At 30.3% G+C, this 91,805-nt stretch carries 84 protein-coding genes (1 of these 84 cut by a window edge); 56 read left to right on the plus strand and 28 right to left on the minus strand.

Going from position 1 to position 91,805, the window contains the following annotated elements; translation table 11 throughout:
* Both MHM83_RS05565 and MHM83_RS05570 read right to left on the minus strand, forming a co-directional pair.
* Nucleotides 1–824: the 5' portion of a DUF5458 family protein gene (locus tag MHM83_RS05565; RefSeq protein ID WP_047790406.1), read on the minus strand. Its footprint begins 541 nt before the window's first position; 824 of the gene's 1,365 nt are visible here — the first part of the coding sequence; its start codon is at nt 822–824; the stop codon falls past the left edge of the window.
* A 23-nt stretch (nt 825–847) separates the two neighbouring features.
* The gene (locus MHM83_RS05570) at nt 848–1,303 is read right to left on the minus strand and encodes a hypothetical protein (protein WP_047790407.1); all 456 of its coding nucleotides are present in this window, start codon (nt 1,301–1,303) and stop codon (nt 848–850) included.
* A gap of 89 nt (nt 1,304–1,392) precedes the next feature.
* On the opposite strand from MHM83_RS05570, the gene MHM83_RS05575 reads away from it, so the two are divergent.
* The 32 genes from MHM83_RS05575 to MHM83_RS05730 all read left to right on the plus strand — a co-directional run bounded on the left by MHM83_RS05575 (nt 1,393) and on the right by MHM83_RS05730 (nt 32,956).
* A complete protein-coding gene (locus MHM83_RS05575; RefSeq protein ID WP_239178726.1) occupies nt 1,393–1,818 on the plus strand; it encodes a GPW/gp25 family protein in 426 nt (141 codons plus the stop codon).
* 17 nt (nt 1,819–1,835) lie between these two features.
* A complete protein-coding gene (locus MHM83_RS05580) occupies nt 1,836–3,623 on the plus strand; it encodes a hypothetical protein (protein ID WP_239178728.1) in 1,788 nt (595 codons plus the stop codon).
* Nucleotides 3,620–6,061 (plus strand): AAA family ATPase, encoded by a 2,442-nt coding sequence (locus MHM83_RS05585; RefSeq protein WP_159615064.1) that lies wholly within the window; start codon nt 3,620–3,622, stop codon nt 6,059–6,061. The genes MHM83_RS05580 and MHM83_RS05585 overlap by 4 nt, the downstream gene beginning before the upstream one ends.
* The gene (locus MHM83_RS05590; protein WP_073184337.1) at nt 6,046–6,990 is read left to right on the plus strand and encodes a hypothetical protein; all 945 of its coding nucleotides are present in this window, start codon (nt 6,046–6,048) and stop codon (nt 6,988–6,990) included. The genes MHM83_RS05585 and MHM83_RS05590 overlap by 16 nt, the downstream gene beginning before the upstream one ends.
* A 14-nt stretch (nt 6,991–7,004) precedes the next feature.
* Nucleotides 7,005–7,883 carry a TssN family type VI secretion system protein gene (locus tag MHM83_RS05595; RefSeq protein WP_047790412.1) on the plus strand — a complete coding sequence of 293 codons (879 nt, stop codon included), beginning with the start codon at nt 7,005–7,007 and terminating at the stop codon, nt 7,881–7,883.
* Complete coding sequence (locus MHM83_RS05600) at nt 7,876–9,042, plus strand: hypothetical protein (RefSeq protein ID WP_047790413.1); 1,167 nt, start codon at nt 7,876–7,878, stop codon at nt 9,040–9,042. Before MHM83_RS05595 ends, MHM83_RS05600 begins: the two co-directional genes overlap by 8 nt.
* 12 nt (nt 9,043–9,054) lie before the next feature.
* Nucleotides 9,055–9,552, plus strand: a complete 498-nt coding sequence (gene tssO, locus MHM83_RS05605) for a type VI secretion system TssO (protein WP_047790414.1) — start codon at nt 9,055–9,057, stop codon at nt 9,550–9,552.
* 3 nt (nt 9,553–9,555) lie between these two features.
* A complete protein-coding gene (gene tssO / locus MHM83_RS05610; protein ID WP_047790415.1) occupies nt 9,556–10,002 on the plus strand; it encodes a type VI secretion system TssO in 447 nt (148 codons plus the stop codon).
* A 10-nt stretch (nt 10,003–10,012) separates the two neighbouring features.
* Complete coding sequence (locus tag MHM83_RS05615; protein WP_047790416.1) at nt 10,013–10,945, plus strand: PKD domain-containing protein; 933 nt, start codon at nt 10,013–10,015, stop codon at nt 10,943–10,945.
* A 2-nt stretch (nt 10,946–10,947) separates the two neighbouring features.
* The gene (gene tssR / locus MHM83_RS05620) at nt 10,948–13,272 is read left to right on the plus strand and encodes a type VI secretion system protein TssR domain-containing protein (protein WP_159615063.1); all 2,325 of its coding nucleotides are present in this window, start codon (nt 10,948–10,950) and stop codon (nt 13,270–13,272) included.
* A gap of 35 nt (nt 13,273–13,307) precedes the next feature.
* A complete protein-coding gene (gene tssD, locus MHM83_RS05625; protein ID WP_159615062.1) occupies nt 13,308–14,033 on the plus strand; it encodes a type VI secretion system tube protein TssD in 726 nt (241 codons plus the stop codon).
* 6 nt (nt 14,034–14,039) lie between these two features.
* Nucleotides 14,040–15,407 carry a glycoside hydrolase family 19 protein gene (locus tag MHM83_RS05630; RefSeq protein ID WP_239178730.1) on the plus strand — a complete coding sequence of 456 codons (1,368 nt, stop codon included), beginning with the start codon at nt 14,040–14,042 and terminating at the stop codon, nt 15,405–15,407.
* Nucleotides 15,400–16,134: a hypothetical protein gene (locus MHM83_RS05635; RefSeq protein ID WP_239178732.1), complete on the plus strand. Its 735-nt coding sequence runs from the start codon at nt 15,400–15,402 to the stop codon at nt 16,132–16,134. Before MHM83_RS05630 ends, MHM83_RS05635 begins: the two co-directional genes overlap by 8 nt.
* A complete protein-coding gene (locus MHM83_RS05640) occupies nt 16,134–16,547 on the plus strand; it encodes a hypothetical protein (protein ID WP_239178733.1) in 414 nt (137 codons plus the stop codon). The genes MHM83_RS05635 and MHM83_RS05640 overlap by 1 nt, the downstream gene beginning before the upstream one ends.
* Nucleotides 16,548–16,580: 33 nt before the next feature.
* Complete coding sequence (locus MHM83_RS05645) at nt 16,581–16,769, plus strand: hypothetical protein (RefSeq protein WP_239178734.1); 189 nt, start codon at nt 16,581–16,583, stop codon at nt 16,767–16,769.
* Between the two features lie 148 nt (nt 16,770–16,917).
* Nucleotides 16,918–17,745 (plus strand): hypothetical protein, encoded by an 828-nt coding sequence (locus tag MHM83_RS05650; protein ID WP_239178735.1) that lies wholly within the window; start codon nt 16,918–16,920, stop codon nt 17,743–17,745.
* Between the two features lie 187 nt (nt 17,746–17,932).
* The gene (locus MHM83_RS05655; RefSeq protein ID WP_239178736.1) at nt 17,933–18,136 is read left to right on the plus strand and encodes a hypothetical protein; all 204 of its coding nucleotides are present in this window, start codon (nt 17,933–17,935) and stop codon (nt 18,134–18,136) included.
* 6 nt (nt 18,137–18,142) lie between these two features.
* Nucleotides 18,143–18,637 carry a hypothetical protein gene (locus MHM83_RS05660; RefSeq protein ID WP_159617036.1) on the plus strand — a complete coding sequence of 165 codons (495 nt, stop codon included), beginning with the start codon at nt 18,143–18,145 and terminating at the stop codon, nt 18,635–18,637.
* A gap of 170 nt (nt 18,638–18,807) precedes the next feature.
* Nucleotides 18,808–19,386, plus strand: a complete 579-nt coding sequence (locus tag MHM83_RS05665) for a hypothetical protein (protein ID WP_239178737.1) — start codon at nt 18,808–18,810, stop codon at nt 19,384–19,386.
* Nucleotides 19,371–19,682 (plus strand): hypothetical protein, encoded by a 312-nt coding sequence (locus MHM83_RS05670; RefSeq protein WP_239178738.1) that lies wholly within the window; start codon nt 19,371–19,373, stop codon nt 19,680–19,682. Before MHM83_RS05665 ends, MHM83_RS05670 begins: the two co-directional genes overlap by 16 nt.
* Nucleotides 19,683–19,685: 3 nt before the next feature.
* Nucleotides 19,686–20,300, plus strand: coding sequence for a hypothetical protein (locus MHM83_RS05675; RefSeq protein WP_239178739.1), 615 nt, complete (start codon nt 19,686–19,688; stop codon nt 20,298–20,300).
* 13 nt (nt 20,301–20,313) lie between these two features.
* Nucleotides 20,314–20,886, plus strand: coding sequence for a hypothetical protein (locus MHM83_RS05680; protein ID WP_239178740.1), 573 nt, complete (start codon nt 20,314–20,316; stop codon nt 20,884–20,886).
* Between the two features lie 2 nt (nt 20,887–20,888).
* Nucleotides 20,889–21,512 carry a hypothetical protein gene (locus tag MHM83_RS05685; protein ID WP_159617048.1) on the plus strand — a complete coding sequence of 208 codons (624 nt, stop codon included), beginning with the start codon at nt 20,889–20,891 and terminating at the stop codon, nt 21,510–21,512.
* Nucleotides 21,513–22,101: 589 nt separating this feature from the next.
* On the plus strand, nt 22,102–22,596 hold the full coding sequence (locus MHM83_RS05690; protein ID WP_239178742.1) for a hypothetical protein: 495 nt from the start codon (nt 22,102–22,104) through the stop codon (nt 22,594–22,596).
* A 303-nt stretch (nt 22,597–22,899) separates the two neighbouring features.
* Nucleotides 22,900–23,298 (plus strand): type VI secretion system tube protein TssD, encoded by a 399-nt coding sequence (tssD, locus tag MHM83_RS05695; RefSeq protein ID WP_073184365.1) that lies wholly within the window; start codon nt 22,900–22,902, stop codon nt 23,296–23,298.
* Between the two features lie 131 nt (nt 23,299–23,429).
* Nucleotides 23,430–25,274 carry a type VI secretion system Vgr family protein gene (locus MHM83_RS05700; RefSeq protein WP_239178744.1) on the plus strand — a complete coding sequence of 615 codons (1,845 nt, stop codon included), beginning with the start codon at nt 23,430–23,432 and terminating at the stop codon, nt 25,272–25,274.
* A 21-nt stretch (nt 25,275–25,295) separates the two neighbouring features.
* Nucleotides 25,296–26,009: a PAAR domain-containing protein gene (locus MHM83_RS16235; protein ID WP_159495467.1), complete on the plus strand. Its 714-nt coding sequence runs from the start codon at nt 25,296–25,298 to the stop codon at nt 26,007–26,009.
* Nucleotides 26,010–26,021: 12 nt separating this feature from the next.
* On the plus strand, nt 26,022–29,057 hold the full coding sequence (locus MHM83_RS05710; RefSeq protein ID WP_239178746.1) for a toxin VasX: 3,036 nt from the start codon (nt 26,022–26,024) through the stop codon (nt 29,055–29,057).
* Complete coding sequence (locus MHM83_RS05715) at nt 29,057–29,746, plus strand: hypothetical protein (protein ID WP_239178748.1); 690 nt, start codon at nt 29,057–29,059, stop codon at nt 29,744–29,746. The genes MHM83_RS05710 and MHM83_RS05715 overlap by 1 nt, the downstream gene beginning before the upstream one ends.
* Before the next feature lie 116 nt (nt 29,747–29,862).
* Nucleotides 29,863–30,273: an HYC_CC_PP family protein gene (locus MHM83_RS05720; RefSeq protein ID WP_047790556.1), complete on the plus strand. Its 411-nt coding sequence runs from the start codon at nt 29,863–29,865 to the stop codon at nt 30,271–30,273.
* Between the two features lie 57 nt (nt 30,274–30,330).
* A complete protein-coding gene (locus MHM83_RS05725; protein WP_159615610.1) occupies nt 30,331–32,556 on the plus strand; it encodes a TonB-dependent receptor in 2,226 nt (741 codons plus the stop codon).
* A gap of 34 nt (nt 32,557–32,590) precedes the next feature.
* The gene (locus MHM83_RS05730) at nt 32,591–32,956 is read left to right on the plus strand and encodes a heavy-metal-associated domain-containing protein (RefSeq protein ID WP_159615612.1); all 366 of its coding nucleotides are present in this window, start codon (nt 32,591–32,593) and stop codon (nt 32,954–32,956) included.
* Between the two features lie 36 nt (nt 32,957–32,992).
* On the opposite strand, the gene MHM83_RS05735 is transcribed toward MHM83_RS05730, so the two are convergent.
* Genes MHM83_RS05735 through MHM83_RS05760 form a run of 6 tightly spaced genes read right to left on the minus strand, consistent with a single transcriptional unit; the run spans nt 32,993 to nt 37,612 of the window.
* Nucleotides 32,993–33,829: a pseudouridine synthase gene (locus MHM83_RS05735; protein ID WP_239178750.1), complete on the minus strand. Its 837-nt coding sequence runs from the start codon at nt 33,827–33,829 to the stop codon at nt 32,993–32,995.
* A 45-nt stretch (nt 33,830–33,874) separates the two neighbouring features.
* Nucleotides 33,875–34,792, minus strand: coding sequence for a geranylgeranylglycerol-phosphate geranylgeranyltransferase (locus tag MHM83_RS05740; protein ID WP_159615614.1), 918 nt, complete (start codon nt 34,790–34,792; stop codon nt 33,875–33,877).
* 9 nt (nt 34,793–34,801) lie between these two features.
* A complete protein-coding gene (locus MHM83_RS05745) occupies nt 34,802–35,728 on the minus strand; it encodes a mevalonate kinase family protein (RefSeq protein ID WP_047790551.1) in 927 nt (308 codons plus the stop codon).
* A 51-nt stretch (nt 35,729–35,779) separates the two neighbouring features.
* Nucleotides 35,780–36,274 carry a toxin-antitoxin system YwqK family antitoxin gene (locus tag MHM83_RS05750; RefSeq protein ID WP_053056775.1) on the minus strand — a complete coding sequence of 165 codons (495 nt, stop codon included), beginning with the start codon at nt 36,272–36,274 and terminating at the stop codon, nt 35,780–35,782.
* Between the two features lie 13 nt (nt 36,275–36,287).
* The gene (gene mvaD / locus MHM83_RS05755) at nt 36,288–37,373 is read right to left on the minus strand and encodes a diphosphomevalonate decarboxylase (RefSeq protein WP_159494826.1); all 1,086 of its coding nucleotides are present in this window, start codon (nt 37,371–37,373) and stop codon (nt 36,288–36,290) included.
* Between the two features lie 35 nt (nt 37,374–37,408).
* Nucleotides 37,409–37,612, minus strand: a complete 204-nt coding sequence (locus tag MHM83_RS05760; RefSeq protein WP_239178752.1) for a LytTR family transcriptional regulator DNA-binding domain-containing protein — start codon at nt 37,610–37,612, stop codon at nt 37,409–37,411.
* Nucleotides 37,613–37,749: 137 nt separating this feature from the next.
* On the opposite strand from MHM83_RS05760, the gene MHM83_RS05765 reads away from it, so the two are divergent.
* Nucleotides 37,750–37,980: a hypothetical protein gene (locus MHM83_RS05765; RefSeq protein ID WP_047790549.1), complete on the plus strand. Its 231-nt coding sequence runs from the start codon at nt 37,750–37,752 to the stop codon at nt 37,978–37,980.
* A 23-nt stretch (nt 37,981–38,003) separates the two neighbouring features.
* Nucleotides 38,004–38,306, plus strand: a complete 303-nt coding sequence (locus tag MHM83_RS05770) for a hypothetical protein (RefSeq protein ID WP_047790548.1) — start codon at nt 38,004–38,006, stop codon at nt 38,304–38,306.
* Nucleotides 38,307–38,371: 65 nt separating this feature from the next.
* Here MHM83_RS05770 and MHM83_RS05775 read toward each other — a convergent pair whose 3' ends face one another.
* The 3 genes from MHM83_RS05775 to MHM83_RS05785 form a co-directional block, all read right to left on the minus strand.
* The gene (locus MHM83_RS05775) at nt 38,372–39,580 is read right to left on the minus strand and encodes an NAD(P)/FAD-dependent oxidoreductase (protein ID WP_239178754.1); all 1,209 of its coding nucleotides are present in this window, start codon (nt 39,578–39,580) and stop codon (nt 38,372–38,374) included.
* A gap of 120 nt (nt 39,581–39,700) precedes the next feature.
* Nucleotides 39,701–40,627 carry a GYDIA family GHMP kinase gene (locus MHM83_RS05780; protein ID WP_239178756.1) on the minus strand — a complete coding sequence of 309 codons (927 nt, stop codon included), beginning with the start codon at nt 40,625–40,627 and terminating at the stop codon, nt 39,701–39,703.
* Nucleotides 40,627–42,360, minus strand: coding sequence for a hydroxymethylglutaryl-CoA reductase, degradative (locus MHM83_RS05785; protein ID WP_239178758.1), 1,734 nt, complete (start codon nt 42,358–42,360; stop codon nt 40,627–40,629). Before MHM83_RS05785 ends, MHM83_RS05780 begins: the two co-directional genes overlap by 1 nt.
* A 142-nt stretch (nt 42,361–42,502) precedes the next feature.
* On the opposite strand from MHM83_RS05785, the gene MHM83_RS05790 reads away from it, so the two are divergent.
* The 4 genes from MHM83_RS05790 to MHM83_RS05805 all read left to right on the plus strand — a co-directional run bounded on the left by MHM83_RS05790 (nt 42,503) and on the right by MHM83_RS05805 (nt 48,653).
* The gene (locus tag MHM83_RS05790; RefSeq protein ID WP_167712353.1) at nt 42,503–44,650 is read left to right on the plus strand and encodes a S9 family peptidase; all 2,148 of its coding nucleotides are present in this window, start codon (nt 42,503–42,505) and stop codon (nt 44,648–44,650) included.
* A gap of 16 nt (nt 44,651–44,666) precedes the next feature.
* The gene (locus tag MHM83_RS05795) at nt 44,667–46,211 is read left to right on the plus strand and encodes a peptide MFS transporter (RefSeq protein ID WP_047790544.1); all 1,545 of its coding nucleotides are present in this window, start codon (nt 44,667–44,669) and stop codon (nt 46,209–46,211) included.
* Nucleotides 46,212–46,277: 66 nt separating this feature from the next.
* The gene (locus tag MHM83_RS05800) at nt 46,278–48,035 is read left to right on the plus strand and encodes a peptide MFS transporter (RefSeq protein WP_047790543.1); all 1,758 of its coding nucleotides are present in this window, start codon (nt 46,278–46,280) and stop codon (nt 48,033–48,035) included.
* 99 nt (nt 48,036–48,134) lie between these two features.
* Complete coding sequence (locus tag MHM83_RS05805; protein WP_047790542.1) at nt 48,135–48,653, plus strand: thioredoxin family protein; 519 nt, start codon at nt 48,135–48,137, stop codon at nt 48,651–48,653.
* A 4-nt stretch (nt 48,654–48,657) separates the two neighbouring features.
* Here the strand turns inward: MHM83_RS05805 and MHM83_RS05810 are convergent, their stop codons facing one another.
* The 4 genes from MHM83_RS05810 to MHM83_RS05825 all read right to left on the minus strand — a co-directional run bounded on the left by MHM83_RS05810 (nt 48,658) and on the right by MHM83_RS05825 (nt 53,985).
* Complete coding sequence (locus MHM83_RS05810) at nt 48,658–50,685, minus strand: ComEC/Rec2 family competence protein (RefSeq protein WP_053056774.1); 2,028 nt, start codon at nt 50,683–50,685, stop codon at nt 48,658–48,660.
* Nucleotides 50,686–50,774: 89 nt separating this feature from the next.
* Entirely contained in the window at nt 50,775–51,179 is a 405-nt protein-coding gene (locus MHM83_RS05815) for a DUF3592 domain-containing protein (protein ID WP_156167132.1), read from the minus strand.
* Nucleotides 51,180–51,336: 157 nt separating this feature from the next.
* Nucleotides 51,337–53,034 carry a lysine--tRNA ligase gene (gene lysS / locus MHM83_RS05820; RefSeq protein ID WP_239178760.1) on the minus strand — a complete coding sequence of 566 codons (1,698 nt, stop codon included), beginning with the start codon at nt 53,032–53,034 and terminating at the stop codon, nt 51,337–51,339.
* Between the two features lie 450 nt (nt 53,035–53,484).
* Nucleotides 53,485–53,985 carry a DUF456 domain-containing protein gene (locus MHM83_RS05825; RefSeq protein ID WP_047790539.1) on the minus strand — a complete coding sequence of 167 codons (501 nt, stop codon included), beginning with the start codon at nt 53,983–53,985 and terminating at the stop codon, nt 53,485–53,487.
* Nucleotides 53,986–54,105: 120 nt separating this feature from the next.
* Between MHM83_RS05825 and MHM83_RS05830 the strand changes: the two genes are divergently transcribed.
* The 4 genes from MHM83_RS05830 to MHM83_RS05845 are packed head-to-tail and all read left to right on the plus strand — an operon-like array spanning nt 54,106 to nt 57,532.
* Nucleotides 54,106–54,474 carry a BlaI/MecI/CopY family transcriptional regulator gene (locus MHM83_RS05830; RefSeq protein ID WP_047790538.1) on the plus strand — a complete coding sequence of 123 codons (369 nt, stop codon included), beginning with the start codon at nt 54,106–54,108 and terminating at the stop codon, nt 54,472–54,474.
* Complete coding sequence (locus tag MHM83_RS05835) at nt 54,471–55,712, plus strand: M56 family metallopeptidase (protein WP_073184393.1); 1,242 nt, start codon at nt 54,471–54,473, stop codon at nt 55,710–55,712. The genes MHM83_RS05830 and MHM83_RS05835 overlap by 4 nt, the downstream gene beginning before the upstream one ends.
* A 59-nt stretch (nt 55,713–55,771) precedes the next feature.
* Nucleotides 55,772–57,025 (plus strand): tetratricopeptide repeat protein, encoded by a 1,254-nt coding sequence (locus MHM83_RS05840; protein WP_239178762.1) that lies wholly within the window; start codon nt 55,772–55,774, stop codon nt 57,023–57,025.
* A 36-nt stretch (nt 57,026–57,061) separates the two neighbouring features.
* On the plus strand, nt 57,062–57,532 hold the full coding sequence (locus MHM83_RS05845) for a hypothetical protein (RefSeq protein WP_073184394.1): 471 nt from the start codon (nt 57,062–57,064) through the stop codon (nt 57,530–57,532).
* 4 nt (nt 57,533–57,536) lie between these two features.
* Here the strand turns inward: MHM83_RS05845 and MHM83_RS05850 are convergent, their stop codons facing one another.
* Nucleotides 57,537–59,045 carry a GH3 auxin-responsive promoter family protein gene (locus tag MHM83_RS05850; RefSeq protein ID WP_239178764.1) on the minus strand — a complete coding sequence of 503 codons (1,509 nt, stop codon included), beginning with the start codon at nt 59,043–59,045 and terminating at the stop codon, nt 57,537–57,539.
* A 66-nt stretch (nt 59,046–59,111) separates the two neighbouring features.
* On the opposite strand from MHM83_RS05850, the gene MHM83_RS05855 reads away from it, so the two are divergent.
* Nucleotides 59,112–59,906, plus strand: coding sequence for a DUF2797 domain-containing protein (locus MHM83_RS05855; RefSeq protein WP_167712344.1), 795 nt, complete (start codon nt 59,112–59,114; stop codon nt 59,904–59,906).
* On the opposite strand, the gene MHM83_RS05860 is transcribed toward MHM83_RS05855, so the two are convergent.
* The 3 genes from MHM83_RS05860 to MHM83_RS05870 all read right to left on the minus strand — a co-directional run bounded on the left by MHM83_RS05860 (nt 59,901) and on the right by MHM83_RS05870 (nt 63,268).
* Nucleotides 59,901–60,488 carry an HD domain-containing protein gene (locus MHM83_RS05860; RefSeq protein WP_239178766.1) on the minus strand — a complete coding sequence of 196 codons (588 nt, stop codon included), beginning with the start codon at nt 60,486–60,488 and terminating at the stop codon, nt 59,901–59,903. The two genes, MHM83_RS05855 and MHM83_RS05860, sit on opposite strands and share 6 nt — an antisense overlap.
* Before the next feature lie 68 nt (nt 60,489–60,556).
* On the minus strand, nt 60,557–62,677 hold the full coding sequence (locus MHM83_RS05865; RefSeq protein WP_239178768.1) for a carboxy terminal-processing peptidase: 2,121 nt from the start codon (nt 62,675–62,677) through the stop codon (nt 60,557–60,559).
* A gap of 78 nt (nt 62,678–62,755) precedes the next feature.
* Nucleotides 62,756–63,268 carry a hypothetical protein gene (locus MHM83_RS05870; protein ID WP_239178770.1) on the minus strand — a complete coding sequence of 171 codons (513 nt, stop codon included), beginning with the start codon at nt 63,266–63,268 and terminating at the stop codon, nt 62,756–62,758.
* Between the two features lie 115 nt (nt 63,269–63,383).
* Here MHM83_RS05870 and surE point away from each other — a divergent pair, with 115 nt between their 5' ends.
* The 11 genes from surE (at nt 63,384) to MHM83_RS05925 (ending at nt 77,630) form a co-directional block, all read left to right on the plus strand.
* Entirely contained in the window at nt 63,384–64,154 is a 771-nt protein-coding gene (gene surE, locus MHM83_RS05875) for a 5'/3'-nucleotidase SurE (RefSeq protein ID WP_047790531.1), read from the plus strand.
* Nucleotides 64,142–64,429, plus strand: a complete 288-nt coding sequence (locus tag MHM83_RS05880; protein WP_125345607.1) for a hypothetical protein — start codon at nt 64,142–64,144, stop codon at nt 64,427–64,429. Before surE ends, MHM83_RS05880 begins: the two co-directional genes overlap by 13 nt.
* Nucleotides 64,430–64,438: 9 nt before the next feature.
* On the plus strand, nt 64,439–65,551 hold the full coding sequence (lpxB, locus tag MHM83_RS05885; protein WP_173360967.1) for a lipid-A-disaccharide synthase: 1,113 nt from the start codon (nt 64,439–64,441) through the stop codon (nt 65,549–65,551).
* Between the two features lie 6 nt (nt 65,552–65,557).
* The gene (locus MHM83_RS05890; RefSeq protein ID WP_239178772.1) at nt 65,558–66,100 is read left to right on the plus strand and encodes a C40 family peptidase; all 543 of its coding nucleotides are present in this window, start codon (nt 65,558–65,560) and stop codon (nt 66,098–66,100) included.
* A gap of 105 nt (nt 66,101–66,205) precedes the next feature.
* The gene (locus MHM83_RS05895) at nt 66,206–66,982 is read left to right on the plus strand and encodes a LytR/AlgR family response regulator transcription factor (protein WP_159494844.1); all 777 of its coding nucleotides are present in this window, start codon (nt 66,206–66,208) and stop codon (nt 66,980–66,982) included.
* Nucleotides 66,983–66,987: 5 nt separating this feature from the next.
* The gene (locus MHM83_RS05900) at nt 66,988–68,595 is read left to right on the plus strand and encodes a sensor histidine kinase (protein WP_073184406.1); all 1,608 of its coding nucleotides are present in this window, start codon (nt 66,988–66,990) and stop codon (nt 68,593–68,595) included.
* Nucleotides 68,596–68,693: 98 nt separating this feature from the next.
* Nucleotides 68,694–71,213, plus strand: a complete 2,520-nt coding sequence (locus MHM83_RS05905; RefSeq protein ID WP_239178774.1) for a zinc-dependent metalloprotease — start codon at nt 68,694–68,696, stop codon at nt 71,211–71,213.
* 1 nt (nt 71,214) lies between these two features.
* Nucleotides 71,215–74,514: a SusC/RagA family TonB-linked outer membrane protein gene (locus tag MHM83_RS05910; RefSeq protein WP_370641901.1), complete on the plus strand. Its 3,300-nt coding sequence runs from the start codon at nt 71,215–71,217 to the stop codon at nt 74,512–74,514.
* A gap of 11 nt (nt 74,515–74,525) precedes the next feature.
* Nucleotides 74,526–75,842 (plus strand): RagB/SusD family nutrient uptake outer membrane protein, encoded by a 1,317-nt coding sequence (locus MHM83_RS05915; RefSeq protein WP_073184410.1) that lies wholly within the window; start codon nt 74,526–74,528, stop codon nt 75,840–75,842.
* Between the two features lie 77 nt (nt 75,843–75,919).
* On the plus strand, nt 75,920–76,933 hold the full coding sequence (locus MHM83_RS05920) for a hypothetical protein (RefSeq protein ID WP_239178776.1): 1,014 nt from the start codon (nt 75,920–75,922) through the stop codon (nt 76,931–76,933).
* A gap of 67 nt (nt 76,934–77,000) precedes the next feature.
* Complete coding sequence (locus MHM83_RS05925) at nt 77,001–77,630, plus strand: hypothetical protein (RefSeq protein WP_239178778.1); 630 nt, start codon at nt 77,001–77,003, stop codon at nt 77,628–77,630.
* Nucleotides 77,631–77,682: 52 nt separating this feature from the next.
* On the opposite strand, the gene obgE is transcribed toward MHM83_RS05925, so the two are convergent.
* The 3 genes from obgE to secDF form a co-directional block, all read right to left on the minus strand.
* Nucleotides 77,683–78,672 carry a GTPase ObgE gene (obgE, locus tag MHM83_RS05930; RefSeq protein WP_073184416.1) on the minus strand — a complete coding sequence of 330 codons (990 nt, stop codon included), beginning with the start codon at nt 78,670–78,672 and terminating at the stop codon, nt 77,683–77,685.
* 72 nt (nt 78,673–78,744) lie between these two features.
* Nucleotides 78,745–79,863, minus strand: a complete 1,119-nt coding sequence (locus tag MHM83_RS05935) for an adenylate kinase (protein ID WP_239178780.1) — start codon at nt 79,861–79,863, stop codon at nt 78,745–78,747.
* Between the two features lie 87 nt (nt 79,864–79,950).
* A complete protein-coding gene (secDF, locus tag MHM83_RS05940; RefSeq protein WP_239178782.1) occupies nt 79,951–82,929 on the minus strand; it encodes a protein translocase subunit SecDF in 2,979 nt (992 codons plus the stop codon).
* 208 nt (nt 82,930–83,137) lie between these two features.
* On the opposite strand from secDF, the gene MHM83_RS05945 reads away from it, so the two are divergent.
* Entirely contained in the window at nt 83,138–84,814 is a 1,677-nt protein-coding gene (locus MHM83_RS05945; RefSeq protein ID WP_073184419.1) for a formate--tetrahydrofolate ligase, read from the plus strand.
* A 129-nt stretch (nt 84,815–84,943) separates the two neighbouring features.
* Here the strand turns inward: MHM83_RS05945 and MHM83_RS05950 are convergent, their stop codons facing one another.
* From MHM83_RS05950 to thrS, 6 genes are all read right to left on the minus strand, one after another.
* On the minus strand, nt 84,944–85,984 hold the full coding sequence (locus MHM83_RS05950; RefSeq protein ID WP_239178783.1) for an XAC2610-related protein: 1,041 nt from the start codon (nt 85,982–85,984) through the stop codon (nt 84,944–84,946).
* Nucleotides 85,985–86,137: 153 nt separating this feature from the next.
* Nucleotides 86,138–86,722 (minus strand): tRNA (guanine-N1)-methyltransferase, encoded by a 585-nt coding sequence (locus MHM83_RS05955; RefSeq protein ID WP_239178784.1) that lies wholly within the window; start codon nt 86,720–86,722, stop codon nt 86,138–86,140.
* 95 nt (nt 86,723–86,817) lie between these two features.
* Entirely contained in the window at nt 86,818–87,162 is a 345-nt protein-coding gene (rplT, locus tag MHM83_RS05960) for a 50S ribosomal protein L20 (protein ID WP_028891166.1), read from the minus strand.
* A gap of 93 nt (nt 87,163–87,255) precedes the next feature.
* Nucleotides 87,256–87,453, minus strand: a complete 198-nt coding sequence (gene rpmI, locus MHM83_RS05965; protein WP_047790515.1) for a 50S ribosomal protein L35 — start codon at nt 87,451–87,453, stop codon at nt 87,256–87,258.
* Nucleotides 87,454–87,493: 40 nt separating this feature from the next.
* Nucleotides 87,494–88,012, minus strand: coding sequence for a translation initiation factor IF-3 (gene infC / locus MHM83_RS05970; protein WP_073184421.1), 519 nt, complete (start codon nt 88,010–88,012; stop codon nt 87,494–87,496).
* Nucleotides 88,013–88,086: 74 nt separating this feature from the next.
* Complete coding sequence (gene thrS / locus MHM83_RS05975) at nt 88,087–90,033, minus strand: threonine--tRNA ligase (protein WP_239178785.1); 1,947 nt, start codon at nt 90,031–90,033, stop codon at nt 88,087–88,089.
* Nucleotides 90,034–90,229: 196 nt separating this feature from the next.
* Here thrS and MHM83_RS05980 point away from each other — a divergent pair, with 196 nt between their 5' ends.
* Nucleotides 90,230–91,513: a sensor histidine kinase gene (locus MHM83_RS05980; protein WP_239178786.1), complete on the plus strand. Its 1,284-nt coding sequence runs from the start codon at nt 90,230–90,232 to the stop codon at nt 91,511–91,513.
* Nucleotides 91,514–91,805 lie beyond the last annotated feature (292 nt).

Here is a 91,805-nt window from a genome sequence, read left to right on the forward strand (position 1 = left end):
CCAGCCAAAGCAGAAGATGGCGGAACGTATAGGTTGTCTTCTTCACCCACGGCATCTTCTTTTTTTCTTCCTAGTAGCCAGTTACAAGTCATTAAAGTGTTTGATTTGTGAATTTCGCCACCAGAGTGATTTGCATTTGAGAACATGTCAACAATGTCGTCAGGTGTTTCAAGATCTTGGAAGTCTGTTAATAAAACAGCTTTGTTGTCATGTGCTATTTTAGACCATTTGTCTAAGACTACGTTAGATCCTAAATAACCAGGAACTACTAATATAGAGTAGTTGTCTTTTAAATCTAATCTATCAAAGTTTTGTTTAAACTCATTTGATACATAGTCTATAAAAAGAGGATTTTCTAAATCTTTTAATTGACTTAAATCGGCATTTAAGATGGTGATGTTTTTTACTTTGTCTTTTTCGGTGTTTTTGTAGAATAAAGCTACTGATCTATAAGAGGTTTCTAGTTCTTTTGTTTTTTCTAAGGTTTTCTTAAGATTGTAATTTAAAACACTTTCTATGCTGGTAGATTTTTCTTTTGCAGTATCACACATTGATTCGATACTGTCACTACTTTTAAGAATTTCTAACCAAACAGAAAGTCTGTTTTTTAAGTTTTTTCTTTCTCCTTTCCACTGCTCGTCGTTTAAAAATAGACTTTTTCTAGCTTTTCTTTTTGGGTTCAAGTTAGAGTAACCATCAACGATGTTTTCGATAAAAGAGAAACCACCGTACTCTTTTATACCATCAATAGCGTTAGCTACTTCTTGACTAGGGGATTGTTGTTTAACTACTTCCGATTGCTGCGTTTTTACTTTTGTAGACATAGCTAATTATGTTTTTTTTGGTTTTATTGTTCGGCTTGCTCGATTTCTTTAATTGACTCTTCTAAAATTTTGATAAAGGTATCTTTTGTTTCAGGGTTACTAAGTGCTTTCATTAGCGCTCTGTTAGAAGATAGTTGTCTTGAAATTCTTAGATACTGGTCTTTTTCTATATCTAGCTTATTTAAAAAAGAGCTATTAGCCTTAATGTTCTCAACATTAAAATCACCTAAATTGTTGAAATTTAAAGATTCTTTAACGTCGGCGCCATTTTCATCGGTGTGTTCAAGATTCACTGAAGGTGAAAACTTCTCGAATACAGCTTCGATTGTGTCTAAACCATAGATAGCTTCGGGGGTTGCAGGAGCTTCGTCGGTAAGTTTTTGGATTAATAAAGTTTTGTTGGAAGAAATGTTTGCGATTGATTCATTAGCATCAACTTTAACTTCATTGCCTCCAATTCCGTAATTGTACATTGCCATAATAATTTTTTTTATTCTGCTACGAATCTATTAAATATTTGATAAAAAAAATTATTTTTACAGAAAAAAATTAAGGAAAAATGAATTATTTGAAGATCCCCCTAGACTTTTCCAGTATAACAAAAAGAAATAAAGAAAATAATAGATTGGGGTGTACACTTGAAGAATCCATAGCTCAACACCTCATGATAATTGCTACTTCAAAACAAGGTGAGGTTTTTGGAAGACCGAATTATGGTTCCGATATTTGGGATTTAGAATTTAACCAATTGGTTAAAATTAATAAATGGGAAGAAAAAGTTAAAGATTCTTTATATTATGCCTTTGTTGAGTATGAGCCAAGACTCAAGGATATTAGAGTTAGTGTAAGGTTATCTGAAATAGATGATGATGCTGAGACTACGGATGTTCATGTAAGAAGAAAAGCAGAAATTAAAGTATTTGGTACAATTATAGAAACCGATGCGCCATTTAATTTTGCTACACTTTTTTACATTAGTCCTTTATCACAATAAAAAAAATAAAAATAGCAATGAGAGACGAATATTTTATGAAAATTAAAAATCGAATGCTATTACGTTCGATGGAATTATGGGGCATTAAAGATAAAAGGAGTGTAGATCCTATTTTAGACTTGCTTTTACATACTTTTGCTTATGAAATATCAAAATTACACCAACAAATAGATGTTTCAGATAAAGAATTATTAGATAGGTTATCCAGAATTTTGGTAAGTAACAAGTGGTCCTTACCATCACCTTCACATGCTTTATTAAAAGCTCAGCCGGAAGACGATACGACACAATTAAATGTTTCAGATCATTTTTATTGCTCAAAGAGAAGATTTGGAGAAGATAAGTTAGATGTTTTTTTTACTCCAATTATTACAAAAAAGCTAATAAATGCATCTGTTAAATATTTAGGGTACGATGATAAGTTGTTGATTTGTGAAAACCGATTTGGTAACATGGAGGATGCTCTTTATTTATCTGAAGAAAAGAAAATTAAAGATTACGAACTTTGGTTTGGTGTTGAAATTTTAGATGATTTATTGGAAGAAACTAATAATCTATCTCTTTGTTTTATACTAAAAGATACTTCGCTTTTACCTTTTTTAAAAACAATGAAGGTGTATGATGTTGATGAGAATGAAATGTTTCTAGATAAGGAAGTTTTAATAAATAACAACAAAGAAGTTCACTACTTTGAAGATGTAATTTCTTTTTATGAAGACTGTTTTTATACTTTAAATTTAAATGAGTCTTGTAGACAACAAAAAACAATAAATGAATTATTTGGAGAGCAAACTGATTTTTTTATTGAGCCTGAAGATTTAGATAAAAAGCTTTTATGGTTTAAAGTAAAGTTACCAGAAGTTTTTTCTAGAGAGAAACTACAAGGAATAGAGGTAAGTTTAAATACTTTTCCAGTAGTTAACAGAAAGTTAGAGTATAAACAACATAACTTTAGAAAAAATGGAAGGATCTTATCAGTACTGAGTGAAGGTGAAAACTACTTTTTAAATATAGAAAGTTTAAGTGATGATAAAGGAAATAGTTATAGTAACGTTATAGAAAACTCTACAGAAAGTCTTGAAGGAGGTTATTCTCTCTACTTTGGAGACATAGGAAGGTTTGATACAAGAAGTGCTAAGATGATGTTAAGTAAAACTTCTCAAACTGTAAGAGAAGAAGGTAGTGCTTTTTCTGCAATAGGGTATGATATTATTCAAGCATATTTAGATGATTTGCATGAAAAACTAGATGAGATTGATAAGAAAATTCATTTAGAATTTGGTGAGGTTAATGCAAATAATAACAAAACATTTTTGTTAACCTATCCACATAAAGATGCCTTTAATTATGAATTTCAGTATTGGCTAACTAATGCAAACCACGCAAATGATATTAATACTAGTTATACTTTTAATCAGTATAGAACAGGTAAGTTTATTGATAGTAAAATAAAACTCAAAACAGATACAATAGGTGGGCATATAAGAAAAGAGGAGCACGACAAAATAAATGGGCTGCGCTATGGGTTACTTACTAGAGAAAGAATTGTAACTAGAGAAGATGTAAAAAGTTTTATAAACAATAAAATAGGGCATTTTGTTGAGAGCCTTTCTATAAAAGATGGTGTTGCAATATCAAAAGAAAAGAAAAAAGGATTAATTAGAACTACAGATATATACATAAAAACTAAGAGAGAGTTAATTTCTGAAGAAAAACAAAACCTTTTCAGTTATTATCTTGAAAAAGAATTAGAAAAAAGATCAATATCAAATATAACATATAAAGTATTTTTTATAAAAAAATGATAGAAAAAGATTACAGTTCAAGTGCTTTATCAAGCATAAAAAGAGCTAAAAGTATTGCTTACAGAGAAAATCAAGGTACCTATGGTGTTAGTCATTTAATAACATCGCTAATTAATGAACCAACTGGTTTAGAAGAGATTATTGATAGCATGGGTAAAGATGCTAACTATATTCTTGAGTGGTTTGAGGTAATGAAAGAAATGTATAAGTCAACTCCACTAAAAGCTTCTGGAGATGTAAATCCAGACCATGAAGTTGCTAAGGTTTTCGAAGAGTCTGAACGTTCAAAAATTAAATTAGGAACGGAAAATATTGATGCCTTATGTATTTTTACAGCAGTTGTAAGAGAGGGAGTTGTGTATTCTGGACAACAAATAGAAACATTAGGTATAACAGAACAAGATATTTTAAATCATTACAATGCTAATACTCCCACTTTTTTAGAATCAAACGTTAAGGAAAATATTTCTGCAATAAGTTCCTATATCGAAGACCTTCAAACAGAAGAGGTAATACAAAAAGGAAACTTAATCTTAGGTAGAGAAAAAGAAGTTCGATTGATTTTAGAAAATTTTGAAAGATCAGAAAGCAAGGGAGTTATTTTAGTAGGAGATTCAGGTATAGGAAAAACAGCAACAGTAAACTACTTTGTAAGAGAATTGAGTAATAGTACAGATGAGTATTTGAAAAGTCACTTAGTATTTAAACTCAATGTCCCAAAATTATTAGCAGGAGCAAGCTCTGAAAATGATGTAAATAAGAAAATATCAGAACTATTTGAGAAATTAGAGTCTATTGATGCTCCTTCCATATTAGTTATTGATGATCTTCATGTATTGCTTGAAAACGCATCAGGAAAAACTAATGCTATTGTTAATATTTTAAACGCTCAATTAAGTGAAGGGCGTATTAATATGATTTTTACAATTAATTCAGATTCATACAGGAAAAATCTTGAAAGACACCCTATAGATGGTAAATTAGAAATATTGAAGCTAGAGGAATTAGGTAGCCTAGAGATGTTAAAATGTTTACATAGACATAAAAAAAGGTTGGAACTACATTTTGATATTAAAATTTCAGATAGAGCAATTGAGGAATCTATACATCTTTCAAAAAGGTATTTTAAGGAAAAGAAGTTACCTTATGGTGCAATAGATTTAATAGATAAAACTGTAGCAGCTGTAAAGATGAGCAACGCTACGGTATTAGCAGAGGTTAGAAAAATAGAAAAAGAGTTTAATGAAGTTAAGGACTCGGAAAAGTTTGAATTTTCAGATTTACAATTAATATACAATACTATTTACAGAAAAGTTAGTGTTATTCAAACCTCAAAAGTTACCAAGTCATTTAATTTAGTATCTGATAATCCAGATTTACAACAAGAAATATCGAAGGTTGATGAATTCTTATCAATGTTAAAAGAGCTAGCTAAGACGCCTATTAGTATTGTAAGTGAAATGAATATTGAAGCTGTTGTATCAGAAATTACAGGCATTCCTTTAGGAAAAATTCAAACAGAAGAAAAAGAACGTCTTTTAAATATTGATAAAAAGTTACAAGAAAGAGTTAAAGGGCAGTCAAACGCTATTCAAACACTCTCTGATGCTATTATTGAATCGCGAAGTGGACTTAGTAACCCTAAACAACCAATTGGTTCTTTCTTCTTTTTAGGACCTACTGGAACAGGAAAAACTGAATTAACTAAATCATTAGCAGAGTTACTATTTGATGATGAAACAGCAATGATTCGTTTTGATATGTCTGAATTTAAAGAGGAACATTCAGCAGCGCTACTTTATGGGGCACCTCCAGGTTATGTAGGATATGAAGAAGGAGGTATGTTAGTAACAAAAATTAGACAGCGTCCATATTCAGTAGTTTTATTTGATGAAATTGAAAAAGCTCACAGTTCTGTGTATGATGTTTTTCTACAATTAATGGATGAAGGAGTAATTCATGATAAATTAGGAAGAGAAGGAGATTTCTCTAATGCGATTGTCATTTTTACATCTAACATAGGTAGTCAATGGATTGCTGAGCAAATAACAGGAGGAAAAATTCCGACCTCAAATGAGTTAATAGAGGTAATGGCACAACACTTTAGACCAGAATTTTTAGGGAGGTTAACAGAAGTAGTTCCATTTGCGCCAATAAATCAAAAAGTAGCACAAGATATTTTAGTAATACACTTTAATAAACTAAGAAAGCAATTAGAACAACAAAAACAAATAGTGTTAGATATTTCTGATGAAGCTTTAGAGTTCTTGTCAAAAAAAGGATTTTCTCAAAAGTATGGAGCCAGACCCATTGCAGGAGTTGTAAGAACATACGTGAAAAAGATAATATCTAAAATGATAGTTTCTGAACAGGTAAATAAAGGAGATCATGTATTATTAGATTATAAAAACAATAATCTTGTATGGGAGCTAGTGTAAATGAAAATGATACCGTTATAGATGAGCTTGTTCGTAATATGACATCTAACTTTATAGGTGAGGTTTTTATTGAAGAATTAGAGTTTTTATTAAAAAAAGATGTCTCAGAAGTATTAATTGTGAAAAATCACGGTATGAATACTAGAGCTCAATCTAAAGATGTTTTGTCTATTAATTCAAATTTTATTGCTAAAGACACAGGGTTTGAAGAGAACTTAGTAGTAAATTTAAGTAGAAATAGTATATATCATCAGTTACCAGAAATATTATTTTACCCTCTTTCCTTAGGGGTTAATTCAGATAATAAGAAGGAAGTAGTTGATACAATTCGTAGAAATAGGGAAAAAGAAAAAGGAGATATTAATTTTTTTACACTATTTGATACAGAAATATTTAAAGAAAGAGTTAGGATTAATAATAGAAGCTTAAACTTTTTTTCAGACAAAAAATCAAAACAAAACCTATTAAATATTTTTAAACAAATTATAGGTTTTGATATAGAAATATCAGATGAGTCATTGTATAAACTATTTCTTAATTTATGTAAGTCTGAGTTTTTTAAAGAGAATTTAGTCGAGTTAGAAAAACTAATACAAATTGTTTTAGGCTTAAAAGTAGAGCTTAGTTATATACCTTGTGCTATAAAAGAATCTCCTTTTTTAAGTTTAGGAGATGCTGTTTTAGGAGTAGATCTAGGTTTAAGTGGTGAGGTTTATAGTGAGATAGATGATGTTAAAGTAGTTGTGGTATTAGAAAAAGAAGTAGAAAACTTTAAAGTTTTAGAAAAAAGTGTTTTACAAATAAAGGAAGTGTTAAACTTCTTTTTAATTTCCTCAAGAAAAATTCATATCACTTATAAAACAAACTCTGATCAATCTTTTGTTTTATCAGAAAGATTTTTAGGGTATGATTCATATTTAACTAAATAAGAAAAGAAAAAGTTATGAACATAATAATAGTATATTTTTTAAAATTTCTTTTAGCACCATTAATAGCTATTGTTTCTTTAATGGTATTAAATAACATAGTAAAAGCAAAAAAATCGTTTAATATAAAAAAGGCAATAGTCTTGGTTTTATTGCTAACTATAGTTCTAGTAGCCCCAGTTTTAATTAGTTTATTAAAATATGAATTTGTTTGGGTAGGGTTGATACTCACAGTTTTGTGTTATCTTTTTATAGGTGTGTTTTTCATGCTTTTTCAAAATACAAAGTTTTACAAATCTATAGGCCTAGATAATAAATTCCATACACTATTTTTTGCTTTTATAGTAATGCTTCTTTCAGGGTGGCTGTATTATCTAATTTTTGAAAAAATAAGTAATTTACCTTACGCACTTTGGGCAATGTTATCAATAATTTGGTTTGTGTTACCATTACTATACACAATGTCTTTAGAATACTTTTTAAACATATCAAAACCATTTTATAAAGCCTGGAATGTTTCAGATAATGGAGTTAGTGATATGTATTGGGATAATGTAGACGTTTTTAAATTAATACAAGTAACAGTAAAAATTAAAAGAAATCCAGAAGATAAAAACTACAGTTCTTTTTCAGTAAAGTTACCCATGGAGGTATCAGTAGGTATGTGGTTTAATCGATTTATAGAAGATCAAAACTTTAGATTTCCTGATAGAATGATTGATACTTATTTGGAGGGAGAGCCAATTGGTTGGATTTTTTACACAAACAAATGGTTTAATTTTCCTCTTTTTACAAAAGTCTTAGACGCTGAAAAAGACGGGAAGTTTAATAAAATAAGGAATAAACAAACTATATATATAAGAAGAACTGCATTAAACACCATTGAAGATGAATAAGAAAAATAATAAAATGAATTACTTACCAATAAATTGGACTGACGGAGTAAAAATATCTGCAGAACATTTTTTTAAAAATTATAACAACACAATTGAAACCATAAAAGACTACAATTCGGTTTCTCTTAAAAATTATGAATATGGATTAGTTGATGGAGGAACTAATTTTGAAAACCTACAATTAGATGTTTTAAACGATGGAGATAACTCTTTAGTAATAAAACTGAAATCTTGTAACGCCATCACAGAAAAAGGATACAGGATTATGTATCACCGAGATTTGTATGGGGCAAATTCACCATCAGTAACATTAAAAACATCTGATTTTGATAAAACAGAAAGCGAAGAATTTTATATAATGCTTTCGCTATCTCCATTTGAGTATTTACCAGTAGGTATTCCAGACCCTGAAGTTATACCTTTACATCATCCTAATGTATTACCTAAATTAGAACTACATACACTTCCAGTTTCAAAAATTAATACTAGCTTTTTAAAAGAGCACTTTTTGGTCATAGGAAAGGTGTTATGGACAAATGGATTGTTTTCTATTGATGAAAGTTATGTGCCTCCTGTTGTTAATTTAACATCTAATGAAAGGTTAGAAGGATTTGGAAAAGGGTTATTACAAATGCTTATTAAGTCTAAAAACTATTCGATTAAAATTTTCAAAAAAAATAATGGGCAAAAAAGCAGTAATAAATTAGTAGCCAATACCTTTTCAATTTGCAGTAAACTGCAAGAGTACTACAGTGATAATATTTTTAATTTAGAAAATATTTCTACTAGTAGATCACCTATGTATTTGGTTGATAGGTTAGTGGTGTTAGCAAATAAGCTTTCTATTTGCTTGAGTATTATGGATGATAAAGAGAAAGAGCAATTACTACAATATTATTATCAATGGACAGACATTAAGCCTTCTGTTTTCCTTGATGCAATAGTTGATGCTGTAAACGTTAAGTACAACCATATTGAGATAGCAGAAACGTTTGATGTGCTAAATAGGTTTGTAGTTATGTTGGAGCGCGTATTTAAAAAGATGAGTGAACTAGAGTATATAGGACAAAGAAAAGATAATATCGTAATTAATGAAGAGTCTGGAGCGCAATTCAATAGAAATAGAGGTAAAAATAGTACTTGGAGTATAATTGATTAATATAAATTTCTTATGAAAGCTTTAAATCACAAAGAAAGGAGAAAACAAATACTTAAGTTTTTTGCATCATTCTCTTTAACAGCAGTAGTCGTATTCTTTTGTTTATATGTCACTTTAATTATAGCAGAAAAAGGGGTTGTTTTAATTGAGAGTAAACAATCTCATTACAATGAAGTTTTTAAAAAACAAGCTATGTTAAATTTTAAAATGGAAGAGCTTTTTAAAAACCTATATAGTTTAAAAAATAAAAGAAGGAATATTGGAGAGTATAGGCAAATGCAGAAGATTATAACTAACACCAGAGTAGAAATAAGACAAAGTATAGATAGTACAAAAAAAGAAAACAACTATTACAAAATTTACGGTGAGTTTTTGTCTGAAATAAGGAATATACAATCACTTCTTGAAAATTATAACAAAGAAGTTAATACAAGAGAAGCCAATAAAGAACAATTAGAAAAGTGCAGAGAGAAATATAAAGATTTAAATAAAAATTTAAATAAAGAGTAAGCTATGGATAAACATGAGATTTTTTGGGAAAAAATAAGGTTTTCTCTTTTGTTTATAATAATTTCTACAGTAGTGTTTATAATACTAACTAAATTTATATTTAAAGTGCCTGTAGTAGAAAGTAAAGAGCTGCTAAATAGTATTGACGCTTCAGAAGAAATTTTTGATATTCAGGAAGAATACACAAAAAAAATAAAAAATACACATAAAAAAATTCAAGAAATACCTTTTGATGTTATTCAAATTCAGGTATTAGACGAGTTAGATAAGGAAATTCAACAATACAAAAAAATTTATAGAGATAACGATATGAATAATAGATATATATTCGGAGTTCAATCATCAAAAACGCTTAAAATGTTTTTCGATTTGAGTGAAGAATACAATGCTTTAAAAAGGAATAATAAAGTTCTGAAAGAAAATCTAGAAGAATGTAAAGCTAATATTTAAATAAAAGAATATGTCTAATAAATTTAAATTATCAGCTTTAATTTTTATAGCTTTATTAGTATTAATACTGGCCATATTTGCACCTTATAAATCAAGACTCAGTAATTTAGATTTTTACGTATCTGAATCTAATAGTAACTACCAGTTTGAAGTTGGTGAAAAACTGTTTTTCCTTTTAAATGATACGAGTTTAGTTGAAGGAAGAAAAGTGGTGTGGCATATGGGAAATGGAGATTCTATAGTAAAACCAGGAAATATCGATTATAAATACCGTAAAGAAGGTAAGTATTTAGTATCAATAAAAATAAACGATAAGTTTACTGTTTCAAAACAAATAGGTATAGTTTCTTTACCAAAACTATCACCTAGAGACTCTTTGGTAACATTGCATGGCGTAGATGAAGGTTATGTAGGAGAAGAATTAGTGTTTTTTACCGAGGGAAAAGGAATAAATACCTGGTATTGGGAGTTTGGAGAAACAGGTACAGTTGATGCTTATGAAGAACAAGTAATTTACAGATATAGTAAACCAGGAGACTACAGGGTAAAACTTCAAACAAATACATTAAAATACCCAATATTTCATAATATAAAGATTTTACCAAGATTTGAAAAAGTTGAGGAATTAGAAAAAGTAGACTCTTTAGGGGTTGTGCAAAATGATATTAGAAAAAGACTTCAAGCAATAGCAGATAGCAAGGTTACAGATAGAGGAACTTTTTATAAAAACTTAAATTATATAAAAAATAACTATACATGTAATCAAGCAGAAGACATACTTGTAATTGTTAATGGAGGAAGGTATAATGACTTTTTTAGTTACTGCCAAGGTTTACACTATTTAGAAAATAAGAAAAGAAGCAAAATAATTATAAATAAAGTTGAAATAGATACAATTAAATGTTTCAAAAGATTAAATGTAACACAAAGTTTACTAAGATAATAATGCAAAAAAAAATAACACTTTTTATTTTTTTGCTGTTGCTATATTCCTTCCCTATTGTATCACAAACTATAGGGAAATATGAGAAAGTAAAAGAAGTAAAAACTGATAGGTTTAACTATCTAAAAAAAGCAAAAACGAAGCACGATGCTTCGTTAAAAATGGTCTTTTCAGATAGAGAGGAAAACTCTTTTTATAAAGGACCATATGTGCAAGAAAAGTTTAAGAAAAAAGGATTACTTACTCCGTTGTATGTAATTGATGAAAAAGAAAATTCGTATGAAGTAGTAGTAGCCAACCCAGATCAAATAGGAAAGCCCAAAGGATTGTTTTCTATGTTCTATGGAGATAAGTTTAACTTTAAAGATTCAGAGCAAGTAGAATATTTAGGATGGATTCCTGCAAGTAATGTAATAGAGTATAATCATTCGTTTTTAGAAACATGTAATAATAAACCTATAAAATATAAGGTAGGAACAGATAAAACGTTACGACTTTTTGATTTGAAACCACATATGGAAGTAGACTCTGTAAATGTGTTTAAAGATCCCTTTTTTAGAACAAAGTCAAACAAAAAGTTAGTGTCTAATCAAATTGTATACCCTTATAAGTATGATGAAAAAGGGAAAGCAGTATTTGTGTCAGATAAACCCGTTTTAAAAGACTCTATTTCTCAAACAGTAGGTTGGATACCATCAAACTTAATTACACGTATTGGACAAAGTCAAGTATATGTTATAAATGACACTGATAGTTTATTGGCAGTTAGTAATAAAGATACAATTCAACTTACAGGTGAAGATGTATTGTCTAAATACTTATATACAGGATATAAAAACTTAAAAACAGATGTTACTAAAGACTTGATAGCTCCAGTACATGTTTGGAATCATGATAAAAATAAACTTATTAATGTAAAAGGAAATAGCTTTTATACAAAAGAAATAAAATTTATGAAAGAGGAGTCGAAGGTAGTAAACTTCCATTTTATTTCTAAAAATGAGGAAAGCGAACATCTAAAAAAAATATTGAACTCATTACAAAGTTTATACATAACCTTATTTCAAGAACCTACTGAAGCTCAATACAGTTTTTCTGCAATTTTAGTCGATAGAAAAGGAACAGCAATATTAGAAAAAACAAGCTCTTTTTCAGAGTGGATTAGCTTTGTTGAATCTTTTATAGAAAGTAATCAAAACAATTTAGCTGTAGAATACGTTGAAAAAACAATGTCTATTCCCAAAGCAGTAAATTATGTAATAGATAATTTTTCAGATGAAAATAAGCGTTTTGAAAACAATTTCTTCATCATTGCTTCAAGCAAAGAAAACACGAATGATATTAAAAGGCAAAAAGATACTTTTTTTGAAAAAATAGCTAAAAAATCACCTAAAATTATTTTTGCACAATTAGACAATAATCAAAGTGTAAGATCTCAGAATTATATATTAGGAAGCAAAGAGTTTTTGTATAAAACAGGGAAATATTATAATGAATTTATCAAGAATTTTATTGTGGATAATGAAATTATAGTAGAAAACAATATCCTAAAAAAGATACCTGCTGATGAAGATAATATTTATGTGTACGATGCTCCAGATAATAGCCTTTTTAATGGAGGCGTTATTTTTCCAAGAATAGAAAGTTCATTAACTCCTCTATCTTTAGAAAAAGCGATAGATACTGTTTTAAAAAGATCTACATTAACAAATAATAAGCTTATATCCTCGTTAAATTACTTTAATAAAAAACTAGGAGTTTTAAGAAGTGAACCAAGCACAACGATAAAAACAAGATATAAAGAGTTAAATACAGACAGCTTACGTCTTTTTCAATTAAGCAGAAACAATTTACATGAAGTATTGTACCAAAAAGTATCATTACTTAACGATAGTATAATAAAAAAAGGCTATGTCTTAGATAAAGATGAAATTATAGAATTAATAGAAAATTATCGCAGCACATTTCCTCAAATGGCAAAACCCATTACAAGAAAAAAGCGAAGAGTAATAAAACGATTGTACCAAAAACAAATAAAAATATTAAACAAAGCTGCCTATAGATATGTTTTAAGTAGAAAAGCAACAATAGCAGATTTATTTTACTTTAAATCAGGAATTCCTTTAAATCATAAAGGATATTACTGTTTAGGAATATATAAATTGCCAAGAAAAAGAGTAGGAAAAAATGGTTTTGAAAAGTTTTATTTTCAACAATATGAAAAAATAGATAAATTAGAAGAATTATTTTTAAAAAATAAGTTGCAAAAAGTAGAAGAAGGTTATAGAAGTGAAGTGTACTTCATACCTTTAGAACTATTGCCCTAGTTAATAGTTAGGAAGAACCCGAAAATTGCCTAAAAATGAATGTTAAAGCAAAGCTATTTGTATGTGGAGAAGAACGAGAACTTTTCAATACAAATTTAAATTACAATCGACTTATTGATTGGAACGGAAAACCTACCTCTGCCTTAATGGGAGGAACCATCTCGGTTACATTTGAATCGCAAATGTATGATGATAGTTTTTTAGAGTGGATAATCGCAGACAGAACCGAAAACAAAAAAATACCATATCCTTTTGACTTATATCAGTTAAGAGACGGTAAAATTGTTTTTTATCAAGATGATTATGACGGATTAGAAATTTTTGAATACAACTTTCAAGATGGTACACTCATCAATTACCATGAAAAGTTTTGTAATCAGTCAGGTATGCAGGTAACTCTGACCATATCTCCAGCAATGCAAGACTACCGATTTTTTAACAACTCTAGCTGGAGTAAAAAAAGTACCACACGCTATATAAAACACTGGCAAGAAAGTTTTATACCAATAAAAGAAGCTACACCATATAAAGCTAAAGAAGATACAACACCAAGAATTATAAGAAAAGAGTGGAGAAATCAAGAAGGAGAGTCTATCAAAGAAGCAGAAGTAAATAGTAATTCTGTATTGTATATAAAGGTGATTAATATAGACGAAGGGGAAGAGGTGAAAATAATTTTAGAAGATTCAGATGATAACTCAGCTAGTAATGTTGAACTAAAAGGAATTGTTAATGAAAAAGGGGAAGTAATGTTAAAATAATAAATTATGAAAAAAGAAAAAACTCAAAAGTCAAGAATATATATTCCCAAAGTTTACTACAGAGGAGAATTATTAAACCATAAAGAAACACCTTTAACAGTAAAAGAAACAGAACTTTGTCCTTACTGTAAAGAGGAAATAACTTTTGAACAAGTTAAACATGTGGTTCCTGAGGCGGAAAAGGAAATTACCGAAAAAATACTAGTTTATCTTAACAAGTATAGAAAAGATTATAAATTAGATACCTGTCTTAGAAAAGCTCATTTTATTGCTCAATTAGGAGCTGAAATGAAGTTTTGGAAAAAGTATTTTAAGGAAAGCCCAAATTATAATTATATAGGAATTTTGAGCCTTTCGGTAACTGCGAAAAAAAGATTTGGATCTGAAACTATAGATGATACTATTCTTAATTCTATTGAAAATAAATTAAATGATATTTTTAAGATTACAGATAATAAAAACAAAATCTTACCTAAAACTAATTCCGAAATAAAGAAAATAATTAATGATAATAAAAGTGAACTTAAAATAAAAATAAGCAAACTATATGCTAGTACTAAGAGTTTGAAGAAAGAAGAGAATATATTTATAAAAAAAGATAAAAATAAAGATGGAAAAGAAGTTGTTAAGTTCAATATCATTTTAAAGAAACATAAGGCTTTTGGTAAGGAACTTTTATCTAGAGCTTATGCAGACAGAAATGGCAATGGTAATGAGTTGTCTAGAGAAGGTTTTATGTTTTGTGGACGTGGGGTAAAACAAATTACAGGAAAAACCAATTATATTTCTTTTTCCAATTTTAGAAAAAAGAATCCTTTTCCTGATGACCCCAAAGGTTATATTGATTTTACCAAAGTCACAGATACTATAAATCATAAAGGAAACTTTGATCTAATATCAGATACCAGTAATGTTATTTATGCTGTTCAGTCGGCTTTATGGTTTTGGATAGAAGGTAATGGAGCTATTTATAAATATGCTGAGAAGGATGATATAGAAAGTGTCTCTAGAAGAATTAATGGAGGGACTAATGGATTAGACAATAGAAGAGATAAAACTTTTAAAGCCAGAGCAGAAAAAGGATTTAAAGTATATAAGCATTATGAAGAGAAGCATAAAAAAGGTAGTAAAGAAGAAAAAGAATCAATAGAGAATCAATTAGTAAACATATCTAAAGATACGAGTATTAAACAAACAAAATATGATCATAAAAAAAAGAAAAACGTAAAAATATATGTCAATCTAAAAGACATAGAGGCAGAGAAATTATTAAAAAAACTGAAAGAGGTAAAACCAGTTAATAGTATAAAGCCTAGAGGACTTCAACTCAAAATAAAATCAGATTTAAAATTAATTCCTATAAGAAATGAATAAAATAATTAGAATATTAATTTTAAGTATTTTATTATTTGAATGTTTATCATGCAAAAGTCAAGATAAAATTTATGATAATACAAACAATTCAATTGAAATAATTAGGGATTCTATCTTTTGTAATGGAAAAATAGTTAATAAATATTCTGTGCCATTTTTTAATTTTATAAATGATGAATCAAGCGATATAGTTAATGATTCTATCTCAAAAATGTTAAATCAATATGTTTTTTCTGGTGAAAATGAAAATTTCATATTAAACAATGGATTGAAAATAGGATTAAAAAAATTTGTACAATATTCTACTGATAACTGTTGTGGTACTAAATGTTATTCATTTAATAATTCTGAATCTGAAGTTTATTTTTATAATAATAAAATAGTGAGCTTTGGTATATTGATAGAAACTTATACCGCCTATAATCAGGTTTTTTCATATTTTTATAATTATGATATTGAAAATTTAGTTTTTTTAAAATCAGAAACTATTTTTATTAAAGATATAGAGTTTTTAAAGTTCTTAGAAAGAAAAGTAAACTCTGTTAATTCTGAAGAATTAGAAATAGATTATTTTCCTGAAACTTGGTTTTTAGATAAACGAGGTAGTAAAAAAGGAATGTATTTTATTAACTCTAGTCCTAATTTATTTTATGAAATTTTTATTCCACTTGAAGAATTAAAATCATATTTGAGAGAAGATTTTAAAAGGAAAATAGATATTGAATAATGTTTATTTTAAGAAGAACATATATTTTAATATTATTGATGGTCTTTCAATCTTGTAAAAGTCAAAAAAAAATCATCAAAGATGATTTAATTTTAAACATTAAAGACTCTATTGTTTGTAATAATAAAATAGAAAGAAAGTATAATTTACCCTATGTTAAGTTAGGTGATAAAATTTCTTCTAAGAAGATAAATGATAGAATTTTAATAGATGTTAAAGCTAATATTGATTGGTTTGATACATTCAATAAAGAGAAGAGTCTACAAGAAAACTTAAACTTATTTATTTTAACTAATGAAGAGAAATGTAATGAATACTCTTTAGCTCCTTTTGTTGCTTCTTATTATGAAATAGGTGAAGCTAGCAAAAATATAATTTCTTTAAAGTTGTTTTTTGAGATATATTCAGGTTAACTTAGAGTTGAAGAATATTATTATAATTTTTTCTTGGACTCAGGCTTAGAGATTACTTCAAAAGATATTTTCAAGAGTCAGTCAAAAGAACTTTTAAACTATTTAAATAATAAAATAGAATCTGAGTTAAATGATTTTTTTGAAGAAGAAATGACTGAAAACGAAAAACAATTGATTGTAAAGAAAAGCTTATTAACTAATTTACCACAACGTTTTTTTTAACAAATGAAAATGGAAAAGGATTAGATATTTTGATCGATAGCAGTTGGGCTAACCTAAATTTTAGTTCAGTATTTAATGTGTTTTTTTCTTTTGAAGAACTTAAACCTTTTTTAAAGGAAGATTTTAAAATGAAAGTAGGTGTTGAATAATGCTTATTTTAAGAAGAACATATATTTTAACAATTTTTTTAATTGTTTTTCAATCTTGTAAAAGCCAAACTGTCCTAACTAAAGAATTAGAAGTACTTACATTAAAAGATTCTATTAAGTGTGATAAATCTTTTAATTTCTCTTTAAAGTATAATCTACCTTATTTAATTGATAAAAATAAGTTAAAGGAACAGAAAATTAATAATGAAATACTAAATGAATTAGATGCGGATGGTATTCTATACTTTATAGAGGATGATACAAAGTTCATATCGATAAAAGATAAGTTAAAACTATTCCGAAAAAAAATAAAAAAGAATTGTGAAAATGAATTAGATTTTTTTTCTGATGAAATAGAAATTAATTGGAAAAAAAGTTTTATAGAAGACTCATTATTAGGTGTAAAAACAACATGTACATCAATATCTTCTGCTGGTTATAATTTTTCTATATCTTATATAAATATTGATTTAAAGCAAATGAAAATATTAAGTTTTAAAGATGTTTTTTTAAAGGATAATAACTTATTTTTAAGTTTTTTAAGTCAAAAAATTAAAAAAGAAATGATGATAGATGTAGAAGAAGATGAAGCGTTAAAAAGCTTAGAAAGAAAAGAAAAATTAAGGCTTATTGAAAGAAAAGGGGCAATAAAAAATATGACAAATTTTTATGTTACCAAGAACAATGAAAATACTGTTTATGTTGTCTTTTTAATAAAAAAAGATTGGGGTGCAAAACATGACACAAATTTAAATGTGATAATACCCATAAACGAGCTTACTCCATACTTAACAGAAAGCTTTAAAAAGATTGTTAGGTTAAAATAATTTTAATAACAGCTCTAATTAGTATAAATCAGAGTACCCACGCTATATAAAACACTGGCAAGAAAGTTTTATACCAATAAAAGAAGCTGCACCATACAAAGCTAAAGAAGATACAACACCGCGCTTTACTTGTTACTATACCGACCTTGAAGGTAATAAACAAGCAGAACCACATACAGGAGAAGAAGTGTACTTAGTATTGAAAACAGAAAATGCTATAGGACAAACAATAGATATTGATTTAAGTAACCACACCAAAGATTTTGTATATAATGACAAGGTTATAGAAAACGATATTATAAAAGATTTTAAGGTAACTAGTAGTGAACATAAATTGAAGTTACGTGTAGTTGTTCAACAAGAAGGAGAAAGAGAAACAATACAAAATTAATTAGCTATGGCAACATTAACTGTAAAACCAAGTAATGCTCTGAAAATTAAAACCCAACGAGTAAAAAAAGCTTATTTGGCAAAAAAAGAGATCAAAGGTACTGAGAAAACAGGAGAAACTGAAAGTTATACTTTCAAAGGGAGCAATAATACAAGTACAAAAGCTCGTAAGGAAAAGATAGCAACAATTATTTATAAAAACATTAAAGGAGGTTTACAAAAAAAGCAACAGCAAACAACAGTTGCTCACATAGTAGAGGTACTTAAAAAAGACTCATATACAAAAAGAGATTGTATTGATATTCCTTTAATTCTGCCAAAAATAGAGCTTACAAAACTAGCTAATGCTAATTTAGGAGATGAGGTGTATATGGTAGTTGAAACCGAAAATATGGCTAATAAACGCATAAAGTTAAGTTTAAAACAAGCCGAAAAAAAATGTTTAGTAGAAAAAGATAGTTCTATTGTTTTACAACAGGATGGTAAAAAACTAGTGTTGTAGAAACGTATGTAAGCAGATTTGTAGAGCAAAATAAAAAGAACATATCAAATGCCGAAGATTTTAGAAACTTCGCGATAGACGCAGTTACACTATCACCTAAGGATGAGAAAGATCAGAAAAAATACAGAGAAGCTCTAAATAAAACAACAGATAAAAAAACGAAGCTGTTTATGGTTGTAGATGCAGAGCCTGAAAATCAAAATTGGTTTGAAGTAAAATACGAAGAGTTTTTTGATAACCGTTCAAACTTTTGGTATTATGGAGATGATAATTGGTTTGAGTTTAGAGATAGTAAAAGAATTAATGAGTATCATATTTATTATGATGGTAAAATAGAAAAAATCATTTATGATGAAAATAATTCTCAGAATAAATACAAGTATATATATCATGATTCTTCAAACAAAAAGCATGAAATTTGTGAGGCAAAAAGTAATGTTACAAAGGAAAAGAAAAATGGAGTGGTTTATAAAACTAAACCGACTCATTCAAAAATAGAATTTAATAAAAAAGTAAGTGAAGGAAGTACAGAAAGAAGGATTAAATATGTTAATGGAGATGTAGCTGAATATGGTAAACATCCTACTAAAGGAAAGATATGGCGACTATATAAAGCAACTAGTAAAGATGTAGAGCTAGTTAGGATGCCAGACTCATTATCATACAAAAAGGATGGAGTTTCCATAGAATATAAATTTTCTAGTACTAAAGAAGATACACTGGGCCAGGTTGTTTGGCTGGTTTTATAGGAGCTCTGGCAGATTTAGAAATAAAAATTACTACGACGGGAAGTTGTTTTTCAGAAGGTTCGTGTTTTCCAAGCGCAGAGCATGTCAATGGTAAAAGTGTTGATACAATTTATAAGTGGGTAAAAAAGACCGATCAAAAAATAGTTGATGCTATGAATAAATTTCATTTTACTAAAATTTTAGTAGGAAATAAAAAATATTTTTCAGGATTTAAGAAGAGTGAAGACGGTGGTAGTCTCCATAATTCTCATTTACATTCTGGAAACTTTGATAAAAGTAAAATTATTAAAAAGTAGATAATGAACAGTTTAAAAATAGGAACCATTACATTTATAGTATTTATTCTAGCGTGTAAAAAAATAGTCCCTGAAAAAAGTAATCAAAAAGAGGAAAATAGTATTGTTTTAATAAGCAAAGATTTTCAGGAAGGAGATTCATTAATTTCTAACCTAAAGTTTATTAAAAGTATTGAAGATAGTTGTATTAGGACTGAAGGAGTTCTAGAAGATAATAGAGAACAAAGAGAAGATTTTAATAGTAGATGTAGGTTTTACAAAATAACACATGATTATAGTGTTTTAAAAGGAGTTGAGGAAAAAGAACAATTTTTTAAAAGAAATAAGATTATATACTCTTTAGATTTAGCTAATAAAAAATCAGACGCAGACGATTACAAGTTTGTAAGTTTATGTTCAGAAAAAGATGGAGAAAATATTGATTCTTTAATTGTTTATAGTTATGAAAATTATATTGAAGCCTTGGTAACTAAAGGAGCTTATTTCTATGTGAAAAATGATAGGGTATTTGTGTATAAATTTAATGAAGATGAAGAAGGGATTCATAGCGATGAATGGAATGAATATAGAATTAATAAAGGGAAGTTTGAGTTAATAAAAAGAAGTCTTTTTAATTAACAAAGTTTAACTTATGTCAAAATATAAGTTTATAACGCTTTTTATAGTAACACTACATTTTTTTATTAATTGTAAATTAGGAAGAGGAACAAACTTAAAGTCATCTGATAGTATAAATGCTATTGTTGAAAATGACTCTATAATAAATATAGATAAAAAGAAAGTTTCAGAAGAATGTATAAAAAAAGCAGAGAGAATAAGGATGTCTGAAAACCTTGAGCCTAATGGAGGAGGAGATTTAGAGAAAGGAGATCAAACTATTTTTGTCGAAGTTTTAGAAGAAATGGAAACAGGAGATAAAAATATTGAGTATACAATTAGTTCTGATAATAAAGATATAAGAGAGTCGAATTCATATTCTTTTTATCTAGATACTCTGGATAATGCTTTTTTAATAATTAATACTATTACTAATTATAATATCAAAGATGAGTCTGAGGTAACTTTAATTAAAGACACTATTTTTTTAAAAGAAAATAAAATTCTTTTTATAAAAGATAGGCATTTATCTAAAGGTGAGTTGTTGGTCAAGCAAGAAGAAATTGATGTAATCAGGAGAGAAATAAATAAGATACTGAAAAATTAACAATGTACTTTAAACAAACATTAACTGTTTTATTTGTTTTTTCTACTGTTTTAATTCAATGTAAGGTAGAAGGGAATAAAAGTTTAGATGCAATTTCTATTAAAAAGTTACCTTATACGTATTCTTATAATTATAAGAATGATTTTTTATTTGCTCTTATAGATAGCCTAAAACAGAAAAATGAAATAAAAGAGAAATCTGAGTTGAATTTTTTATTCTCGGATAAAACTGAGTTTAAATTAAAAGAGGATTTATACGCTAAAGAGGAAGATAGTTATCCTTATAAAGGAAAAGGATATTTTTATAAGAGGTTTCCAGATAAAAATAAGTATAAAGTACTTTTCTTTATTTATTCAAATAAAGAACAAGATTATTATTTACCATATTTTGAGTTACAGACTATAGATAATAATAACAAAACTGTTGATAAACTTATAGTTGTGGGAGGAAGGAATTATGAATGTGGATGGGATAGAAGCTTTGAAATTGATAAAGATTATACAATTACAACCATTGATAAACAATCTTGTTACGATATAGAAGAAGAAAAAGAAATTGAAAAAGTAACATATATAAATAAGTATAAAATAGATACCCAAGGTTATTTTAATAAAATAAAAAAATAAGATTATTTATAGCTAAAACATAAGAAGTTCCGATTTATAATTATGTGTTAAATATAAATTTTCAAGAAATAGAAGATTTTCAAATCAATACATTTTTTATAACTAAAAAAGAATTGAGTGAACTAGAAACTCGTGACTGTGAAGGTTTTGAAGGGTAAATAAAACTATTTTCTAATAGCTTTTGTAAAAATGATAAGGCATACTTAGAAGAAAGTAATGATAACTCTGTAAAAGTGTATTATGATGGAACAAAAATTACCTCTGGATATTAAAAAAACCTGAGGTAACAATACTGCAAGATTAGTTTTTGCTGAGGTGAACCATTGTAATTAGTTGCTAAACTTTAATCTCTTTACTTCTTACATAAGTATATTATTAGTAATTACTGTCAGTCAATATAAAAAACTTACTACTTTTGCTTAACTGCTAAAAAAGAAAGGATAAATCTAACATTCTTATATTTTGAAGAAGAAAAAAGAACTACTATAAAATTACAATATGGTAGTAACCAAATTAAAATTTAATATAACTCTTTCTTCATTATAATTATAAACGTGTTAGTAGCAGTTTTTCAATTAAATTTACATGTATGATTTTTAAACTGATATTTAGAAAAAAATTAAAAGAATTAAAAAAGAAAGAACAAGGAATAGAGCTAGAAAGAAACCGTTTAAAAAAAGTTAAGTATTTATTAGATGAACGAGTAGGTGAAGAAGTAAAATGTGTAATAGAAACAACTAATAAAGGTGTAGAAGTGTTAGTAGCAATAAACTCTAAAGAAAACGAAATAGAAGTTTTTGATATTGATACTATGAACACGCCTCCAGTTAAAGAATCTGGGTTATGGGTGAAGATGTGGGACAAAATGAGAAGTAAAGAAGTTTTTTTACAAGATAGAAATGGAAAAAACAAGGGCTTCGAAGAAGTTGCAATGATGCATTTATTTAACTTGATTGATAAAGCCACAAAAGAAAAAGTTAGTTGGAAAGTAAAAGATATTAAAGATTATAATGATAAAGATGAACTCATTACTTTATATGAAAATATGGGGTTTAAAATAAAACACTTTTCAAAAGCCCAATAACTTTAAAGAGCGTAAAGTCAATTTAATCAGTAGTAGTCTTTGTTTAGCTAAGATTGTTAAGATTTCTTGAGAAAATACTTTAAGAAAAGTAACAATTTATTTACATAAAAATTTGGTAGTAAGAAAACTATAGTATAAATTTACACCACACAAGGCAATATTTGTTATCTTCTTTCTTCTTTTAGAATGGCGCCAAAAATAAAAAAAGAGAAGGTTTTATATTGTTTAAAGCTTTCTCTTTTTTTATTGAGAAAGCTCTAAAAAGTATTTTAAAATTAATTATTAAACCCAAAAAAAGAAACTATGGGATCATTTAGAGCAAGTTTCGAATTCGCAGGAAAAGAATTCGACGTATTAGAAGCTGAGTACAGCTTAAACAGAAACACAGACACAAAAGGTAAGCCATCTTCAAGTGTAAACGGAGGAAGAGTTACTTTAACTATTGAATCTACATCAGATACTTCTGTTATCGAGGCAATGGTAAATAGCCAGTTTAAGTCTGTAGATGGAAAAATTGTTTTCAAGAAAACAGATGAAGATTCAAAAATGAAAGAAGTAGAATTTAAAAACGCTTACATCGTTTACTTCAAAGAAGAATTAGATGTAAACAACGAAATTCCAATGAAATTAACAGTTACTTTCTCAGCTGAAGAATTATTAATTGGTAACGCAAACTTAGATAACCGTTGGCCAGTAGCTTAATGAGAAGGACTAAATAACATTTAGTTTTATATAATTTATTTATTAAAGACCTTCTCTTTATTACAAAGGAAGGTCTTTTTTTGTTTAAAAAATAGCATTGAAAATTATTCTAACAAAGAAAAAATACCCCCATGCATAAGATAAAAGAAGAAGCATTAGATAAACAAATTACTATAGATGGTAATTTTGTAAAGAGCTATAAAACAATTACAATAAACCAATTCTTATACCAGCACCATACTTTTGAAGTCGTGGTAGACATAGAAACTGTAGAAGAAGCAGGAAGTTATACCTTGGAAAAATCAAAAGAATGGTTAGGAAAACAATTAACAACTAACGTTTCTGGTAAAGCATTTATAGGTGTTGTGTTAGATGTGTCAATGCGCCATAATGAAATAGGTTTACACGGTGAATTAATACTTAAAGGATTATCTCAAACAGTTTTACTAGAAAATGGAAAACAACAGAAATCTTGGCTAGAAAAAGATTTGGCAAGTATTATTTCAGAGATCATGGATACTACCGCTATAAAAAACAAGATTAATCCAGCATACACTTCAGTAATTCCTTACCAATGCCAATACGCAGAGAGCGATTATAAGTACCTACAAAGATTAGCATATCAGTATAATGAATGGTTTTATTTTGATGGAGTAGACGTTATTTTTGGAAAGCCAGAATCACAAGGTCAAAAACCAATAGAGCTAGAATATAGTAAAGACTTAAAAGAGCTACAAATAAAAACGAAAACGTATAATCCTACTTTAGCAACTTATAGTTACGATTCATTAAATGATCAGTTTTTTGAAGGAGATTTAAAAGTAACTAACGAAGGATTAAACGATTTAGCAAATACAGCACTTAAAGCATCAGAACAAGTTTATAAAGAAGTAAAAGACTTTGGTGTAAGTGATGTGTTTTTACAAGACAAATCATCATTAGATGAGTATTTACAAAAACGATTACAAGGGTTAAGTGCAGGAGGTAATGTGCTTAAAGCAAGTGGAGGAGCGAAAGGACTAAGTTTAGGAAGCGTAATTAAAGTAAGTGCAGCAAAGTATGACGAAGGAAAATATACTGTAAAACAGTATGGAGAATATATTATAACACAAATAAGCCACTTTGCAGATGTAGGAGGAGCATATTCTAATACTTTTGAGGCAATTCCAGCAAACACAAAAAGCTTACCATTAAACGAAAACATAGCACCAGCTGTAGCTAATAATCAAGTAGCGAAGGTAGTAAGTAATAAAGACCCAGAAAGTAAAGGGCGTGTACAAGTTCAGTTTTACTGGCAAGAAGCTATTGGAGCAAAAACAGATTTTATTCGTGTAATGACCCCAGATGCAGGGAGCAGTGATCTTACTAAAACTAATAGAGGTTTTGTTTTCATACCAGAAGTAGGAGACCAAGTAATGGTAGGTTTTGAGCATAACGACCCTAACCGTCCCTTTGTAATGGGAAGTATGTTTACAGGTAAAAATGGAGCAGGTGGAGATGAAGAAAATGTAAGAAAGAGTATTATTACGCGAGGTGGACACACTATTGAGTTAGATGACACAAAAGATAAAGAGAAAATAACCATAAAAGACAAAGACGGAAGTATCATAACCTTTGATACTAAAGAAAAATCATTGTTTGTTCAGTCTGCTGAAACTATGGAGTTTTCTGCAAAAAATGTAAAAATAATTGCTGAAGAAAATATCGAACTACAAGCAAAAGGAGAAATAAAAACAGCATCAGAAAAAGACACTTCAATTTTATCTCAAGGAGAAATTAAAGCTCAGGCAGATAAAGACGCTAGTATTACAAGTAGTGCAAATGTAGTCATTGAAGCAAGTAGTAAAGCTACTATTAAAGGGCAAAACACAACTATTGAAGGTCAAGCGGCAGCCGAGTTAAAAGGACAACAAACAAAAGTACAAGGGCAAATGACTGTTGTACAAGGGGCAAGCGGTAAGTTTGATATAATGTAATCTTTTTAAAAACTAAAACATATGCCAGGACCAGTAGCAACAGTAGGTAGTATGCATGTATGTCCTATGTGTAGTGGAACCACTCCTCATGTTGGAGGACCAATAGCACAAGGAGAAACAAATGTATTAGCCAATGGTAAACCCGTAGCCACCATAGGTAGTATGTGTACCTGTGTAGGACCACCAGATACCATAGCACAAGGGTTTCCTAATATTTTAATTAATGGAAAACCTGTAGCATGTTTGGGAGACCTAACAGCCCACGGAGGAACAATAACAGCAGGAGAAGCTAATATTATAGTGGGTAGTGCTGCGCCAGTTCCTTCAGTTAATATGCCTGTAAACAAGATACCATTTCCAAAAATTAGTATTGTGGATAGGTTAGCTCACAATAGTAAAATAAAAGAAGCGGAAGAAAATCAAGAAAAGCTAAAAGAAGAAGAGCAAGGAGAACCGCGAATTTATAATTTACAATGGCTAAAAGAAAAAAATATAATTCGGAAGTCAAAAGTGTTAAAAGAAGTAACACTACGAGCCTATGTGTATAATATACCTGATGGTGAGAGTATTACATTTAAGGTAAAAAAACCTGTTGAAACTACCGATAAAAATGGAAGTACAGCCACAAATGAAGAAGAAGTGGTAGAATTAACAGGAACAGTACAAGATAAAAAAGTAGAAGTTACTTGGGAGGTTGAAGATGCTACGAAGGAAAAAGAATCATCTAAAAATTAAAAAAAACAAAAAATGGCTGACGATTTATTAGTAGAATATCAAGAAAAGGAATATAAAGAAGTAATTGCAGAATATTTTTTTGAGTGTACGGGTGGTGGTGTTACCAAACCAGTAGCTAGCCCCAAAAAAGAAGTTTTAAAAAAAGGAATCAAGCTTCATTTGTTTAGGTATGGTTTTTTTGAAAAAAAATCTACTGAAGATACTGCGATAGATTTAGATGGCATATTAGAAGGAAAGAAAAAGTATAGTGTAGATGAGGTAAAAGTAGCTAATAGCAAAATACCAGAAGTTGAAAATTTTTATTTAGCTCGTACATTTTTAAGACTAGGTTATATTTATATTATTGATAAGAATGATAATAATAAATACAAAGAATATCAGGTAGATGAATCGGGAAAGTTAAAGGGTATCGTTTGGACCAAAGATAATAATGGTGACATAAGAAAAGCTACAGGAAATGCCAGACCCTTTATTACTATAAATAGGCCAGGAGAATATTATATAACCTACTCGCCAGTTCAGTGGAGTAAAACTTTTTTTAATGAAATTAATGGTAGTGATGAAAAGAAACAAAAATTCATGCAAATCGTTAATTGTACAGGTATTGAAATAGGATGTAGTCCTGAGTCAGACGAAGTAGTTTCATATAAGGATGTAAAAGTGGTTTCGTTTAAAGAACATCTTCAACGTAGAGAGTTTAGAGATAATTTAAGAGAAATTCATGTTGATGAGAAAGAACAAACAGATGAAGGAGAGAATAGCTTTTATGAAGATATGTTTATTACGTTAAATGACCCTATAGGGTGTGCTAATGATATTGGAAGTGTACTTGTTACAAAGCATCAGAAACATGAAGCAATAATCGAATCTATACAAACAGGCCAAAGTGAAGAAGACATTTTTGCTAGAATAGAAAAAGGAGAAAATAGGTCAGGTACTTTTTCTGATTATGAAGAACAAGTAAACGGACTATTTTCAACAGCATTAACTACTTATCAACTCATCTATAATGATGAGAAAATGAAAGAAGAATACGCTGAAACTACAGATAAAGACAAGTTATTAAAAATTTTAGCCGTTAAGGAAAGAAAAGAGTTACGAAAAGTAATTTCAAACATAAGAGGAGATTTTGGAACCTTTTTGTCAAATGATTATTATAAATGTTACTTGCCACTGTATACTGAAGGAGGAAATCAAGCAGTATTTGAAGGTAATTATATTGTAGCTTCTCATTTAGAGGTCTTATCTGCACATCCGCATGATAAAGATAGACATTTAGACCTAAAAAAAGATTACACAGGAAAAGAAGATAGTTGGAAAGATTTTTACACTAAAATGTTGGAAAATGATGATGACGAAATTTCAAAATTATTAAGTAAAAAAGTTAAGTTAGAAGAACTGCAAGAAACCATTCTAGATATTAGTAAGGGATTTTCGCTGTCTAAAAAATTTATAGATACTCTTAAAAGCATAACAGAGAGTTATGCAAAATATGCAACTTCAGAATTAAAGTTTAATGTAGTTTTAAAATATGTAAAGTCTTTTAAATTTCAAAATGAAACAGTTGTTCAGGTAAAAAGAAAAGAGCTTGAAAATAGTATTTCAAAAAAAGGTTTTTTTCTAAATATGTCAAAATGGGTAGAAGAAGATCAGTTAGCAAATTATAGAAGTGGACATAGACTTATACGGATAAAAACTTCAGCGTTACAAGGAACACCAGAAGAAATTGTAGCAAATAAACGTTTTGAAGTCCCTATTAAAGGGGCGAGTAATAAAGCCAGTGAATGGATAACCAAAGCTCTAGAACACCCTAAGTTTAGAGCCTTTATGGCAGGTTTAGAAGTAATAAGTACTGCTGTTAGTGTTAATAAATTAAGTTCTGAAGCTAATATTAAAAATGGAGTAGATACTACTGGTGGAGTGTTAAGCCTAATTTCTGCTACAACCAGTTATGCTGAGGCTAAAATGCTAGCAAATAAAGGAGGGGGGAGTGTAAGTGCAGTGAGAACAATAGGTAACATATCTAAGATAACAGGGTTTATCGGGTCTGGTGTGGGGGTTACAATGTGTGTATGGGATAGTATAGAAACCTACCAAGCGCGAGATTATGATGCCTCACTTACTTGGGCAATTACAGGGGCATTAAGTGCGGTGTTATTGGCAGATAGTATAGCAGCTTTTGCAGCTGGAACTGTCTTTGGGTTTTTATCTTTTTGGCCATTGGCTATTTTATTTGTCTTAGTATTGGTCGGGGTAGCATTGGCTATTTACTTTACTGATACACCTCTAGAAAAGTTTTTGAAAAATAATGTATTAGGAAGCGAACACCAATTAGTTGCAGGAAATGAAGTTCCTTCCGTTTATATACAGCAAATATATAATGAACGAAATCGTTTGGTAGAGAGCGATTTTAAAGAGTGGCGTGATTTTAAGAAGGCTTCACAATTATTATATGATTTATTAATTAGCTATCGTGTAAAAGAAAATGTTACACAATTTTTCTATGAAGATAAGCCAGATAAATCTTGGGGAGACTATATAAGAGATGCAATTCAATTGAGTGCGGGAGTTAAGTATAAAAAAGTAAAAAAAGTAACTCTAAAAGTACACTTACGTAAATTCTTATATAATAAGAGTAGTTTTGATTTTGCTATGAGACTTTTTGTAAAAGGCACTAAAGAAGTCTCAAGTTTAGATGAAATGTTGATTGCAGATAAAGTAATTGTAACAACAGATGATAATGGAGCAGATGTACTTGAAGTTTCGTATACTTTATCTAAGGCTACTCTTAATAAAATTTCTTTAAGCTCAGAATTTGTATTTATAAGTAGAACCATTATAAACGAACAATTAAAAGAATATTGGCCACATAAAAATGGTAATGACCGTTATATGGGGTATAAATTATCAGCTACCGATTGGGTAGCTCCTACAGGTGATATGATTATAGCAGATAGGATTAATGATGTTTTAGATGAAGTATGGGGAACTAATATTAGAATTGGAACTGAAGATGAAGTGTATAACCCTAATACTTGGAAAAGATAATGGAGTATTTATCAAAAATAATTAAAGAGAAACCACAAGACACCACACAAAAAAGTGTAGAGAGCGATAAATATTTTATAGAGGAAGCAACTGATTTGTTCTATAAAGAAAAAAGAACAGCAAGAGGTTGGATGTCTTGGGGAGTTGGTATAGTATTAATAGTTGTACCAACGATAATTTCTTTCTTTTTTAAAAGAGACGATTTTTGGCCAAAAATTATACTACTGACGATTTTTGGAATTCCTGGAGTTGTAACGATTATCTATGGCTTTGTAGCTCCTATTAAGTACTTAGTTTTTGATAGGATGAATGGAGTTGTAGTTCTTCCTAGAAATTTTAGAAGTGCTGTAACCATTCCTTTTAGTACAGGATATGCCAAAGTAAAATATATAAATTCTAGTCCAGGAGTAATTAGTGCCTTGTTAGGTTTCGAATCAAGTAAAAAAAAAGGTAAAGTTGGAGGTTTACTAACAGAATACAATATAAATAACTATTGGGCATTTACTGTTTGGTATATGGATAAAAACCGCCCATTACCTCCAGGAGATGCCTTTGATCCATATCGTCAACAGGATTTTGAACGTAGAAAAGCAGAAGGGTTCCCAAAACCCCTATATCCAAGCAAAATTTCCACGCCCGAAGCTACAAAAGAACAACAAGCAGAACGTAAACGTATAGGTGGATGGTAAAGAGATAAAATTAAGTAAGCTATGTTATGAGTTATTGTTTTACAAATAATTTTTAAAAGAGTAAAAGCCTAAGGTTATGAAATGTAAAGTTTTAAAAATTTGTACCTTTGCAAGGCATGAAGAAACATTTTTCTAAAATAACAGCTATAACCTTAGCACTAACGGTGTTGCTATCTACATTCTCTTTTAATGTAGAAAAACATTTTTGTGGTGATTTTTTAGTAGCTATTTCTTATGTAGGAAGTGTAGCTAGCTGTGATGATGTAGAGGAGGACAGCTGCGAGAGTAAAACAATAGAACCATCGTGTTGTAAAGACGATGTAGAGCTTATAAAAGGGCAAACTCAAATTCAGAAATCGTCTGTAGAAAAAATAACCTTTATAAAGGTTGCTACAGCGGTTACTTCATATGTTTTTAACAGTCTGTTATTTCAAGACTTAGAAAAACAAATTATTCCACATAAACAGTATGTACCACCTAAGTTATTTTTTGACATACAGGTGCTTCACGAAGTCTTTATCATATGATTTACAATTCTTACTAAAAAAATAAGAATTGTATAATATAGTATGATGAAATAAATAATGAAAAAAAACTTCATAATCAGTATTTTTTTACTGATTTCTCTATCACTTTTTGCTCAAAAAGAGTTAAAAGGAGTAATAAAAGATAATAATAATTTAGAAATATTTGGGGCGAATGTATATTGGTTAAACACAAATACAGGAACGACCACCAATGAAACAGGAACTTTTAGTATTCCGTATAAAAAGGAGTATAAAAAATTAATAATAAGTTTTGTTGGTTATAAGACAGATACAATAAATGTTAGCAGTACAAAACCAATCAATCACTATTTAACAGAAAGTAATACGTTAAATGAGGTTGCAGTTTCTGCAAAAAAAAGTTCAACACAAAGGTCGTATTTACAAACACAAAACTTGGTAACTATTAATAGTGATGAGTTGTTAAAAGCCGCTTGTTGTAATCTGTCAGAAAGTTTTGAAACCAATCCGTCAATAGATGTTAATTTTTCTGATGCGTTAACAGGTACAAAACAAATTCAAATGTTAGGATTAACAAGTCCATATTTGTTAATTACTCAAGAAAATATTCCGTCAATTAGAGGAGCAGCACAAGCATTCGGATTAACATTTACACCTGGGACTTGGGTTGAAAGTATTCAAATAACAAAAGGAGCAGGAAGTGTTGTAAATGGTTTTGAAAGTATTTCGGGACAAATAAATACGGAGCTAGTAAAACCATCTACTAATCATAAGTTTTACCTTAATGCTTATGGAGCTTTGGGAGGTAGATTAGAGTTCAATACCCATTTCAATCAAAAAGTGAGCGAAAAGTGGCAAACAGGGTTGTATGTACATGGAAACTATAGAGGAGAAAAATTTGATAAAAACAAGGATAACTTTTTAGACAACCCATTAGTAGAACAAATTAATGTGATGAATCGTTGGCAATATATCGATGCCGAAAAAGGTTGGGTAAGTTTTATCAATTTTAGATATTTAGACGATTCAAAACAAGTAGGAGAAGTTGGTTTTAACCCAGAAGTAGATAGAGGATCAAATACTGTTTGGGGAAGCGAAATTAAAACCAAACGTTTTGATACTTCTGTAAAAGTAGGTTATGTGTTTCCAGATATGCCATTTCAAAATATGGGCTTTCAAGCGGCGTATAGTAACCATAAACAAGATTCGTATTTTGGATTGAGAGATTACAACATTCAGCATCAAAGCTTTTATAGCAGTTTTGTGTTTAGCTCTATTATTGGAGATACTCGTAATAAGTTTAAAACAGGTGCTAGCCTTACGTATGATAACTACGAAGAGTTTATTAGTGAGCTGCTGTCTCCGAATTTTAATAGAAAAGAAAACTCTGTAGGAGCTTTTTTTGAATATGCTTATGACAATGCAGATAATCTTAGTGTTACAGCGGGCGTTCGATTAGACCATCATAACTTATTAGGAACTTTTGTAACACCAAGATTGCACATGCGTTATGTTCCTTGGGAAAGAGGAGTGTTAAGAGCTTCTGTAGGAAGAGGAAAACGAAGCGCGAATATTTTTGCAGAGAATCAACAACTTTTTGCTTCATCACGAGCAATAACTATTGATAATACAGGCGGAAATATTTATGGCTTAGCCCCAGAAGAAGCTTGGAATTACGGAGTATCGTTTTTACAAGGATATAAACTATTTGGTAGAAAAGGAGATGTAACATTCGATTTTTATCAAACAAATTTTTCAAATCAGGTAGTAGTAGATTGGGAAAATCCACAAGAAATTTCTTTGTATAATTTAGAAGGAAAGAGTATCGCAAATAGTTTCCAGATAGAAATGAATCAAAATATAATCCCTTATTTTAATACTCGATTCTCTTATAAGTTTTATGATGTTTCTACAGATTATAAATCAGGAAACTTAGCAAAAGCATTACAAGCTAAACATCGCTTCTTTGCCAATGTATCTTACGAAACTGAAAGAGAAGAAAGCGATGCCAGTTGGAAGTTTGATGTAACCTATAACTGGATAGGAGAGCAACGACTCCCTAATACCAATAACCAGTTGCCAACATATTCAGATAGCTATAACTTATTAAATACGCAAATAACAAAAGTGTTTTCAAAAAAGTTTGAAATGTATGCTGGAGCTGAAAATATTACAAATTATAAACAAAAAAATCCTATACTGGGAAGTGATAATCCATTTGGTGCAAATTTTGATACTACTATTGTATATGCACCAGTTTTTGGAAGTAACTTCTATGCAGGGTTACGATTTAAAATAGATTAATTAACTAATTCAATAAATTAAAAACAAAGAACACATGAAAAATATATTTTTATTAGCAGTTGTTTTATTATTAAGCACATCAACATTTGCTCAGAAAAAGAATGCAAAAGTATCTTTTGAAGTAGATGGTGTTTGTATGATGTGTAAGCAGCGTATAGAAAAAGCAGCGTTAAAAACCAAAGGAGTGAAATTTGCAAAATGGGATGTGAATACTCACGAGTTAAGTTTAATTATTGATGAACGCAAAACAAGTACAGAAACAGTTAAAAAAACTATTGCTGGTGTAGGTCATGACACAAAAGAGTTTAAAGCAACAAAAGAAGCTTATGATAATTTACATGAGTGTTGTAAGTATCGTGATGAGGAAGTGCAAAAAGATCATAAAAAAACAAAGAAGTAATAAAAAAATCCCGAGTTAATACTCGGGATTTTTATGTTATAACATTTGTAAAGTGTTAATTTCTTGTTGCGTTAATTCACGCCATCTACCACGAGGTAAATTCTTTTTAGTTAAACCAGCAAAAATAACACGATCTAATTTTTTTACATGATATCCATAATGTTCAAAAATTTTACGAACAATACGGTTTCTACCAGAGTGAATTTCAATACCTACCTCAGTTTTCTTTTCACCCTCTACGTAAGAAACGGCATCAATAAAAACTTTTCTTCCCTCAATAATTACATCACCACGTAATTTTTCTAAATCAGCAATGGTTAATTTTTTATCTAAAGAAGCATGGTATAATTTACGAACGTTATGCTTAGGGTGCGTTAATTTTTTTGCCAACTCACCGTCGTTAGTAAATAGTAATAAACCAGTAGTATTTCTATCTAATCTTCCAACAGGGTAAATTCGTTCTCTAGTGGCGTTTCCTACTAATTCCATTACAGTTTTACGACCACGGTCATCTTCCATAGTAGTAATGTAATTTTTAGGTTTGTTTAATAAAACGTAACGTTTCTGCTCCATAGAAATTAAAGTTCCATCAAAACGAACTTCATCAGTAGGCTGCACTTTGTAACCCATTTCCGTAACTAATTTCCCGTTTACAGAAACACTTCCGTGTTCAATATACGTATCTGCTTCTCTACGAGAACAAATTCCTGAATTAGAGATAAATTTGTTCAAGCGAATTCCTCTATCCTCAGTTTTTTTCTGAGTAGGTTTATTGCTTTTTGGTTTTCTGAAATCTTTTTTGAATTGATTTTTTCCTTGAGGATTGCTGTTACGTCCAGCTTGTCGTCCTCTCGACGAGTTTTTTGAATTCATAATTAAATTTTAAAAGTTTGCAAATTTACGGTAATTATTTGGTTTTTAATCTAAAACCTCAACTACTTTATCTACAATTAAAGATTTATCGATAAATAACAAGCTAAAGACTCCTATTAATAACAAGACCTTTAAAATGTTGTGAGCTAATCTATATTGATTGTTTTTTGTTGATTCCCATGTGTAAAAACCAACAAATATTAAGGTAATGGCAGCTAAATAAAAATAATATTTCATGTATTCTATAGCAGGGTAGTTAAATAAAACTCCAATAGGTACTAAAGTTAATACCATTAATAAAATAATTAGCTTTTTAGTACTTCGTTCTCCATATTTAACAGGGAAAGTGTTGTAGTTATTAGCTATAGCTCCTTTAATATTTTCTAAATCCTTCATAAGTTCTCGAATCATGATGACTAGAAAAAGAAAGATTGCGTGTATGAAAATTACTTTTGAAAAATTTTTGTAGTGTACAAAAATTACAAAAAAAGGAAGTATGGTTAATACTGTGGCTGTTATTAATCCTATTAGTGGATGTTTTTTTAGTTTATGAGAGTAAAACCAAATGCCAAATATATATACAGAGAAAAAGAATGCTGCTCGCCATGAAACTAACCATCCGAAGAAAAAACCAATAAAATTTAGTGTAAAATATAACGTTAGTTTTGTTTCTTGCTTTACATAAGAATCTAAGCCTGTTTTTATAGGTCTGTTAATAATATCAGCTTTTTTATCGTAAAAATTATTGATGATATATCCGGAAGCAACTACACAAACGGTAGCAATAACTAAATAAAGTAAATGCCAATCAAAAACTACAGGCTTAACTGATTTTGCATCAGAGAAAATAAAAATAGCAGCCAAATATTGGGCTGCTATTAATACTAGGATGTTATAACCTCTTATGACAGATAAAAGGCTAAATATTTTTAAGAAAAATGTATTGTTTTTAAATGTACTCATAGTAGCATTTTAAAAGCGATACACTAATTCTAATTTATAATCTTTTAAACTGTTTTTTGCTTTTTCGTAATCTTCAGTAAATCCTAAGATGTAACCTCCACCACCAGAACCACAAAGCTTTAAATAGTAATCGTTGGTTTGTATACCTTTTTCCCATACTTTATGAAAAGCAGTAGGAATCATAGGTTTAAAGTTAGCTAATACTACTTTTGATAGTTTTTTCACGTTACCAAATAACGATTTTACGTTTCCTTGTAAAAAGTCTTCAATACAAGCATCTGTATGTGTTGCGAACTCTTCGCTAATCATTTTTCTGAAACCTTCGTTTTTCATCTTGTTCATAAAGATGTTTACCATTGGTTCAGTCTCCCCAATTTGCTCAGAATCTAATAAGAAAACAGCTCCTTTTCCTTCTTTTTGAGAAGGGATTCCTGCTGGTTCAATATGTTCTTTTGAATTGATTAAGATAGGTAAACTTAAATAAGAGTTTAAAGGATCTAACCCAGAGCTTTTTCCATGGAAAAAAGACTCCATCAATGAAAAAATTTGTTTTAAAGTTAAAAGCTTGTCTCTCGTTAGGTTTTCTAAAATTGTAATTTTATCATTAGCGTACTTATCGTAAATAGAAGCTACTAAAGCGCCAGAACTTCCAACTCCGTACCCTTGAGGTATTGAAGAATCGAAATACATTCCGTTATCAATATCACTTTTCAAAGAATCTAAATCAAAAGATACTAATTCAGAATTTAAGTTAGTCAAATAACTATAAAACTTCGCTAAGCTTTGATTTGACTTCTCAGCTTCTCCAGTTAAGTTTTTTGCAGATTTTAACGCTCCTTTATAAGAACTAAAAGGTATTGCTAATCCTTTAGAGTCTTTGATAATTCCATACTCTCCAAAGAGTAATATTTTTGCGTAAAATAAGGGTCCTTTCATAGGTGTTTTAATTACGGTGCAAACATACAAGTAAAACTACTAGTTTACAAACTAGTACACGTTTTTGTAAAAAGTTTTCCAAACGCCCACTTTTTCGTTATCGCGATATTTACCTTTTGTTTCTATTTTACCATTCTTATAAAAAGTTTTCCATATACCTTCTCTTTCACCTTCTTCATACTTTCCTTCCTCTTTTAACTCACCAGATTCATAGTATACCTTTCGAATTCCGTGAAGTTTTCCGTTTTTGTAATTGGCTCTATGAAAAGGTTTGCCATTGGTATGGTAATATAGTACCAAACCATCAAATTCTTCTTGGTTAGGAGTTTTCACAGTACTAAAACCCTCCATTTGTACTTGACCATTTTTGTAGTAATCTACAATCCAAAAGCCGTCATTCATTCTTTTGGGAGCAGGTCTATAAAACTCATGCTCTCCTTTAGTTGTTTCTTGCCAGTTTTTATCAAACCAAATAGTATCTTGTGCATTGACTGAATTGGTTATAAAACCAATAAAAAGGGCAATTATTAATGTTGAAGTTTTCATAATAGTAGGGAATTTAGGTTAAAATAGGTCTCGCGCCAAAACCCACACTATCACAAATATAATGATTTTTTTGGCAGTATGCAGCTAAATTATTCTTAATAAATACTTCAATCTCAGTCTTTTCCGAATTAGGGTATAATACATGTACATTCGCGCCTGCATCTAAGGTAAAGCAAACATTGCTATCATTTTCTTGTCTGTATTCCCATATTTTATTGATGATTTCTAACGTGTTCGGTTTCATTAAAATGAAATATGGACTACTTGTTAACATCATTGCATGTAACGTTAAAGCTTCGCTTTCAACAAGGTCAATAAATGCTTTAATATCTCCATTTTGAAGGATTTTTGAAAGTTTTTCTAAGTTTTCATTGGCCTGATTAAAACGATTTTCAGCATACGGATGATTATGCATTAAATTGTGACCAACAGTACTTGAAACTTGCTTTTCACCTTTATCAACTAATAAAATAGTATCCTGGTAGTCTTCAAAAATAGGATGAACTTTATAAGGGAATTTTGTGCCGAATAAATCTGAACTTCCTTTAATCTCAGGATGATTTCCCCAAACGACTAATGGCCCTTCAATACTTCTACTAGCACTTCCTGATCCTAAACGAGCTAAAAAAGAAGCTTTTTTATTAATATATTCATCAGTTAAATTTGGATTTAATTCTTTTTCCAAATTCATTAAACACATAGCAATAGCACTCATTCCACTTGCAGAAGAAGCAATACCACTACTGTGTGGAAATGAATTTTCAGAAGAAATAACCATGTTATACTCTAAAATATAGGTACAGTATTTTTGTATTCTTTCAAAGAATTTGGCTATTTTAGGTTTAAAATCATCTTTCTTTTTTCCTTCAAAGTACAATTCAAATTCTACTTGGTTTTTTGGTAATGTCTTTGTGAATTCAATTTTTGTAGTTGTATGGCAATTATTCAATGTAAAGCTTATTGAGGCATTTTTAGGAATTTGAGGTTCGCTTTTTCCCCAGTATTTTACCAAAGCAATATTACTAGGTGTCTGCCATGTAACGGTTAAGTTATCTACTTTTTTATCTTGAGAAAGAAATAAGAAATCTGATGTATTCAACGTGTAAAAAATTTGCTGTAAAGATAGAACTTCGCTTACACTTGTGCTAATTTTTGTAAAACGCTTTCTTTATAGCTTCTGCTTATTGAGATTGCTTTTTTAGTAACTTCAATATATTCGTTAGTATATGATGAAATTTTAGAAACTGAAACAATGTAAGAACGATGTAATCTTATAAAACAATCACTTGGTAATATGGCTTCAAAATTACTTCTAGTAACTATAGTATTTCGTCTCAAGTTTTAGCGCCAGCATTTGGATTGTTGAGGGCTATTCGATATTATCTTGTTGTGGAAAAGAGATAGCTAATCTAGATTTTTGATTAGTTAATCCTTTTAATACCTATTTCTAACATAGAAATGGGTATTTTTGTTGTATGAGAAAAATTAAACTGATTTGGGACTTTAAAGGTCCTGATGGATTGGAAACAGCAAAACATCACTGTATACATTTAAAAGAATTTACGCAGATAGATGGTTTGCCATATCATGAAGTAAATTTTGTATCTTTAAACGAAATGCATACCATCGCTTTTATTGTGGTTGATGAGGAATATATGAAAACCTTTAGAGATGCATTGAAACCTCATAGAGGAGAATTAGCATAATATAACACAAAAAAAATAGATCTATGTTTTTAATTAATGCCCTAGCAAAACCAAAAAAATCTTCTGAACATTATGATCAAGTTATAGGAGCTTACGTAAGCTTGTATATTGATTATAAAGATATTGAAGGAGCTATGCGATTAGCGAAATTTTATATCAAAAATGAAGATTGGAAAGTAGTAGAAATAGAAGACGAATATTTTACGTTAGATTCTGTGGATGATGTAGAAGATAATGAGCAAAAAGAATTGTATGAAGAAGCTGTAGAGTATGGATACTCTATTATTTTTAATTGCTACGAAGAAGAAGGAGAAGACGAAGATTAAAAAAAGCATGTCATTTCGAACGGAGTGAGAAACCTTAATTATTTTCGTTCGAAATGATATTTTATTTATTCAGCAATTGCATTAGCACAAATAAAACCACCTGTCCAAGCATTTTGAAAGTTGAAGCCACCAGTAACGGCATCAATATTTAATACTTCACCTACAAAAAACAAGTTTTTGTGTTTTTTACTTTCAAAACGTTTAAAGTTAATTTCTTTTAAATCTAAACCGCCAGCAGTAACAAACTCCTCTTTAAAAGTAGTACGTCCATTTGCATTGAATAATCCTTTGGTTAACTGATCTGCTAAGTTTTGAAGTTGCTTATTGCTCAAATCAGCCCAGTTTTGGTTGTTTTTTATTTCTGAAGCCATTACCAAACGTTCCCATAATCGGCGAGGAATATCACTAAATGGAGATTTTAAACTAACTTGTTTTTTAGTTTGTGATTTTTTTAACTCTTGTAATGTTGAAAAAACTGAATAGGTATCTTGTCCTAACCAATTTACCAATACGTTATATTGATAGTTTTTATCAGCTAAAATACGAGCACCAAAAGCGGATAATTTTAAAATAGCAGGACCACTCAAGCCCCAATGGGTAATTAGTAATGGACCAGAATTTTCTAAATTTGTTCCAACAAGTGTAACTTCTGCATTTGGAACTGATATTCCGCCTAAATCAATAATTCGCTTGTCTTTTATATTGAAAGTAAATAAGGAAGGAACAGGTTTAATAATTGTGTGATTTAACGTTTTACATAAATCCCATACTTTTTTACTACTTCCTGCGGCAACCACTACGAAATCAGCTTCAAAATCTTGATTTTTTGTGTTGATAATCCATTTCTCATTTTGTTGATAAATGGAGTTTACACCATGGTTTTTTAACACCGTAATTTCGAGGTTATCAACAGCGTTTTGAAAGCAATCTATAATAGCTTGTGATGTATTTGCTTCTGGAAATACTCGATTGTCTTCTTCTATTTTTAAAGGAACTCCGCGATTTTCAAACCACTCAAAAGTATCGCCCGTCATGAATTTATGAAAAGGTCCTAATAATTCTTTTTCGCCTCTAGGGTAGAATTTTGTTAGTTCTTTAGGTTCAAAACAAGCATGTGTAACATTGCAACGACCTCCACCAGAAATTTTTACTTTTTGTAAAACCTCTTTTCCTTTCTCAAGAATAGTAATGTCCAATTCAGGATTAATTTCTTTTGCATTAATCGCAGTAAAATAACCTGCAGCTCCACCACCAATAATAATAACTTTTTTCATCTTTTTTATGTCAGTTCGAGTAATTTTCGGTAGAAAATTGTATCGAGAACTTTTTTAAATTATCTCGATACAAATTTATTTCATTCTTCAATAAATTCACTCGATGTGACAGGTTTAATTTTATAAAATCATTTCTTTATAGGTGAGGATAGTATTGAATCCTTTTTGTTGAAAATAGCTTGTAGTGTCTTCATTTCCTGTAACTAAAATAAAATCACCACCCCAAGCACCTAAACTTTTTACTTCACCAAAATAGTCAGAAAATAACCTTTGTTTTACAGTGTCTTGTTTTATAATTGAACTAATGATTTGCTCATGCTCAATAATGATTTTTTCTAAATCTTTAGAAGTGTTGGCTTTTAAAAACTCTTGAGTTAAATTGTCAATTTCAGGAATTAAGATCTTAGCTTCTTCTTTGTGTTTTTTATAGTGAGCAATTCCTTCTCTGCTATTTTGTTTTTGGTTTAAATGCACAAAAAATAATTCTTCAGAAAAATGTGGATTGAAATTTACTTCTTGAATATGAGGTTGTTTTTCTTCTAGCTTATATAGAATCGGAGTGTTATGTTTTGCACAAGCGATATCGTAACCACTTCCAGAAAAAGCGTTCCAAAGTAAGGTAAACGGGTTTACATTTGCCCAAGTAGCTATATTATTAATTAAGGTTGAGGAACTTCCTAATCCCCAGTTTTGAGGAAATGTTAGATTTGTCTTTACAACGAAACCGTTTTCAGTAGTTAGAAATTCAGGATTTAAACGTTTCGCTTCTTGTAAAATATCACGTAGTGTTTCAGCAATAAACTCAGCACTTCCTTCTTTATCAGAATTAAACGTAGCTGAGGTTAAGCGTAGTTTGGGTAAATCAAAAGAAGCCTCGAACCAACATTCTCCAGTATGCGTAAAACTTCCCCAGATAAGTTGTGATTCTTTAATTGGTTCAACAATTAAGTCTTGTCCAAACTTAGTAGGAACAGCTAACGATGTTGCACCATCTAAAACAACATATTCTCCAGTGAGTAATAATTTTCCGTTAGAATAGTGTCGCATTATACCAGTCCGAATTGTTTAAAGTGATGTGTAAAATGTTTTACTTGGAATTTTTTCCAATATTCATAATCTAGCTCTCCAAAAAATGGATGTACAACTGTTCGGTTTGGATTTTCATTAAAAACAGTTTCGAAGTGCTGCACTTGCTCAATCAAATCAATAACAGCTTCGTTTATAGAACTAAACTTTAACGGAGTTGGAGCTTCTGATAAAAATGGAGCTTTAAATCCAGTTTGTAACTCATTATCAGAATTTAAAAATGGTTTTCTTCTAGCTGATTTCTCATCAGAAACATAGGTGTCAACTTTCCAGTTTCCATTCGCTATTTGAGTAACCAAGCTTAAATGTTCTACCATGTGTTGTCCACTCATTTTACCAAACAAAGGTTTTGCATCGGCTTTTAAACTTAAAAGAGTATCACGTACTTCTTCTTCATTTAAAAAGTCTACCCATTGTACTTTTGGCTTACGAAGCTCATTTAGTTTTTCAACCACGGCACTATGAGAAGCTGTTCTGTCTTCAAAATAGGTGGCTACAATTTCTTTTTCTTCATTGGTAGCTTTGTGTTGATTTAAAATGTTCATCAAGTGCATTTTCATATGCCCATGTTGAATTCCTTTGGTTGTTAAAGCACGCAAAGCAGCAAAATTTTGAGCTAAACCAGCAGCAGCAATAATTTGCATTAAAGTGCGAGCACTAGGTTTTTGCATCATATCTAACGATAATTTTGCCATTGGGTGTAAGGCAGTTAATCCACCCACAGTTCCTAATGCTAAAGGAATTTCAATCCAAAATTTAAAAATACCGTCTTTTACTTCACAGTGAGTTAAGCTTTTGTATTGTCCGTCTTTTGATGCATACGCATGTGCACCCGCTTCAATAGCTCTAAAATCGTTTCCAGTAGCTAATACAACAGCATCTATTCCGTTCATAATACCTTTGTTGTGCGTAACTGCACGGTACGGTTCTACCTCTGCAATTTTAACAGCTTGTTCAAACTTTTGAGCAAACTTCTCAGGATTCTTCCCGCCCAATTCGGCTACTTTACAACTTACTTCCGCTCTAACTAAACATTCAGGAACGTAGTTAGAAAGAATGCTCATAACTATTTCAATATCATCTTTTCTAAAAGCTTTAGCAATAGCTTCTAAACAAGAATTAATAAAGTTAGCTCCCATACTATCTTTTGTTTCAAACGTAACATGTAATTGATAGTAGTTTGCAAGCTTATCTGTTTTATCAACTAGTTGAATATCTAATATTCCGCCACCACGTTTTTCCATGTTTTTGGTAATGGATGCGGTAGCTGCGTATAATTCTGTTTTTTGTTGATTAAAATAGGTTTCTAACTCTTTTTTGTTACCAGCATACATAAAATGTACCTGACCAATTTTTGTAGTAGAAATTACTTCTGTTTTAAATCCTCCACGAGTACTCCAAAACTTGGCAACTAAAGAAGCAGCAGCAACAACAGAGCTTTCTTCAACCACCATTGGTATTACATAACTGCGTCCGTTAATAATAAAGTTAGGAGCAATGCCGTAAGGCATATAAAAATTAGAAATGGTATTTTCAATAAAATCATCATGCAATTGTTGTAACTTCTCGTCTACATTCCAATATTGCGTAATAGTTTGTATAATTTCTGGTTGATTGTTAAAGTAAGTTTTAGCCAACCAGTCTATTTTTTCTTCTTTGGTAAGTTTAGAAAAACCAGAGATCGTTTTAGACATTCTCAATTCATTTTTGATGGCTCAAAGATACGTGAATCATGTTAAAATGCTTGTGTTATTTGGTTTTTATGATTTTTTTGAGCGGGTTTTTGGCTATTTTTCCGTAAACTTGGCAAACTTTTTAGATAAACAACAACTTAACATGAAGAAATTATTATTATTGTTTATAGGGATATCTTCGCTAGTACAAGCTCAAAAAAAAGATATTTCTTTAGAGGATATATGGCGAAAAGGCACATTTAGAGCCGATTATATGAACTCTTTAAATTCTATGAATGGAGATTTTTATTCGTTATTAAATTATGAGAATGGAAGTTCTACTGTAGATAAATACAGTTATGAAACTTTAGAAAAAGTTGCAACGATTGTTGATAGTAAAGATTTAGCAGGATTGAAATATTTTCAATCATATAGTTTTAATAATGATGAGACCAAATTAATTTTAGGAACGAACTTTAAGCAAATTTTTCGTCATTCATATTTAGGTACTTATTATGTGTATGATATTGCTAAAAAATCATTAGACTTAATTGGTACAGATATTCAAGAACCAACTTTTTCTCCTGATAGTAAAAAAATAGCATACGCTAAAGACAACAATTTATTTATTAAAGATTATTCAGATGCCAATGTGGTAATTCAAATTACCAATAGTGGTAAAAAGAACGAAATCATTAACGGTATTACTGATTGGGTTTATGAAGAAGAGTTTGGTTTTGTAAAAGCTTTTGAATGGAGTAAAGATAGCAAAAACTTAGCTTATTTACGTTTTGATGAAAGTAAGGTTAAAACTTTTTCAATGGATGTGTATGGAAAAGAAAAATACCCAACACAACATGTATTCAAATACCCAAAGGCAGGTGAAGAAAATGCTAAAGTAGCTTTACGTATATTTTCATTAGAAACGAATAAAACTGCAGAAATTAGAGTAGGAGATTATGAATATATTCCTAGAATTAACTGGACAAACAATCCAAACATATTAGCTGTTAGAACATTGAACCGTCATCAAAATGATTTAAAAATGTATTTTGTTGATGCAACTACTTTTAATAGTTCTATCGTTTTAAACGAAACAGATAAAGCATATGTAGATATTACAGACGACCTAACTTTTTTAGACGATAATAGCTTTATTTGGACAAGTGAAAAAGATGGATACAACCATATTTACCACTATGATAAAGATGGTAAGTTATTGAATCAAGTAACGAAAGGAAATTGGGAAGTTACTTCTTACTACGGATATAATGCTGATAAGAAAACTATTTATTACCAATCAGTAGAAAACGGTTCTATTAATAGAGGAGTGTATAGCATTTCTTTAGACGGTAACAACAAAAAGCTATTGAGTAACTCTACAGGAACAAACAACGCTGCTTTTAGTAAAAACATGCACTATTTCATCAATACTTTTTCTGATGCAAATACACCACCAGTGTACACGCTAAGAAATGATGAAGGTAAGGTATTAAAAACTATAAAAGATAACGCAGCTTTAAAAGAAACTATTGCAGGGTATAATTTAAGTAAAAAAGAGTTTTCTACTATTAATGTTAACGGTAACGACTTAAATATGTACACTATTAAGCCTGCAAACTTTGATGTAAATAAAAAGTATCCAGTTTTAATGTATCAATATTCAGGGCCAGGTTCTCAAAATGTAAAAAATAGTTGGAATGGTTCAAATGATTATTGGCACCAAATGTTAGCACAAAACGGATATATTGTTGTTTGTGTTGATGGTAGAGGAACAGGTTTTAAAGGTCGTGATTTTAAGAAAGTTACTTATATGAACTTGGTGAAGTATGAAACTGAAGACCAAATTTCGGTGGCTAAAGAGTTAGCAAAATTACCGTATGTTGACGCGAATAGAATTGGTATTTGGGGATGGTCATTCGGTGGTCATATGAGTACGAACTGTTTATTAAAAGGAAATGATGTATTTGCAGCAGCTATCGCTGTGGCACCAGTTACTACATGGCGTTTTTACGACACAATTTATACAGAACGTTACATGCGTACTCCAGAGGAAAACCCTGCAGGGTATGATGATAACTCGCCATTGAATTATCCAGAATTATTAAAAGGAAAATATTTACTAATTCACGGAACAGGTGATGATAATGTACATGTTCAAAATGCTTATAGAATGGCAGAGGCTTTAATTCAGGCAAATAAGCAATTTGAGTGGGGAATGTATCCGGACAAGAATCATGGTATTTATGGAGGCAACACTCGTTTACACCTGTATACCAAAATGACCAACTTTATTAAAAACAACTTATAAACTAAAACAATATATTATGGCTAAAAATGTAGCAACCGAACGGGAAATATTTGGACATCCAGTAGGATTATTTATGTTGTTCTTTACAGAAATGTGGGAACGTTTTTCATACTACGGTATGAGAGCTCTACTGGTTTTATATTTAATTAGCGAAGTAGCAAGTGATAATCCGGGTTTAGGGTGGACTAAAAGTGATGCTAGTAGCTTATACGGTTGGTACACAATGCTTGTTTACATTACTCCAATCATTGGCGGGATCATTGCTGATAAAATTTTAGGATTTAGAAAAGCCATTATTATAGGAGCTGTGTTAATGACATTAGGGCACATATCGTTAGCTTTTGAACCGATGCCAGCGTTTTACTTAGGACTTGGTTTATTAATTATAGGAAATGGTTTTTTTAAGCCAAATATATCTTCAATTGTAGGGCAATTATACCCAGAAGGAAGTGATAAAAAAGATTCAGGGTATACTATTTTTTACCAAGGAATTAACGTAGGAGCTTTCTTGGGGTCAATTTTATGTGGTTATTTAGGAGAAACTTTAGGTTGGCATTATGGGTTTGGATTAGCAGGTATATTTATGTTTATAGGATTGATTCAGTTCCATTTAGCACAAAAAATGTTTGGAGAAATTGGATTAGCACCAAAGAAAGAAGTTTCTAAAGAAACTACAGAAATAGAAAAAAAGCCATTAACAAAAGTTGAAACTCAGAGGTTAATAGTTGTTGGTGTTTTAGCATTTTTCTCTATCTTTTTCTGGGCAGCTTTCGAGCAAGCAGGTTCGAGTATGAATATTTTTGCAAGTGAATATACTGATAGAAGTTTAGAAGGGACAGGAGTAATTGTATTTAAAATTTTTGGAGCTTTACTATCAGCTTTACCAGTAATAATTTTAACATGGTTATTTGTAGGAATGTTTAAAGCAATTGGTAAAACGTATGCTACAGCAATGATGTTTATGGCACTAAGTGTTGTTATTTTGTGGGGAATTATTGGATATATGATTTATAATCAGTTTTTTGATGAAAACCCGGAGGTACCAGCAACATGGTTTCAAAGTTTAAATGCGTTATTTATCTTCACTTTAGCGCCATTATTTTCTTGGGTTTGGCAAAAATTAGCAAAAACAAAATATAACCCTAACGGACCTCAAAAGTTTGCTATAGGATTAATATTACTTGGATTAGGTTTTATACCAATGGTACTTGGAGCAGCAAATGTTGGAGGAGATTCCATACAAAAGGCTAGTATGATCTTTTTAGTTTTAGCTTACCTATTACATACTATGGGAGAGTTAAGTTTATCACCAGTTGGTCTTTCCTATGTAAATAAATTGTCACCAAAAAGATTATTAGGTATTATGTTTGGTATTTGGTTTTTTGCATCTGCCATGGGTAATATGATTGCAGGAACTTTTTCAAGTTACATGGAAAAGATAGCTCAAGAATCTTCTATGTCTGATTTCTTTAATATCTTAGTTTGGATTCCAATTGGAGGAGGTATAGTATTATTCCTTTTAAGTTTTCCACTTAAAAAGTTAATGCACGGAGTAAAATAATAAGGAGCATTTAACCTCATGATAATCTTTATCATGAGGTTTGTTACATATAAACGATAAATAAATATGAGTTCAGTTACATCAAACGATTTTTTCAAATCAAAAGTACTAGGCCATCCATCAGGGTTGTTTGTGCTATTTTTTACAGAAATGTGGGAGCGCTTTTCTTTTTACGGAATGCGTGTTTTATTAGTTAACTTCTTAACAGCAGCAGCTATTGGAACTAACCCTGGTTGGGAATGGTCAGCAGAAAATGCAGGTGCTTTATTTGGTACTTATGCAATGTTATTGTATTTAACCCCAATTTTAGGAGGAATTTTAGCAGACAAATTAACAGGATATCGTTGGGCAGTTGTTATAGGCTCTATTATTATGACACTAGGACACGCTGCTATGGCTATTGAAACTGAGTTTTGGTTGTATGTAGGTTTAGCTTTATTAGTAATTGGTACAGGTTTCTTTAAACCTAATATGACATCTATTATTTCTGAGATGTATAAAGACTTACCAGAAAAAAAAGATGGAGCATATACTATATTTTATATGGGAGTTAATGCAGGAGCTTTCTTTGGAATGATGTTGTGTGGATATTTAGCTGAAAAGATAGGTTGGTCTTGGGGGTTCGGTTTAGCAGGAATTTTCATGTTATTAGGTACTTTACAGTTTTGGTTAGCAAAACCATTATTTGGAACTATAGGAGATGTTCCTTCAAAAGAAGAAAATAATGTTGTTGAAACTTCTGGTTTAAACTCAAAAGAAGAGGATAAAAGAAATCCTTTCACAGGTTTAGATAAAATATTAATCGTAATTTCCTCTGTTATAGGTTTAGGATACGCTATTAACGATCCTTTATCAAAAATTGGAGGTATAGATGTTTTTGGAGCTCTTAAAATAGGAAATTTTGAAGGACAATATGTAGCTGTACTGTTTGGGTTAATAGTATTTTTAGTTTTAACTATTTCTCGTATATCTCGTTATGCTAAGGTTGTACGAGATAGAATGATTGCTGTAATTATATTTGCTTTTTTTACTGTTTTCTTCTGGATGAGTTTCGAACAAGGAGCTTCTTCTTTAGTGCTTTTTGCTCGTGATAATGTTGATAGAGTTTTAACAGGTAATGCACAAACAATTTTTAATATTGTAAATACACTATTAACTGTAATTCCGTTAGCTATTATTACTTGGGTACTAATTTTATTAGGAAAAGAAACAGGAAAAAGAATTCCTGTATCCAACTTTGTATTAGCAATATGTTTTCTGGGAGTTTGGGCATTGGTAGGTTGGATGTTATATCGTGAGTTTTCAGCAGAAGCTTCTGAAATAACGGTATCATGGTTTTCAATATTAAACTCATTTTTTATTATAGCCTTTGCTAATTTCTTTTCTAAATGGTGGGATTCAAAATACAACCCGTCTGCAGCTGTAAAGTATGGATTAGGACTAATTATAATGGCAGTAGGTTTTGGGTTGTTAGCATTTGGATCTTATGGAATAACCGATGGAGTTAAAGTGAGTATGGTATGGTTAATATTAGCATATTTGTTTCATACCTTAGGGGAGTTATGTCTTTCTCCAGTAGGTTTATCATATGTATCTAAATTAGTACCTGCAAGAATGATTGCATTTATGTTTGGTATGTGGTATCTAGCAATAGCAATAGGAAATAAAGCAGCAGCTGTTTTAGGAGGTCAAATAGAAAACATAACAAAAGAATATAGCCTATCAACATTCTTTTTAATTTTCACAATAGTTCCAACATTAGCAGGATTGTTAGTAATAGCTTTAAATCCGTTAATTAAAAAACTAATGCATGGAGTTAAATAACTCTAAATAAAAGTTAAAACAATATTTTTAGAACCTGTCAATTTTAAATATTGGCAGGTTTTTTTGTAATTTTGGAACACTTATTGAGACTTAAAGAGTATGAAAAAAATAATATTAATAGTAGTTTTAACCTTTATTTCATATGGAGTAAAGGCACAAGACAAGGTAAATTGGTTAAGCTTTGAAGAAGCGATGGAAATGAGTGAGAAAGACCCTAAACCAATTTTAGTAGATATTTACACCGATTGGTGTGGTTGGTGTAAAAAGATGGATAAAACCACTTACAAAAACAAAGTAATTGTTGAGTATATCAATACACACTATTACCCAGTAAAGTTAAACGGAGAAGCTAAACATGATATTACATTTCAAGGAAAAACCTTTAAATACCAGTCTCAGGGAAGAAGAGGTTATCACGAGTTAGCGGCTGCTATTATGAAAGGACAATTAAGTTATCCTTCAACAGCTTTTTTTAATACTGATAAGCAATTATTACAAAACGTACCTGGCTACTTAGAAGAAAAAAGATTTGAGAAAATACTGGCGTATTTTAACAAAGATAATTATAAAAATACACCTTGGACAGAGTTTGAAAAGAACTTTAAAAGTGCCATGTAAAAACTTATTCTTTTATAATATAAGCACCATTTTGACCAGTATACCAAAATGGTGTTTTTTGTTTATAACAAGTTTCTTTCCACCCGTTAATGTACGATTTGTAATTACTTCCATCAGCAATGATTTGCTTTGGTTTTAGCCAATAAATAAGTCTGCTTAAATTTATTTTTGGGTTATTTTTTAAAACCACTATTGGGTTTTTAAGTTTTTTTATTTGATACATCCCTAAACTATCTACAATTAAAATTTGTTTGTTATTGAAAGAAGCAATGTATGATATCGAATCAATATTTTTAGAAATAATGCCTTGAGCAACTCTGTAAGATTGTAAAATTTTTTCTTGCAGAAGAATAGAGTCATTTAGTGAACTAAAAACGTTAAGCTCGTTCCTGTTTCTTTCTCCTAAAATTGAATACCTACTTTTATGAAATACAATAAATTCACTTTTGTTTACTCGCTGGCTTTTTTCATATAAATAAACCCCTTGTAAAATAATAGTTGAAGTTAGAAAAAGTACAATATTATTATAGGTTTTACGAAACCAAAGTTGAAATAAGAAAATAATAAATATGTACCAAGCTATCATTGCTTCAAAAGACATAGAAAATTCCTTCAATAAAAACACTTCTTGATGCGAAACCCAGCTGACAAAATAATTCATCAAAGAAATAATGGATCCATATATATCCGCCAAGAATTGAGGCAATATATTAAACGTTGCTAGTATAATAATTACAATTCCACCAAACAAAATTGTACCTAAAAAAGGAATGATAATTAAGTTAGACAGAATAAACAACCCTGGAAACTGATGAAAGTAATACAAGCTAATTGGTAAAATTCCTGCTTGTGCAGCTATAGAAACTGTAAATAATTGCCAGCCTTTGTCGAGAAATCGTAATTTAGGTGTCCAAATACTGTAAAGTAAAGGTTGTACCCAAACAATACCAAAAACTGCTAAATAACTTAATTGAAACCCAACATCAAATAAAAACATCGGTTTTATTAAAAGTAAAAATAGCATGGAACTTATTAAAGAAAACTCAATAACCTTTTTTCGTTTAAAGGATAACCCGATAGCTACAAAAGTAAACATAGTTACTGCTCTAACTACCGAGGCAGATAAACCAGCTATAAAAGCAAATGACCAAAGTAAGAAGATAACACAAACGGTTTTAATGATTGTTCCATACGGAAGGTTTTCTAAAGGTTTGAGTAGATAGGAGAGTAGTAATAATAAAATTCCTACGTGGAGTCCTGAAATGGCAAGAATATGAATAGCGCCTGCGTTGGTGTAGCTTTCTAATAACTCTTTTGAAATTTCTTGACGTTGACCAAGCAATAGAGCATTAATCACAGCAAATTCATCATTTGTAAAATGATACTTTTTTAAGGAAGCTTGTATTTTACCTCTAATATGAGCAGATAAACTGATTAAAGAAAGCTTTGAGTTTTCAAGTTTTTTGAATTGATGATCATCTATAAAAACTTGATGATAAATGTACTGTTTTGCTAAATACTGTTTGTAATCAAATTGATGTGGATTTAAAGGCGGAATTAATTCTTTAAAAGGAGTTGTGATAAATATTCGATTACCCGCCTTTAATATAGGTGATAAACTGTCCTTTTGAATATTTAGAAGAATATATCCAGTGGTTTTAGTAGAATCTACTTGTGAAACTTTAACTACATATTTTGTATAGTAGTTCCCTGGTTTTAATACTTTTTGTACATCAAGTATATAAGTAGAATTCTTAGTTAATTGATGTTTATAATGGCTTACATAATTCTTTGGATTGTGAATATAGGTGGTGCTAACCCCGATAAAAACAAAGAACAATAATGTGACTATACTAAAAGCTTTTCGCACTTGAGTTCTTTTTAAGAAATAAAGAATGACAAGAAACCCTATTAAAGAATAAAACAAGTATATAAAATTATACAGCCATATCTGTGTATAAAACTGAAGAGTTATTCCAATAATAAGGCACACCAAAAAGTGAGAAGGAGGGTATTCTAAAATTTTTTTCATAGCTCTCCAAAGTTATGAAAAAACTATGAATATGAAAGAATTTAGTCATTAGGGTTAGTTAAACCCATTGTAATTACGGTTGTAGAATGTTAACTATATTCTATAATTCCAAATGTCAAAAAAATAATTCCAAATATTAAGAATAAATATTTAACAAAAAAGTCTTTTTTAGGTAAATAGAAATTCTCTTCAGGATCATTGGGGTCATAATATATTGGGGTTACTTCTCCAATTTTAAATTTTGAATTGCTTTTTCCTTTTACTCGTATATTTTTTATTTCCCCATCTACTATTTGTTCAAATATTAAAATAGGGAATTTTAATATTACTTCATTATAGTTTCCTGGTTCAGAGTCTTTTCTTTTTTCAGTAATATAAGATACTACTCTAGCATTAGTGAGAATTCCATTTCTTTTAATCTTATTATTTTTAATCATCGTTTTTAATGATAAAAACAAAAAAACAACTCCTAGTATTATAAGTAAGTAGTGCATGATTTAGGTTATTGTAGTTGACGTTATTAAAGATATGAGTTAGTTTTAATAACAGATATTCATACCTAGCTAAGTTATCCAAAATAGAATTAAAACCAAACAAAAAGCAATCTCAAACGAGATTGCTTTTTAATTTTATATAGTTTTTTGAAATACTTTATACAACTTCAACAAACAAACCTTCGGCTGTTTTTTCAACTTTAGCAAGGTTGTTTTTAGTTAATCCTTTAATGGTTTTGTCCCACTTTTTATTAGACAAACCACTTTGAGATTTTAAATCATTTAAACCTATTTTTTCAGCTTTCTCTAATAAAGCTAATACAGCTTTTTCATCGTCGTTTAACTCAACTGTTGGAGCTTTCTTTTCAGGTTTCATCTGTGGGAAGAATAACACTTCTTGAATTGACGGATTGTTTGTTAAATACATAATTAAACGATCCATTCCAATTCCTAATCCAGAAGTAGGCGGCATACCATATTCTAAGGCACGTAAGAAATCTTGATCGATAAATTCACCAGCTTCATCATCACCACGAGCTGCTAATTTTAATTGTGCTTCAAAACGCTCACGTTGATCGATAGGGTCGTTTAATTCAGAGTACGCATTGGCAATTTCTTTACCACATACCATTAACTCAAAACGCTCAGTTAATTCAGGATTGTCACGGTGTTCTTTACATAATGGAGACATTTCTTTTGGATAATCGGTAATGAATGTTGGTTGAATGTAGTTTCCTTCACACTTCTCACCAAAAATCTCATCAATTAACTTTCCTTTACCCATCGTGTCATCTACCTCGATACCCATGTCTTGAGCAGCTTTACGGATTTCATCTTCCGATTTTCCGTTGATGTCAAAACCAGTAAAGTGTTTGATAGAATCTGCCATCGTAACACGTGCATACGGAGCTTTAAAATCTACCTTATGCTCTCCAAAAGTAGCTTCCGTAGTTCCGTTTACAGCTAAAGCACAGTACTCTAATAATTTTTCGGTGAATTCCATCATCCAGTTGTAGTCTTTATATGCTACATAAATTTCCATAGCGGTAAATTCTGGATTGTGTGTTCTGTCCATTCCTTCATTACGGAAGTTTTTAGAAAACTCATATACACCGTCAAAACCACCAACAATTAAACGCTTTAAGTATAACTCATTTGCAATACGCATGTATAACGGAATGTCTAATGCATTATGGTGCGTAATAAATGGTCTTGCAGCAGCACCACCTGGAATAGGTTGTAAAATTGGCGTTTCTACTTCAAAATATCCTGCATCGTTAAAAAACTGACGCATCGCATTGAATAATTTTGTACGCTTTACAAAAACCTCTTTTACTTGTGGATTCACAACTAAATCAGCATAACGTTGACGGTAACGCATCTCAGGATCAGTAAAACCGTCAAAGGTATTTCCTTCAGCGTCTACTTTAGGTAATGGTAATGGCTTTAAAGACTTACTTAATAATTTGAAATCTTTAACCATTACTGTGGTTTCTCCAACTTGAGTTTTAAACAACTCTCCTTCAATACCTACAAAATCACCAATATCTAATAACTTTTTGTATACTTCGTTGTATAAAGTTTTATCCTCACCAGTACAAATTTCATCTCTGTTAAAGTATACTTGAATACGTCCTTCACTATCTTGCAATTCAGCAAAAGAAGCTTTTCCTTGAATACGACGAGACATTAACCTACCAGCAATAACTACCTTCTTACCTTCCTTAAACTCCTGTTTAATCTGTTTGGAATTTGAATTGAATGGAAATAAATCTGCTGGATATGGATTGATACCCAGTTCACGTAATTTTGATAGTTTTTCTCTACGTACAACTTCTTGTTCTGATAATTGCATTGACTTAATTTTTAAGTAATTTTAATTTAAAGGTGCAAAGATACAATCAATTACAAAATTAGACAACGGTAGTATCACATAGATTTTATAAAAAAGTTATTTTTTATTTGTGAGTTTCTAAAAAGAATGTATATTTGCAGGCTGTCTAATTTTAAAAGGACAGCATTTAGTTGTGTTGTTAGATACTTTAAATAGTATCATGGTTTTGTTAACCAATGGAAAGCTTCCCTTAGATGGGTTGCTTTTTTTTTTGCATTTTATTTACGTTTATTCTGAAGCTATTTCCCGCTTTCCGCACTCGCTCTCTTCGAGAAGCTCAAACAAATGCTTCAATCTGGGGACTAAGTGTAATTGCTGACTTCTTAAATCATTAATACCTGTCATTCCAAACGAGGTACGAGGAGGAATCTCATGATTGGAAGTAAAAAGCTAAATATAGCGAGCTTATTCCTAAAAGAAAGCACCTTTATACTCCCAAAACTTAACAAAAAATAGCACTAAGAATACCATAGAAATTGAAAACTTAATGGTTGCAGAAGCTAAAAAACCTAAAAAAGCACCAAATGATGCTTTGATTGCTCTGTTAGTGTCTTTGCTATCATAAATCAATTCACCAACCAAAGCACCTACAAAAGCGCCAATTAAAATTCCGAAAGGAATAGGAGAGAGTAGTCCAATAATTAATCCGATAGTAGTGCCATATACTCCATATTTGGTGCCGCCAAAACGTTTAGTTCCCATAGCAGGGATAAAGTAGTCAAGAAAAAAGATAATGACAGCAATAGCTAAAGTGATTCCTAAAAATGTCCAGTTTTGAGGAACAGCTTTTGTTAAATGTAATAATAACAAACCTACCCAGCTAGTAATAGGGCCTGGTAATACTGGTAAAAATGAACCAATAATTCCTAAACAAGCAAATACAAAACCGAGTATTACTAAAAATATATCCATTAACCTTTTTATTGATAAGACGAAGATATAAAAGCTTTGTTACATATTTATCAACTAAAAAAATAGTTTAAACTAATTTTTTAGTTATATTTGTTTCAGAAATATTTATAAAAAGATATCATGAGTAAACAATTAACGAAGGCAGAAGAGCAAATAATGCAAGTATTATGGAAGTTAAAAAAAGCTTCAGTAAAAGAAGTAATAACTGAATTACCTGAGCCAAAACCAGCATATAATACTGTCTCAACTATTATAAGGATTTTGGAGACCAAAGAGTTTGTGGGGCACGAGTCAAAAGGTAGGAGATATATTTACTATCCATTGGTAGAAAAGTCTGAGTATAGTAATGAGAGTTTACATAAGTTAATGAACGGCTATTTTGGAGGTTCGTTCAAGAGCATGGTGTCGTTTTTTATGAAAGAAAACAAAATGGATATTCAAGAACTAGAGAGTATTTTAAAAGAGGTGAATAAAAATAAAAAGTCATGATAAATTATATCATTCAAGTTGTATTATTCCAGGTGCTTTTTGTGGCGGTGTATGATTTCTTTTTAAGTAAAGAAACTTTCTTTAACAAAAATAGATGGTACTTGTTAAGTACTGCACTGCTTTCTTTTGTGTTGCCTTTGTTTAAAATTTCAACAGTTCAAAAAGCAGTACCGCAAGAATATTACACTTTGTTGCCAGAGGTAGTGTTGTCACCTCAAAAAGTGATTGAAAAAGCGGCATGGTATCAATCTTTCAATTATTTAGATGTACTATTTTGGATTGGGTGTTTATTGTTTTTTGTAGTGTTTTTAGTGAAGTTAGAACGGATTATTCGATTAGTTTTACAATATGGCGTTGCTAGAAAAGAAAATTATAAGTTGGTTTTATTGCCAAAAGAAACAAAGGCGTTTTCATTCTTCAATTATATTTTTTTAGGAAAGGATATTCCATCGTCAAAACAAGAAAAAATTATTCAGCACGAATTAGTACATAGCGAACAGAAACACACATTAGATTTGTTGTTTTTTGAGTTTTTGAAAATAATTATGTGGTTTAATCCAATGGTGTATGTGTATCAGAATCGTATATCGTTAGTTCATGAATATATTTCAGATGCTGTAGCCAGCAAATCAGATAAAAAAGAAAATTATATCAACCATTTACTCGCTGATATTTTTCAGGTCGAGCATATTTCATTCATTAATCAATTTTATAAACATTCATTAATCAAAAAACGAATTATTATGATGACGAAAACACAATCAAAAAAAGTAAAACAACTAAAGTATTTGCTGCTAATTCCATTATTAGGAAGCATGATTTTATATACTGCGTGCTCAAGTGTAAAACTTAGTGAGAAGAGAAGTAAGAATATTACAAAAGAAAACATGAGTGAAGTGGAAGATGTACCATTTTCTAGTTTGGATAAAGCTCCAACATTTCCTGGTTGTGAAGAAGGTGATAGAAAATGTTTTAATTTAAGTATGATGAAGTTTGTGAAAAAGAATTTTAATGTAAAGTTAGCAGATTCAATAAAGGAGATTTCTGGAAAAAAAAGAATCTATGCTTTGTTTAAAATAGGAATAGATGGGAGAGTATTTGGTTTTAAAGTTCGTGCACCGCATCCAGAGTTAAAAACACACACAATTGATATGCTAAAAAAATTACCTCAAATGAAACCAGGAGAAAAGAATGGTAAAATTGTAAGAACTGGGTTTGTATTGCCTATCACATTTTAATGTATAATTAACTATATTGCCAGCTTAGATAACTTATGAACAACACCAAAAATAGAAACGTGAGAAATAAAATTTTACTTATTGTTTTTGTAATAGGAATTTTAAAAGTCGAGGCACAAGTTTCGACTTTTAAAACTATTGATAGTTTAGTGAATATAGGACGTTACCAAACAGCATTAACAAAGTTACATGAGTTAGATACTACTTTTCAATCAACCTCAAAAGTAGCATCTATTTACGCTTCAATTGATGATTATAAAAAAGCTTCTATATATTACGAAAAAGCATTGGAGTTAAAAGATGATTATTCAGTAAAAATAAAGTTAGCAAAAGCTTATAAAAAAGAGAATAAACTACAAAAAGCTATTGATGTTTATGAAGGTATTATAAATGATGATGCTGAAAATTTACTCATTAAGTATCAATTAGGAAAATTGTATACACAAACCAAGCAACCTGCAAAAGCAATTGATACTTTTAAAAATATCATTAAACAAGATAGTACAAATGCAAATTATTATTACCGATTGGGAGTTGCTTATGGAATGTTAAAAAAAAGAAATCTAAAAATAAATAGTTTTTTAGAAGCTTATAAAAATGATACAACTCACATTAAGTCTATTCACCACTTAGCATTAGCCTACACTTTATTAAGAGATAAAGATTCAGCAAACATTTTTATAAATAAAGGTTTGGTAGTGAACCCAAATCATATGAACTTAAATAAGTTGAAAATTAATAATTTATATAGAGAAGAGAAGTTTGCTGAAGCCATTCAATATTTACAAAGAATAGATACTATAGCGTCCAACGAACATTACACACAGAAAATGCTAGGGCGTTGTTTTTTCAATCTAAAGAAATATGACGAAGCAAAAAAGTACTTTAATAAAGCTATAAGAATTGATAGATCAGATTTTAAAGCGTATACCTATTTAGGAGACATCAATTTTGAAAAGAAAAAGTTTTATAAAGCTCAGCTAGATTATATGGTGGCAACTTTTGCGGGTAAAGAGCCACGAGATGTTGAGTACTATCAATTAGCTAGAGTGTACGAAAAATTAGGAAACCCAAAAGAAGAGGTAAAGTCTTATAAAAGAGCTTTTGAAGAGAATAGAAAAAATTATAAAGCCTTGTACCAACTAGCTAAAACTAGTGAAGATTATTATAAGGATAAACGAATAGCTTATAAACATTACAAAAATTACGTAAATCGTTTTGAAAGAAAAGATTCAGTTTTAACCAAATATGCAAAAGAGAGAATAAAAGAAATTAAAAAGTACTATTTCTTACAAGGAGAGATTTTACAATAGTATTTAATTTTGTATATTCATCTTAAAATCAATAAGATGAATTCTCGTTGTGTAGCTTTTTTATTTTGTGCTTTACTATATTCTTCTTGCGACTTCTTTTCATATTTAAAAAAAGATAACTCACAAGTTGTAGATACAGTAGTTGACTTTACAAAAGTAGATGAGTACCCTGCTTTTAATAAATGTAAAGATCTACTTGATAAAGCAAAAGCGAATTGTTTTAGAAAAGAAATTCATAAAAGAATAACGACGAGTTTACAGCAACATAATTTTGTTACTAAAAATAGTTTAGATGAAGAAGTTTTAATTGATATTCTAATTAATAAAGAAGGGAAATTTGTTTTAACTGAGGTTACTGCTTCTAGTGTTGTTATGACTCAATTACCAGAATTAGATAGTATAATAAAGTTGGCAATAGAAAAATTACCAAGAATTGCTCCCGCTACCAAAAGAGAAATTCCAGTAGTAACAAAGTACCAATTACCTATTAAAATTAAAACAGAATAGTAAACTATAGCTTTAAAAGTTCTTCAATAAAATCACGACTATTAGATAAACGAGGAATTTTATGTTGTCCACCTAATTTTCCTTTTTTCTTCATCCAGTCATAAAACAGGCCTTCACGAGCTTGATGTATCTTAGGCATTGCTAAAGTCATATTATTATAACGCTTAGCTTCATAGTCAGAGTTGCAGCTTTTTAAAGCTTCGTCTAATTCTTCAGTAAAAAAGGTAAGGTTTTCAGGAGCTTTTTTAAATTCAATAACCCATTCATGGGCTCCATTTTCTTTACCGTTCATAAAAATAGGACCAACGGTATATTCTTTAATTTCACAGTTGGTTTTATCACTCGCTACTTTTAAAGCATCCTCAGCGTTTTCAATAATTAACTCTTCTCCAAAAACATTGATATGATGCTTAGTACGTCCAGTAATTTTTATACGATAAGGATTGGTTGAGGTAAACTTAACAGTATCTCCTATTAAGTAACGCCATAAACCACCATTTGTGGTAATAATAATAGCATAATTAATGCCTTTTTTTACTTCAGAAAGAGGAATTGCTTTAGAATTTTCTCCGTTGTATTCGCTCATTGGAATAAACTCGTAAAAAATTCCGTAGTCTAACATTAACAACATTTCGTCAGAATCATTTCGGTCTTGAATAGCAAAAAAACCTTCTGATGCATTATAGGTTTCATAATATTTAAAATCGTCTCTTGGAATGAGTTTCTTATACTGCTCTCTATACGGGTTAAAGTTTATTCCTCCATGAAAATAAACCTCCAAATTAGGCCAAACTTCTAAAATATTATCCTTTCCTGTTTTTTCTAATACTCTATTTAATAAAACTAACATCCAAGAAGGAACACCAACTAAGCTTGTAATATTTTCATGAATGGTTTCGTTAATAATAGCTTCCATTTTTGTTTCCCACTCACTCATTAAAGCAGTTTCTTGCTTTGGAGCTGAGCTAAAATCTGCCCAAAAAGGCATGTTTTCAATAATTATAGCCGATAAATCACCAAAATAACTGTTGTTGTCTTCGTATACAGCAGAACTACCACCTAAACGGAGTCCTTTACCAGTGAAAAGCTTTGCGTTTTCATTGTTATTGATATATAAGCATAACATATCTTTTCCTGCTTTAAAGTGACAATATTCAATAGCTTCATCACTTACAGGAATAAATTTACTTTTTGCATTGGTAGTACCACTTGATTTGGCAAACCAACGTATAGGTGTAGGCCAAAATAAATTTTGCTCTCCTTTTCTACAACGCTCAATAAGTGGTTCAATACTTTCATAACGTTGAATGGGAACGTTGTTGGCAAAGTCAGTATAACTTTTAATTGAAGAAAAGTTTTGTTGTTTCCCAAATTCAGTGTTTTTAGCAGCAGTTACAAGCTTTAGTAGTAGCTCGTTTTGAACATCAATAGGATACTTTAAAAACAACTCTACTTGATGTTTACGCTTTTTTAAGAACCAAGAGATGATTGAATTTATAAATGGAAACGTCATAGATTAACTATTAATTCAATTTTTTTACTGTAATTTTGTGAAGCTAAATGTAACAAAATTTAAGACATGCAGTACCAAGGAGTTTTAAAAAAAATGCCTACCGAGAATTTAAACACTGTTCAATACTATTTAGATATGGGAGTGGATTTTTTGAATATGAATCAGTTATTGAATAAAGAATTAACCTTAAGTTTTGTTACTTACGAGTGTTTAAACTGTCATTTAGAAAAGAAAATATACCGTCAAGGTTTTTGTAAAAAATGTTTTTTTGAAATTCCAACTGCAGGAGATTGGATTATGCGTCCTGAATTGAGTAAAGCACATTTAGGGGAAGAAGATAGGGATTTAGAGTATGAAAAAAGGGTACAGCTACAGCCACATATTGTGTATTTAGCAAACTCAAGTAATGTAAAGGTTGGAGTGACAAGAAAGCAACAAGTACCCACTCGTTGGATAGACCAAGGAGCGCATGAAGCTATTGAAATTGTAGAAGTTCCTAATCGTTATTTAGCAGGAATTACTGAGGTAGCTTTAAAAGAGCATGTAGCAGATAAAACGAATTGGAGAACCATGCTAAAGAATGATATTAAGGATGAAAACTTGGTTGAGTGGCGTGAGCGATTACAAGAGTTTATTCCTGATGAAGCGAAAGAATACTACATAGCGAATAATACTGAAACGAATATTAATTTTCCTGTTGAAAAGTTCCCTAAAAAGCCTAAAAGTTTGAATTTAGAGAAAGAAGGAACGTATACAGGTAAATTGGTGGGAATTAAAGGACAGTACTTAATTTTTGAGGATGAAACAGTGTTTAATGTTCGTTCTAATGAAGGATTGGTGGTTAAAATTGGGCTATTATAATAGTTCAATTTCTTTCTGAATATTTTTTCGTGCTGTTTCCTCAAACTTTTGGTAAAAGTATTCTGTTTTGAATATATTTTCCATTGTTAAAAAATGCTGTAAAGCTTTTTTACGACCTGAATTATAGATTATATTAGGATAAACTGCATATTCTTTTCGAACATTTTTATAATACTGAGTATATACTTCCCAGCTTTGACCTAAGATAGATAAATCAGCATCTGTAAAGTAGTTAGTGTCTGAATTTTCAGATGTTTTATGAGATTTAGTAGCTAAAATCTGTGAAAAACAATTTTCTATAACTTTATTGGGAATTGAAAGTTGATTCATTCTTTTTGCAGCTAACTCAGCACTTTTTTCTTCATTGTTGTTTTTTAAAGAATTATAGATAACATCGTGATAAAACAGTGTGAATAGAATTGTGTTCCAACTACTTATTTTGGTTCTTATAGGAGTTAATTGAAAAAGTAAATTTTCAAGATGTTCTAATGTGTGATAATGTCTTTTTTTACTGGTATAATACTCTTCTATTTCTTGCCACAATAAAATATTGAAGCTATTATCGTTTGAGTAAGTAGCCAATAAGTTTAAAAAAGTGTTCTTTAACATAAAATGAGTAGAAAGAAAAAGGGTTCATTCGAACCCTTTTTTTAATGTTTTACAGCTACATGATTATCGTTCATTTTCAACTCGCTAAGAACGTTTAGCGCTTCATTTACATAAATATCTTTCTGAAGGTTTTTATGCCATGCAACTCTTTTTTCTTCTAAAACAGTATCCTTTTTAAATAAATTTAACTCATATTTAGGAGAGACAAAAGTTAGATGAGAATCAAATTTAAAAATATCTTTAAACTGTTCTCCTTCTTTTGTTTTAGCTTCGCTTTCCTTTTTAAAAGCATCATAGTTTAAAGAATAGACTCTTTCGTCTTGATTTTTCTTTAACCATTTAGCATAGTCATTTATTTTATTAAACTTTTCGTTATTCATTACACGTTGTTTACTGTTGTATACTACATCAGCAAAGTTACTGTATGAATTCGTAGCAGTATATTTTGCTTGTTGTACCTTATCCCAAGGCAAAGCACCGTCTAAATCACGTTCTCCAAAGTCCATATAACTATATCGGGTAGGTAAAGAAATATCAGAATAAACTCCTTCAATTTGAGTAGAACCACCATTAATTCTATAAAACTTTTGAATGGTCATTTTTAAAGCACCTAAATCGTTAGGATATTGTTCATAAAAACGGTTAATAGGCAATACATTTTGTACAGTTCCTTTACCATACGTTTGTTTACCACCAATAATAACACCACGTTTATAGTCTTGCATTGCAGCAGCAAAAATTTCAGAAGCTGAAGCAGAAAATTCATTTACCATTACTACTAAAGGTCCTTCCCATTGAATTTTTGGATCAGTATCAACTTTTACTAAAGGATCTTCACCACGATATTTTACTTGAACAATTGGTCCTTTGTTAATGAATAAACCACCAATTTCAATAGCTGTTTTTAAAGACCCACCACCGTTGTCACGCAAATCAACAATTAAACCTTGAACATCTTCTTCTTTTAAACGCTCAATTTCTTTTTCCATGTCTTTAGCAGCATCTCTACGGCTTAAGTCATTAAAATCTATATAAAACCTAGGAAGATTAATAATCCCATACTTTTTGCCATTCTTTTCAACAATACTTGATTTTACAAAAGTTTCTTCAAGCTCAACTACATCTCTAATAATTGGAATTACTTTAATAGAACCATCAATCTTTTTCTTTACAGTTAAACGTACCTCAGTTCCTTTTTTTCCTTTGATAAATTTTATGGCATCATCTAAACGCATTCCAACAATATCTAAAGGCTCTTCATCACCTTGTGCAACTTTTAAAATAATATCGTCAGCTTCTAATTCACCTTGTTTCCATGCTGGACCTCCAGAAATTAATTCAACAATATGGGTGTAAATTCCTTTTTTTTGCAAACGAGCTCCAATACCTTCTAATTTACCAGACATCTCTTGATCAAAACGTGTTTTAATTCGAGGAGACATATAGGTTGTATGTGGATCAAAACCGCTTACTACACTGTTTAAAAAAGTAGAATACCAATCAGAGTTCTCAAGTTCACCGATACGCATATATAAATCGTCCATATTTTTTAGGACTTTCTTTCTTGCTTCAGCCTCTAGTTGTTTAAAGCTTTTCTTTTTAAAACTTTTATCCTTTTTAGCTTTTTCGTTTTGCTGGTTTTCGGCGTCTTCAATGTTACTTAAAATAGATAGTTTTAATTGCTTTCTCCAGTAATTCATTAATTCAGTTTCGTTTTTAGCATACGGAACCTTATCATAATCAACATCAATAACCTCTTTCTTTTTATAATTGAAAGGTTGTTTTAATAAGGAACGATAGGTCTTTTTACCAGACTCCATCTTTTCTAAAAAGCGTTGATACACCAATTTGTAAAAATCAATATTTGAGTCTCTTAATTGATTGTCAATTTGATATTTATATTGAGAGAATTCTTTTAAATCTTCTTGAGTAAAATAACGTTTATTAGGATCAAGTCCATCGATAAATGTGTTATATACATGTTCAGAAAAGTCGTCATTTAATTTTTTTTGAACGTAATGATATCGACTTAAAATATTTTTTAAAACGTAAACAATTACACGATCTTTTTCTGGATCGTTGTTAGGAACTGTATTAGAACTAACAGAATTAGAAAATAAAAGTGTGATTGCTAAAAATGGTATAATAAACTTCGTCTTCATAAAATCTTCTGTCTTTTTAATTTGTGTTGAGTCGTTGTGTTGCTAAGCTACTAAAATAATGCCAATTTTTTAGCATTATTACTTTTTATAAATGCCTCTAAAAACTTCTTGAGTCTTTTTATGGTCTTCATTTAGAAGATTCCAAACTTGAGTTACAGAACCATCTTTGTTTTTTGTCCAAGTAACCTGATTATAATAATTGCCTTTATCTTTTTTTATAAGATCACTTTTTAAAGTCATAGAATTATCTTTAAAACTACCTTTTAAAACTAATGAAAAACCAGTGTTATCAATCCAAACCTGATTCCAAGTATTATCTTTTTTATTGTAATAATTGTAGCTAGTCCCTTTATTTTTAGATGTTTTTGAATCCCAATTTTCTTGAATAGCACAGGCATTAGGCGTTTTTATAACATTATTGTGACCAATTAATTTTCCTTCAGTGTTATAAACATTCCAATTTCCGACCCAAAAATCAAATTGGGCATAACCTATTTCGTTACATGGTATTGTGGGGGCGTTTTGTGCTGAAATAATTGAAAAAAAAGAAGAAATTATAAAAATAGTTACATAAACAATAATCCGTACCATAATGCTTGGGTTTGATTACCACAATTTTACACATAAAATGAACCAATTTGTCTTTACAAAATGTTAAAAAAAGAATCCATTTTTTATATTACATTTGTTGTAAAACTTACTTACTATGCAAGATAGACCTTTGATTTTAGTTACGAATGATGACGGAATTACGGCTCCTGGTATTCGTATGTTGATTGAAATTATGAATAAAATAGGGGATGTAGTGGTGGTGGCTCCTGATAGCCCACAAAGTGGAATGGGGCATGCTATTACGGTGAATAATGTGTTACATTGTAATCCTATTACCATTGATGAAGGTCCACAAATAGAGTACAGTTGTTCTGGTACGCCTGCAGATTGTGTTAAAATGGCAAAAAATGAAATCTTAAATCGTACACCAGATTTATGTGTTTCAGGAATCAATCACGGATCCAATTCATCCATCAATGTAATTTATTCAGGAACCATGAGTGCTGCTGTTGAAGCTGGTATTGAAGGGATTCCAGCAATAGGTTTTTCTTTGTTAGATTTTGATTGGCATGCTGATTTTAGAGCTGCACGTAAGTTTATAGAGAAAATAGCGTTAAATGTTTTATTAAACGGATTACCTGATGGAGTAATTTTAAATGTAAACATTCCGAAGTTAAAAGAAGACGAAATTAAAGGAGTTCGTATATGTAGACAAGCGAACGGTTATTGGAAAGAAACGTTTGATAAACGTAAAAGTCCGTTTGGTAAAGAGTACTATTGGCTTTCAGGAGAGTTTATTAATAGAGATAAAGGACAAGATACGGATATCTGGGCGTTAGAAAATGGTTTTATATCGGTAGTGCCTGTTCAATTTGATATGACAGCACATCACGCAATTCAAAAGTTACACACATGGGACATATAAAAAAAGAAATACTAATAGGAATCATAGTCTCATTATTGGCAACAACTTGCGGCTTCTTTATTTATTTAGAGTACATTTCAGAATTTAGTATTTCAGAAACGATCTCTAAAATAAGAGAAGGAGGGGTATTAGGTTCTGTAATAGCTCTGGCAGCAATACCTAACTTATTTGTTTTTTGGGTGTTTTTAAAGAAAAAACAAGATTACAGAGCAAGAGGAGTGTTAATAACTACAATTGCTGTAGCTTTATTAACAGCATATTTAAAGTTTTTCTAATTTTAATACATGAAATATTACATTCTTGTAGGTGAGGCTTCAGGTGATTTGCACGGAGCTAATTTGATGAAGGCCTTGTTAAAGGAAGATCCGAAAGCTGACATTCGTTTTTGGGGAGGTGACCTAATGCAAGAAGTTGGCGGTACACTTGTTAAACATTATAAAGAGCGTGCTTTTATGGGCTTTGTTGAGGTGTTGATGAATTTACGAAAGATTTTAGGAATGATTTCTTTTTGTAAAAAAGATATTGCTCAATTTAATCCTGATGTAATAATTTTTATTGATAACTCAGGTTTTAACCTTCGTATAGCTAAGTGGGCAAGAAAGCAAGGTTTTAGAACCAATTATTATATATCACCACAAGTTTGGGCAAGTAGGGCAGGTAGAGTAAAAGATATTAAAAGAGATATTGACCAAATGTTTGTAATTCTTCCATTTGAAAAAGAGTTTTACAAAAAGTATGATTATAATGTTCGTTTTGTGGGGCATCCTTTAATTGATGGAATTGCAGGAAGAGAACAAGTTTCTATCGAAAAGTTTAGAAAAGAACACGACCTTGGACATAAGGAGGTTATAGCACTGTTACCAGGAAGTAGAAAGCAGGAAATAACAAAAATGTTATCAGTAATGCTTTCATTGGTAAAAGATTTTCCACAATATCAGTTTGTAGTGGCAGGAGCACCAAGTCAATCGTATGAGTTTTATAAAGAAATTATTGGAGATGCCAATGTGAAATTCATTAATAATAAAACGTATGACTTGTTAAGTATTTCACATGCTGCTTTGGTTGCATCAGGTACAGCAACACTAGAGACAGCTTTGTTTAAAGTACCTCAGGTAGTGTGTTATAAAGGAAGTAATATTTCTTATCAAATAGCTAAGCGAATAATAACATTAAAATATATATCGTTAGTAAATTTAATAATGGATAGAGAAGTGGTAAAAGAGTTGATACAAAATGATTTTACCAAAGAAAATTTACAGTACGAACTAACACGTATTTTAGAGTTAGAACATCGCCAGAAATTATTTTTGTCATATTTTGATTTAGAACAAAAATTAGGAGGAAAAGGAGCTTCAGAAAAAACAGCGAAGTTGATTGTTGCAGGAGTGAAAAAATAAAAAAGCATGATAAAAAAAATCTTATTTATATGTATAGTATCATTTTTAATGATTTCTTGTGGATCATCAAAAAATGTAAGTACTACATACCAAACAAGAACAAAAAAAGTAGCAAAAGTTAAGAAAAACACACAATTAGCAACAACTAAATCATCAAGCAAAGTTACAGTTGCAGATAAAATAGTATGGACAGCAGTTACTTATAAAGGTGTGCCATATCGTTTTGGAGGAATGACGAAAAGAGGAATGGATTGTTCAGGATTGATTTTTACTTCGTTTAAACAACGAAACATGCCTATCGCTAGAACGTCTCATCAAATGTATTTACAAGGAGAAAATATTTCTTTACGAGAAGTTCAAAGAGGAGATTTGTTATTTTTTAAAACCTCAAGAAAAAGAGGAAAAGTAAATCATGTAGGGTTGGTAACTTCTGTAGATAATGGAGATATTCGTTTTATACATTCAACTACATCACGAGGAGTAATAGTAACCTCGCTACATGAGAATTATTGGAAACGAGCTTTTATTAAAGCAAAACGGGTGTTGTAAAATGTTAAGAAATCAAATATAGTTTTTAGCATAAACATAACCTTTAGTTAAAGATAAAAATAATTTAATACTTTTGGAGAACCCTCTTAAATCTCTATAAAGTAAATGAAAATATTAGATGTAGTAATAATTGAAGATGAAGATTTAGCAGCAACTTCTTTAGAAAACTTATTGCAGAAAAGTCCTTATCCAATTTCTGTAAAAAAGCGGTTGGAAAGTGTAGAAGATTCAATTCTTTGGCTTAAAGAAAACACTTGCGATTTAATTTTAAGCGATATTCACCTTGGAGATGGTTATAGCTTTGAAATTTTTGAAAGGTTGAAAATTTCAATTCCTATTATTTTTACAACAGCTTTTGATGAGTATGCCATCAAATCATTTCAGTTTTTTGCTATAGATTATTTATTAAAACCCTACAGTGAAGAGCTACTTAATAAAGCCATAGAAAAATATGTAAACCTTAATGAGAATAAAGGATACACTGATAAGCTTGAGCAATTATTGTTACAAATGAACAGTAAAATACAGCATCAAAAAGAAAAAGAACGCTTTTTGGTGTCAAAAGGAAGTTTGTCTATTTCTATTAAAAGAGAGGAAGTCGCTTATTTTATGGCACAAGGAAAGTACTTGTTCTTGTTTACTTTTGATAACGAAAGTTACCTTTATGATGGAACAATTTCTAGTTTAGAAGAAGAACTATCTGAAAAATACTTTTTCAAGATTAATAGAAAATATATTATTCAACATTCAGCGATTAATAATATATCAAAATATAGTAATAATCGTATAAAAATAGAATTACAACCAAACTTAAATGTAGAAGAGATGCTTTTAGTGAGTGCTCAAAGAATTAAAGAGTTTAAAAAATGGTTGGATAATTAGTTCTTATGAAGTTTCCATTAAAAAAAAGAAAACATCAATACTACCTGCTGGTAAGTGTATCGTTAATAATATTATTTTTTATTGGATACGAATTAATAACAAATAAAATTACGTCAGAAGCAGAGAGGTTAGTAGAAGAAGCAACAACTCAAAACGTAAGAGAGAAGAAAGGAATATTACAATTTGATTTTAACGAGTTTGATAAGTTTATTTCAGGAGCAGAAAAGATTATAGATAACAGTACTGTATTAAAGAGAGAGCAACTTAAAAATCGATTGGTTTTTAATAGCGAGCTAGCTTTTTCTGAGGAAATTATTGATGCTAGTTTTATTTATTTTTTTAAAGAAAATGAGGCTGTATATACTTCTTTTTTAGGAGAAAAAAAACTTGAAAAAGAAATCCTACACGGGATTAGAAAATTAAAAAAAGAAAATCAGGTTTTTGAAGTAGTATCAACACAAAAAGATACTACGTATTACCAGAAAATTATTGTAAGAAAACAATCAGACAATACTACAATAGTATACGGCTACAGTATTAATTTATTAAAATATTGGAATTATTTTTCACAAAAATATAGTGTTTATGGAGGGTATGTTATTGTAACAGACAAAACAGGTGTTTGTATGTTGCATCCAGATACTAATTACATTGGAAAATATGAAAAGACATTTTTTAATACTATTTCACCCCAAAATATAATTAAAAAAACGAAGAGTAATGAATTGAAAAATAATGGGCCAATAAAAGTAACAGTAAAATCAGAGTATTTAAACCTAGAAGTGGTAAGATATTATGATGTGTTACAAGTAGGTAACTCTGAGTTAATTTTAATAACAAGTTTCCCTTTAAATATTTCAATCAGAGAATCTGTTAACGATATTAAACAATATTTATTATGGATGAGTTTGTTGGCATTACTAACCTTTATGTTAATATTAGCTTTTTCTCGAGGTCAACTAAGGAGTCAATATTTAAAAACGCTTCAGTACGAACAAGAAAGAAAACGATTGGCTATTAGTAACGAGCAATATCAACAAAAAAACGCACGATTACAATTAAGTCAATTACGAAAAAAGCTGAATCCTCATTTTCTATTCAACACCCTAAATTCTTTACATGTTTTAATAGGAGTAGATAAAAAAATGTCTCAGCAATTTGTATTAAAACTTTCAGAGGTATATAGGTATTTGTTAAAAGAAAGAGAAGCAAACTTGGCTACAGTAAAAGATGAATTACATTTTTTAGAGCAATACTTCTTTTTGCAAAAAATTAGATTTAGTAATAGTATAAATCTATCTGTTGTAGATAATAGTGGAGGAAAAGCTTTATCAAAAAAAATTCCTTTTTTAGCATTAGAAACATTGGTTGAGAATGCTATTAAACATAATGAAATAACAAAAAAAAATCCTCTTTTTATTAAAGTTTTAATTGAAGAAGACCAGATAATAGTAAGTAACAATTATAATCCAAGAAAAAATAAGAAAGAAGCAAGTTATAGCGTAGGCTTAGGGTATTTAAGTAATTTCTACGCATTTTATAACGTAAAATCATTTAAGACAGAGGTTTTTAATGAAGATTTTAAATGTTATATGCCTTTGTTGTCAAAATAATAAAATTCACTCCTTTATAAAGTAACTTCACTCTCATTTAGTTTTAATCAAACATCTTCATTTCTACATTTGGTTTCTTCTTAATAACAACATAATTTATGAAGGGGCATTCTCAAATGAAGAACATTAATTTAAAAGTACTTAGTTTATTCTTGGTGTTTTTTACCACAATGGTAGCAGCACAAAAGAAAGAAGAAGAAAAAACAGATACTATTAAAAGTACTAGTAAAGTTTCGTACAAGAAATTACAAAAAGAGGGAAACAAAAAAGAGGGACTGTTTAATATTTACAGATTAAAAGAAGACATCTACTTTGAAATCCCAGATTCATTGCTTTCAAAAGATTTTTTAATAGTAAATAAAATATCTCAAGTTCCTTATGAATTTAATGGGTACGGATTGAACAAGGGTATGGCCTATGAAACTAAATTAATTAGGTTTTATAAAGATACCTTATTAAATAAAGTGTGGGTAAAAACAATTAATCCAAGAGTAACTTCTCCAAAAAATAATGCAATAACTCGTTCAGTACGTAATAATTTTGGAGAGTCTATTATAGAAGGTTTTAAAATAGAGTCGGAAAATGAGAAAAAAACATCTGCGTTTATAAAGGTAAATAGAATTTTTAATGGCGAAGATAAGAGTTTTAATGATTTATTTTCTAATCTAGGTTTACTACTAAGTGTAAAAACAAAACTATCTAAAATAGATGAGTTAAAAACTTTTTCTAAAAATATTGTAGTAAAATCGCTTTTTACTACTTCTGTAAAAGAAGGTAACAGACCAGTTTTACAGCAATCAATTGGAGTTACAACCAATATAGTTTTGTTACCAACAAATATAATGAAACCACGTTTTGGAGATAAAAGAATAGGATATTTTAGTAAGCCTATGGATTATTATTCTGATAGTCAGCATGAAGTAGAACATCGTGAATTAATTACACGTTGGAGACTTGAGCCCAAAAAGAAAGATGTAGAGAAATATAAAAAAGGAGAATTAGTAACACCAAAAAAGCAAATTGTTTATTATATAGACCCAGCAACACCAAAAAAATGGGTGCCATACATAAAAAATGGAGTATATGATTGGAATAAAGCTTTTGAGCAGGCTGGGTTTAAAAACGCAGTAGTTGTAAAAGAGGTTACTAAAGAAGATAAAGATTTTGATATTGATGATGTTCGCTATTCGGTAATTACCTACGTGGCATCAGAAAGACAAAATGCTATGGGACCTTCTATAGTTGATCCAAGAAGTGGAGAAATTTTAGAATCAGATATTATTTGGTGGCATAATTTAATGAAAGGATTACACCAATGGATTCGCGTTCAAACCGGACCTATAAACCCAGAAGCAAGAGCTAATATTTTTTCTGATAAAATAATGGGAGAATCTATTAGATTTGTATCTTCTCATGAAGTGGGGCATACTTTTGGATTAAAACATAATATGGGGGCTTCTTTTAGTTATCCAGTAGACTCGTTAAGGTCAGCTAGTTTTACCAAGAAAATGGGAGGCACAGCACCATCTATTATGGATTATGCTCGCTATAATTATGTAGCTCAACCAGGTGATAATGTAACCGAAATTAGTCCAAAAATAGGAGTGTATGATAAGTATGCAATCAACTGGGGATATCGTTGGTTAGATATAAAAACACCTCATGAAGAGTTGCCCATATTAAATCAATGGCTACGAAAGCATGAAAACGATCCAATGTATTTTTATGGTCCACAACAAAGAAATATTATAGATCCAAGATCTCAAAGTGAAGATTTAGGAGATGATGCTGTGAAAGCAAGTAAGTATGGGTTAGAGAACTTAAGAAGAATAGTTCCAAACATTATTAAATGGACGTATGAAGAAGGAGAAGATTATTATAAGGCAGCAAAGCTTTATAAAGCGGTGATTGATCAATGGCAACTATACAGCGGACATGTAATGGCAAACATAGGGGGTATATATATAAATAACACAATACATGGAGATGGTAAAAACACTTTCGTTCCAGTACCAACCAAAATACAAAAAGAAGCACTCGATTATATCATAAAAGAAACAATTTTACCACAAAAATGGTTGTTTGCTCCAGATCTTATACACAAAGTATATCCAGTAAGAGACGCTCCTGATGGTGAACGTTTTTACTCTCCAATTTCCATGCACCGTGCTTATCAAACAAATATGATTTATCGTTTAATCGAAACAGATAGATTAATGCGAATTATTGAGAACAAAGTACTGGCTTCAGACAAAAATGATGTGTTTACAGAAGAGTACTTATTCAATGAACTTTTCGAGGCTATTTTTAAGAAAACGATTAATAACAAACCTATAGATATGTTTGATCGTATGACCCAGAAAAATTACGTGGATGTATTAACAGTAGATAGAAATATATTATTAAAGAAAACTAAAGAAACAAACTTAAAAAGTAAGAACTTCAAAAATGTACATTTCTCTTATATACCAAGGGTATCAGACGTAGGTTCAAACAAGAGAGCTGAATTAGAAAGAATCTTAAAATTATTAAAAAGAAAAAGAAAGAAAGGGGACAAGGCTACTCAAAATCACTACAATGATTTAATAGCTAGAATTGAATATAATTTGAATAATTAAGATGATGAACAAAAAAATAATTTACTTACTGCTTCTTATACCATTTTCGGTTTTTGCACAAAACACAAAAACGATTAGTGGAACGGTAATAGACGAAGCTAGAAATGAAACTTTACCGGGGGTTAGTATCTACGCTTCAACCAAAGTAATTGGTAACAAAACGAATATAGAAGGAGTTATTCAAGCTTCAATGATTGGAACAACTACTGATTTCGACGGAAATTTCTCTTTTAAAGCACCAAAGGAAACAAAATATATTATAATATCATATATAGGTTTTGAAACAGAGAAAATAAATGTAGAAAATAGAAGTACAGATATGATAATAACACTAAAAGAAAAGGAAGAGCTTTTAGGGGAAGTTATCGTAACAGGTTATCAAAAAATAGAGAAACGTAAAATTACGTCGTCGTTTGCAAAAATTAAAACAGATGATGTTAAAAGAGCAGGAACAGCTAATATTGATCAGATGCTTTCTGGAGAAATTTCAGGAGTACTTGTTCAACCAACTAGTGGCGCTCCTGGTGCACCCGCTAAAATTCAAATTAGAGGTACTTCAACTTTAAACGGTTCTTCTGATCCTTTGTGGGTTTTAGATGGAATTCCTTTACAAGGGAATGATATCCCTAAAGATTTTAGAGATAAAGATAATATTGATAACTTAAAATCTTTTCCAATTGCAGGAATCAATCCTGAAGATATTGAAGAAATAACAGTTTTAAAAGACGCCTCTGCAACCTCTATTTATGGAGCAAGAGCTGCAAACGGAGTAATTGTAATTACGACTAAAAAAGGTAAAGAGGGGAATATGAGGATAAACTTTAATGCGAGCACATTCTTAACTTTACGTCCTGATTTTGATAGGTTAAACTTGATGAATGCTTCTGAGAAAGTAGATTTTGAATTAGGTTTAGCTCGTAGATCAGACTTAACTTATCAAAGTGAAAGAGGAGAAGTTTCTCGTATTTTACAGGCCTATGGAGAATATAATAATTTCCAAAATAATGGTTTTTCAAGCATAAATCCGCTAGCTCAGAATGCAATTAATAGCTTAAGAAACAAAGATACTAATTGGGGGAATGAGTTGTATCAAGCGGCAATAAATCAACAATACGGATTAACACTTTCAGGTGGAAGTGAAAAATCAAGATATTACTTCTCTTTAGGATATTTTGATGAAGAAGGAACAACAAAAGGTACTGGTTTAAATAGATACAATCTTACGTTTAAAAATGACTATGATGTAAATGATAAATTAAATGTAGGAGTGTCTGTTTTTGCAAGTAGAAATAAAAGCACATCATATATTACTGGTGCAGATGCATACACTAACCCAGCAAATTACTCAAGAAGAGTAAACCCTTATTTCACTCCATACAACGCAGATGGAGGTTATAATTATGACCCAGACTTGATTGAAAGATCAGATTTAAATTTAAAATACAATCCATTAGAAGAAAGACAAAATACAAATCAAGAGTTAACATCTTATTCTATTAAACCAATAATTGATCTTACATATAAGTTTGATAATGCTTTAACATTATATACTCAATTAGGTATGCAGTTTGAATTTGATCAAACTGAAAAATTTGGAGATAAAAACAGTTACTACACTAGAAAATATAGATTTGGCTCTAGATACCAAGATGAAGACGGTAACGATGCCTTTTTTATGCCAGAAGGAGGTATTAATCAAAACTGGAATAGTGATGCTTTTCAATATAATTGGAAAACAACATTAAATTATAACACTTCTATAAATAATATTCATGAAGTTGATGTAATGTTAGGTACCGAGTTTAGAGAGGATAAACGAACTGAAATTCATACAAAAGGATTTGGTTTTAATACAAATACTTTAAGAACTATACCTATAACAGACGAAAGAGCTTTAGGAAATGAATTGTTTAACCCATATAAGAAAACAATTAATGAAAATGCTTACGCTTCTTTCTTCGGAACAGCTTCTTACACTTATGATAGAAAGTATACAGTATTTGGAAGTTTACGATATGATGGATCAAACTTATTTGGAGTAAATCCAGAGTTTAGGTACTTACCATTATGGTCTGTTGCAGGTTCTTGGAATGTAGCTAGAGAAAGCTTTTTTGATATAGATGCTGTTAATGAGTTTAAAATAAGAGGTTCATACGGGGTACAAGGAAATATAGACAAATCAACATCTCCTTTTGTAGTAGGGAATTATAAAGATGAAACTATTTTACCAGGGAATTCTGAACAAGGAATTAATGTAATATCTGCTCCTAACAAAGATTTACGTTGGGAAAAAACAATCTCATCAAATGTAGGGTTTGACTTAGGCTTATTTAATAATAGATTATACGTTTCAGCAGATTATTATTATCGTAAAAGTTCAGATTTAATAGGATTACAATCTATACCACTAGAATCTGGCTTTAATTTTATTAATACCAATTGGGCAACATTAAGTAATAAAGGTATTGAATTAGCAGTAAACTCTAGAAATATTATAAAAGATGATTTTAAATGGAGTACAAGTTTTAACATATCACATAATAAAAATAAAGTAGAAAAGATTCAAATTAGAGATAATGAATTAAAACCTTCTTTATTAGGATACGGAGTAAATGCAGTTTTTGCAATAAAAACAGCAGGTTTAGATAGTAATGGTTTGCCTCTTTTTTGGAAAGATGGAAAAAAAGTAACCGCAGTAGATTTTTATAATCTATCAGAAGGGGTTGATGGAAGCCAGTTAACAGAAGAAGAGCATAGAAATCTATATACGTATGTAGGTAACGGAGATCCTGAATTTAGTGGAGGTTTCATAAATAAATTTCAATACAAAGATTTTAGTTTAAGTGTTGCAACCAATTTTAACATAAACCAAACTATAAAACGAACACCTTCGTATCACCCAACGCAAATAAGCCCAACATATAACTATAATAAAGAAGTCTTAAAAGCAGGGACAGGAAGTTACCCAGCTTTTATAGGAAGTACAACACCAGGTTTTGAAACAGATTTAGTGTATAGTTGGTATCATACTTACGATACAGGTAATACATACAGAGATTTAGATATTTGGGTAGATAAAATTTCATACATAAGAATTAATAGTATAAAGCTTGGATACAATGTACCAAGCAGATATTTAGAAAGTATGAATGTTTCAAGATTAAGCTTTAACCTAGAAGGAAGAAATTTATTTGTTTTCGGAACAGATTATGACGGATATTTTGATCCAGAAACCTTTGGTAGTCCATATTCTCAACCAATACCAAAAATTATTTCTTTTGGATTTAATCTTTCTTTTTAAAAAATACAGTAATGAAAAAACATATATACATATTATTAATTAGCATAGTAAGCATCGTTTCTTGTGATGATTACTTAGATATAGAACCGGTAGGACAAGTAATACCAAAATCGGTTGAAGATTACCGAAGCTTTTTAACAACAGCTTATGCAACAGAAAAAAACAACCATATATTAACTACTTATAGAGCAGATGAACTACAGTTAAGCAAAAGCTCTGTAGGTTCAGAGCAGTATGAAGATATTTATTTATGGAATGATGCGAGTGCATCACCATTAACAACACCTTTTTCGTATGCTAGTTTCTATAAAATAATTTTTCATGCAAACCATGTTATAGAAAAAGAAACAGAAATTACTGGAGATGCAACAGCAATTACCCAATTAGTTGGGGAAGCTTACGCTTTACGAGCACTACAATATTTTCAGTTAATTAATTTGTATGCAAAGGCATACGATACAACAACAGCAAGTAATGACAATGGAGTTCCTATAGTTACTAAATATAACTTAGACCAAAAGTATGACATTCAATCAGTAGAAGAAGTATATACGCAAATACTAAGTGATCTTTCTAATGCCGAAGCACGTTTAAATATAGAACAGCAAGCTTCTGGTTTTAACTATAGATTTTCAAAAATTGCCTTAAAAAGCTTAAAAGCTAGAGTGTATTTGTATAAAAAAGAATGGCAAAAAGCTATTGACGTAAGTAAAGAAGCCTTAGCTATAAAAAATACAATACAAGACTTAAATTCAGATAGTTCAATAATGCCTTCAGAATTTAGTTCTGTAGAATCTATTTTAGCATTAGATCAAGTGTCGTCTTTTGACATAGCAAGTAATGCTGCGGTTTCTGATCAATTTTTAAATAAATATGATAGAATAAACGATTTAAGATTTAATATTTACTTTAAGAAAGACGGAACAGTTTACAGAGCTGCTAAAACAGCAGACCTTAAGTATAAATCAACCTTCAGAGTAGCTGAACTATACTTAACCTTAGCAGAAGCATATACACAATTAAACGAATTAACATTTGCAAAAGAGCAACTGTTAGTATTAGTAAAGAACAGGTATACACCAGCTAAAGTTATAACTTATACCACTTATATTAATTCATTAACAAAGCAACAGTTATATGAAGAAATATTAGACGAGCGTGCACGTGAATTTGCAATTGAGGGGCAACGTTGGAATGACTTAAAAAGAACTACACAACCTGAAATAACAAAGTGGTACGAAGGAAAAAATTATACCCTAAATAAAAATGACAGTAGGTATGTCGTTCAGTTTCCAAACGATGCTAAGATAAATAACCCAAATTTTTAAGATAAAAATATCCGGCAAGTATCAAACGGATAAAAATAAATTGATACTTAATTACTAATTATTTAAATATTTACATTATGAAAAAAGTTTTCCCTTTTTTGTCTTTAATTATTGCACTTGTAATAGTAAGCTGCTCTAGTGATGATAACGATAAAGTAGTACAATCATCTTTAAACAGTATTACAAGTTTTAAAATAAACTTTGAAGGCTTAAGTGAAGATGATGTTATATACGATTTAGGAAATAACATTACAATAAGTGTTCCTTTTAAAACAGATATTACAGGTTTAGTTCCTAATATTACCATATCAGATAAAGCTATTATTTCACCAGCCTCAGGAGAAGCGGTAAATTTTGTTGACGGTGAAGCAATGCCTTTTACTGTTACTGCAGAAAATGGTGATGAGAAAGTATACAATGTTACTATTAATATTCGTGGAGAAGTAGGTAGTGGTTCTAAAATAAAGACTTTCCTTTTTAAAGACGATTATAGCGAGAGTTTAACTACTTATACATATGATGATGTATCTAACTTTATTAAGTCATATGAAATTGAAGAAGGTGGAGCAACTACAACGTACACATTGGTATATGATGATAAAAACCAAGTAATAGAAGTTAAAACTGATACGAAAAGTACAATTTACACTTACAATGATGCAGGTTTAATTGTAAGCGCTATTGAAAAAAAAGATGGTAAAGAGGTTTATACTTATACCTACACTTATGATTCTGATAATAGATTAGAAAAGAAGGTAAGGGTAAACAAAGAAAATGATAAAATAACTAATACAAGTTATGTATACAACAAAGAAGGAAATGTAAAGTCTCAAACTATTGGAACTGAAACATTGGAAAACACTTATGATGATAAAAATAATCCTTTTAAAGGTGTTTATCCATCAGCTTTTTCAAAGATAAATATAGGAATAGGGTTAGATGCAGTAAACGTAAACAACCCAACACAAGGTAGTTTTTCAAGTGATACACCTGTAACGTACACATATAACACAGATAACTATCCTGTAACAGCGTCATATGTAGTATTTGGATTCATTAACACTGACATTACGTACACTTATTTTGATTAATTGATTATTCCCCTAGTTAAGCACTCTTAGAATTTATTTTAAGGGTGTTTTTTTATGCAAATTTATAATGAATAAAGTAACCATATTATTAATAGCCATTTTACTAGTAACTTGTAAAACAAGTGCTATAAAAAATGAAGACATAGTTCTAGAATTAACTAAAGAAGAACAGTTAAATAAATTATATCAAGAAAAAATAAAACCTCTGTTTAGTTCATATATTGATATAAAAATACCTAATGAATTTAGGATAGATAAGAATGACAACTCTATTAATGCTGGAGCAGCAGATAATTATATTGAAGTAAGTCAAGGATTAGTAGATTATGATAAAGATTATATAAAAGTTTATGTACTATCTCACGAGATAGGTCACATCGTAACACTTAATCAAGCAAAAAAGTTTAGATTTGGTTTACAAATACCTTCTGGGATTGAAACAAATGATTATAAAAAAGCAGAGTATTTAGCAGACTTAATTGCGATACATTTAATGCTAACCCAAGAGAAAACTTTAGGAGAAGAATTAAAACAGAATTTAGAAGTAGTTCAATCTTTATTAGGGCCAGAAATATTTACACATCCAAGTGCTGTAGATAGAGTAGAGCTAATGAATTTGTATATTGAAAAAAGCTCTAAAGAAGATCCTAAAGTAGCTTTTAAAGAAATTTTTGAAAAGGTATGGAATATGGATTAAAACAAAAGCGCCCCATAGGGCGCTTTTGTTACTTTCTTATTAGCTCAATTCCTTAATTCAACATTTGCCACAATTTATCCTTGAGCTCCATTAAGCCTTGTTGAGCTACAGATGAAATAAATAACGCTTCAATGCCTTCTGGTAATTCTTGTTTAATTTCTTCTTTCAATTCGTCGTCTAGCATATCTGATTTTGATATAGCTAATAAACGGTCTTTATCCAATAATTCAGGATTGTGTTTGCGAAGCTCATTCAATAAAATTTCATACTCCTTTTTTATATCCTCGCTATCAGCAGGAATTAAAAAGAGTAGGGTAGAGTTACGTTCTATATGACGTAAAAAGTGATGCCCTAAACCTTTTCCTTCAGCAGCTCCTTCAATAATCCCAGGAATATCTGCCATTACAAAACTTTGATGATTACGATATTCCACAATACCTAAATTAGGTTTTAGGGTTGTAAATGCATAATCAGCAATTTTAGGTTTGGCGGCGGTAATAACAGATAATAAAGTTGATTTTCCTGCATTAGGGAAACCAACTAAACCAACATCAGCTAAAATTTTTAATTCAATACGATACCAACCTTCTTGTCCGTCAATACCTGGCTGTGCATAACGAGGAGTTTGATTGGTTGATGACTTAAAATGCCAGTTACCACGACCACCTTTACCACCTTCTAATAAGATGATTTCTTGTTCGTCTTCAATAACTTCATGTAAAATTTCGTCAGTATCAGCATCACGGATAATAGTTCCTAATGGAACAGGAATTATAACATCAGCACCATCATGTCCAGTACTTCTACTGCTACTACCATCACCACCGTGTTCAGCTCTAAAATGACGTTTAAATTTTAAATGGAAAAGTGTCCACATATTTTTATCGCCACGTAATATAATGTGACCACCTCGACCACCGTCACCACCATCAGGTCCACCTTTCGCAATGTATTTTTCGCGATGTAAGTGTGCAGATCCACGACCACCTTTACCTGATGATGCGTAGATTTTAATATAGTCGACAAAATTTCCTTCAGTCATTGTTCGTTGTTTATTTGTTGAATTGTTAAAAAGCGATAATTGTTATTACTTTAACAATTAAACAAGTGTTTGTTATAGTGTATCAAATACGTCTGATAAACGTTGTGTAATTTCTTCAATAGAGCCAACTCCGTTTACTCCGTAGTAGTTGTTTTGTGTTTGGTAATAGTCTTTTAAAACAGCTGTTTTAGTGTTGTATTCATTAAAACGATTACGGATTTTACTTTCATCCATATCATCAGAACGACCACTAGTTTTTCCTCTTTCTAAGATACGTTCAACTAACAAGTCTTCTGGTACTTCTAAAGCAACCATTCCGTTAATACGTTCTCCTTTTTCAGCTAAAAAAGTATCTAAAGCTTTTGCTTGAGATTCTGTACGAGGAAATCCATCAAAAATAAATCCTGCAGAATCTGCATTTTTGTTCACCTCTTCTTTCAACATATTAATGGTAACTTCATCAGGAACTAAATCTCCAGCATCAATATATGTTTTTGCTAATAATCCTAATTCAGTTTTATTTTTAATATTAAATCGGAATACATCTCCTGTTGAAATGTGTACTAAATTGTATTTTTCTTTTAAAACTTCTGCTTGAGTACCTTTTCCTGCACCTGGAGGGCCGAATAATACGATGTTTTTCATTTTTGGTGGTGTTGTTAATTGATAAATAGCAGGCAAGTTTCTACCATAACCTTTGTAATCTAATCCGTAACCTACAATAAATTTATCTTCAATACTTTTTCCAATATAATTTATATGTAGCTCTTTACGGTAAACATCAGGTTTGTAAAAAAGTGTTACTATTTTTAGTTCTTTTAATTTTCTTGTTTTAAAGATTTCATAAATCTCTTGAAGGGTTGTGCCAGTATCAATAATATCTTCTAAAATAATAACGGTACGACCAGATAAATCTTCATTAAGACCAATTAAGCTCTTTACATTTTCTGTTGAAGAAGTGCCTTGGTAAGAAGACAATTTAACAAAACTAATTTCACAGTTTCCTTTATATTCACGTAAAAAATCGGCAGTAAAAACAAAGCACCCGTTTAAAATTCCTATGAAAATAGGAACTTCATCAGAAGGTAAATCTTTTCTTACTTGCTCAGCTAAAGAACTAACAATATTAGAAATTTCATCAGCTGAAATGAATTCTTTAAAATATAAATCGTGGAGTTTTGTAATTTTCATCAGACTGCAAAGATAGTTGCTTGATATTAAATGAAAAAACCGTTTTGAAGTTTATTCAAAACGGTTTTATGTATGTTTTTATTTAAGTTACTTGTTTTCTTCTTTTTTAGAAACGTCAAACATAATTGGCGTTGCAACAAATAAAGAAGAGTAAGTACCTACTACTACACCTACGATTAATGCGAACATAAATCCTTTAATACTGTCCCCTCCAAAGAAGAAGATAGCTAACATTACAAGTAATGTTGTTAAAGAGGTGTTGATAGTCCTTCCTAATGTACTGTTTAATGCTTTGTTTACTAAACTAGCAGTAACAGAGTTTTTGCCTTCTGTAAACTCTCTAATTCTATCAAAAATTACCACAGTATCATTTAATGAGTATCCTACTACTGTTAAAATTGCTGCGATGAATGATTGACCAATTTCCATATCAAATGGCATGAATTTGTATAGTAAAGAGAATACACCCAATACTACTAACACATCATGAAAAACAGCTACTACTGCACCAATAGAGTATGCCATTTTTCTAAAACGTAATAAGATGTATAAGAAAACTACGATTAACGATCCTAAAACTGCCCATAAAGCTGATTGCTTAATATCATCTGCAATAGTAGGTTCTACCTTAATGTAGCTCATAATTCCGTTTCCTGATTTTTCAAAACCAGGTTTAAAGTTTTCGTAAGAAGTGTCTCCTAAGTATGGTTTTAATCCTTGATATAAAGCGTTTTGAACTTGTTCATCTACATTAGTACCTTCTTCATCAATTTTGAAGGCAGTAGTAATTTTTAATTGGTGATCAGAACCAAAAGTTTTTACTTCTGGAGCTGTACCAAATACTTCTTTCAGCTGCTCTGATACCTCATTACCTTTCATGGCTTCGTCAAAACGTACCACATAAGAACGTCCTCCTTTAAAGTCTACCCCTTGCTTTAAACCTACAGTAAAAATAGAAGCTAAGCCTACTACGATAAAGAATCCTGAAATTATATAAGCTATCTTACGCTTTTGTAAGAATTCAATATTAATATTTTTAAACCAGTTTTTAGAGAAACCAGTATTAAAAGGTAACTTAGTTCCTTTTTCAACAGCACCGTCAATAAATAAACGAGTAATGAATACAGCTGTAAATAAAGAAGTAGCAATACCTATCATCAGTGTTAAAGCAAAACCTTTAATTGGTCCTGTACCGAAAGTGTATAAAATAATACCAGTTAATAAAGTAGTAATGTTAGCATCAATAATTGCAGATAACGCTCCTTTAATACTAAATCCTTCATCTACTGATTCACCTAAGTTTTTTCCACCGTTTAAGGCTTCTTTAATTCTTTCAAAAATAATTACGTTTGCATCTACTGACATACCTATGGTTAAGATAATACCAGCAATACCAGGTAAGGTTAATACTGAATTAAATGAAGCTAAAATTCCAAAAATAAATAAGATGTTAACTACTAAAGCAATGTTAGCATAAATACCAGCTCTACCGTAGTATAAGAACATCCAAACCAACACTAAAATAATAGCTAACCCGAAAGACCACATACTTGCATCAATAGACTCTTTACCTAATGATGGTCCAACTACTTCAGCTTGAATAATACGAGCAGGAGCAGGTAGTTTACCAGCTTTTAAAACTGTTGCAATATCTTGTGCCTCAGTTACTGTCATGGTTCCTCCTGAAATTTGAGTACTACCACCAGTAATAGCTGCATTTACAACAGGAGCAGTATATACGTAGTTGTCTAATACCACAGCAACGAACTTACCAATATTTTCGCTAGTCATTTTTGCCCATTGCTTAGTACCGGAACCATTCATTAACATGGATACTACAGGTTTACTCAATTGATCGTATTCTTGTTTAGCATCTGCAATTACATCACCACCAATAGGAGCTTTATCTTTTCGGTTAGATTTTATTGCATACAAACCAATAATCTCTGTTCCATCAGCTCCAGCTTGAGTTTTGTAATCCCATAAAAACTTTGTATATTTTAAGTTGTTAGGTAATAAAGCTCTTACCTCCTTGTTCTGTAAGAAACTATTTACTTTCGCAGTATCTTGAACTCTAGCTTGTGCAACTAACGAGCTCACTTGTTGTGGACTCTGAGCTACATTAGGGTATAAATAAGTAAATAAGTTCTTTTGAGTTTCAACTTTTGTAGAATCAGCAGATTCACCCAATAAATCATCAATATCATTGTCTGCCTTAGCAGTATCTTTCACTTGTTCAGTTGCAGAATCATCTTTTAACATTTCAGCAACTTTAGCGTTTGCTGTAAAGAAAAAGTTTTGAACATCTGCATTCGTGTGTACTTCCCAAAACTGTAATTCAGCAGTACTTTGTAATAGTTTTTCTACACGATCAATATCTTTAGCACCTGGTAATTCTACTTGAATTCTACCAGAGTTTCCAATACGTTGAATGTTCGGTTGTACAACTCCAAATTTATCAATACGGCTACGTAATACTTCAAAAGCAGTGTTGATAGAAGTGTTTATTTCTTCTTGTAAAGTCGATTTAACCTGCTCGTTTGTTTTGTTGAAGTCTATTTTATCACGTAAAGCCTTTGTTCCAAAAATGCTAGGGTCACTTAATTTAATACTACCATTACTTAATTTTTCGAACTCGTTGTAGAATAAATCTAAGTAATTCTCTTGGCTATCTTTTTGAGCTTCATCAGCATTCGTTAATGCTTGCTTAAAAGTTGTGTTTTGAGAATCGTCAGACAATCCGATTAAGATATCTTTTACTGATACCTGTAAAATTGCGTTAATACCCCCTTTTAAATCAAGACCAAGGTTCATCTCCTTGTTTCTGATATCATTGTAAGAGTACTTTGCAAATCCTAAATTTACTATCTCTTTGTTAGCTACGCTATCTAAGTATTTTCGTTCATATCTTGCTAGAGCTCTACCGTTGTTATCACTAACATTAGCTTTAGCATATTGTTTCGCACTATCTTCTACCTTATTGGCAAAGAATGTAAACGATAACTGATAAATACTCACTAGACCAAAAAGTATAGCAAATAATTTAATTAATCCTTTGTTTTGCATTGTAAATAATTTAAATCGACTTTATTTTAAAAACGTGCAAATATAGCGTTTCGTTAAAAGAAAAGCCAATTCTTTTATCATATTTATGTGATTAGATAATAAATAGGGAATATTTGCTAACAAATGTCAGTTTTTAGGGGGATTATATTACGTATATTTACCTATTTTTTAGCAAAATAAATAACTTAAAAATTTTAAATAATTTGCCATGGCGCATTTAACAGATATCGAAATTGCTCAAGCAAAAGAATTACAACATATTAAACATATAGCAAGTAAATTAAAAATTAAAGAAGATGATTTAGAAATGTATGGGAAATACAAAGCTAAATTACCTTTAAGTTTAATAAACGAAGAGAAAGTAAAAGAAAATAACTTAGTGTTGGTAACAGCACTAACACCTACGCCAGCAGGTGAAGGAAAAACAACTGTTTCTATAGGTTTAACAGAAGGATTAAATAAAATAGAAAAACAGGCAACTGTAGTATTGAGAGAACCATCATTAGGACCTGTTTTTGGAATTAAAGGAGGGGCAGCCGGAGGTGGACATTCGCAAGTTGTACCAATGGAGGATATAAACTTACATTTTACTGGAGATTTCAACGCTATAGAGAAAGCAAATAATTTACTGTCAGCTTTAATAGATAACAATTTACAGAGCAGCACTGATAATTTAAATATCGATCCTCGTACGATTTTATGGAAACGCGTGATTGATATGAACGATCGTTCGTTACGTCAAATTACAATTGGTTTAGGAGGAACGGCAAATGGAATACCACGCGAAGATGGATTCAACATTACACCAGCATCAGAAGTAATGGCTATTCTTTGTATGGCAACTTCTTTTGATGATTTAAAAGAACGCTTAGGGAGTATTTTTATTGGGTTCACTTTTGATAAAAAGCCAGTTTTTGCACGTGATTTAAAAGCACAAGATGCAATGGCTATTTTGTTAAAAGATGCAGTAAAACCAAATTTAGTACAAACCTTAGAAGAAAATCCGGCAATTATTCATGGTGGACCTTTTGCAAATATAGCACAAGGTACTAATACAATTATTGCAACTAAAATGGGGTTGTCGTTATCAAATTATGTAGTAACAGAAGCTGGTTTTGGAGCTGATTTAGGAGCAGAAAAGTTTCTAAATATAAAATCACAATATGCAGGGTTAAATCCTAAATGTGTGGTTCTAGTTGCTACTATTAGAGCATTGCGCCACCATGGAGGATCATCAAAAGAAGAATACAATAGCCCAAGATTAGAGCGTGTACAAAACGGATTTAAAAACCTAGAAAAGCATATAGAGAATATTAGAAAATTTAATATTGAACCTGTAGTAGCTATCAATTCTTTTATTTCAGACACTGAGGAAGAAGTTAATTATGTGATTGATGCTTGTGCTAGTTTAGGTGTACAAGCAGTTGTTTCAGAAGGATGGGCAAAAGGAGGTGAAGGAACTAAAAAATTAGCTGAGGCTGTTGTTGATGTAGTTGAAAACAAAGCTACCCAATACAAACCGTTGTACGATTGGAAAAGTCCTGTAAAAGAAAAAATAGAAAAGATTGCCAAAGAAATTTATGGAGCAGATGCTGTAACCTATGATAAAAAAGCTGAGTTAAACTTGCGAAGAATTGATCGTTTAGGTTTTAATGACTTTGCTGTTTGTATGGCAAAAACTCAAAAGTCATTTTCAGATAATGATAAGTTAATTGGAAGACCAGAGGGGTTTACAGTAAATGTTAGAGAAATAGAAATAGCAGCAGGAGCACAATTTATAATTCCAATTTTAGGAAAAATGATGCGTATGCCTGGGTTACCCGCAACTCCAGCATCAGAAAATATGACAATAGATAACAAAGGGCTAATTTCTGGTTTGTCATAGGTGTTTTTTACGTTTATAACTTAAATGTGTTTTCATGTTAAAAGAGAGCCAAGTTTTAAAAAGTAATAATAGTTATTAATAAATAAGTCCCGAGTTTGTTTATCACTCGGGACTTAATTTATTAAAAGATTATTCGACAATAAGATTATTTAATTTTATGTTTTTTAGAGCTTGTAAACTCCCCTCTATAGAATTTAAATCCCCTTTTAAATTATATTTTTTACCTTTTATATTAACAAGTATACCAATGCTGTTAATCTTACCTTCTTTGATTGTTTGGTAAATTTGATAAGTAACACCCTTGTTTTTAAAAGCTAAGGTGTCTTTTGTTTTATTGAGTCTGAAATTGTAATCTCCTCCGATCAATTCAATAGGGAATGAGAATTCTACAGTTCCATCAGGTTTAATCAAAGCGTAATTAAGAGCTAATCCATTCATGCTAAATAGAACAGCCCGTTTCTTGTTTTTAATAAGATTAAATGATAATATTTTAGAAAGCCCATCATATTTTAAATCTAGTGTTTTAGTGGTTTTGGTATTTTTTTTATTTCCGTTCCATTCTGTTATAGTAGTCGAATAAAAAGGAGTAAAAGCAGCATTTTCTTCTACAATTAAAATAGGAGTAGGTATATTGTTTACTACTTTAAAAGTTGAATATTGATGCCAGCAACAACCACTTTTAGTAATGGTATGAATGGTTTTTGTTTTGTCATCCGTTTGAAACATACCACAATATTCTTGTGCTAATCGAGTAAACTCAGGGCTAAATGTTAGTTTGTTGTTAATTTCTAGATAAATTTTAAAAGACGGTCCATGATAGCAGCTAAACTGTCCATCCATGATAGCTAAGTCTTTAACACCATCGAAATTAAAGTCTTTATAAATTAAAATACTTTGTTTTCCATATGGAATGTTTAACATACTTGTTTTAACAACTCCAGAGGTTTCTAACTCAAAAGTTAATTCATCAGAGTGTATTTCTATAATTTTTGTATTTGTTTTAGATTCGTAAACAGCAATACTTCCTTTTTTGAAAATTTCATTTTCATAACCTTTTTCAATAACCAAGAGTCCTTTATATCTTTCTGAAAAACCTATGATCTCGTAATGAGTTTGACCAAATATCTTTAGGAAAGTAAATATAAACAGTAGCGTGAAATTCTTTTTCATGAAGTAAACTATTGGGATGTTAATTCTAAATGATGTTCCATAAAACAAAAAATATATTAAGAATGAAGGAAAATAAATATAAAAAAGAAATCCTTTGGTTACTGGATAATTTACCAAAGGATTGTTTTATTTTATAATAAAAATATTTTTATGTTAATTCACACCACGTTGTTTGTTAATTTCGTCTTGTAATTGTCTACGTAATTTTTGTTCTTTTTCAATGGTCTTTTTTTTGTATTGTTCAAATTCCTCTTCAGTTTCAGTTAATAAACTTTTTGTTTCTTTAGTAACTACATTACTGTTATTAAACCTGTATATGAAGAAAGCTAAGGCAGCAAGTAAAACAAAAATAATACCCCATACTATAGAGTTGTAGGTGGATTTGTTTAAAGGAATTCCAACAAAAGAAATAGCATCTTCCTTATCAATAGAAGTAACTAAATCTTTGTTTAGTGTATCTATCTTAGTTTGTAATTCAACAATACTTTTTTGTTGTTCATCTATTTTTACCTGTTTAGCAGCAGCATCTGTTTTAATAACCTTTATACTGTCTAAAATACTATTTTGTAGTCTTAAGTATTCATTTTTTTTTACGACCTTATAAATTTGGTAGTTGTTTGATTTCTTATAAAGTTCTTTAAACTGGTTTTCAACCGTATTAGGTTGGTCAGGAGAACTGGTTTGAGCTATAATACTTTGAGATATAATAAAGATGAATACTATTTTTAAAAATTTCATGATACTGATATTTTAGTTCAATTGATGAATACATATGGTTTAAAAAAACCCAAACGTTAAGGTTTGGGTTTTTAGTATAAGCAAGGTTATGAAACTTATTTTACTTTTTCTACAATGGCCTTAAAAGCTTCTGGATTGTTCATAGCTAAATCAGCTAAAACCTTACGGTTTAATTCGATATTATTAGCTTTAACTTTACCCATAAACTGTGAGTAAGACATTCCGAACTGACGAGCTCCAGCGTTGATACGTTGAATCCATAAAGAACGGAAGTTTCTCTTATTGTTTTTACGGTCACGGTATGCATAAAGCATTCCTTTTTCAACCGCATTCTTTGCTACTGTATAAACGTTTTTACGACGTCCAAAGTAACCTTTTGCTTGCTTCAAGATTTTTTTTCTTCTATTTCTTGAAGCTACTGAATTTACTGATCTTGGCATAATTCAAATGTGTTTTTGTAGTAGGCGACTTACTTAAAAGTTCTTTAATGAGCCCAACTCCATGGTTAATAATTAAATTCCCTGAGCTAACAATTATTTTAAAACTAATTGTTGCTTAATGTTTGCTTCATCAGATTTATGTACTAATGTAGCATGTGTTAATGCAAGCTTACGTTTTTTAGACTTTTTTGTTAAAATGTGGCTTTTAAACGCGTGCTTTCTTTTGATTTTTCCAGTACCAGTTAACTTGAAACGTTTTTTAGCACTAGATTTTGTTTTAATTTTAGGCATCTTTGTTTTTAGTTTTATCTTGCTTATATTATTGTATGTATTATTTACCTTTTTTAGGAGCAATAAACATAATCATACGTTTTCCTTCTAGTTTCGGCATTTGTTCTACCTTACCGTATTCTTCTAATTCTTGAGCTAATTTTAATAGTAAAATTTGTCCTTGTTCTTTAAATACAATCGAACGCCCTTTGAAGAATACAAAAGCTTTTAATTTAGCTCCATCTTGTAAGAACTTAATCGCATGCTTCTTTTTGAATTCGTAATCATGTTCGTCAGTTTGAGGTCCGAAACGAATTTCCTTAACGGTAACTTTAGTTGCTTTAGCTTTTAAAGCTTTTTCACGTTTCTTTTGCTCATATAAGAACTTTTTGTAATCAATAACTTTACAAACAGGAGGAACAGCTTTAGGTGAAATTTCAACTAAATCTAATTCTAACTCTCGTGCAATCTCTTTAGCTTTAGCTAATGGATATACACCTACTTCCACGTTATCGCCTACAAGACGAACTTCATCAACATGTCTAATTTTTTCATTAATTCTATGTTGATCTTCTTTAATTACTCTCGCGGGTCTTCTACCGCCTTTTCTTCTAATTGCTATGACTTATAAATTTTAAATTACTATCTATTTTTTTAACTACCAAAAGGAACTAATGTCTTACTAACTTCTTTCTGTATTAGAGAAATAAACTTCTCTATAGTAAATGTTCCTAAATCACCTTCACCATGTTTTCTTACAGATACTGTGCCATCTTTTTCTTCTTGTTCACCAACAATAACCATAAAAGGTATTTTACTAACTTCGGCATCACGTATCTTTCTTCCTGTCTTCTCGTTACGGTTATCAACGAGGGCGCGAATTTCGGAATTTTCTAACAAAGTTAAAACTTTTTCGGTATATTTTTGATATTTCTCGCTGATTGGCAGTACAATAACTTGCTCTGGGGTTAGCCAAAGAGGGAAATTACCACCTGTGTGCTCCAATAAAACAGCAATAAAACGCTCCATAGAACCAAATGGTGCACGGTGAATCATTACTGGGCGGTGTAATTGATTGTCAGCACCTTTGTAATGTAAATCAAAACGTTCAGGTAGGTTGTAATCGACTTGAATAGTACCTAATTGCCAACTTCTACCTAAAGCATCTTTTACCATAAAGTCTAACTTGGGACCATAAAAAGCAGCTTCACCTTCTTCAACAACATAATCTAAACCTTTATCTTTCGCTGCATTGATAATTGCTTGCTCAGCTTTTTCCCAGTTTTCAACTGAACCAATATATTTATCAAGGTTCTCCATGTCTCTAATAGATACCTGAGCAGTAAAATCTTCAAAACCTAAAGATCCGAATACGTATAGTACCAAATCAATTACATTTTTAAACTCTTCATCTAATTGTTCAGGTGTACAGAATATGTGTGCATCATCTTGAGTAAAACCACGAACACGAGTTAAACCATGTAACTCACCACTCTGTTCATATCTATATACAGTACCAAATTCAGCAAAACGTTTAGGTAAATCTTTATATGAATAAGGTTTGTGATTGTACACCTCACAGTGATGTGGACAGTTCATAGGTTTTAGCAAAAACTCCTCGTCTTCTTTTGGAGTAGTAATAGGTTGAAAACTATCTTCACCATATTTAGCATAGTGCCCAGAGGTAACATATAGTTCTTTCTGACCAATGTGAGGAGTCATAACCATTTCGTACCCTGCTTTCTTTTGAGCAGCTTTTAAGAAATCTTCTAAACAACCACGTAAAGCAGCGCCTTTAGGTAACCATAACGGTAAACCTTGTCCTACTTTTTGAGAAAAAGTAAAAAGTTCTAGCTCTTTACCAAGTTTTCTATGGTCACGCTTTTTAGCTTCTTCAAGTAGTTCTAAATATTGTTTTAACTCTTTTTGTTTAGGGAAAGAAATTCCATAGACACGAGTTAACTGGTTGTTCTTTTCGTCACCGCGCCAATAAGCACCAGCAACATTCATAATTTTTACTGCTTTAATAATTCCTGTGTTCGGAATATGTCCTCCACGGCATAAGTCAGTAAAATCACTGTGATCACAAAAAGTAATATCACCATCTTCTAAACCTTCAATAAGTTCTACCTTATATTGGTTGTTTTGTGCTTTATAGTAGGCTAAAGCATCAGCTTTAGAAATAGAGCGCATTTTAAACTCAGCTTTTTCCCGAGCACGCTCTAAAAATTTCTTTTCTATTTTATCAAAGTCTTTTTCAGAAATAGTATCTTCTCCAAAATCAACATCATAATAAAAACCATTCTCAATAGCAGGTCCAATAGTTAATTTTGCATTTGGATAAAAATCTTGAATAGCTTGTGCTAATACGTGAGCAGAGGAATGCCAAAAAGCTTTCTTTCCTGCTGCGTCATTAAAGGTATATAAAACTAACGAGCCGTCTGTGGTAAGTGGGGTGGTGGTTTCAATGGTGTCTCCTTCAAAACTTGCAGAAATAACATTTCTAGCTAAACCTTCACTAATACTTTTAGCAACATCCATTGGAGTGCTGTTCTTTTCAAATTCTTTGACGCTCCCGTCAGGTAATGTAATTTTAATCATTATATATATGTGTTATGTATAATTTCCTTACAAGTGGAAATTTTGAATCGCAAAGATATTGTAAAAGCATTTTGTAAGCAATATATAATAATTAAAGATTATAAGATTAATTTTATAAGCACAATAATTTTAGAGAGCTAATGTTTTTTAAAATGAAATAATTACTTTTAGTTTTTTTAGCGTTTGTTTTTTAGATATGTTTTTTGATTTTTTTAAAAATAAAGGTAAGCTTGAACCATTTGAAATTAAAAATAGTAGTGCAGTCTTACTCTTAATGGCTCCTGGGTTGTATGTTTATTCTGTTTTAATTTTTTATTTTAATAAAAAAGCAATAGAACTCCCTGGTTTAAGAGAAACCTTCGCTGTTGTTTTTTTTATAGCAGGAATAATACCTCTTGTGAAAAAGGAGTGGGCTAAAAAATACTATGGCTATGTAGTTTTTTTAGTGCTATTTTTATTTCAACATTACCTTATATATACAACAAAGGTAAATGATTTTTCAATAGATTATTTGTTAGGAACTTTTATTGTGATGTTTGGAGCTATACTAATTTTAAACAATAGAGGTTTTATAATGATTTTTAGTGTTTTCCAGTTATTGCATTTAACTTATTGGGGTTTTACATCAAATATAAATATTGTATTAGAATCTGCTATATTAATATCCACTTCTACTATTTTTATTTTTTCAACAATTATTTTAAATGGTCATGTAAGATATCGAAAACAATTACAAGAAATAAATTTGTCATTAGAAAATAGAGTAAAAGAAAGAACAAAAGACTTAGAAATTAGAGCAAAAGAATTGTCAGAAAAGAACGAAGATTTAGAAGAGTTTGCCTATGTAGTATCACATGACTTAAAAACCCCTTTAGGGAATTTACATGCTTTGTCAGAATGGATGTTGGAGAGTAATGTAAATGATTCAGGAAAAAATGAACACATCAATATGCTTCGAATGATGAAAGATCAAGTAGAGCAGATAGATTTATTAATTAATGGTATCCTTGATTATTCCTTAAAAGGGAATGAAATGGAGGTAAAGAAAGAAATAAAAGTAAATAATATTGTAGAGCAAATAATAGAATTGAATTCCGTTCCTAATTGTATTATAGAAATAAAGAATAAACTACCAATAATAGAGTATAATGAAACTGAGATAATCCAAGTGTTTGAAAACTTAATAGAGAACGCGATTAAACACAACGATAAAGAATATATATGTATAGAAATAGGAAGTAAAGAAGAAGATAAAGAATATGTTTTTTATGTAAAAGACAATGGTCCGGGGATAGAACAAAAAAATCATAAAAAAATTTTTAATCTTTTTCAAAAGCTAGAAGAAACATCTTCTTTTCAATCTATAGGGCTGGGGTTGGCTTTGGTTAAGAAGATATTGAAGAGAAGAGGAGGACGTATATGGTTGAATAACGAAGAGGGGCAAGGAACTATATTTTACTTTTCGGTCATGAAAAAATAAAGGACGTGAGTGTAACTAATTATCTTATAGTGTGTTAATGAATATTTTAAAAAAAGGTTTAAAAATTGCTTGTTAAGTGGGAAAAGGTATCTATATTTGCACCCGCCAACGGAGAAGCGCTAAGTTTTAAAGTTAGCAAAAGTTCATTAAAATAGGGGTGTAAGATATTTAAAGAAAAGGTTAAAAAATAGTTTAACAAATTCTTGTTTATTAGGAAATAAAGTGAGTATCTTTGCAGTCTGAATTTTAGGGAAGCAGTTCATTAAAATAGTGTAGCAAATCAAACGAAAAA

This window comes from Tenacibaculum sp. Mcav3-52 (assembly GCF_022347665.1).
Classification (GTDB): Bacteria; Bacteroidota; Bacteroidia; order Flavobacteriales; family Flavobacteriaceae; genus Polaribacter; species Polaribacter mesophilus.

Coding starts and splice junctions, on each gene's coding strand:
- MHM83_RS05570 (WP_047790407.1), bottom strand. CDS start 1,303: ATGGCAATGTACAATTACGGAATTGGAGGCAATGAAGTTAAAGTTGAT.
- MHM83_RS05580 (WP_239178728.1), top strand. CDS start 1,836: ATGAGAGACGAATATTTTATGAAAATTAAAAATCGAATGCTATTACGT.
- MHM83_RS05585 (WP_159615064.1), top strand. CDS start 3,620: ATGATAGAAAAAGATTACAGTTCAAGTGCTTTATCAAGCATAAAAAGA.
- MHM83_RS05590 (WP_073184337.1), top strand. CDS start 6,046: ATGGGAGCTAGTGTAAATGAAAATGATACCGTTATAGATGAGCTTGTT.
- MHM83_RS05595 (WP_047790412.1), top strand. CDS start 7,005: ATGAACATAATAATAGTATATTTTTTAAAATTTCTTTTAGCACCATTA.
- MHM83_RS05600 (WP_047790413.1), top strand. CDS start 7,876: ATGAATAAGAAAAATAATAAAATGAATTACTTACCAATAAATTGGACT.
- tssO (WP_047790414.1), top strand. CDS start 9,055: ATGAAAGCTTTAAATCACAAAGAAAGGAGAAAACAAATACTTAAGTTT.
- tssO (WP_047790415.1), top strand. CDS start 9,556: ATGGATAAACATGAGATTTTTTGGGAAAAAATAAGGTTTTCTCTTTTG.
- MHM83_RS05615 (WP_047790416.1), top strand. CDS start 10,013: ATGTCTAATAAATTTAAATTATCAGCTTTAATTTTTATAGCTTTATTA.
- tssR (WP_159615063.1), top strand. CDS start 10,948: ATGCAAAAAAAAATAACACTTTTTATTTTTTTGCTGTTGCTATATTCC.
- tssD (WP_159615062.1), top strand. CDS start 13,308: ATGAATGTTAAAGCAAAGCTATTTGTATGTGGAGAAGAACGAGAACTT.
- MHM83_RS05630 (WP_239178730.1), top strand. CDS start 14,040: ATGAAAAAAGAAAAAACTCAAAAGTCAAGAATATATATTCCCAAAGTT.
- MHM83_RS05635 (WP_239178732.1), top strand. CDS start 15,400: ATGAATAAAATAATTAGAATATTAATTTTAAGTATTTTATTATTTGAA.
- MHM83_RS05640 (WP_239178733.1), top strand. CDS start 16,134: ATGTTTATTTTAAGAAGAACATATATTTTAATATTATTGATGGTCTTT.
- MHM83_RS05650 (WP_239178735.1), top strand. CDS start 16,918: ATGCTTATTTTAAGAAGAACATATATTTTAACAATTTTTTTAATTGTT.
- MHM83_RS05660 (WP_159617036.1), top strand. CDS start 18,143: ATGGCAACATTAACTGTAAAACCAAGTAATGCTCTGAAAATTAAAACC.
- MHM83_RS05665 (WP_239178737.1), top strand. CDS start 18,808: ATGGTTGTAGATGCAGAGCCTGAAAATCAAAATTGGTTTGAAGTAAAA.
- MHM83_RS05675 (WP_239178739.1), top strand. CDS start 19,686: ATGAACAGTTTAAAAATAGGAACCATTACATTTATAGTATTTATTCTA.
- MHM83_RS05680 (WP_239178740.1), top strand. CDS start 20,314: ATGTCAAAATATAAGTTTATAACGCTTTTTATAGTAACACTACATTTT.
- MHM83_RS05685 (WP_159617048.1), top strand. CDS start 20,889: ATGTACTTTAAACAAACATTAACTGTTTTATTTGTTTTTTCTACTGTT.
- MHM83_RS05690 (WP_239178742.1), top strand. CDS start 22,102: ATGATTTTTAAACTGATATTTAGAAAAAAATTAAAAGAATTAAAAAAG.
- tssD (WP_073184365.1), top strand. CDS start 22,900: ATGGGATCATTTAGAGCAAGTTTCGAATTCGCAGGAAAAGAATTCGAC.
- MHM83_RS05700 (WP_239178744.1), top strand. CDS start 23,430: ATGCATAAGATAAAAGAAGAAGCATTAGATAAACAAATTACTATAGAT.
- MHM83_RS16235 (WP_159495467.1), top strand. CDS start 25,296: ATGCCAGGACCAGTAGCAACAGTAGGTAGTATGCATGTATGTCCTATG.
- MHM83_RS05710 (WP_239178746.1), top strand. CDS start 26,022: ATGGCTGACGATTTATTAGTAGAATATCAAGAAAAGGAATATAAAGAA.
- MHM83_RS05715 (WP_239178748.1), top strand. CDS start 29,057: ATGGAGTATTTATCAAAAATAATTAAAGAGAAACCACAAGACACCACA.
- MHM83_RS05720 (WP_047790556.1), top strand. CDS start 29,863: ATGAAGAAACATTTTTCTAAAATAACAGCTATAACCTTAGCACTAACG.
- MHM83_RS05725 (WP_159615610.1), top strand. CDS start 30,331: ATGAAAAAAAACTTCATAATCAGTATTTTTTTACTGATTTCTCTATCA.
- MHM83_RS05730 (WP_159615612.1), top strand. CDS start 32,591: ATGAAAAATATATTTTTATTAGCAGTTGTTTTATTATTAAGCACATCA.
- MHM83_RS05735 (WP_239178750.1), bottom strand. CDS start 33,829: ATGAATTCAAAAAACTCGTCGAGAGGACGACAAGCTGGACGTAACAGC.
- MHM83_RS05740 (WP_159615614.1), bottom strand. CDS start 34,792: ATGAGTACATTTAAAAACAATACATTTTTCTTAAAAATATTTAGCCTT.
- MHM83_RS05745 (WP_047790551.1), bottom strand. CDS start 35,728: ATGAAAGGACCCTTATTTTACGCAAAAATATTACTCTTTGGAGAGTAT.
- MHM83_RS05750 (WP_053056775.1), bottom strand. CDS start 36,274: ATGAAAACTTCAACATTAATAATTGCCCTTTTTATTGGTTTTATAACC.
- MHM83_RS05765 (WP_047790549.1), top strand. CDS start 37,750: ATGAGAAAAATTAAACTGATTTGGGACTTTAAAGGTCCTGATGGATTG.
- MHM83_RS05770 (WP_047790548.1), top strand. CDS start 38,004: ATGTTTTTAATTAATGCCCTAGCAAAACCAAAAAAATCTTCTGAACAT.
- MHM83_RS05775 (WP_239178754.1), bottom strand. CDS start 39,580: ATGAAAAAAGTTATTATTATTGGTGGTGGAGCTGCAGGTTATTTTACT.
- MHM83_RS05780 (WP_239178756.1), bottom strand. CDS start 40,627: ATGCGACACTATTCTAACGGAAAATTATTACTCACTGGAGAATATGTT.
- MHM83_RS05785 (WP_239178758.1), bottom strand. CDS start 42,360: ATGTCTAAAACGATCTCTGGTTTTTCTAAACTTACCAAAGAAGAAAAA.
- MHM83_RS05790 (WP_167712353.1), top strand. CDS start 42,503: ATGAAGAAATTATTATTATTGTTTATAGGGATATCTTCGCTAGTACAA.
- MHM83_RS05795 (WP_047790544.1), top strand. CDS start 44,667: ATGGCTAAAAATGTAGCAACCGAACGGGAAATATTTGGACATCCAGTA.
- MHM83_RS05800 (WP_047790543.1), top strand. CDS start 46,278: ATGAGTTCAGTTACATCAAACGATTTTTTCAAATCAAAAGTACTAGGC.
- MHM83_RS05805 (WP_047790542.1), top strand. CDS start 48,135: ATGAAAAAAATAATATTAATAGTAGTTTTAACCTTTATTTCATATGGA.
- MHM83_RS05810 (WP_053056774.1), bottom strand. CDS start 50,685: ATGAAAAAAATTTTAGAATACCCTCCTTCTCACTTTTTGGTGTGCCTT.
- MHM83_RS05815 (WP_156167132.1), bottom strand. CDS start 51,179: ATGCACTACTTACTTATAATACTAGGAGTTGTTTTTTTGTTTTTATCA.
- lysS (WP_239178760.1), bottom strand. CDS start 53,034: ATGCAATTATCAGAACAAGAAGTTGTACGTAGAGAAAAACTATCAAAA.
- MHM83_RS05825 (WP_047790539.1), bottom strand. CDS start 53,985: ATGGATATATTTTTAGTAATACTCGGTTTTGTATTTGCTTGTTTAGGA.
- MHM83_RS05830 (WP_047790538.1), top strand. CDS start 54,106: ATGAGTAAACAATTAACGAAGGCAGAAGAGCAAATAATGCAAGTATTA.
- MHM83_RS05835 (WP_073184393.1), top strand. CDS start 54,471: ATGATAAATTATATCATTCAAGTTGTATTATTCCAGGTGCTTTTTGTG.
- MHM83_RS05845 (WP_073184394.1), top strand. CDS start 57,062: ATGAATTCTCGTTGTGTAGCTTTTTTATTTTGTGCTTTACTATATTCT.
- MHM83_RS05850 (WP_239178764.1), bottom strand. CDS start 59,045: ATGACGTTTCCATTTATAAATTCAATCATCTCTTGGTTCTTAAAAAAG.
- MHM83_RS05855 (WP_167712344.1), top strand. CDS start 59,112: ATGCAGTACCAAGGAGTTTTAAAAAAAATGCCTACCGAGAATTTAAAC.
- MHM83_RS05865 (WP_239178768.1), bottom strand. CDS start 62,677: ATGAAGACGAAGTTTATTATACCATTTTTAGCAATCACACTTTTATTT.
- MHM83_RS05870 (WP_239178770.1), bottom strand. CDS start 63,268: ATGGTACGGATTATTGTTTATGTAACTATTTTTATAATTTCTTCTTTT.
- surE (WP_047790531.1), top strand. CDS start 63,384: ATGCAAGATAGACCTTTGATTTTAGTTACGAATGATGACGGAATTACG.
- MHM83_RS05880 (WP_125345607.1), top strand. CDS start 64,142: ATGGGACATATAAAAAAAGAAATACTAATAGGAATCATAGTCTCATTA.
- lpxB (WP_173360967.1), top strand. CDS start 64,439: ATGAAATATTACATTCTTGTAGGTGAGGCTTCAGGTGATTTGCACGGA.
- MHM83_RS05890 (WP_239178772.1), top strand. CDS start 65,558: ATGATAAAAAAAATCTTATTTATATGTATAGTATCATTTTTAATGATT.
- MHM83_RS05895 (WP_159494844.1), top strand. CDS start 66,206: ATGAAAATATTAGATGTAGTAATAATTGAAGATGAAGATTTAGCAGCA.
- MHM83_RS05900 (WP_073184406.1), top strand. CDS start 66,988: ATGAAGTTTCCATTAAAAAAAAGAAAACATCAATACTACCTGCTGGTA.
- MHM83_RS05905 (WP_239178774.1), top strand. CDS start 68,694: ATGAAGGGGCATTCTCAAATGAAGAACATTAATTTAAAAGTACTTAGT.
- MHM83_RS05910 (WP_370641901.1), top strand. CDS start 71,215: ATGATGAACAAAAAAATAATTTACTTACTGCTTCTTATACCATTTTCG.
- MHM83_RS05915 (WP_073184410.1), top strand. CDS start 74,526: ATGAAAAAACATATATACATATTATTAATTAGCATAGTAAGCATCGTT.
- MHM83_RS05920 (WP_239178776.1), top strand. CDS start 75,920: ATGAAAAAAGTTTTCCCTTTTTTGTCTTTAATTATTGCACTTGTAATA.
- MHM83_RS05925 (WP_239178778.1), top strand. CDS start 77,001: ATGAATAAAGTAACCATATTATTAATAGCCATTTTACTAGTAACTTGT.
- obgE (WP_073184416.1), bottom strand. CDS start 78,672: ATGACTGAAGGAAATTTTGTCGACTATATTAAAATCTACGCATCATCA.
- MHM83_RS05935 (WP_239178780.1), bottom strand. CDS start 79,863: ATGAAAATTACAAAACTCCACGATTTATATTTTAAAGAATTCATTTCA.
- secDF (WP_239178782.1), bottom strand. CDS start 82,929: ATGCAAAACAAAGGATTAATTAAATTATTTGCTATACTTTTTGGTCTA.
- MHM83_RS05945 (WP_073184419.1), top strand. CDS start 83,138: ATGGCGCATTTAACAGATATCGAAATTGCTCAAGCAAAAGAATTACAA.
- MHM83_RS05950 (WP_239178783.1), bottom strand. CDS start 85,984: ATGAAAAAGAATTTCACGCTACTGTTTATATTTACTTTCCTAAAGATA.
- MHM83_RS05955 (WP_239178784.1), bottom strand. CDS start 86,722: ATGAAATTTTTAAAAATAGTATTCATCTTTATTATATCTCAAAGTATT.
- rplT (WP_028891166.1), bottom strand. CDS start 87,162: ATGCCAAGATCAGTAAATTCAGTAGCTTCAAGAAATAGAAGAAAAAAA.
- rpmI (WP_047790515.1), bottom strand. CDS start 87,453: ATGCCTAAAATTAAAACAAAATCTAGTGCTAAAAAACGTTTCAAGTTA.
- thrS (WP_239178785.1), bottom strand. CDS start 90,033: ATGATTAAAATTACATTACCTGACGGGAGCGTCAAAGAATTTGAAAAG.
- MHM83_RS05980 (WP_239178786.1), top strand. CDS start 90,230: ATGTTTTTTGATTTTTTTAAAAATAAAGGTAAGCTTGAACCATTTGAA.